The following is a 112,847-nucleotide window of genomic DNA, read 5'->3' as shown; positions in this document are numbered from 1 at the left end:
GTTCCGGCATCTCCCACAGTATCGCCACTGCGTGATCTGCGAGCTGTTCAACACCGATTTCTACCGTATCGTGTTTGGTCATACGAGGATCAGCAATCAGTGCCTCGTCCGTGCCCGTTCGATCGAACCCGGTCGAGGCAGTCAGGACAGATCGAGCCGTTGTGTCGAACGGTATTTTCACACCGTTTGAAGTACACACAAGCGTTGTCCGGCGGTTCCTTGTAGCCGCTTAGCGTCGCTTGGTTGGTACTCATAGCTCATACGCTGCATTTGCTCCAGCCACACACTATGCAGGTGGCACAGCCGCTCTGAAAAGCGAGTGCCTGTGAGCCACACTTGGGACACTCATTTTCCTGGCGGAAGCCAACGACACTCATCGCTTCGCCTCCGAGAACGTGTTCAGGAGTTCGAAGACGAGCGCCGATTTGTCACCGAACAGGTCGTCGGCTTCCGCAAACCATTCCGCGATACACTCTCTTGACCGATCGTCGAGGCCGACGACTTGGCAGTTGTGCGATTCAAAGTACAGTTCGACGAGCATCGCGAGCTTCTGCTGTTGCTCGAGTTGGTTTTCTACTTCTGGCATAATATCACTCAGTTTTTGTCGCTCATTCCGTGTCGGATACCGTGTTCAATCGCCTTCGTCAGCAGCAGGTAGCTGAGCGTGATGATGACGACCGGGATGCCGATGATGTAGATGAAGACCACTCCCGAAAGGGGATGGTAGTACGGAACAGGTCCGAAGATTGCTCCGTACAGGGCCATGAAGATCCACGCCGCGACCATCAGCCCAATCGTCCCAACCAGCACCTTCACCGATAGTCGCATTACAGCACCTCATCGAGTCGCCGCTTGTTCGCGAGATCGGCGCTGCCGTAGGCCACCTCGACGTTCCCGGCCCACAGCTCGTCGAAGAAGAAGCCGCCACTGTGGGGCTTCCCCGCTTCGGCGTTATCGTCGGCCAGTAGGCCGCTCTCGAGCCAGCTTTGTACCTGTCTCGAGGCGTTGGTCTCGGGGAAGCGCCGAACGAACTCGATGAACGTTTCGCTTGCTCCGGCACGCTCGAGCAGATCGATCGCCGCTTCCGCCAACTCGTCCTGGTGCTGTTGCTGTGTCTGTGATTTCATGATAACATGGCTGTTGAGGGGAGCCACCCCGATACCTCGGTAGAGTCGCGACCCTCTACGGTAACGCTACGAGGTACGTGCGTGTTTCAGACGCTCTCGTTATTGCTCGATCACGATCTCACGAACAACTGCGCGCTCAACCTCTGGAATCTCGATTAGTTGGCTGGCAGCGAGCTTAGCGTCGGGTTCAAACCGATATGGTGGGAGATAGATGTTTTCGCCGTCGGTCGTTTCCACTGTAATTGTGTACTTGACAGTACGCATGAGGTGTCATAGCAATCAGTTAGCGGTCAGGAGACTGTCCATGTACTCTTCGAACTGTTCGAACTCGTCTTTGCGATCCTCGAGCGTGATCTCGTAGTTCTCGATCATGGCGAGATTCTGCTCGATCGTTCGTTCATCGACGGCATCGTCACGGCGCTGTTCACGCTCATATGCCGCTTTCACGTCACCGATCGCTTTCTGCGGGTTGAACAGCAGTTCTTTCGCGAGTTGGCTGTAGGTCTCAATCGAGCCGACTTCTGACGTTCCGTTGAAGTCGTGAGTGAGTGCCGATGTGATACCGGAGTATAACGTCCATAGGTTGAGTACCGTTCGAGTACCGCCTTCTCGTGGCGAGCGGTTCCGTGCCGTCGTCGCTGCTGCTCGAGCGAGGTAGCCCGGAAGCCCGAGATACTCGTAGAACTCTTCCACGTCGTAAGGCTGGTTCAGGAAGTCGATCTCGATCTCGAGCGCTTCCTCGATAATCTCACCGAGAACGTCACGGATAGCGGTCATCTGGAGCAGTATCTCTTCCCACCACTCTGCGACTTCATCGGGTTCCCCGATGTGCTTGCGACTCTTACGAGCGGTGAGGTTCCGCATACTGTTCTTGCAGTACGTATCCATTGCGTACCCCATCGCGTACATCGAGCAACTGCCATCGTAGGAGTTGCCGACTGAGAGGCCAACGAATAGGGGTTCACGATCTCCCTCGAGATTCAACTGCGATTCGGCGTCTTGGAACATGACTTCACCATGCACCTGAGCGCCGTTATCGTAGATACGGAACTCTCCGGCTACGTCTCGAATGTCGGCGTCGAGTAGCGCTTTCGCGAGCGGGAAGAAGAAATCGAAGTGAGGAACCGCTGCGTATCCATCCGAGTGTGTGGCGTAGCTCATCAGGTCGCCATCCTCTTCGGTCAGCTCTTCACCTGACATAGACCGTCGAGCTAACTCGATAGCTGTATCTGGATTGATCGTCGCGTTTGAGAAGCTGATCGGGATCGGCTCGCCTTCCGCATCGTATGGGTTGCCCACGTAGAGTGGGGCAACTTCGACGGGATCGAGTTCCTGTATCGCACTCGAGAGGGAATATTCAGGTTGCTCATCGAGACCGTATTTCGACATGAGCCTCGATTCCATGTCGATGGTATCCGCATTGGTGAGACCGCTGAACTGGATGCTGTAATCACTGTTGGTGCTCATGGTAGAATCTCCGTGTTACCGCTCGGTCGGGCTGGTGTGTTCTCAGTGCCCGAAGGCCTCGACAGTGGCGCGAATCACTGTTGTAACGCTTCGAGACGACAGAAATAGACGTCTATTAGTGATAGACGGCTTTCCGATAGCGACGATACCAGTCTTCGGTTGGGTAGAGCTTCTTGAGCTTCTCCGGGGTCACAGCACTGTACTTTGACCGCCTGTCGCGAACCGTGACCTCACTGGGACGAGACGGGTTGTGACCCCGCTGCTGCGCCGAAGCCATTAGGCGATCACCTCTTCGGCGCTCTCATCGGTGACTGGAGGCTCCGATACCTCCATGCCAGTTTCAGGATCGATCACCATCGCTTCCGGGTCCTCGAGCGCCTTCTCGATGAAGTACGTGATGCTGGTTTCGCGCTCGATCCCATTCTGAAAGGAGAGAATGTAGGACTTCATGATGCAGTTCGTGGCAGTTGTGGATGCCAGCCAAACGGCGATCGAGGAATTGAACCTCGACAAGCTACCAAGTCGCCATACGCTTCTTAGAAGAGACTCTTTATTGGTGGTTTAGAGGTGTTTTCTCACCGAATGTAATCAGGTCAACTAGTACAATAAATTCAAGGCGATCTTTCTCGTAGTAGTGAATATGATCGGAGCACAAAACAAAGCACGAATCACTTGCCGTGGCTGTAGTGGGAAAATTGATGTTGAAGCGACTCAGATCGGGCAGAGTGACGCGTATCAACATTGCCCGCTCTGCGGTTCAGATAAGGTTGATGTGGCGATTCGCCGATAATCGCGTTAGATGAAAGCAGACTCAATCTCTTCAGTTTCGAACGCTACAGCCTCTTCGTCGAGCGATTCTTTGATCTGAAGCGCCAGTCGAGTCAACTCCGCTGTGTCCATCTCGACTGCGAAGGACTCGACGAGAGTCACGCTCTCGAGGCACAGTTCGCCGTCGTTCATTACGTAAGCGCCCCGAGCTGGGAGCTGTGTCGCTCCACCGAATAGGTGAGACAGTCGTCGGATCACCTCGTCTATGACTTCATCGGCTCCGTCCTTTTCGGTCGGGATGTAGAACCGGACCTTCGTGGAACGGGTTAAAATCGGCTCATAGACGACTGTTCTGTCGTCAGAAGATTGGCTCATCGGCTCACCTCCACATCAAGGTGGTCGTAGCACAGATCGATCCACTCCTGGGGAGCCATGATCGGTTTCTGCTCGAAAGCAGGGTCGTCGAAGCCGCCCTCGAGATAATACGCTGCTCCGGTCTGGCCTACGACCTCGCTGAAGAGTAGCCGGTGGCTGTGTTCTGGATAGTAGCGCTTCTGGAAGTGCCACTTCATGAACTCTCCTCTGAACGAGAAGTCTACCCCGTTCAGATAGTGGCCAAAGTAGTCGTGAATCGCTCTTCCTCGGATATTCTCTTCACGGCAGATCGCCATGTTGCTGCCGTAGTAAGTGGGGTGCGTTCCGCCACTGAATACAGCTAAGTGGTTGTTCTCCTCTATGTCCTGGCACATCTCCTCGTAGCTCTCATACGGATCGATGGGTGTAATCGTGATGTTGCCCTGAAGCTCGACGTTGAGCTTCGACCACAGGACATCGTTTATCGCGACGATGACATCCACCGCTTCACGAATCTCGTCGGTGAGTTCGGCATCGTACTCGAGGTACTGCTTGCCGATCCGTTCTGCTACCTGTCGTTCGGTCAGTTTGAAGTTAGTTGGTACTGCTGTCGTGTGTTTCATGGTTGGATGAAGCCAACCGACCAACTCCCTGTTAGAGTCTGGTCGTGGCGTAATAGCTCTGTCGGAAGCGATTCTTAGTTAGAGATTCCTATATCGTAATACAGAACAGGGACGCTTCGCGTTCCAGTTCACATCGAGGACAGACGACTCGGTATCTTCCAGTCCCCGGATTATACACTCGAATCATCTCCATACCGTGCTTTCGACAAGTCTGTGTCATTGCTCTATGCTTTCTTAGGAAACCTTTCTTACCGGTCAGTTATTACGGCTCAGTCCCGTGAAGTTGTGGTAGATCGTGACGATCGGGTAGATCCCATCACTCTCGGGTTCCGTCGGAACCACGATTTCGTACTGGAAGGTGGACCACTCGAGTTTGAACTTCATGTAGCCGTCGCGCTTATCATCCGGCTTGAGTTCGCCCTTTTCGATCGCTTCGCGGATGATCCCATCGTGAACCATCCGGCGAGTGTCCCTGAAACGATTGTACGAGTGGTCTGTGTGGCGGTACTTCGTTACGTCACGGGGGAGCTGATGCTCTTCGTTGTACTGTTGTACGGCACTCATAGTTACCACCGCATTCGCTGAAAGCGAAGCGGGTGAAAACCTCTAACCGCTGGTTCGGGCAATTGAAGCCCGAAATCCCGTAAGAGGGAATCGAACCCTCGTGGCTTCCGTCGCTACCAAGCGTTAGGGAAATAGTGCATCGAGATGGGGAATGATCGCTTCACACCGAAGGAGTGGGTTCACCGTAGACCGTTTCGTTCCATGCGTTCTGAACGGCCTTCGGTGCGTGGCGGAACCCGGCCCACTCTTCGAGGATCACCTCTTCCGTCACGTAATCCTCGGCAGCTCGCAGCTTTGCTGATTCGCGAACTTCGTCGATCGTCAACTCGAGCGTGATCTCGGCTTCGCTGAGATCAAGTTCCCATGTACGACCGTCTATCGTCACTCGGCTGTGATCGATCAACCACTCATCGGAGATGAGGTAGTAATCGAGGTTCGGGTTCGGCATTTCCACGTCCACTTCTTTGCTCACTTCACCGTGAACGGTGACTCGAGCGTTGTTTTCGTATTCGATGCAAACGGCTGGCGCTGTGATTTCGAGGTACATGGATCTAATTAGTCGTCGTGCTTTCTTTGGAAGGGATTCTTACAGTCGTTCTAATTCGTGATGACTCCAAGGTCACTTGGTGCTACGAGAATCGATTCGTTCTCCATCCGGTCTACGAACTCAACTTCATCACGGTCGAAGTTTCCGTAGATCGCGGCCACCATGAAGGCGATTTGCTCGTATTCGTAGTCAGGATAGGTAGCGAGTAGATCGCTAATCACGGTTTCTCGAGGGGGAACGTCGAACGCTGCTGAAAGCGGATTCTTCCGAAGTGTGGGAACCTGGTAGCCGCCAGGAATCGTGATGCAGTCGGTGTCGTCGAACAGTTCTTCGAGGTACTGTGGCTTCATGGAAGCTCACCACCTGTTTCCTCGGGGTCCCACTCTTCGATCTCACCGTGAAGTCTCGCGTCGATGGCTTCACCCATCGCTCTTTCGTGGTAGCTGGGGCGACCGCCGATCTTTGTCTGTCCCGTTTCCTGGTCGGTAAATTGGTATGCCATATGTTTGATATGCGGTGCTGGCTGCGTTTCATGACATTTTCAGACTGAGCCAGTCTTCGACTGCCCCGTTAGCGTCGGGGTCAAACTCGATAAGCTTTTCCTTCTAAGAGATTCCTACAGCCTACAGGTTTTTGATCGCTTCAGTGAGTTCCGTGATCGCTTCAGTGGCTGCGTTCAGTGCCTCGACCTTTGCGGCTGCCACTTCGTCGTTCGCGTCTTCGCTTTCAGCTTCGCTGGTTTCGTCGTTTTCGCTGCCCGCTTCCGTCGCGTCGTCGCTGCCATTGAGCTGTGCCACAGCTTCGCTGACCCCTTCGGTCGTTTCCGTGCCTTCGAACCGTTCCGGTTCGTCGGACTCATCTTCGCTCTCATCCTCAGCGCTGCTGAGGGCACGGATTCGCATCTCGAGGGCTTCAATCGCCGTCTTTCGGGCTTTGCCCGATTTCTCAGCCTCAAGCATCGCTTCGAGGGTTTCGTCGTCTTCGACGTTGCTCACTGTCGCTCGAATGTCGGCAACCGTCAGGTTGCTAATGTCGAAGCTCGACACAGCTCCGCTGGTATCGTTGCCCTCGGTGCTTCCGTCTTCGACGGTCTGCTCATCGCCGTGTTCTGGCTGCCAGTCGTCGTCAACGTATGTTGGCCGTCCAAGGCTGACTGCTGGTCGCCACTTCTTCCCATCGGAGATGGGAAAGAGCAGGTGGTCCTCGTCCTGGTAGTCAATGCCGACTTTCGCAGCCTCTTCCGTAGGAAGAACGTAGTAGTTGTCACCCATCCTGTCTTCGACCGGGAAGGCCGATCGGAACATGGGCAAGTTTCCGGGCAGTTCCTTGCACTCCTCACGGAGTGAGTCTTTCTTCTCGACGATCCACTCGAAGAGTGCCTCGAGATCGTCGCCGTCATCGTGTTCTCGCAGCTTCGCCACGTAGCGGCCCATGTCCACGAAGGCCTCGTATTCGGTGTACGTCTCGATCTGACCTTCGGTCAGCTCGAGGGTCTGCACAGTTTCACCAACAACGTTGGTGTTCTCGCTGGTGTTCTCGTCGTCGTTACCACCGAAGGTGGGGATGGATTCAATTGCCATTTGTTCTCACCGTAGTTTTCCCCGAAGGGGAACCGCTTCGCTCGTCACCTACCAGAGGAACTGGTAGGGGGCCGACCGGGTAGCGAACGGTCGCCGTAAGGCGAGTCGCTGCCACGCCGGTCTGTGACCCGAAGGTCTGCAACCCGGAGGGTTGCGTTGATTCGATTTACTGTGCCACCGAAGGTGGTGGCTTCCGCATCCGGTCAGGTGACACCTTCCGGTGTCCGGCTTCGATGGCCTTCGCCGGGCACTCCCCAAGGGGAGTGTGGCATATCCGGCACGCTGCACCTTGTCGGAAGCCCCCGAAGGGGCCGCTTCGCTCGTATCTCGTTCGTTACCGAGTCCACAGGACTCGTTCCTGATCTTGCGGCGCTCTCCCCGAAGGGGGAACGGAATCGCTGAACAGCTTCGCTGTTGCCCGTGGTTGCTCAGATTCGCTTGAGCGACGTCGCACCCCGGAGGGGTGGAGCGGTCTTGAGCTGCACCGTGTAGGCCGAAGGCCTCCACCGCTACGGATATTGGTCCCACGATCCTGTCGTGAGGGTTCACCTTCTTCGAAGGTCCCGGTAGCTCGCGTCTTCGAGTCCCGATCCCTATGGGATCGCGGCTCACGTCGTCTGCTAGTACCACCGAAGGTGGTTGGGTGGCGCTCGACGACTTGACTTCAGGACCCGGAGGGTCCTGCAAGGCCGGGGGGCTTACACGCAGCTCGGTAGAGCTGCAGCTCGCGAACGCTTCGACACTTCGCAGGCCTCGTGAGAGGCGTCTCTGACCCACGGCTCCGTAGGAGCCGCGATTATGGCGTGTTGGCGCGACTTCGGCGCGTGGCCCCTCCAGGGACACACACGCTTTCTCGAGCGGTCGCCCAATTCCCGCGTTCGGTCATGGCTTGCGTGGCGACAAACGGCCACGGCGACCCGAGCCGGTTCGAGCCGACCCGAGATCGCTACCAGAGCGGATAACCGAGGAGATAATAAAGCTACCGATTAGCCACGTATCGCTGGTTTTCGAGGGTCTCGAGGCTTGAGGGCAGCGAATTGCCAACGGCCTGTGATCAGTAGCACGATTGACCGAAAATAAGGCCGTTCCGCCAATAATGTGGTTCTCACTGTGTCGAGACACTCGAATTACCGCTGGTCAGATACCACTGGCCACAAATAGCCGATTTGCTGCCTCTGACGCGCTGCTCGAAAACGGGCGGCTAGACCTGCTTTCTCCGCCGTTTTCCGCCGATTAGTGGGAATCGGATTTGTGGGCCTTTGGACGATTACCCGCAGTTATCTCAGCAATAACTGTTTCGGTGCTACCACTGCGTGCATCACTGAGTGGTTGCCTCGAGTTCGCGATCGGCAGCGCTACGCAGGCGCGGGTGCGCTCGAGCGCGACGTGGGCGCGTTGCCACGGGCGGGTGTGCGGAAGCGGGCGGGCACTCGAGCGGGCGCATTATGCACGGGTGGGTTGGCACACCGTCAGGCTCGCAAGTGCGGGTGCGAGGGGGAGGTGAGTTGCTCAGAAATTTTTCAGAAATCAGAGAGTATAATAAGCAATTGTGTACCATAGATAGGCATCCTACTGAGAATTAGGCGTGAAATTCACGACGAGTACAGACCGTAAATCTATCAACTGTGGTTATGGACATAACTCAGGCTTCGTTAATTTTCTCTTCCCACATCTGTGCTTCCTTCACTACTTCACCAGCCAGTTTCTTCGGTTGTGGAATACCAATTTTCTTGAATCCTTTACTTAGCGGTTTGATACTATCCTCGTCGGCTATCTCTCGTAGTCTGCCCTCAGTCAACTCTGATTTGACAACTTCGCTTTGGTCTCGAATTCTATCTACAGTGTCTTTGTCTAGACTATCAGGCAGGAAGAATACAAGTCGGCCAGATTTTACCTCCTCTAGCATGTTCACGCGCTCCTCGGCCAAGGCTTCGTAGAAGTCTTCCTCCGAGAACTCATCGTCATATTCAATTAGATTCTCAGCAAACTTTCCAAGCTTCGTTTCCTCTTTCGTGATGGAGAAGATGGAACTCACGTCCATCAACCCCATCAAGAGAACGTTCGCTTGAAACTCCTCATCGCCGTAGTAGTCGTAAACGTTCTCACGGAACCACTCCTCCAACTCGTCACGATTCGCATTTTCAAGATTTTCTTCGACAACGACACTCGGCGGCAACATCCATGTGAATGAGGAAATTGTCTTCCCATCGTACTCATCCATTGTACGGTACCGGATGAACTTGTTCTGGTCATCTTCGCTCTCGGTTTGGTAGAAATCGTGGCCTTCTGGAGCTTGTTGATCGCGGAATACAAGGAGTGCAATCTGACTTGACTCAGTCTGATTGTCAATGAGCGTCGCTAAATCTACCTCGCGGTCTTCGAGGATGCGCGTTATCCGCTGGTACTCACGGAGATCCGCCTTTGCTCTGTCCCGTTCTTCGCGCACACGTTCCTGTTCGACCGCTTTCGCCGCCTCACCGAATCTCTCATTATCGCGTTCTCGTCGCTTTATTTTATGATTTAAATAAATACTGGCAGTTCCGGTTAAGAGAGTGAACCCCGCTCCGACAATGGGGACCGTACTAGCAAATGGAACTGGTAGAAAATAGGCAGATGTGAATACGGATATGGTGATGATCCCACCAATAAGCGTAGCTACAAAACCATGTGATCTGAGTATGTCCTCAATAGTCTCTCGAACCGGAACCATCTGGTGTCAGTTAGATATCCAACACACTTAGCAATTGGCAGTAAGAAGCTCTTCATATCGTATAATTCTACACCTCCAGTGGCCGATACGCACACGTAGTTCCCGAATCCACTGATTCAGTTTCTGGCATAACCTCTACCCCCTATATATACCCTCGTCTATTACTCTTAGTGAGGAAATCGAATTAGGGAAAAACCGATGAACTGCCGCCACAATCTGGTGGCGGAAGGTTCCCCCACTTTTCACAGCTTCCTCGAGTTTCTCTCTATCTTGTGGCTGCCACTTTTCTACCTTTTCAGCCACAGATTGTGATGGGCAGGCTTCAGAAGAATGGGCGAGGCTTCCGCTCAAGAAAAACATACTGAGTGATTCGTACTCAATAATCTGGATTTGTGTAATTCATCCAACTACTTTCGCGCACCACTACGTGCGTAATTAAACGACGAACCAAGTAAACCTCCAATAAACAGGCCGAGCAGAGTTCCCACCACTGGAAGTGCGAAACTCCCGAGAATACCTCCAACGATAGCACCACCGACGGTTCCCCACAAGTCGTTGTTATTCCCTGCTCGTATCATGTTTCGCCAGTTTCCTCTGGCAGAACCGAAGAAGTATTTTAGAATTGACTTTGGCCTTCTCATAGTCATAACAATAGGCAAGTTCTGCAATAAAATTACTGGTGGCTCTTATAGATGGCATCGAACGAAGTGACCGGCAAAACGGAAGCGGAGCTTCGTGAGATGCAGGTTGAGTACGATCATCCATACATCTCCTTCGAAGACAAGTTCTGCCTGGCCAAGATTCCGAAGCAGCCTGAGGACTACAACGGGCCTCAACGCTACTGTGTTTCACAGAACGTTGAGCGGAACGGGCGTTGTAAGCATCACGGTGGAAAGAACGTACCGAGGCTCGAGAATCTGGACAAGCTGGCGAATCTGAAACACGGAATGTACGCTACTGACGAGCACTTGCGCGAGACGATGAGCGAGCGCGAAGAGGAACTCTACGATTGGGTCCTTTCGTGGCCGAAAGCTTACGACATCGACCTCGAGAGCGATCCATCTGCCGCCCATGACTTCCACACGCTTGCGATCGAGATCGTCAGGGAAGCTCGAGGCAAGGACTACATCTTGCGTCACGGCGAGATTCGCGAGAAGGGCGTCTACCTTCCCGATGGGACTCTCGTCGAGACTGAGGAGCTACCTAATTCGCTGAATGAGGCGATGGCCTCACAAGTCCGTCTCATTCAGAAGATCAAGGACTCGCTCGGCATTACCCGCAAGCAGAAGATGAAGGGTGAGCAGGTCGAATCTGCGAGCGAACTGATGGACGATATTGTCGGTGTGATGGGCAACCTCGTCAGCGAGCGAGATAGCTACGATCCTGAAGCGTTCGAAGAGTAAGTGATTGGGGCCGTCGGCAGGCGAGTTGGGCAAAACGCGCTTTCGGCCCCAAGTGATGGAAGCCGTTAGTGTATATTAACGTTTGTTCAACATACGTCGGTATACTAGCTATCTCCAATAGATATAACGCGATTCTGGATACTGGTTTGCAGCATTTGTGGAGATAGCACACGATAGTCGGGAATCGAACTCTAGCGGAGACGACCGAGTGAGACAGTTGAGAATGGAGACGTTCATCATTAGACAGGGGGACACCGCACCTGCGATCAGGGCTACGTTGAGGGATCGTTCTGGTGTCGCTATTCCGCTCGAGGACGCCTTTATCGAGTTCCGAATGCGAGATCGAGACGGCAACCTTCTCATCAGAGATTCTGCGGGCACAGACCCTGACGAGGTTGGTGTTGTCATCTACGAGTGGCAGCCAGGAGATACCGACAGGGCGGGCGTGTTCCGCTCAGAATGGCAGGTAACGTATCCTGATGGCGGAATTGAAACGTTCCCGAACATGGGCTATCTCACGGTCTACGTGATTGACGATGTGATGCGAAGCGACGATGAGTGATTCTACGAGCTATTCTCGAGCTGGTCCTGGTGAGGGAGTCAACAAGCCCGAGAACGTTTCTAAGTACAATCTCACTCGAGGTGGCAAGAGGTCTGGTCTGATTATTCGATGGGACGGTAACGGATACGATCGAGACACGTGCTGGATTCGCGCAGATAGTAAGGACATCATTTCGTTGAACGACAATGAATGAACTCGTCGCCCAGTTCGCAGAACAAGCTGGTGTTGATGAGTCCGAGATCATCGATCGGTGGCGCGGAAGGCCCGATCGGATTGCCGAGGATCTCTTTCGTGTCAAAGACCTCGATACCGGCGAGATTCGGGATCTCAAGCTCTTTCGGCCTTACCAGCCGAAGATCATGCACGCCTACTTTTACGGCGATGCATCGACGCTGAACATCTACAAAGGGCGGCGGATCGGCGTCTCGTTCATTATCATCGTCTGTGAGGCGCTCGACGGCATGATGAACGGGAACTCGTTTTTCCCAATCGTCTCGAGCAAGGAAGAGCAGGCACAGGCACGTATTCGTGACCTGAAGACCCTCTTCGAGAACGCCAAGATCGAAATTCCGTTCGCGAAGACGCCTACACAGTCGGAAATCGTTCTGTGGAATGGAACGCGCTACAAGGCATACACGGGCAACCCGGAAGGTGCTCGTGGTGACGATTCCGCGAAGACGGTTTTCATCGATGAGATGGCGTTCCTTGAGGACCAGGAGGCGACCTCTCGAGCGTTCTCACCGTTCGTTTCGCTTGGTTCTCAGGGCCTGATGGTCGAGGTTTCGACGCCACTGTCGAAGAACGATCTCTTCATGCGGAACCATGCCCGTGGAACGGAAACGGGCTACGACGAGGACGGCAACAAGATCGGGACGATCTCGATTCAGCAACCAAGTTTCGCGAACGCCGACGAGATCGACGTAGAGGTAAGCCTGCTCGAGCAGGACGTGGTTCCGGTTCGGCCTGATCTGAACATTGAGAAGGTCGAAGAGGATCGGGTCAAAGACCCGCAAGGGTTCGCACAGGAGTACCTGTGTAGGCCGATCGATGACAGCTATCGGTTCTTCAACGAGCAGTCGATCGTTCGGGCACAGGAGCGCTCACAACGTCCTGACTACCAGTACGGCCAGTACTTACGGAAACAGCCCGGTGTCATGAGAACGATGGGCGTGGATATCGGCATCGACCACGACGATACCGTTGTCACTGTCTTCGATCATCTCGGTGAGAAGCGCGATATGCGCTACTTCGAGGTAGTGAACAACGATGTGTTGGCGGAAGCGGGCATACAGAACCCCGACCGGGGCAACGCTGTTCACGTCGCTCACCGTTTCGCACAGATCCACGCACAGATGGAAGTTGACTACGTGATCCTCGACAAGACTGGTCCCGGTGAGACGTTCCAACGAATCATCGAGGATAAGCTCGGTCGTGGTGTGATCGGGTTCAATTTCTCCGATAAGGATGCGGTCAACGAGATGATGGGCGACATGAACGCTGCCCTGCGAAATGACCGCGTGACGCTGGCGAAAGACGACGAGATGTACGATCAGCTCGCGTCGATCGTCAAGGAGCAACCCTACGATGGCGCGAAGCCGAAGTATTCGGGGAAAGACACCTCCTCGAGCGGGAAGGATGACATTGCGATGGCAACCGTCCTTGGGGCCTTTCCGCCAGGATTGAGTGTCCAGCCGTCACGTCGCATGGCGGTACGTGAACCCGAAGAAGTGGGACCTTCAGAAGCGCTTCCTGCCGGAGTCGAACAGGAACCAGAACCCGTTGAGCCACCAACGAGAGCAGCAACCGTTTCGTTTGGGGCACGGTCTGTTGGGCGGAACGGACGAAGAACATACACGCCGAGATACGCACGACGACGTTCTCCAACCTAATCTCTAGCTTCTAAATGAGTGATGTAAAGGCGGCCATGATGAAGCGGGCCGCTGACGGGCGGATCGGCTTCATGCTCGAGCAGCCGCGTGCGGTAATCAAGCGGCCTTCAGGTACGAGTGGCCGACCTGAAGTCAGCGAACCGCCGGAGCAGAACATTGAACGGTATCGCGTTATCGCGGATATGGACCCTCACGTCGGGGAGTCCATCGATACGCTCGTTGACTATCTCGTTGGATCAGGCTTCTCTATCCACCCGGCGAATATCCCGTTCACGGACCAGGAACAGACCGACGAGGACATCGCTCAGTTCAAGCAACTCATCGAGACGTCCGAGTTCGAGACGGTTCTCTACGAATGGGTCTGGCACGCTCTCGTGGACGGAACGGCCTTCCTCGAGATCGTTGTCGAGGATGACGTTTTCAAGCCGAAACTGCTCCCGACGGAGCGGATGAAGATCCAGACCGACGAGTTTGGAGTTGTCGAGGAGTACTTGATGGAACGCGAGGACGGTGGTGACGACATACAGTTCAACCCTTACGATATTGCCGTTCTCACGTTTCACAAGCACCCAGGCGAGGACTTCGGCCACTCACTCATTGAGCGGATCGAAGAGCAGGCAAACTTCCTTCGCGACATGGAGATCGACCTGGCACGGTTCATCTCCACGAAGGCGTATCCGCCCGTGATTTGGAAGTGCGGAACCGAAGAGCGCCCGTGGAACGACGAGCAGATCGAGGCCTGGTTGGATACTGTTGAGGCGATCGAGCCGGAGTCAATGATTGCGGTCGGAAGCGACGTTGAACACGAAGTCGTCGGGACCTCGAGTACGTCATCGTCGGCAGGGATGTTGAATCTCGACAGTACGTTTGCACACCTTCAGAAGCGGATTGCTGCCGGGCTTGGAGTTCCTGCGTTCTTGCTGAACATGGACGTGGACGTGAATCGGAACACGTCCATTGCGGTCATGCCGAAGTTCGATCGGCGGATTCAGCGCTACCGTTCGATCATCAAAAACGCGATTCGCTACCAAATCTTCGTCTCGATTCTCGGACACCCGAACCCGGAAGATTACACGGAGCTTCCGCCCGACTTTGAGTTTGGCGAGCACTCGTCGGATGAAGGTCGCCTCGAGATCGATGCCGCGATCAAGCTCTTCAATGAAGGGTTCCTCACTCGCGAGGCCTTCGCACAGCGCGTTGGTATCGACCCCGAGACAGAGCTACCCGATGAAAGCGAATTGGCTGAGATCGTCGGCCTCTTGCAGGAGCTTCGAGGAGCCGGTGACGCGATTCAGAACCCGGCTGGTGGCCGACCAACTGACACGGGTAGCGGGGCAGAATCCGCTGGTGGCGAGGTGAAGTCGCGACAGAACCCCGAGAGGGACTCGAGTGGTGGACGCAACCAGCGTGACGTAGCTAACGAGTGATGAGCAATGGAAGCCGATGACGATGTGATCTACGAGATCCTTCAGAATACGGCCCGAACCGAGGAGCGCACGAGACATATCGAAGAAAGTCTCGAGGATCTGCGCGAGCAGTACGTAGCAGAGTCAGAAAAGCGCGATGAGCGAATCAACAAACTCGAGAGCAGGGTAGACCGGCACACGGTTATCCTCTCGGGTGGGTTGTTCACAGTCGGTGCAGCGGTTGTAGCGTTCTTCGACCGACTCGGTGGCCTTCTGAAGATCTAACTACCTGATGAAATGAGCAATCAACTATCGATCGACGAGGAGTTGGCGTTTAGCGTCTCGTTCTCGTACCCGGACACTCTCACGCGCCCGGAAGGGTTCAACCAGTACGGTGTCAAGAAGTACGAGGACGGTTCTATTGACGTGATTTTCGCGGCGATGGAGCCAGGTCTACGCAAAGGCTTTCGTATCACCGACGAGTTTCTGACTCGAGTCGCAGGCAACTTTTCAGGACCTGCTCCCTTGCAGTTAGACCATTCGCAGGGCCAACTCGCAAACGTCGGCCATGTCAAGGATGTCCGGTTCGCAGATGACTTTCTCCGTATTCTGGCTCACGTTCCGAACACGGGCAACAGCGTCCGGTCTGACGTGATCTCGGATTTCACGCATGATCCACCGGCTATCAATGACGGCTCTGTCGGGTTTGGGAACGATTTCAGGGTGGAGCGTAACGATTCGGGTGAACCCGAGTTCGTTGACGCAACCATTGCCGAGTTCTCATTGACACCGTTCCCTGCAGGCTATGGCAGCGATGGTGGCCTCTCACCACGCTTCGCGAAAGCGGCCCGAGAAGCTGGTGTGTTCAGCGAAGATGATGCGGAAGCCACCACTGAGCCGGTATCACACCTCAAGATCGAGGGTGTGAGCCGGGCACAATTTACTGACATCTAATCTATCTATGAAGAAGATCGAACTTGAGACTCCGATCGAGGAGATGAGCGAAGCAGACCTTCGAGAGACGTTCTCGCAGGTCATGGAAGCACACGAGAGCAACGTCGAAGAACTCGAGGATCTCGAGGAACAGGCTGGAAATGCTGCCGAGTACTCCGCGAAGCTCGAGGAACTCGAGGGTGATCTCGAGGTCGCTGCGAGCTATTTCTCGACGAAGGCGTCGGAGGTCACGAATATCGACGAGGAGCTTCTTGCTGAGCGGTTCTCGATGGGTGAACTCGTCGAGATGGCAGGCCGTGCTGACGAGGCCGCTGCTGATTTCTCGGAGACGTGTGAGAACTGCACGACGCCGCAAGAATGTGAAGAAGACGGTGAGTGCAAGGAGGGTGACGAGTCTGTGTTCGCTGACAAACCACAGAAGTCGCCCAAGTTCTCGGCTGACAAACTCGAGGACCGAAAGGAAGCCGCGAAGAGCCGTATGAAGAGCATTGGCGGTATCTCACTCTGAACGCGAATCTGCTGACTCTACTCTATCATGGTTGACATTGGAATTGCGACTGCTGGTGCTGAACAGCCTATCAACCGCCACGGTGCTATCGCTGGCGAGATTATCGCTGAAGGTGATCTCGTCGGCCTCGACGCCGATGGTAAGATGGTACAGGCCGACGCTTCCGCCGACTCGACGGTGATGGCACTCGGTGCTGCGCTTACTCCTGCGACATCTCTTAGTGAATACCAGGAGGACGAGGTAAAGCTCGTAATCGAGGCCAACCGTGCGCTCGTTGACCGCGACCGGGTGTCCACGATTGCTTACGGCGTCGAGGTTGAGAACGGTGATGGTGATTGGGAGTTCGTTCCTGGTCAGCCAGTCTATCTTGCACCGGGTGGTGGATACACTCAAGAGCGTCCCTCTGGCGCTGGCGACCTTGTTCAGATCGTCGGAACCGCGCTCACCCCTGACCGGATCTCATTGAGTGTCCGGGCTTCCGACGTTACGGCCTGATCTGATTGACGACCATCTGGCGATCTATCACACTTCTTAGAATCTTCTAAATGGCATCTATCTATCGCGAAATCACGACCAAGGACGACGTTCCACTGAGCGAGCTTCTCTTGGACGCCGTTGCTGAGATCGAGCTTTTCAACGAGGCGGAACGGCCTTTCCGCGAACTGCTGGCACAGACGGTCACTGAGCGAACCTTCCGTGTCCACACCGGGGACATGACGTGGGAAGAACTCGCTGAGGGTGAACACGCTCGCACCGGGCGACTCGACAGCACCGAGATGGCCTTCTCGGTCAAGAAGTACGGGCGTTCGCTCGGTTTCTCCCAGGAGTTCATCGAGGATAACACGGCGGACATTGTTCGTCGCCAGTTCGAGACGCTCGTTAAGGGCGCTCTCAGCAAGGAGCACGAGGTCCTGTTCGACATCGTTCGAAACGGATGGGCTGATGGCACGAACCTCTGGTTTGATCCTGAAGACTACGGTGGGTACGAGTTCGACCGTTCGCACAACCATGTCTTCGGGGACACTGGCCACCTCTTCGACGACGAACAGGGACACACTGCCACCGAACACATTCGCGAGGCTAACAAGGAACTTCGTCACCACGGCAAACGTCCCACTATCGCGCTCATGTCTTCGGATGCCGCTTCCGCCTTCGTTGACGAGTTAGCCTACGACGCACAGTATCTCATTCCCGAGGCTGAGAACCTTGTCTCGACTGCGCTGCCGGACACCACGATGCAGATCGATGGGACCTACATCATGCAAACGGCGTGGCTCACCGACGACGAGGTTCACGTCATTGCGGGTGAAGAGCGTCCGATCTACTTCCACGAGGCCCGCCCCGTACAGCTCACGCAAGGCGAGTACGGCGGACCCGTTGGGGACCCCGGACAGCTCCTCGGCAGCTACGGATCGGTTCGCTACGGTGCGGTCATCGCTGATCCACTTGCTGGCGTCCGCTTCAACATGACCGACCTCGCCTGATCGGAGATACTCGAGCCGGTCAGCGATAGCGTGGATTACGTTTCAGTTGATACACTATGGCACACAGCGATACAGAACTTATCATCGAGGTCCGTTCGATGACCGCGTACAGCGACCGGATTATCTCGGATGAGGAGATGCTCGAGCTTGTCCAGATCGGCAAGCACGAAGTGAGGGCGGAATCGGGCCTCGAGATACCGGACTTCTATAGTTTAGAACACCCGAGCACCCAACGCGCACTGTTCTGGACCGTCTGTCTGTTCTGTAAGATCCACGTTGGCGAACTCGAGGGCTTGGACTTCAACATTGGCTCGATCAAGATCCATCAGCTCCCCGTGCGCGACATTACCCGTGTCTGGTACGAGAAGCTTGATTCACACATCGGGAACCTTCGGGCTGCTAACAGCGGTATGGGGATTTCGAACGTCCGGCGGCTTGACCGAACCTACGGTGAGAACTACCAACGGTAGACAGTAGGACAAGATATTCACCAATACCCATGGGCGAAAATATCATGAGCGGGTTTGGTAGCTACGTCTAATTAATCGAGGCGACGTTGTCGCTCGGCCCAGAACATAAGTTCATCACGCATTTCCTCAGGAACGTCTCCGAAGAGACAACCAAAACGGTTCCCAAGGTTTTGCCAGCTTAACTTGTTGAATGTACCCTCAGTATACGGACCATCATCTAACGCATCTTCCCAACCCTGATGAAAGGTGCGTTCGCGGCTGCTATCCAATGGTTTTCTCTGGTCCTCTTCGTACATCAAAATGGTATCTGGTGAGACCATGGGTTGAACATCTCATTAGATGACAATAAATCCTTATCTGGACTCACTGGTTCAGCGTACATGGTTGAGAGACACTATTCTAAACCAGACTCATTCACGGCCAGGTCTGAATAAAGAAACCGTATTACGAGGCGCATCCAATGTCGAAGATCATTGACGCACGGTTGAAGGTAGTCAATCTGATCTTCGAACGTTCTGGGGAATCCGTTTCGGTATACCGAGAACGTGATCTCGGGTTCGAAGATCCCTACGGAAAGGAAGAGGAGACGATGTTCCACGTAGGCGACGAGCTGGCTGTGATGTACTTCCCTGGTCAGAGTCCTGGTGGCGCACGTCCCGATCGGTACGAGGAACGATATGGTGAGCGCGTCTACTGGGAGCCTCACATCTTCTTCCGCAGAGATGCAATCGTCGAAGAGAAGGACATTATCGAGTGGGGCCTTCCGATGTATCCCGAGAATCCGAACGCCGACAAGCAGTTGTGGGAACTCGAGACGATCGTTCCCTATCGGACCCACATTGAGGGGCAGTTACAGCGCTTCATCGAGCAGTAGGCGGTCTTTTTGCGGGGTGGTTGATGGCCAGAAGGCGACTCAAGCTAAACGTTTCAGTAGACGACGGCAACCTCTCGCGGCGCATCAAGTCCTCGATCGAGGGCGGGATGCGCGATGGTTCGTGGGAACTCGTCGAGAAGGGGCAGGACGTTGCTGAGGCACGGATCATACAGCGCGATGCGATCTGGAAATGGGATCTGATCGGTAGTTTTGAGTCGAACACGAAAAGCGACCCACGCGGTCGTATCGCCGTTTTAGCGAATACATCGGACCACGCTGCACCTGTTGAACACGGTGCAGTCTACGGCGCTCGTGGCCCCCCGCTCGCTCCATTGATCCTCTGGTTAGCAACGAAGTTCGGGGCAAGCGGTGGGTTCGGAAACAAACCCGTTCTTCGACCAGGTGGTGGTGGCGGAACGGGCAACCAGCGGAGTGCGAACGTTCCCGAGAGCTGGCTGACAGTCAATCAGGACGACCCCGCTTCCGACTTCGATTCGTTCTTCTATGGACAGCAGATCAAGCTGTACGATGTACGAGCGAACGAGTACCTCGACGGCGTTGTTCGAGCGAAGTACTCCGACCACTTGGTCGTGGAGATCGACGGGCGGTTACAGCGTATCCCATTCGATGGCGGAAGCGACCTACGCTTCGGTGCTATACAGCCGTGGGATGATCTGGCTCCCGGCGATCAGCTTGCACTCATCCTCGAGTCGCTCGATACCACGGTCAAGACAACGAACGTGGATCACTGGCGGGGTTTGGAATACACCGATCTCCCCGCCGTGGATCGGGAAGCGATCAACAACGAGCTGACCGACTATGTGACGACCGGGAAGGATCAGCGCTCCATGCTCCGCTCGGTTGAGCGCCTCGAGCAAATCGCACAGGTTCCCGAGAACCGTACAGAGCGCGGTCATGTCGGTCAGGCAGGTGACGCCCGTATTGACGGGAAGAACTACCTCGCGATGCAGCCGTTCGTGGAGCGAGACGGGATCGATGCCGAGCGGAACCGACACCTCGACACGTACAACCACGAGTTTCAGCACTTGTGGCTGAACGCGAACGGGTTCGACTACAACGACGACAAGCATCACTCACAGCTTGCTGACTACGAGCGCGGGAACCTGCTGGATTGGGACGTTGACGAGAACGGCTACACTGCTGACTACCAGCTTCACCGAAATCCCGAACTATTCGCGCTCTACTCTCACGAGGACACGAACACGCCGGTCGAGTGGGAGCATATCGTCAACGAGGTCCCCGGCTACGTGGACACGCTCGATCCCACGGGGACTAACAACTCGGTGAGCAGTCCCGATCCCACGGAGCTGCTGAACCCGAGCAATCCACAGATCAACGAAGGCGACGCGCTTGAGATCATGTGGACCGATCAGCCGCTTCCGGCACAGTACGAAGTTGTCAGTAACTCCCCGATCCAAGTCGGACCTGACGAGTACCAGTATCAAGTCCGAGAGGTGGGCGTCCCGTTCGAGGAATATATTTCAGTGGACGGTGACGGCAACCTTTTCGACGGTACGATCGATCTCTGGTACAACAACTCGGTATCGTCCGGGTTCGAGGGACCGCTGAACGGACAGCAGTACCTCAACACGGACATGAGCGAGAGTCCACGTCGGGCATACGCCGAAGCGCTGAATCGGGCGTTCTACACGCACATCTATGCTCGCAGTCTCGAGCGCGGAACCGGTAGCGAGGATCTTGGTTGGCACACCGCGCTGTACGACGGCTATGGGACGACGAACGTTCACGAGACAGCAGCGGTCATGACGCAGGTTATGCGAACGCAGGTGTCGGAAGTGAACGACCGGAAGTACATCGCGAATAACATCGAGCAGATCGCGACGGTTCACCCGTACCTCATGGAGACGTGGCTGAACCTCTTTGAACCGTCAGACGTAGCAAAGGCTGAATTGGACCGCCTTGGTATCCCCTACTAATGAGACTCGAGTTCACTGATCGGCGCGGCGTTGACGGGGTGGTTCACGGTGAGTCGTGGGAATTGGAGTATGACGGCCTCTACTACGATCAGGTTGAGGAATCTGTCTCGATGTACGAGGAGGTCGCGATGCGCGTTCCGATCGACGAAGAGGACGAGGTTGAGGGGGTGAAGATGAACGCTCACTACGACGAGCCGGCTCCGCCAGAGCGACGGCTGAAGATGATGAAATCGCGGTGGGGGTTCAACCCCTACATTGCGGAAACGAATCTAGTACTCGATGACGACTAACGTTGACTTGGAAAACGTAGATCCTGTTCTGCTCGATCGGGCCTTCCGCCTCCAAGAAAAGATCAAACGCGAGGGCCTTGACGGTATCGGCTACATGGACGCGGCACACTACTATATGCGGAACAGTGCGGATTCTACTGTCTCGAAACACATCGAGAAGAGTCTCCGATCGGAATTTGGACGAGGTGTGAAGTGAACGAGAAAGAGGCCGTACAACGGACGGTCGCGGTTCTCAAGGAGTCGCTGCCCGACGACGTTACAGTACGTACTGAGGGCGGTGGCGAGTTCATGGAGCTACCATGTGTCATCATTTCGTGGTCCACTCGTCGCCTCGAGCGTCTCGAGGGGAACATCCCGTATGCTGGCGTGAAGCGTGATGAGAACGGTATCGCGGTCTCGGAAGTGTTGAATGCGTACTTCGAGATGCGTCTCGATCTGTGGGTGAAGACCTACGATGACGAGCCGATCCGCATGGCCGATGAACCTCACTGGGGCGAGGAAGGGCGGGACGAGCTTGTGAACATGGTCCACGAGACGTTTCTCCCGTTCGAGATGCATCCTTCGAAATTCCACGAGGACACGTTCGAGTGGCAGGTCGGGGATGGTCTCTCACAATCCGTTCCAACTGAAGAACCCAACTGGTTCGAGACGGATCAGACGGTGAAATTCCGCTACGTGAAGGAATACACCAACGACGACGTTGACACCCTCGAGATTATCGAGCGCAACGTAACGTCTACGTAGGCGGAAGCGCCGCCTCTCTCAGTTTTCTCTCTACTATGGTCACTATTGGAAACACTCGACTACCTGGAGTACAGCTTACCGTTCAGAGTTCCCGTTCTGTTGGCGTGAACGTCGGGTCTCCTGGCGAAGCAGGTCTAATCGGACAGGCCGACTTCACTGAAGGGACCGCTCAACCCAACGAAGTACACCGAATTACGAACGCACCGACTGCTGCGACGCTTTTCGGTAACGGAAGTCCCCTTGCGACGAACGTGACGGATGCGCTTAGCGAGGGTGCGTTTCCCGTCTATGCGGTTGCACCTGCTGAGGTCGAAGTCGAAGACGACGTGATGGGTTCGACTGGAGAACTTAGTTCTGCACCAATCTCAGAGAACGCCGACGATATTAGCTTCAACGTGGGCGGAATCACGCTCTCTACGACGGTCGTTCTCGAGGCTCCCGAAGACCTCTCGCCTTCCGAAAACGAGGTACTGGTCAACGCAGTCGATGGCACGTATCACCTCGATGCTGGGAGCAATATCGAGGGAACGGTGAATTACGTCGCGCTCGATTACGAGAGTGCGATCGATGCATTGGTCGATGAAGAGGGTGATATTCTCGATTTCATCGGCATTCTCTCCGAGAACGCGGACACTTCGGACTACTTGCACGGAGTCGTGAAGGACATGGAGTCGAAGGGTGACTTCGCTATCGCAATTGCTGGCGCTTCACCGTATCTCGACGACGTGTTCAGCTATGAGAACCCGTTCGACTCGTCTCGGATACAAGTCCAGTATCCGATGCGGAACGGCGACGGTCGGAGCATGATCGGCTCTTACATCGGTCTTCGGGCGGGCCTTGGGATGAGTGCCAGCCCGATGAAAAAGCGCCTCTCGGGTCAGGAAACGCTCTATCACTCACTCAGTCGTGAAGAGATGGAAGCGCTGTCCGAACAGCGTGTTAACCCCATCAAGAGTGAGCGAGCTGGTGCGCTCGTCATGGACGACATGACTACCGTGTCGGTAGAGAACAACGAGGAGTTCGAGATGCAGCAGGGAATCGCTCGTCTCGTAACGGACTATGTGGCCGTCATCACGAACGAGAACGCGGACGTGTTCATTGGCGAGTTGCACACGCAATCGGCACGGAACGCACTACGCGGCAACATCAAGTCCGAGTTGAAGGACCTCCTCTCGCTGAACGCAATCACTGGTTACACCGTCGAAGTTGAGCCGATCAGCGCGATGGAAGCGCGTGTTAACGTCGGCGTTGAGACGATCAAGCCGCTTCGAAATATCCGGGCGACGGTCACTGCTGGACAGGTCGAATAAGGCCCGATTCCGGCACTTCTGAGCAATCTACGAGCAGTTTGCAGTTTCTTCTTTAATCTTCTATGGTCAATCGAAAGGAATCAGCGGCGGACATTCGCGTCAACGTCGGTGAGGAACAAGTACCAGTTGAACAGCTCAGTGTCACGAAGGACATTGAGATTGAGACGATCTACGGTGCGGGTAACATCATCCCGTCCGGGTTCGCGATTACGCAGATAGAGTACTCGGGGAATATGACGGTCAAGGGCAACAAGAAGGATCTCGAGGACAAGTTCTTCGATGGGAACGGCGTTCCGAAGGTTCTCCCTGCGATTGTCATTACACATCTCAATGGTGACGCTACCTCGTATGATACCGTCTTGGTGACGAGCCAGGGCTACGAGGTCACGTCCGGTGAAACCACCGAGACGAGCTTTGAGTTCGTCGCGATGTCGAAAGACGAGGATACGAACCCGACTGACGCCGCATAGATCCCAATCGAGCAGACGCAGACTCCCGTTCCTCCCCTTTACACTCTCTACTTCACTATGACTGACGACACTACGGAGAAGAGCCGATCGACGCTGATGGATATGGTTGTTCGCGGAAAAGACTACCGTGAGACTCTCGATTTCGAGATTCTCGGTGAGACGGTTGACGTTGTTCTGCGCCCCCTCGTTGACGCTGAGTTCCTTCCGATCACGGCGATGATGCAGGAACTTCTCGACATTGACGAGGAAGAGGCCGTCGAGCAGATCCGCGAAGCGAAAGAGGATGCGGAAGCCGAGGATGGCGATGGTGCTCCCATCGATATTTCGCAGTTCGACGAGGACTTCGTTGTTCTCATGCAGAAGGCCGCGAAGCTCGGAATCGATGGCGAAGCGATGGGCTACACGCAGGACGAGGTTGACTTCATGGTCGAGAACATGGTCGGTGGCTATTCTGTCGAATTAGGCGGCGAAGTTCTTGATCTCTCGGGTGACATTCGCGACGCTGAGCGCTTTCGTGGAAACGGGTTCAGGGATCGGTAGATACCTGATCTCTACGAAGGCGGGCGTTCCGCTCGCGAAGACGCAGGCCGAACTGACCCCACTTCAGCGATACGTCCTCGAGTTGTCGATTGTCAAAGAGCAGGAGGAACACGAACAGGCGATGAACGGGGCAGGGTCCGGTGGCCCTGGCCCTGTGATGAACAGTATGGCGCAACCGAACGGCGGTGGCGGCGAGTCAACGACGTACGTCAACGTAGGTTCTGATGAGTAGCAATAGCGTTAGAGTCACCGTCAACCTCATCGACAACTTCAGCGATACGCTGACCCGTCTCGATGAGCAGCTCGATAAGATCAGCAGAAAGGTTCTCACGCCACGTCTCGAGATCACAGGGACTGGTGACGTTGACCGGCTCAAGTTGAAGCTCGAGTCACTCGACGAGATTATCGAGATCCTCACGGCGGTTCATGGTGACGGGAAGATCGACCGGACAAAGGCGAAAATAGAGTCGCTCAGTTCCACCGAGCACGTCAGGCTTCGCGTTCACGATAATCAGGTCGATCGGGCAGCCGCAAAGCTGGCAGCGATGAAAGCGGCCACTGGTGGGTTGCATGGATCGGCAGCCTCGAGTTCGTTCCTTGGCCGCATATCGCGTTCAACACAGCGAGCAAGAGAGTTTGAGGGTGTCGCACCAAAGCCACCTCGAGAGTACAGGCTTCCTGATGACCTCTCACCGAAGGGTGCGGCTATGCGCCAGCGACAGCGTGAGCGTATCGCTGAGAACCTTATCCCGCCAACGATCTTTGATAACTTCCTCGCGTTCCGCAGGGAGCAATCTGGTGGCGGAAGTGGCGGAGGGGGTGGTGGAGGACGACGTGGTTCAGGAGGTGGTGGCCGCGACCAGGATCGTGAGCCGACATTTGCCCGTCGAACACTGCGTGGCGCGTACAAGTGGCTAATCCCGAAAGGACAGCTGTCACAGGACCTCTTCGCGTTCATGATGCCGTTCATGGCGGTCATGTACACGGCAGTTGCAGGTCTCGCAGCCACGATGGGGGCGACCGCCGCTGCTGGGCTGAGCGTTGGCCTGCTCGGGTTGATCGGCTTTGGTGAGAACGCAGCCGATTCGCTGCATTTAGCACAGGTCCGGCTGCGTCTGTTCGGTCGTGAACTCTTCAAGGTGTTCAAGCCGGTCACGAAGACGTTCGCGCCGATCATGGATCAGTTCTTCCGACGAGCACCCCATGCACTCGGTCGGTTGACCGGAACTCTACAGCAACTCACTGTCTTCGTTCCGGCACTCCGTAGTCACGGACACGGCCTCATCAACTTCGTTGACGCGCTGATTCAGAAGGCGGTGCAGCTACAGCCCGAAATATCGCAGGTCACGTCCCGGTTCGGACAGTTGATGGGAACGAATCTGCTGAACTTCTTCGAGTGGCTCGTCCTCGAGTTGTATGAGAACCAGGAGGCGATTATCGCGGTCCTCAGTGTTGGCAAGTCCCTGCTGATCCTGATCTATCGGATCTTTATGCTGTGGGCGTTCCTCTTCTCGGTTCTGCAGCCGGTCGCTGACGTGTTGACGAGAATTGCGAACATCTTCACGAACAAGTGGGTCGCCGGAATCACCGCAACGATCATCGCGGGCACTGCGTTCCTGATCCTCCTCACGAAGGTCGTCAAGATGATGGCACTCGTGAAAGCGATGGGACTTGGTGCGGCGTTTGTCGCACTCGTTGGCCCGTTACTGCAAGCTGCGGGTGCGTTGTACGCCTATGCAGCTGCGGCTATTGCCGCCTCGAAAGCGAAGGCGCTGCTCCTCGGTGTTGCCACGCTCGGACTTGCGACACTCGCTGTCGGTGCTGGTATCGCCGCTGCTCGAGCAATCGACGCTGCTGCCCCGGACACTGGTGGACACGGAAGCGGCGGCTTCAGTGGTGGATATGGTGGTAGCTTCGGCGCTAGCCCTTCCGCTGCGGGTGGAAATACGATCATCATTAACGGAAGCTACGATCGTGAGACACAGAACAGACTGAAAGACGACTTCCCCGGCCTGTATCGTCAGGAGCGGGATATTGACGAAAGCACGGAGATGCCGTAATGAGTAGCCGTATCGATATTCCTGGGCAGAAGGGTCTCCCGTTCCGCGTTCGTGGTAACGGTGCGAACTTCACTCCGACATACGTCCCGAACCGAATCCAGGTCGGAAAGGAGCGCAATCTCGTCCGTCACGCGAACTTTTGCGGACTCGAGGACGTGTTCGAGATACATGGGCGGAACCGGGAGGTCCATATCAGCGGCAATCTGCTTCACTCGGAACTCGGCTCGTTCGAGCGCCTTCTCGATCATAATCAGGAGGCGACGCTGATTACCCCCGGTTGGTCTGGAAACGTTCGTGTCATGCAAGGTGACTACGAAGGGCCGATCGGATGGGATTCGCGGAATAACGACTTCCTCTGGCAGTACACGCTTGATCTGGTCAGCACTGGCGAAGACGAAGCTGAGCATATGCGGTTTGCTGGGAGTGGTATCGTGAATGATGGCCGAAGTAGCCGCCAACGGGGTCGCGGCTCGTATCTGATATAGATGACCCAAGCCTGTAACTTTCAGAACGGCGTTGAGCTTCGCTTTCTTCGATCTGGCGTCGTACTTCGGGCGTATGAGCTAACGATTCGGGTACAGCGTGACCGCTTCATCCATGCTCGAGCAAAGGTCTCGACGGAAGCGGCGTACCTCCTCTCTGACCGCCATGATGAAGAGGGCTTAGAGTACGAGCCAGTTCACATCGCAATCGGTGACGTGGTACAGGGTCGGTATCTCTTCGATCCCCAAGAGATCAGCATCGTACAGGGTGACGAGCAGGCATGGATCTCCTTTCACGACCCACTGAAGCTGTTCAACAAGAGTACGATCACGAAGACATGGGATTCAGTGACGCCGAACATCGCTATTCGCACGATTTGGCGCGAGCTTCATGACCCCCACCGAGCGATTACAGGAATCCGGTTCGTTGAGGAAGGCCTCGAGTCGCAGGTCTCGCGGAATAACCGGCAGGTGATCTCGGACATCTTCAACTTCGACATGGACGGAACGACGATCCATGAACGGACAGCAGGTGACGATCGGTATCGTGCTAAAGCTGCCCGAGCGTTCGAGACAGCGACAGTGTGGGCCGCAGATCAGTTCTTGGACGTGATGCCTGGTATCGACACTCCGAACTACGAGGGAGGGTTCTCGTTTGATAACACACCACTTCTCGAGGCGCTCATGGAGGTGTGCAACGAGTTCGGTCTCACCGCGTGGGTAAAGGAAGATGGCAGGTTATGGATCGGCCTTCCCGAGCTGACGGACAAAGAAATCCTACCAATCTACGGTAATCCCGATCGTGACGAGTACCGGATCAAGGAGTACAACGTCACGCAGGGCCACAGTCACATCAACCGCGTCATGGCGAAGGGTTCCTCACACCTGTATCCTGACGATCGGGGACGCAACACGGCAAACCTGTATCCCGAGGCGGAAGCGTGGATCAACGATGGCGATGAAGTTCTCGCGTTCGAGGAGCCACTACGTATCCGCTCACAGGAAGCACTCGAGCGTTACGTGCGGGCGACTCTGGTTGGCGAGTACGCCCGCTATAAGAACGGAAATATCGTCTTCAATGGGCTGGCTTCCGACAACGACAAAGGGCTGGTGACGTTGAATATCGGTGACTCGATCCTCGTCTCACAGCGGATCGGTGAACACTGTCGCCGTGAAGTCGATGGTGGCCACTTCGTCGTGAACGAGATACAGCATCAGATCAACACGCGAGTCGGCTGGCAGATCACCGTCTCGGTGGGCGGTGTACCTGACGACATCGACTCGAAGTCGTACATGGTGGATCGACAGAGCCTCGATGTGTACGACTCGGTAGACGACTACTGGCAAGCTCAAGAAGAAGACGACGGCTGGTGGATCTTCGGTGGCAGCAACGACGATGATGACGACGATGGGTGGTTCAGTTGGTTCTGGTGAGATACTATGGTTCAGTTAGGTAGAGTCACATCGGTCACTGTTGATGAACAGTCTGCAGACATATTCGTGAACGTCGCGCTAACGCCACGAAGTGAAGGCAGGCAGATGCGGTTCCTAACGCCCGCTTCTGGTATGTGGATCGTTCCGCACGAAGGCGACGTTGTAGAGGTAGCGGAGACGGATCGAGAGTTCGTTGCCCGTTTCCCGCACAGTGCGCCCCCGTTCGAGATACCGGATTCGTTGGCGGAAGGCGACTTTGCGTTCAAGTTCGACGACGACACCGAGATCCGCGTACAGCGCTCGGGTGAGAGCTTTGACGTTCACGTTCGGGCGAGCGGAACGGTCCACGTTGACGGTCAGGAGATCGATCTCGGTGAAGCGGGCGTTCCGCTCATCACGGGGTTGGAAGTACAGAGAGATGGCGATGGGAACGTCACAGATGTAATTCCCGAGTACACGGACAAGACGAGGGCCGAATGAAGGATCTGGAGTTAGACGAAAACCTCGAGATCGTCATCGGGCCGAGGAACGACCTCGAGATCGTCGATGGACGTGAGCAATTCGAGCAGTCACTTCGTCTCTGGCTTACCGCGTATCTATCGGAGGAGGTTGGCTCGTTCAATAGCCCGGATGTAATTCGAAGTATCGAGCTTCAGGTTCAGCGTGTCGCTCGAGTGCATGGCCGGATTGATTCGATCTCATCGATCGTTGTATCCCCCAGTGAGGACGCCGTTGATTCGATTGACGTCTCTATCATCTACCTCGCTGGCGAAACATTTAATCTGACTTTATCGTAGATGAAAATCGAGGATGGACATTTTCAGCCGGACAGCAGTGACGACATCATTGAGGCACTGCTCGAGGACGCAAAAGAGTACTTTGGTGAGGATCTGAACGATGAACAACTGGCTGTCTTCCGTCTCTTCTATCAGCCGGTCGCGAATCGGCTTGCGGAAGCGCAGCAGCATATCGGTCTCGTCCTGAGTTCTGCACAAATCGACTACGCTGAAGGGCGAGCATTGGACTTACTGACGGCGTTGATCGGAGTCCCTCGTCGCGAGGCTGAACGTGCAGAGGGAGAGGTGACGTTCTATCGAAACAGTCCCGCATCGATCGATTACGCAATCCCATCGGGCATGATCGTACAGACTGAGGGTATCGATCCGGTTCGGTTCCTAACACGGGAAACTGCGATCATCGAGCAGGGAGAGACAGAGATCACGGTCCCGATTCGTGCGCTCGAGGGCGGTATCAACGGAAACGTTGGCTCGAACACGATCACCGTGATGCCGAGTCCACCGACGGGGATCGACGCGGTGACGAACGAGGAGGGCACGTCCGGTGGTCGCAACGAAGAGACAGACAATGAGCTGCGCGAGCGTGCAAAGGAAGACCTGGCGGAAGGTTCTGCGTCTACAGCACCTGCGTTGATTACTGCGGTCCAGAGTGTCGATGACGTTCGCAGTGTTGGTATCTTCATCAACGACACGAACATCGATCAGACTAGTTCGGGTGGCCTTCCGGCCCACTCATTTGAGTTAGTCGTTGACGGCGGCGAAGACCAGTCAATCGGTGACATGATCATCGAGAAGAAGGCCGCAGGTGACACGGCGTGGGGTGGCGTCAACGGTGAGCTGGTTGAGGTTGAGGGTCGGCTACCGAACGGGCAGACACACGAGGTCAAGTTCTCGAGGCCGAACGTGGTCCCAATCTACGTTGATGCAACCCTCCAGACAACGGACGAGTACGAGGGCGACGTTGCCGTGAGGGACTCTATTACGTCGTATATTGGCGGTGTCCTCTCGAGTGAAAACGAGATTCAGGGGAAGGTCGATGTTGGCGGGGACGTGCTCTATGGTGAGGTCGAGTTCGCGATCCGTAGCGTTCGCGGAGTCTACGACGTTACTGATCTAAAAATTGGACGAGTTGATCCACCAACTGAGACTGCGAATCTCTCGGTGGAGTTCAACGAACAGGCGCTAACCAGTGCGATCGACGATTCGATTACGATCTCCCATGAGTGAGCGGAAGGCGAGTACCAACGGCGATCAATTAGTCCACGAGCTACCCTCGTACATCCCTAACGATCCCAACAGCCCCAATTACGCGCTGCTCGATGTGATTGGGCACGCGATCGATGAATTGGACGAGGACGTTCAGACGGTCTCTGATGCAATACGTGTTCGCGATGCTCGGACGATCGATCAACTGTTCGAGTTGGCGAAGATGGTGGGGCTTCCGCCACACACGGATGAGCCAGTGGAGCGATACCGCGCTCGGGTGTTTGCACGGTTCGCGCTCATGTCCGGGGAGGGAACGGTTGGCGACCTTCTCTATGCACTGGCTCGCATTCTCGATGTTGACGTTGAGCGGATCGGCTACCGCGAGATGGTAGATAACCCAGGGACAGTTCTCGTCTTCGCTCCGGGGAGTGAGATTGAGAAACTCGGCCTGAGCGCGTCTGAGCTGGCACAGATCGTCAACGAAAACGTTGCTGCAGGGTATCAAACAGAAACGAGCATCCAAGGGACATTCACGTACAGAACGCCGCAGGATTACGACCTTGGTGAGAACAATCCCGAGTTCGGATACGGCGGACTCGACGAAAACGGTGAACCAACAGGCGACGGTGGGACCTACGCTGGCTATCTCGAGTAACTATGGCAGACTACACTTCTAATCTCAAGACGTGGGGCGATACCGGGTCAGAGTACCCGGATGGCTACAACTACGTCGAAGGCGAACAGCCGGTCGATGCGTGGGACAATTTCTTCAACCACAACGCACAGAAAGACATCGACCACTTGGTGTCATTAACGAACAAGCGCCTCGAGTCAGGGAAAGGGACGAACTATCCTGGCAGCCCGGAGAATGGTGAACTGTGCTGGCGTTCCGACAACAGTAGGCTCGCGATCTACGACGAGGAATACAACGGATGGCGCGAAGTCGCGTTCCGATCCGATGTTGCGGAGACGGAAGCAGACTTAGTACCGATCCGTGACCAGATCGACGACCACGAAGCGGACACCACGAACCCGCACAACGTGACGAACGATCAGGTTGGTGCGCCGAGCACCGCTGACTTCGCTGCTCTTGTTGATGCTCACAACGGCATTGCTCAAGCCGTCAACGATCACATCCCGAACACCAGTAATCCACACAACGTCACAGCAAGTCAGACAGGAGCGCTACCGACTGGTGGCGGTATCGTGACTGGCGACATTCAGCACGAGGGAATCCTGCTGAACGAGGACCGAATTATCACCCCGCAGGTCTTCGTTGACGGGCCGGTGACGCACGACAAGCACGCTGTCACGAAGGAATACGTCGATCTCTCAAACGAAGTCGGTGGTGGTGGTCCGTGGATTATGTCTGATGGAGACATAAACCGGAGTCTCAATACATGGTATCAGAACACCACGGAACATCCTATCTGCGTCTATGCATCGGTCGGTGGGCGTGCGATATACCAGATTCAAATCTCACCGACCGTTGAGCAGAACGATATCATGCTTTGGGATCTGCATTCGCAGAACGAAAGTTTCCGATTGGGCACACCGTTCTTTGTCCCCCCGAACTGGTACTATGCAGTTGTGTGTCCCGAGACGACAGAGCTGGTTGAGTGGACAGAGTACGCACTCGCGATCGGCGCAGACATCTCGTACAATTAATCGAGTATCGACGAGAGACTGATCTCTTCACCGTAATATGGCAGAATATACCTCTGAGACTGGCAAGTTCGTCATCCTAAACGTGGATGGCAGAGTCGTTGGCAAAGCAGACGTTGGACCCGGAACACACCCCGTTTCCGATGAAGTGGATGCTGAGAAATCGTTTGACGTTCGCGAGAATGGTAACGAACACGTAGCTGAGTACCTCGAGTACAGCCCGGCGAACAAGGACCTCGATCCGTCAGGATACGAGCCAACTGAACTGTTCGAGCAGATCCAGATAGACACACCTGATGGTGTGGCGGAAGGCGCAGAGGACGACGTAAGCGACGAGGAGTAGGCCAATGGCCGATGGTCGAACTCTAAAACAGATCTACGGAGAGTTAGTCTCGTGTCCGTTCTTCCCGCTACTGTTCATCAGTGAGGCGGTGAAAGTAGCTGTGGTTGGTGGCCCATTTCTCGAGCTAACGGTTCTCGCAGTTGTCTCAACGTTCCTGTGGGCCGCTTCCGACAGCGTTGACGTGGACATCTCGGTCGATCTCAGCGGTATACTCGGAAAGTAATCTTATCTATGATTGAGCAAGTTTATCTCGAGCAGCTACTCGCAAGTGTAGTTGTTCTCATTGCGGTGTATGTCTTCTACCACGTTCTCGATGGACAGTTCCTTGGCCCGGAAGATACGTTCTGGAACGAACTTCGTCCAAGCCTGCTCCCAGCTCTCGACTCTTACGCTCGAAAGATCGGTTTCTTCACTCTGAACCGAGCGTATGAGTCAGAGTTCGTGGCAACGGTTGAGGCGGACCTTCCGTCCATTGAGAGGTGGCTACACGACATGGGGTACGATCGAAACCCGATGGCGGGTCTGAAGTACCGTGGCAATCTCGAGGACGAGGACTTCGAAGTGACGACGTGGGCGTACAGGGAGTCGGACAACTCGCTGATCCCTGACCCGCTTGCCTTCTGGCAGACGCACGTATTCGTGTTCGATAACGGGGATGGAACGTTCGACCTGTACGCTCACTACGAGTACAGTTCGATGAATCCCCTTGTGGCGTATAAACACGTCCGAGGGATCGGTATGGATCGAGAGCGTGGCGTAGGTTACGTCCTTCGCAATCTCGAGCAGAACTCCGGCCTCGACGTGGTGGACGTGGCCGGGATGTGGGGTCCGGTGACGGAAGCGGCCCCGGAGCGGTAACTCTTCTACGGCGGCCTCCGGGCCACGTTTCTCCCTTCTATTGATTTAACAGTAGATAGTAGCACAGTTTCTTTATTCAGCCACATACCAGAAGCCGAAACAGAGAGTTCGGCAACTACAGATGCGTAATGACCGCTGGGCTTTCTATCAGTTTCAGATGGTTTTTGGAGCACGGTGCAAGATAGAGGGCGCATATCTTACGGGAGGGCTCCGCAGAGAATCGACTGTAGTTCGCACCACTCATCGACTGACTGTTTTTAAACTACAATTGCTCGATGTTATCGCCATGTGTATCTGTTGAGACACTTCAGAGTTGACATTGCCTAAAGCTACTCTGTCTATCGGATTCTACAGGTCCGATGCGAAACTGGCATCTCAGCAAACCGCACGGCTGCAAGAGGATTTCGATAGAGCCAGAGGACAATAAAATCAGATGTTAAATGAACTGTGGCGCTATCGGATATTTCCAGTCCTCGCCTTGGTTTGCTCTGTATGTCGCCCAAATACAGAAAGCGGGGTTAAGAATAAAGAACAACAACGTAATACCAATAACCGCGATCAGGACGCTAAAAAAGGTATCCAGCATAGCCACCAGTAGCAACGCAATGAAAGAGACGGTGAAGAATATCTGCCAATTGAGAGCGTTTTTCGCATTACTTTTCGTGAACTCGTTATCGGATATAAGGTATACTAACCCCGCTCCAACAAATCCAGTAAATATCCCAATCAGATGGACGACGGTCGCCAAAGCCGTTTTTTCTGTACTATCAGGTGGGGATGGGGCTGACGCCATAGATGAAATACAGCTCCCAGGAACATAAATTTACCGTCAATAGTGAAATCCCCGACAATATTTGGCGGTGGTGAGCCTAACAGTCCATGCCAGTGTCTCAATTACCCGACGTGATCTTCAGTACAGGTTCGAATTGCTGTGGTAAATAGCGGTCTAATTTGCTGACATCTCGGTTTTAGAAGCGTGAAGTCGAGGAATCGAACTCGGTTTGGAAATCGATATCCTTGAGTTCATTGAACAGTGCCGTGACCTATTTAAACTTGCCAAAGCACTAGGGCGGGTTCACTCGCTGGATGCACATCGTGCTTCACTGTTTCGGGTTGAAGACAGCCACAGCTACCCTGAAACGCCGAACCGGCTGAAGTACATGGCTGAAGTTCGTACCGCTCTTGACATAGATCGGGACGATCTCCCCGATTACACGACGTGATACGACAGAGTCGTTCTTCTGAGGGTCTTTGTTTCTACGGTCTTTCGATGAAGCGCTACGCGAAAGGATACCTTCTCTCCTTCAGCAGTAGTCAATGTCTCTGGTACCGCCGAACGGCCCAACACTTCGTCGATTGAGAACCTCCAGCTCGATCTCAGCTTCTAGCTCGGCATCGCATCCGCCGAGTTGCCGAGCTCCGATCGTGGCTTCTCCTTTGACCGGGAGCACCGGAACGTTGAATTTGGGAGTAACGGCGCCATCCGCGAACTCGATTCCTCCACCCCAGACGGGATACCCGTAAATGATAAGATCGACCTCAACGCCCCATGTATACACGTCAAACGTGATTTCGGTACAGACTTCCGTACCAATGAGAGGGAGGGTACGACAGTCAACCTCCCACGTTCCGGAATCGGCATCGGTACGAATACTCGAGAACCTTTCTTCGACCTCATTCACCGTGACGTTACGGTCGTCACCTATGTAGATCCGTTCGTTTTTTACCCGTCCATCGCTGAGTCTAACATCTCCGTTATTGGGGCCCTCTAGAACGTCCCGGTATTCGTCATAGGTAATCTGGTTCTCAACTTGTCTGCTGTACGTAGTCGTTACCGGTCCCTTCGGGTATTCTTCTTCATCTCGGTGCCCTTCGTCCCAGTCTTCGTCTGCAGAAACCGGCGTTACTGTAATTGTCCCGAGGGCTCCAAGACCAGCAATGCTTGAGAGTACTTTTCTTCTATTCGCTCCAACCGGATCAGCTTGATCCATGATTCAATATATTCACCTTAGAATATAAAACTTATTATTACTCTATTCACTTAGGTTCGATTATATTTCATCAATTCTTTGTGACATATAACTCAACAAGAGACGATCAACGTCCTCTGCTTATTATACCCGGGGAAGCATCAGAGAGTTCCGATGAGACCCCTACAGCATGACGCAATGAACCTCTGTATCTTGCATAGGCTTCTCATCAGCCAGTGAATAAATCGCAACTTGCCGCGTTACATCTTTGCCCTGTACTTACCGCGAGTGTCACACCGAACTCTGAATACAGAAACCGTACTACCAACTATTGTTAAAACCTGATAGCGGTAGCTCTCTAAATATCCTTGAGGAAGTCTCTCCGCCGCTCTGCTTTGTCGTCGTGAGATCCTTTGTCGTAGTGTTTGTCTAAGATTTTCCCGCTCATATTGACCCTCTCACTCGTCACTTCTTTTGGTTGCCCCGCGTTCCGCGCAGCAGTAACGTATCCTCGTCGCAGCGCGTGTGGGCTGACGGAACCGGGGCACTTTGATGCGTGTCTCCACTGAGTCGCTTCACAGGTATCGGGATCTTCGTCAAATGGGCACGACTCTCCGTTATAGTAGCACGGCTTGGTTGCCATGTAGACGTGTTTCGTGATGGCTGTACGTCCTGCTCTACCGTGAGTCGTGGCAATCAGCGGTTCTCGTCCGTGGTCGTCAGTCACGTTCGGGCGAGTGTTCTCGATGTAGTCGTCAACGATCTCTGCGGCTTCGGGAGTGATGATAACGTCTCGTTCGCTGCTGCTTTTCCGTTTGAGGGGCGTTCCGCTATCAGGACGATGACGCAGCCCTATTGCGGGCCGAACGTCGTCATAGTCGTCGAGGTCAAGCGCTCGAAGGCCCCCAATACGCATTCCGCATTTCCATAGCAATAGTACGATGACGTGTCGCAGGCTGGCATACTCGTACTTCTCGAGGTAGTCGAGAATCGCGACAGCTTCGTCTCGAGTGAGGTACTCGTCGGATATTTCGTCGTCGGAATCGACTTTGGTGATGTTGACGAGTTCGTGCAGGCCGATGGGAACGGCTTGGATGGACTCGCAGAACTGTATGAAGTTCTTGACGGTCCTCATGTCGTTCCGGCAAGTGATGGGTTTCACGTTCTCGAGCCGCCATTCCTCGAACTTAGCGATCTCGTCACTATCGATTTCGGCCATATTGGTTATCTCGCGTTTGTCGAGATATTCCATGAACCGTGTGAGCGCAGTTGTATAGTTGTAGAGTGTTTTCTCGCTGACGTGTGCTTCTTTACGTTTCAGGTATCTCTTCATCGCGTCGCGAGGTGGGGTGGGTTTCACTTCCATGGGGTATCCCCCTTAACCCCGACTGGCTGCGCGGTGAATCCGTGAGGGATTAGGATTGCCGTCGTAGACGGCCTGTAAGCGCCGTAGGCGCGTCGAGGGTATCAAATCCCTCCACCGGCTCTTTCTGTTCGAACGACAGTGAGAAAAGAAGAGCGACTGGAGGGATTTGAATCAGGGAGCAGCTTCGCTCCGACCGTGGTTCACAATCGCCTCCACCGGCTTGCTTTTCGTGACTGGTCGTCTCGAGTAACGAAGGACTCGAGTCATCTCTCGACGGTGGCGTCCATCATCTCGCGACAGTCCCATTCTTCCGTGGGCCAGTCGAGTTCAGCCACGGTTCTACCGGCGTGATCTGCAACGCTGACCATATAGATGATGACATAGCTGAGACGATCAGCATCCGCATACGCGCCCGCTTCTGGGACGTATTCGTTCGTGTTGATGTCTTCGGGGAGTTCGGGATACCCTATTTCAATGCTGTCCATCGCCGTCTGTGTCTCGAGTTCGTCCCGCCAGTAGTCGATCACGTACTCGACACCGATCCTGATCGTCCCGACCTGGTCCGGGTCGCCGTCGATGAGCACGCGTGAGCAGTCCCATTTCGTGATCTCGACACCGTTTTCGCTCACTGTCCGGGGCCGGTCGTATTCGCTTGGGTCGCGGTCGTCTGCGGTGGCGATCTCTGCGATGACACTGCCACTGGCCGCGACACTGATGCTTGCCAGCACGTCTCGGCGGGAACGTGAATCGCCGTTTTGCATGTCGTATGCGATCACAAGCCACATTAAATAGCTCTCAGACACGCTGTTGACTAGTCAGACGGGCGGGATAATTTCTAAGACGGCTCCTCGAGAAACCGATACTAGCGTTCGGTCGCGATCCTGTCGGCCAACAGTATACAACCCTGCCGCTCGCAGGGGGTGGTATGACGAATACCTTCGTCGTCGTCGGTGGCGATGCAGCCGGCATGTCTGCGGCGAGCAAGGCGAAACGAGATGATCCCGACCTCGAGGTCGTCGTCTTCGAGAAAGGCGAGTGGGTCTCGTATGGGGCCTGCGGGCTGCCGTACTATATCAAAGGCGAGATTCAGTCGCTCGAGGCGCTGGTCTCGGTCACGCCCGAGGAGTTTCGGGAGGAGCGCGATATCGACCTCCGGACGGGTCACGAGGTGGTTGCGATCGATCCCGACGAGCGGACGGTCACCGCCGAATCGGCGTCGGAGACGGTCGTTCAGTCGTACGATCACCTGCTGATCGCAACCGGCGCAGCGGCGGTCGTACCGGAGATCGACGGCACCGACCGGGAGGGGGTCTACACCCTCGGCTCGATGAGCGACGGGAAGGAACTGCGCGAGTACGTCGCTCGAGCCCGCGGCGGGGAGTCGTTCCAGCAGCCGGATCGCGGCCCGGCCTGTCGGTTCCTCGAGGACTGTACCGGCCCGGTCGGCGTCGTCGGCGGTGGCTACATCGGCATCGAGATGGCCGAAGCGCTGGCGGCGAACGGCTTCGAGGTGAACCTGTTCCAGCGCGGCGACCGCCTATTGAAAGGCTTTAGCGAGGAGACGAGCGAGGCCGTCGCCGACCATCTCCGTGAGGAAGACGTCGCGGTCCATCTCAATGCGTCGGTCGAGGAACTCGCCGGCGGGGAGGCGGTCGAAGCAGTCGTCACGGATGACGATCGGATCGCCGTCGAGATGGTGTTGCTCGGCACAGGGGTTCGCCCGCGAACGGCTCTCGCCGAGGACGCCGGCATCGAGCTGGGGAAGACGGGTGCAATCGCGACCGACGCCTATCGCGAGACGAACGTGTCGGACGTCTACGCGGCAGGCGACTGTGCCGAAGCCACACACGTCGTGACGGGCGAGTCGGTGCACGTCCCGCTGGCGCTCTCGGCCAACCGCCACGGCCGAGCGGTCGGTCAGACCGTCAGCGGTCAGCCGACCGAAGGCGGCGGCGTCGCCGGCACGGCGGCGATTAAGGCGTTCGACGTCGAGGCAGCCCGAACCGGGATTCTGGACCACGACGAGGCACGAGCAGCCGGGTTCGATCCCGTCACCGAGACGGTAACAGCGAAATCACGCGCGGGCTACTATCCCGAGGGTGGCGACGTCACGATCACGCTGACCGCTGATCGTGACTCCGGGCGTATCCTCGGCGGGAGTCTCGTCAGTGAGTACGGCGAGGGGGCCGTCCACCGCAGCCACGCTATCGTCGGCGCACTCATGGAGGAAACAACCGTTTTCGAACTCGAGAACTACGACCTCGCGTACGCCCCGCCGTTCAACACGACGTGGGACCCGGTGCTCGTCGCCGCAAAGGTGCTCGCTGGGAGCCTTCGCTGAGCGTTCACAGCGCAGCCGAAAGCGCGAGCACGAGCGCTCCCGCGAGCACGGGGTAATCGACCCGCGAAAACGCCAGCGTGGGCAGCGTCGGATTCCAGGCGAAACAGCGTGCCTGCAAGGCGAGTGCGAGTCGATCGGCCCGGTCGAACGCCCGCGAAAGACCGAGCAGCGAAAGCGTGCTGGCGCGCTCGACGACGCCGCGCTCGTCGCCCAGACGGGCAGCCATCGCATCACGGATCGTCCGGAGGTCGGCCTGCAAGACCGGCAGGAACCGAAAGACGAGCGCGACGCCGATGCCAAGCACCTGTCCGGGCTTGCCGGGGATCGTCCGCTGGATCGCGGCCCGCGAGGCACGAACCGGGGTCGAGCGGATGTAGGCCGCGCTGACGAGCAAAATGAGCAGGACCCGGTAGCTTGCCCGCCCGGAGGCGCTGGCGTCCGTGAGATCGAACCACGGCGACCCCAGCGTCAGCCCGGCGACCAACGGCGCGATGGCGAGGATGACCAGGGCGAAGCGGTAAGCAGAGAGCGCCTCGAGCAGTGGGACACGAGCGCTGAACAGGATCAAGCCGGCGACGATGGAGAGGACGAACAGCGCCCGCGGGCTGGTGTGTGCCAGCGCCGTCGTCGCGAAGCCGATCTGGACGGCCAGCTTCGTGCGGGGATCGAGCCGGTGGGCGAGCGTGTCGTCGGGATCGTAGGTGAGCATCGTCAGTGGTCAGGTGTCGGGGACGCGAACCTCGAGTCCCGCCAGTGCCTCGAGTGCGCGTTCAGGCGGGTCGTCGACGACAATCTCGCCGTTTTTCATGGCGACGATACGGTCGGCGAGGTCGACGACGTCACGGAGGTCGTGAGTCGTCAGCAAGATCCCGGTGCCGTCGGCTGCGAGCGACTCGAGGCGCTCGAGGACGGATCGGCGAGCGGGGTCGTCGAGTCCGGTAAAGGGTTCGTCGAGGACGAGATGGTCCGGGTCCATCGCGAGTGCGCCCGCGATGGCCACGCGCGACTGTTCGCCACCCGAGAGCGCGTCGATACGCTCGTCGCTGCGACCGGCCATGTTGACGGCCTCGAGAGCGGCCTCGACCCGGTGATCGATCTCCTCGCGTGCGAGACCGAGGTTTTCGGGCCCGAAGGCGACGTCAGCACCGATCGTCGCGGCGACGAACTGGTCACGAGGGTGTTGAAAGACCATGCCGACGGCTGAACGGGCGGCGATCAAGTCATCCGCGACGGGCGTGCTGTTGACGAGGACTTCGCCGGAGTCTGGCTCGAGGAGGCCATTGCAGTGGCGCAACAGCGTCGTCTTCCCGCTGCCGTTGGCTCCCGCGAAGAGGACGAACTCGCCGTCGTCGATCGACAGTGAGACGTCCTCGAGGACGGGGACGTCGTCGAAGGCGTACGAGACGGAGCGAAACTCGATCATGTCGTCGTGGTCAGGAAACGCCAGCTCACGACTGGATCGGCTTGATACGGCCGCTTTTGACGATGGCGATCGCCGCGGCTATCTTGAGCAGTTCGCCGGGGAGAAACGGCAGCGCACCGAGGGAAATCGCCTCCCACGCCCCGAGCTCGAGGAGCCAGGCCATGTAGCCGGTGCCCATGCCGTAGATGAGGATCGTCCCGACGACGAGCGCGACGATGACGACCGGAAGCGAAACGGCAGCGGGATCTCGAAGCTCGGTGTCTCGATGGACCATGAGCCCGATCAGGCCCGCGGCGAGCGGGTACGACCAGAGGTAGCCGGCCGTGTTGCCGACCAGCACGCCGAGTCCCGCACTCATCCCCGAGAAGACAGGCAGCCCGATGGCTCCTGCGGCGAGATAGAGTAGAATCGAGGTGGGTCCCCACACCGGCCCCAGGACGAGGCCGGCGAGGAAGACGAACAGTACCTGCAGCGTGATCGGGGCCGGCGACAGCGGGATTGGTATCGAGACGGGCGCTGCCGCGCCGAGTAGTGCGGCGAGCAATGCCGCACGAGCGAACTGACGAACGATATCGCCATCGACGAGATCCACCGAATTTTGTTCTGTTGCCATACCACTGCCACTCTCGTAAACCTAGTTCAACACTTCGGTTTCCGAGATGGTCGACACCGAACCGTCACCTCGCGTCCGCAGTACGCTCTTGGGTGTACTGATTCGAGCGAAACAGGCTGCTACCTCTCACTCGGCTGGCTACTCGAGTCGGCTGCCGGATCGGGTCGCGGTCTCGACACCGGCTCTCGATCGAACCGAGCAAGCTGTCGGGTTCCATGACGATAATCCCGGATTGTGTCTCACCGCTAACTGAAACGACCAGCGGGGCTTATGCATGCAGTCACTCCGTGTGAGAGAATCAATGCAATCCGTGAGTCCGAGGGTCAATCGGTGGGGCGACTGCACGACGGGCCGACGCCAGCGACCGACTGGCGAGGGGGCGATTCTCGATAGCCATCCGACCGTCCCCGTCGACGGGAGACTCGAGCCATGAGCGGACGGGGGTCGGTCGCCGTCGCGCTCGTCGCCGCGTTGCTGGTAACGAGCGTTCTGGCGGTACCGGCACTCGGCGGGAGTAGCGGCGTGCCCGACGGCGACCAGCCAAACGGTGTGAGCGCCGAGGGGGCGGCCGCCGACAGCCCGCAGGCTGCAAGCGACCTCGAGCTCGTCTCGCTGGAGCCGATAGCGGAACTGAATGCACCGAACAGCGGTCCACAGCCATCGCTGTCGGTTCAACAGGACGATGCCGTCGAGGACGGCGTCGACGACGGGATCGAACTCGCCCAGTCTCAGGGTGTCGAGGTGAGCCAAGAGCAGCGCGAGGCGGCGCTCGAGGGCGCACGCGAGTCAGTTGTCCAACATCAGCAAGCCGACGTCGAGCAGGTCCAAGAGGCGACGACGGGGGCAGTCCACGGCTCGCTCATGCAGGCCCAGCAGGTCGAAGCCGAGCAGGTCCAGTTTGCCGTCAGCGGGGCGACCGACGGCGCACTCGCCCAGTATCAGACGGTCTCAGCGAGCCAGATGCAGAGTGCGACGTGGGGCGCAGCACACGGCGCGGTCGCCCAAGAACAGCGCGTCACCGTCGAGCAGATTCAGGTCGCAACTCGCGGTGCCGCTGCCGGTGCAGCGAGCGAAGCCGGTGACAAAGAGATCACCCACGCACCGAAGATTCAGGAGGCCGCACAGGGTGCGGCCTACGGCGTCCTCGAGCAGTATCAGCAGATCACGGTCGAACAGCGCCAGCAAGTCACCCTCGAGCACGTCCAGTACGCAGCCGCGGGCGCATCCGCAGGGGCGCTCGAGGGAAGCAGCGAGCTCGGCCTCGAACAAGAACAGCGCGTCGAGGTCGAACAGTACCAGCGGGCGACGGTCAAGCAGATCCAGAAGGCCGCAACCGGGGCTGCAAAGGGCGCGCTCGTCCAGCAACAGACGGTGACGGTCGAGCAGACGCAGGCGGCCGCACACGGGGCGAGCAAGGGGGCGTTGATACAGGTCCAGTCGATCAGCATCGAGCAGGTCCAGCGGATCTCGATCACGCAGATTCAGGAGGCATCCTTCGGTGCGGCCAAGGGGTCGATAACACAGAGTCAGGAGGCGACTGTCGAGCAGATTCAGGCCGCGGCTGACGGGGCGGCTGGTGGCGTGCTCGTCCAACAACAGGAGGTTTCGATCACGCAGATCCAACACGCCGCCATCGGTGCGTCACAGGGAGCGCTCGAGTCGGCGATCCAACAACAGGTCGTCAACGTCGAACAGATTCAGGCCGCTTCGTTCGGTGCTGGCGAGGGTGCTGTGATCCAGAAACAGGTCATCGACGTCACGCAGGTGCAAGTGCTCGCAGCCGGCAGCGCAAGCGGCGTGCTGGTCCAGCATCAGGAGGCGACCGTGGAACAGCTTCAGTTCGCCGCCAGCGCCGCCTGTCAGGAGACAGCTCGAGCAGTGCAGTACCAGCGAATTAGCATCACGCAGCTGCAGGTTCTGACACAGGACTCGGCGGCAGATGCGACCGCGTACGCCGTTCAAGAGGAGATCGACGACGACGTCGAACTCAGCCAGTTCCTCGCGGTCGAACTCACCCAGCGCGTCGAGACAATCGACGAACTCGAGGGTGAGGCGATGATCACGTTCGCCGATCAGGAGCGTGACGGCGACAGTGTCGTCGTCGATAGCGTCGAGCTCTCGGAGGGCGGCTTCGTGGCGATCTACGACGGCGATGCCGTCGCCGACCCGGCCGGCGTGCTCGGCTCGTCGGACTACCTCGAGCCCGGCGCGCACAGCGAGGTTGAGATTGACCTCGAGACACCGATCGAAGACGACCAGCCACTCGTCGCGGTGGTCCACCACGAGACGACCGGCGACGAGACGTTCCAGTACGCAGCGAGCGATGGTACCGATGACGAGCCGTACGTCACTCCTGTCGGAGCACCGGTCCTCGACACGGCACTCGTCACTGTCGGTGAGATCGACGAGCCCGACGAGCCCGACGAAGCTGAGCCGGAAGCGACGCTCGAGGTCGGCGACCAGACGGGCGATGGCGAGACGGTCGTCGTCGATGAGGCGAGCGCAGACGTCGAGTACACCGTCACGGCCACCGCTGACGACACGTCCGGCGAGAGCGACACATTCGAGGTCGAGGAGACGGTCACTGGGCTAGACCTCGCCCTCGAGCCGCCGCTCGAGGAATCCACGACCGTCGACGTTGCGGTCGTCGACAGCGAGGGCGACGAACTCGCGACCGAGACGATCGAGTACACGCTCGAGGACGAACCCGAGCCGGAAGCGACCCTCGAGGTCAGCGACCAGACGGGCGATGGTGAGACGGCCGTCGTCGACGAAGCAAGCGCTGGCGTCGACTATCGCCTCATCGTCATCGACGAGGATGGCGAGCAACGCGGCGAAAGCGAGGTCTTCGAGGCCACTGAGACCGCCGAGTTCGAATCGCTGGCCCTCGAGCCCCCACTCGAAGCGAACACGACACTCGAGATCGCCATCGTCGACACGGCCGGTGACGAACTCGCGACTGAGCCGATCGAGTACACGCTCGACGGCGATCCGGCGACGTTCGATGTCGAGTTCATCGATTGCTCACAGGCTGCGGTGACGGGGTCGTTCGACGAGGGTGACACGGTCATTGTCGCCACCGGCTTCTACGAGTCGGGTGGCTTTGGCAACACGCTCGGCGAGTACGCGATTACGGTCGGCGAGGACGTCGAGGCACCGTTCGAGGGGACGATTACCTACGAGCCCGGCGAGGAGTTCACTGTCACCGAGACCGATGCCGGCGCGACCGTCACCGTTCCTGAGGGCGACTTCGGCGTCGCGATCACCGGCTTCGCCTCGCCCGATGCGGTGCCGGGCGAGATCGACTATCCGAACCCCGACGCCAGCGAGTGTCTCGCGGAGGTTCGCCCCGAACTGCCGACGCTGAGCGTCGAAGAGACAACGCCGAGCGAGGACGGCATCGACGTCACCTTCGGCTACGAGAACCCGAACGACGCGACGCTGGTGGTCGACAGCGAGTTCCTCGAGGGGGCGACGGCCGACGAACCAGTCGACGAACTCGAGCCCGGGACGAACACGTTCACCGTCGAGTGGACGCCCGAAACCGACGACGAACGGCTCGTCTGGGCGGTCGACATGAGCAGATACGACTACGACGCAGACGCCGTCGAACCCGCTGCAACGGCGACGGCCGGTGAACTCGCGCCGAGCGAACCAGCCGAGTTCGCCGTCTCGATCACGGGCACAAACGACCCTCTTGAACAGGGTGAGCCACTCGAGGTGGACGCCGAGATCGAAAACGTCGGCGGTGAGGCGGGAACACAGGAGATCGAACTGGCCGTCGGCAACGCCGTCGTCGATACCGACACGGTCTCGCTCGAGCCCGATGAGTCGACGACACTGACGCTGACTGCGGATACCGCTACGCTCGAGCCCGGCGACTATCCGGTGACGGTCTCGAGTGAGGACGCCCTCGCCGAGACGACGGTGACGGTCGACGCGGCCGATGAGCCGGAGCCGCCGGTGGAAGACGACTCGAGCGATGACAGCCCATTCGAGGAGGACCCGGGCGATGACGGCCCGTTCGAGGAGGACCCGGGTGATGACAGCCCGTTCGAGGAGGACCCGGGTGATGACAGCCCGTTCGAGGAGGACCCGGGCGATGACAGCCCGTTCGAGGAGGACCCGAGTGATGACAGCCCGTTCGAGGAGGACCCGGGCGATGACAGCCCGTTCGAGGAGGACCCGAGTGATGACAGCCCGTTCGACGATGATCCGTTCGAGAACGATCCGTTCACCGCGGTCGCGACCGACGGGATTCAGTTGATACTATAATCCATCCGTAACACCCGCCTCGAAGTCCGAGACGGCGCGGTAGCTGTGGCTGTTCGATCACGTGATCATACGTCATCTATCGCTCGAGTCGGTGTCGAATCCGACGGTCGTCTCGGTCAGTGCTGGTGGCCGGTTGCTTCGCCGTAGGTGACGCCGAAGCGTTCCTCGAACAGGTCCATGATGCGGGCTTCTTGGGCCTCGAGGTCTTCGTCTGCGCCCTGTCCGTGGTGGACGAGGTGGTGGGCGCGGCTGGCGAACGACAGCAGCGCGACGTCGCCGATCGTTTCGGCGTCGGTCTGGTCGCCCTCCGCGACGAGGTCGATGAGACCGGACGGAATCGTCACTTCGTCGGTCGTGTCATCGTCGGTGCTGATCGAGACGGTCGTGGTTTCAACGTCATCGCTCATACCCGTACGGTCGGGTAGCGCACCTATAGGTGCTGTGGCTTGGGAGTGTCTGACCGCAGCCGGCAGACGACCGCTACGCGTCGGCGGCTGCCGCCTGTCGAACCGACTCCCAGCGTCCGTCCGACTCGAGGTGTGACTGTAACTCCTCGGCGTACTCCTGTGTGAGCCGTTCGGCGGCCCGCAGTTTGTCGGCATCGCCGTCGCCGTCGTCGCTGCCGCCCAGCCCGAGCGCGCCCTTGATCGAGCCGACGAGACCACCGCTCGAGGAGCCACCCTGTTGGCCGCCACCCTGCCCGCCCATCGCGCCCATGCCGGTCGGCATGTTGTCGAGTTCGGGGATAATCTGCTCGACGCTGTCGGTGTTAGCGACGATCCGTGCGCGGTCGGGATCGTCGGCGTGTTCGATCTCGAACTCCGTGGCAGTCATAATTAGACTCCACTGCTGGTTCGAAAACTCCGACTCCGCGATCCGTGTCGAAAACGCCTGATCGACGGTCATTCGCGCGCCGACGATCCGGTCCGTCCACGAGTTGTCGCTCATAGCAGCCGATTGGTGCGGTGGCTGTATCAGCGTTTTTATCAGCACAACCACACGACATGCCGTCGATTCCGATCGACGGCTTCGATCGACTTACTCGAGTCGGTCGGATGTCTCGGCGTGTTTCGTCGACAGTTCGACGTAGCGGTCGGCCGTCGCACCGAGATGTGGGTCGTCGATCTCGGTTTTCACCTCGGCGGGCGCGCCGACGACAAGCGTCGATGGCGGGATCTCGGTGTCTTCGGTGACGACGCTGCCGGCCGCGACGACGGCACGCTCGCCGACGTGGGCGCCGTCGAGAACCACCGCGTTCATGCCAACCAGCGCGCGCTCGGCGACGGTCGCGTCGTGGACAATCGCGCTGTGGCCGACCGTCGAGTACGGCTCGAGGACGGCGTCCTCGTGGAGGACGGCGTTGTCCTGGACGTTTGCGCCTTCGCCGACGACGATCTGTCCGTGGTCGCCTCGAAGCGTCGTGTTCGGCCAGACGCTGGCGTCCGCCTCGATGACGACGTCGCCGATGACGACCGCCGCCTCGTCGACGTACGCCGAGTCAGCGACCTGTGGCTCCGTTCCGTCGAACGAACGTAACATGCCAGCATCTGTCTCGGGGATCGCCTTGAAGATGCCCATTGTCGTTTCAGCCCCGGTTTCAGACGACTCTTCCTCGAGATGCCTCCTGAACTGAGTGGGAGCACACACCGTGGCGGTCCCAACACACATTGGCAGTACGGCTATCACGTCGTCCGCACAAGCACCGATTGCGACGGACCCTGACCGCATCGACGGAGGGCATCCGTCGTTGGATACCCGCAGCCACCACGATTCGCGCCCCACTCGCTTGTCTCGGTCGTCGTGCGGGCGACGAGCCGTGCACCGCGATGGGGCGGTTACCGGCCGCTGGCTGGCGGGGTATCATCCCACACCTCTCCCCACTCGAACCCCATCCCCCTTCCTTGGTTTTTCGCTCCGTGTCGCTTGTGCTCGCGATCACTCCTCGCCGAGTCGATTCGCGAGCCGATCGAATCGCTCTTGCATCGCTGCTCGCCGGTCGGCCGTCTCCGCCGGACGGTAAGTTACCGTCCGAACCGTCTCGTCCTCGAGTTCGAGTTCGAAGACGGCCCCCTCGTGGCGGCCCTCCTCGGGCAGTCGCTCGACAGGGAGAGTGCGTTCGTCGACTACTGTTCCGTCCGCCTCGCACAACAGGACAGCCGTTGTTCCGTCGACGATTCGGTCGAGGACTGCGGTGTCGGAGTCGGTCATGGGCTGTGAGTAAGCGCGGCCACGGTATCAATCACTGGCTCCAGTCCGACGGCAACAGTTCCGAGATACATAGACTCGAGCGCCGCGCCGGGCAGCGTCGGTGGCGTCAGCGAGTCAGTCGACGAGTGGGCGTCGTGTTTTCGCTCGAGTAAGACCGCTGGATCAGTCGTTGCGTCGTGTTCGGTCGTCACCGTCACGTCCGTACCGTCGGTCGTGAGCACGACGTCGCCGTGGACGCCGGTCCAGTACGTCTCGACGCCGCGGTCGGCAAACGACTCGAGGACTTCGTCGTGTGGATGGCCGTACTGGGACTCGAGTGCGCTCGAGACGACGGCGATCTCGGGGTCGACACGGTCGAGAAACGGTGACGTCGATGACGTCGAGGAGCCGTGGTGGCCGGCCTGATAGGCGTCGGCCCCAAGCGCATCGCCGTGTGCGTCGACCAGCCGCTGTTCGGCCGTTCGGTCGGCATCGCCAGTCGTCAGATAGGTGAACGAGCCGAACTCGACGGCAAGGGCGACGCTGTTGGTATCAAGCCCGACGGTGGATCCGTCTTCAGGCGGGTTCAACACGGTTGCCTCGACAGCCTCGTCCTCGAGGTTCAGTGTATACCCCTCAGTAACCTGAATCAAGGTTATCTCATGCGTTTCGATAGCATCGAGGTAGTTCTCGTAGGTCTGACTCGTGTGGACGACGCCCGAATCGTAGACCGCACCGACACCCTCGCCGTGCGTTTCGAACTGCTCGATGACGGCCGCATGGCCACCGATATGATCGGCATGGCCATGGGTCGCCACGAGGTGGTCGATCCGGTCGATATCCTGTGTCTCGAGGTAGTCGATGACTGCTTGCCCGTCCGCCCGCCAGTCGCCCGTATCGATCAGAATCGTTTCACCGGCAGGCGTCACGAGCAGCGTCGAATCGGCCTGCCCGACGTCGATGTGATGGACCTCGAGTTCACCATCGAGGGTCCCGTCGGCGTTGACCTCCTCGTCCGCACTGACACCGCCGAGACAGCCCGACAACACGAGCATCCCCGCGACCAACACGACTCCAAACCCGCGGCGGCGTTGCATATTCGGTTCGAAGGTATCATCGAATATGTGGGTTGTGATCACTCACCAAGACACTCTTTCGAGAGTACATGTTTCCATCGCCGGCCACTCGAGACGGCCCCGATCGTGTGCCGAACACGCGGGTCGATGCTGTGTCTCGAGGGCCGGACAACCGGCGATCTCAGAACGCGTCGGTGGTTACGGTCGTCTCGGCGTGGAGACTGTCTTTCAGCGCGTCGTGGACCTTACAGAGTTCGAACGCGCGCTCAACGACGTCGTCGGCGGTGTCGTCGTCGACCTCGGCTTCGACGTGGATCTCGAACGCGACCGACTCGAGTTTGTCGTCATCGTTGAGTTCGCCGCTCGTCTCGATTTCGATTTTCCCGAGGTCGTCTGCCCCGCGCTGTTGGCCGCCGACTCGCAGCGCCGGCACGTAACAGGAGCCGTAGGCCGCAAGCAGGGCCTCGAGTGTGTCGGGTGCGTCCTCCCCGTTCGGATCGATGCTCGTCTCGAACTCGCGAATCTCGTTCGTCGAACTGAACCCCTCCTCGGAGACGGTGGTGACTGTTTTCGTCATCGCACTCGGGACGTCCACACCAGGTGGTGTAAACGTTACTGGTGGTCGTCTCCCTCAGTTGGCAGTTCGTCCGAGCGAAAAAATCGACGACCGTCGCCGGCGGTCGTCCCGATCTAGATGTCGAACGGCTCGTCGGCCTCGGCGATCACGACGTCGGCGTCGCTGCCCGTCGCTTTGACTTCGCGTTCGAACTCCTCGGGGTCCTGTTCGATCGGTGGGAACGTATCGTAGTGTTGGGGCAGTGCGTAGTCGACGTCGAGCCAGTCGACGGCGACGGCGGCTTGCCACGGCCCCATCGTGAAGTGGTCGCCGATCGGCACGGCGGCGGCGTCGGGCTCGAGATACGGACCGACGACCTCGCGCATCTCGGTCATCAGAGAGGTGTCGCCGGCGTTGTAGAACGCCGTTGACTCTTCGTCCGCGACCTGTGTCGGTTTGGTGTCCGAAATAACGAACCCGGCCGGCATGCCGCCGCTGGCGTCGTTTTCGGTCATGATCCCGTTCGTGTGGTCAGCACGAACCATGGTGACGAACGCGTCGCCACACTCGACGGTGCCGCCGAGGTTCATCCCCATCCCGCCGACGGCGTCTTCGAAGCCGAACTCGTCTTGACAGTAGGAGACGAGCTCCGGCGTCGCGACCAGCGTTGCGTCCGAGAACGCCCCCGCGTCGGCGATATGGTCGGCGTGGCCGTGTGTCAACAACACGTAATCCGGCGTGTCGATATCGGCCGGCTCGAGGTCGGTCTTCGGGTTATCGAAAAACGGATCGATCAACAGCGCTGTCTCTCCGACGGTGACGTGCCACGTCGAGTGGCCGTGCCAGGTGAGCTCCATAGCATGCGACCCGTTGGGTCGAATGGGACTTAAAAGTAGTCGCGAGCGCCGGCACACGGCCCGGTCCGGCCCCGCGACCGATGCGCGCCGTTTTTTATCCGGGGTCCGTACTGGGGGTATGCTCACCCTGTCGCTCGAGGAGTTCATGGTGGAGTTGAACGAGGGATCGATCAAGAACGTCGGCCCGACGAACAAGTCGGCGACGGTCAAGCTGTTCGACGTCGAGTCCGCCGAGGCCCGCGAGTTCGGTGACAAGCGTGTCAAACTCGTCTTCGAGGACGCAGACGGTAGCGAGATTCAGGTGTCGCTGTTCCCTGACGACGTTCGGAAGATCGTCGACGATATCGAAAAACTCGAGGACGACTCGCCGGTTTTCGAGTAAGCGATCGCTCGCACGCGCCGTGTAGTATTGCCGAGCGCATTTCGACAACCGTTTTAGGGCGAAACTGCTTGGTTCGAGTAGATGGGTAACTGTATCATCTGTGGCACACCCGTTGACGGCGAGATCTGCGAGAGTCATCAGGAAGACGTTGTCTTCGAGTTCCGCGGCAACGCTCCCTCGCAGCTCACCTCCGGTCGGTATTACCGGGGGACCGTCGACGGCTACGCCGACTTCGGCGTTTTCGTCGACATCGGCGATCACGTCACTGGCCTGTTGCACCGAAGCGAACTCGACCAACGACTCGAGAGTCTCGACTGGGAGCCCGGGGACGATGTCTTCGTTCAGGTTCTCGACGTCCGAGACAACGATAACGTCGACCTCGGCTGGTCGATCCGCCAGCGCGAACGCGACTTTCGCGGCGAACTGATCGATACGGGGAGCAGCGAACAGCGCCCCGAGGAGTTCGACGACGACACAGCCGACGAGACCGACGACGAGTCGCAGGCTGATGCCGACACCGACACCGCCGCCGGCGACCTGCAGACGGCCGCCGACGAGCCCGCAGCCGATGACGGCGCTGGCGCGCCGAGCGCGTCCGACACCGTCGCCAGCGCCGACGGCTCCGTCGCAACCGAAAGCGCCGCCGCATCGACGCCGGCGACCGACGCCGAACCCGAGACCGAACCGGCACTGAACCGAACGACGATCGACACGATCGAGTCGCAAGTCGGCAGCGTCGTCCGACTCGAGGGCGAGATCACCGGCGTTCGACAGACCAGTGGCCCGACCGTCTTCGAACTGCGCGACGAGACCGCGACCGTCGAATGCGCCGCCTTCAAAGAGGCTGGCGTTCGCGCCTACCCCGCCGTCGACATCGAGGACGTCGTTGCCCTCGAGGGCGAGGTCGAGCGCCACCACGGCGAGTTGCAGGTCGAAACCGAGACCCTCGACATCCTCGAGGGCGAGGCTCGTGAGACCGTTCAGAATCGACTCGAAAGCGCACTCGAGAGCGAAGCTCGACCGGCCGACATCGACCTGCTGGCCGGCCACGACGCCGTCACGACCGTCGAAGACGAGGTCGCCGATGCGGCGACCGCGATCCGCCGTGCCGTCATGGAGGCTCGCCCGGTCGTCGTCCGCCACGGCGCGACCGCCGACGGCTACGTTGCCGGCGCAGCCATCGAACGCGCCGTCCTCCCGCTGATCCGTGAGAAACACACTCGCGAGGACGCGGAGTACCACTACTTCGAGCGCCGACCGCTCGACGGCCGCGTCTACGACATGGATGCGGCGACCAACGACGTCACCTCGATGCTCGAGGCCCGTGACCGCCACGGCGAGCAACTGCCGCTGATCGTGCTGGTCGACGCTGGCTCGACCGTCGAATCCATCGACGGCTACGAGCTGTTGTCGCTGTACGACGCCGAAACGGTCGTCATCGACGACAGCCGCGCCGACGACGAGATCACCGACGCCGTGTCGGTTACCGTCACACCGTCGCTTGCTGGCGTCGACGTCTCGAACCTGACGTCGACGGCACTCGCCGCGAACATCGCTGCACACATCAACGACGACGTTCGCGCCGACCTCGAGCACCTCCCTGCCGTCAGCTACTGGGAGGACACCCCCGAGGCCTACACTGCCCTCGCGACCGAGGCCGGCTACGACGAGACAGCAGTCTCCGAGCGCCGCGAAGCCGTCGCGCTGCAGGCGTACTACCAGTCGTACAAGGACAAACGCGAACTCATTATCGACCTGCTGTTCGGTGATGGCGAGGCAACGACCCCACGAGACGGAAACCTCGCCGCGCACGTCTCCGAGCAGTTCCGCGCGAAACTCGAGACCGAACTCGAGACCGCTCGCGAGAACTTAGAGACCGAAGCCGTCGACGGCGTAACGGTCGCCGTTCTCGACACCGACGCGTTCGTCCACCGGTACAACTTCCCGACGACGACGCTGCTGCTGGATGCACTCCACCGCAGTCAGCGCGACGACGGCCCGTTCGTGACGCTTGGTCTCGGCGACGACGAACTCCACGTTCGTGCGACCGAGTCCGTCAACGTCCGCGAACTCGGCGAAACGATCGCCGACGCCGCACCGAACGCCGGTGTCGGCGTCGTCGGCGGACAGGACGGCCACATCGAGTTCCTGCCCGGCGAACGCGACGCTGTTCGTGCGGCTGCCCTCGAGGCACTCGGCGAGACGCTCGCGTAATCGGCCCACTGTCTCCGTTCGGACATCTCCCCCCTGAGAAACTTCTTTGTCGATCCGTCACACAGCTATCAGTATGGGCACCGAGCCGGGCCGACAGCTCCGTGAGAACATCACTGGCGTGACGGCGATGATCGTAACCGGGGTGTGGCTGTCGCTCATGTTCAGCCCGTGGGGCGGGCAGCTGTGGCTCCCGTTGATGCTCATCGGCTACCTGGTCGTCGTGCCGCTGGTCGCGCTGTTGTTCGGCGACGAGCAGGCGCGAGCAGAATGGTGGGACGGGACGTGGGTTGAAGCAGCCGACACGAGTGCGGAGCAGTCGACGGATCGAACCGCCGACTCGACGCGTCCCTCACGGGGTCGGCAGGACGCCCTCGAGACGCTTCGGGATCGGTATGCGGCAGGCGAGGTAACCGACGAGCAGTTCGAGCACAAACTCGAGCGACTGCTCGAGACCGAGACGCTCGAGGACGCCACAGAGCGGGCTCGAGACCGCCACCACGGATCGGCAGCCACTCCGAACCGGGATCGAGACCAGAACCGGGACGTCGAGTACGAATCCTGACTGACTGCGATCCGAGACGTGGTGCCAACCGAGACACCTCGCTGATCGAGGGTCACGTCCCGCTCGAGGCGATCGAGGAACTGTTCGCGGACGAGTCTCGGCACCGCGAATGCCCCAGCACTCGCCGGGCATGGGGCCATGCGGCGACGAGCCGTTGACGAGCGACGCCCTCGAGCCGTCGGGCGAGTTGTCGGCGTACACCACAGTCTGACCGCGACCGAACTGGCGTCGGCTCGAGCGGTTGTGAGTCCGACACGCTTATTCGCAAACGGCGACCAAATCAGTACAGTGAGTACCGAGACGCCCGATCCAACCGAAACCGACGCGTTCGAACAGGTCTGTGAGATGATCGTCGAGCGAATTCTCGCGGGCGAGATCGAGCGCGACGAACTCGAGACGGCCAAACTCGAGGCCTGTTCGGAGCACTCGGCGCCGAAGGTGCCGAAAAACTCCGAACTGCTCGATCACGCCCCTAACGAGCACCGCGAGGAGTTGCAGGAAGTTCTCCAGCGCAAACCCGTCCGCACCGCTTCAGGCGTCTCGCCGGTTGCGATCATGACGTCGCCTGAGCGCTGTCCTCACGGGAAGTGTCTGTACTGTCCCGGCGGCCCCGACTCAGAGTTTTCCTCCTCGCAGAGCTATACGGGCGAAGAGCCCGCTGCAGCCCGCGGCGTCCAGAACGATTACGACCCCTATGGGCAGGTGACGCTGCGACTCGAGCAACTGCGCGAGATCGGCCATCCCGTCGACAAGGCCGAACTCATTTTGATGGGCGGAACGATGACCGCCCGCAGCCACGACTATCAGGAGTGGTTCGTCAAGCGGGCCTTGGAGGCGATGAACGACTACGACGTCGAGAAAGAGCCCGAACCGGCAGAAGGCGAAAGCTTCGCACAGGACCCTGAGGAGTACGAGTGGAAGTACGTCGAGGACGTCATCGAGGAAAACGAGACCGCAGATATCCGCAACATCGGGACGACGTTCGAGACCAAACCCGACTGGTGTGATCCCGAACAGATCGACCGGATGCTCGAACTCGGCGGCACGAAAGTCGAGGTTGGCGTCCAGACCACGTTCGAGCGGATCAACCGGGAGATGCACCGGGGTCACGGCGTCGCCGAATCCATCGAGGCCAACCAGCGCCTGCGCGATTCGGCGTTCAAAGTCGGCTTCCACATGATGCCCGGCCAGCCGGGAATGAGCAAGGAGATGTGTCTCGAGGACTTCCGGCGGATCTTCGAACAGGAGGAGTGGAAGCCCGACTATCTGAAGATCTACCCGACGCTGATCGTTCGCGGGACGGCGACCTACGACTGGTGGCACAACGGCGAGTACGACCCACTCGGAAACGAGGAGGCCGCCGAACTGGTCGCCGAAATCAAGGACATGATCCCGCGATACACTCGCCTTCAGCGGGTCCAGCGCGACATTCCAGCGGACTTTATCGACGCCGGCGTCTGGAAATCCAACCTCCGCCAACTCGCGCGCCAGCGCATGGACGAACACGGCTGGGAGTGTGAGTGCATCCGCTGTCGCGAGGCCGGCATGAACGACGCCGAACCCGACGAAATCGAACTCGACGTCATGACTTACGACGCCTGTGGCGGCACGGAGCACTACATTTCCTTCGAGGACTTCGAACAGGACTTGCTGGTCGGCTTCTGCCGGCTTCGGTTCCCGAACGACCCGGTTCGGCCGGAACTCGAGAACACGGCGCTCGTCCGCGAACTCCACGTCTACGGCTCGGAAGTCGCCGTCGGCGGGACGGGTGAGACGGACCAACACCAGCATCAGGGCTACGGCCAGCGCCTGATGAACCGTGCCGAAGAACTCGCCGCTGACGCGGGCTACGACAAAGTCAGCGTGATCTCCGGTATCGGTGCCCGGGAGTACTACCGGAACAAACTCGGCTACCACCAGGACGGTCCGTACGTCAGCAAGCGACTCTGAGATTCGCTGTTCGAAACTCGCGGCTTTTTACTCGACACCTGTGTTCGTCGGTCTGCCCGCTCGAGTCGGACCGCCAATCGTGACGCTATCGAGTGGTTTCACGCTCGAGAACGGGACACAATTGCCGATTCTCGAGAGCTAATATAACAATACCTCTCCAGAAAATTTATACGGCACTATGGATAACGTATTAGTTGCCGACGATCGTCGGCACCGTTGTCATCACTCCCCACCCCCGACAACGGCACCGAGTTGCCTCTCAGCGCGCCGTGAACTCCCCAGCTCGTTCGTCCCCCACCGAACGAGCACCCCCGCGGCGTGTCTTTTCGGTGACCAGGACGAACTCGAGAGCGGCGCGTCTCGAGTCGCGTCTGAGTTCTCGACGTCGCCTCGGATCATAACTGAGTTGTATTCATTACATATATTCTCGAGGCCACCCTTTCTCGAGACGAGATGACATTCAGCGACCGATTGCTCGAGGACGGCGCACACATCTGGGATGCACAGAAAGACCACCCGTTCATCCGCGAACTCGCGGCAGGGACGCTCGATGAGCGGGCGTTCAAACACTGGGTGAAACAGGATTATCGGTATCTGCTCGATTACGCGCGGCTGTTCTCGATCGCGGGGTCGAAAGCTCGCGACGAGGCGACGATGACCCATCTGCTTGGGGTCGCCCACGAGGTTCTCGACCACGAGATGGACCTCCACCGGGAGTTCGCCGCCGACTACGGCATCTCCCGGGCGGACCTCGAGTCAGTCGAGAAAGCACCGACCTGTGTCGCCTACACGAACTTCCTCGTGCGGACGGCCTATGACGGTTCGATCGCCGAGATCGCGGCCGCGCTGTTCCCCTGTATGCAGGGGTATCTCGACGTGGCCGAGCATATGGCCGACCTCGCCGACGGCGAGCATCAGTACACGCCCTTCATCGACATGTACACCAGCGAGGAGTTCCGCGAGGCCACCGCGTGGTGTCGCGAGTTCGTCGACGACTGCGGCGAGCGGTTCCCGGGCGACCACGACGCCATGCGCGAAGCCTTCCTCACGAGCGCGAAACTCGAGTACCGGTTTTGGGAGATGGCCTACACGCTCGAAGACTGGGAGCTGACGCGGGACCTGTAGCCGGCCACGAACCCGCTCAGTCGATCGTGACCTCGAGTTCGAGCACACCCAGATAATCGGGTGCGCTGCCGGCGGTCGTCCGGAACTCCGTGGGCGTTGAGCCGACGTAGTCGTAGAACTCGGACTGGCTCTGTGGGATCATCGGTGTGCCGTCGTCGCGTTTGAGGTAGGCGGGGGCGTCCGTCCGTTGGATTCGCTCGAGGCGTTCCTCCCAGTCGCTGCCCGAATAGAGAAAGACGCCGAACGAGAAGCGACCGGCAGCGAGGGCGTCGTGTTTCGACTCGAACATCGTCGCCTCTTCAGTTTTGTACTCCTCGTCGCTGACCCACGCGAGCGCCGCCACGTCGTCGGTCTGGAGCAGGTACAGATCCCAGCCGAGCTGGGCGTCGAACACCGCCCAGGTGTTCCGGGGACCGATCGTATCGACTTCGACGCTGAACGCGGGTCGGCCACGCGCGCCGGACGGTTCGTGGACGAAGGTGGCGTCGTAGCCGGGGGCGCGGATGCCACGGTCGTGGTAGACGATTCCGTCGACGTCGATGTCGGCGTCGATCTGATCGACGATGGAGCGCACGGAGAACGCACCTTCGTCCTCGAGATGGCCGACGAACGTGGGGAACCGAGAGACGTGCTTCCATGGGCGGTCATCGGGCTGGCTCATGGGCACTCCCCTCCGTGTGTGGGCTGGCCGTGGTGGCAAGCAGTGTCGACAGCGTCGTACATACCCGCATGGAGGTACCGGGTGCGGATTAGCCTTTCCGACCGCAGCCTCGACCGTCGCCACGCCGGAGCGACACGTCTTTTTGACCGCGCCGGGCAGGTGTACGTATGGATTCAAAGCGCGAGCTGACGAGCGTCGACCTCGCTGCCCTCGTCGGGGAACTCGGGGCCTACGAGGGCGCAAAGCTCGACAAGGCGTATCTCTACGGCGACGATCTCGTCCGACTCAAGATGCGAGATTTCGACCGCGGCCGCATCGAACTCATCCTCGAGGTCGGCGAGATCAAACGCGCCCACACGGTCGCCCCCGAGCGGGTACCCGACGCACCCGGACGACCGCCGCAGTTCGCGATGATGCTTCGGAACCGACTCTCGGGGGCTGACTTCGCCGGCGTCGAGCAGTACGAGTTCGACCGCATCCTCGAGTTCGTCTTCGAGCGTGAGGACGGCACAACCCGACTCATCGTCGAACTGTTCGGGCAGGGGAACGTCGCCGTCACCGACGGCGAGTACGAAGTGATCGACTGTCTCGAGACGGTGCGACTCAAATCCCGAACCGTCGTGCCGGGCTCGCGCTATGAGTTCCCCGACAGCCGGCTCAACCCGCTGACGGTCTCCCGAGAGGCGTTCGACCTCGAGATGGAAGACTCGGATACAGACATCGTCCGAACGCTGGCAACGCAACTCAACTTCGGCGGCCTCTACGCCGAGGAGATCTGTACCCGCGCCGGGATCGAGAAAGGGATGGATATCGCCGACGCCGACGAGGACGACTACGATCGCCTCTACGAGGCCATCGAACGCCTCGCCCTCGACCTTCGGAACGCGAACTTCGAGCCGCGACTGTATCTCGAGGACGGTGAAGACGGCGACGATGACGACGAGAGCGATGACAGCACCGAGAGTGCTCGTGTCGTCGACGCGACGCCGTTCCCACTCGAGGAACACGCCGAACTGGCGGCCGAGCCCTACGACTCGTTTTTGGCCGCGCTGGACGACTACTTCTTCCGGCTAGAACTCGACGACGAGGAGGAGCCGGACCCAACGACACAGAAACCCGATTTCGGCGAGGAGATCGCTAAATACGAACGAATCATCGACCAACAGCAGGGCGCGATCGAGGGGTTCGAACAGCAGGCAGACGACCTTCGGGAGCAAGCCGAGTTGCTCTACGCCGAGTACGGCCTCGTCGACGACATCCTCTCGACGATTCAGGACGCTCGCGCGCAGGACCGTCCCTGGGACGAGATCGAAGCACGCTTCGAAGAGGGTGCCGAGCGCGGGATCGAAGCCGCCGAGGCGGTCGTCGGCATCGATAGCAGTGAGGGGATCGTGACGGTCGACATCGACGGCGACCGGATCGACCTCGTCGCCCACGACGGCGTCGAGCAGAACGCCGACCGACTCTACACCGAGGCGAAACGCGTCGCAGAAAAGAAAGAAGGCGCGCTGGCGGCCATCGAGGACACCCGCGAGGATCTCGAGGACGCAAAGCGTCGCCGCGACGAGTGGGACGCCGACGACGAGGGCGACGAGCAAGCCGACGACGAGGACACAGAGGAGACAAATTGGCTCGAGATGCCCTCGATTCCGATCCGCGAGAACGAGCCCTGGTTCGATCGCTTCCGCTGGTTCCACACCAGCGACGGCTACCTCGTGATCGGTGGGCGCAACGCCGACCAGAACGAGGAGCTCGTCAAGAAGTATCTCGAGCCCGGCGACAAGGTCCTGCACACGCAGGCCCACGGCGGCCCCGTCACCGTGTTGAAGGCGACGGACCCGAGCGAAGCCTCCTCCTCGGATATCGAGTTGCCCGACTCGAGTATCGAGGAGGCCGCCCAGTTCGCCGTCTCCTACTCGTCGGTCTGGAAGGATGGCCGCTACGCGGGTGACGTCTACGCCGTCGACTCCGACCAGGTGACGAAGACGCCCGAAAGCGGCGAGTACTTAGAGAAGGGTGGCTTCGCGATCCGGGGCGAGCGCACCTACCACCGCGATACGCCGGTCGGCGTCGCGGTCGGCATCCAGTGTGAGCCTTACACTCGCGTCATCGGCGGTCCGCCGGCAGCGATCGAGGCGACCGCGGAGACGACGATCGAACTCGAGCCGGGGCGCTACGCCCAGGCCGACGCGGCGAAGCGACTGTATCGACGCTTCCGCGAGGAGTTCGAAGACGAGTCGTTCGTCCGCAAAATCGCGAGTCCGGACCGCATCCAGCACTTCATGCCGCCGGGTGGCAGCCGGATCGCCGAGGAGTAGCGCTCACCCACTTTCGTCGAATCGTTCGAGGATCGTCCAGACACGCGTGTCCACGATGGCGTGTGTCGAGGAGTCGCAGGCGATGTCGTACAGTTGGCTGCGGGTGAGATACCGGTCCGACTACGACTACCCGTCGGTGACATCTACGTCGACATCGACGTCCGCGTCCGCGTTGGCGTCGTGCTCGAGGCGGTCGGCCCATTTCTGCTGACTCTCGTCGTAGGATGCCCCGAGCGCGATCAGGAAGCCGATGATTGCGGTGATCACCGCGATTGCGCCGACGGCGACGACGGCGACCGACAGGAGTTCACCGCCCAGCACCTGCGCGGAGGTCAGCAACGATACCGCGGTCACGGCGGCGATCAGCGCGAGCAGGCGACCGAAGCGGCCGGTGTCGAAGCCCGAGCCGGCGTCGTCGGTGCCGGTGTCCAGCAGTTCGTTGATGATCCCGCTGTACTCGTCGTCGTGCGAGACGTTGCCGAGCGAGTGAATCGAGTGGGCGACCCACAGCCCGGCGGTGAAGTTGAGCAGGGCGACGAAGGAGACGAGCCCGATCTCTCCCCCGACGAACAGCCCCGCCAGAATCGCGTTGGCAAAGGCGACGACCATGACCGCATGGATCGCAAGCGAGCGTGTGCCGAAGTCCTCGAAGAGCTGAACGTGTGCGAGCTTCATACATACCGTTGGCTTCGGGCGCGCATACAACGCGTCCCTAACTATGCCACACTGTACCAAACGTGACTGTGGCGCGAACCGATATGAACGCCGAGCGAACCCGTCGACCACGCGAGACTCGTTCGAGTCACCCCGCTCGAGGGATCGCAGCCCACTTACCGATTCCGCGCAAAGCCACGGCCATGCAGATCAAAGACCGGGAGCACGTCGAGGGCGGGCGCGAACGGGTGACCGTCGTCCCCGAGAGCGTCGACGACCTCTGGCACTTGCAGTACGTCTTAGAGCCCGGTGACCGCGTTGCGGGCGATACGACCCGACGGATTCAGCGCAACGACGACCAGATGCGTGATACCGGCGGCGAGCGCGAGCATATGTGGGTCGCGATCGCCGTCGACGACATCGAGTTCCACAAGTTCGCGAATCGGCTCCGTGTCGGCGGCGAGATCGTCGCCTGTTCGCGCGAGGACCAGTTGGGCTTTCACCACACCTTGAACGTCGAAGAACGCGACGAACTCTCGATCGAGAAACGGTTCAAGCCGGATCAGGAGGCTCGCCTCGAGGAAGCCGAAGAAGCAACTGAAAACCCCGATGTCGCCATCGCAACTGTCGAGGAGGGACAGGCCCACGTCCATACGGTCGCCCAGTACGGCACCGAAGAGCGGGCGACGATCACCGGCACGACCGGGAAAGGCGAGTACGCCCGTGGGCGCTCGGAGTTATTCTCCGAACTCGGCACGGTTCTCAAACGGCAGGACGCGGACGCGATCATCCTCGCCGGGCCCGGCTTTACGAAACAGGACGCCTACAAGTATTTCGAGCAGAACGTGCCCGAGATCACCGAGCAGATCACGATGGTCGACACCGCAGCAGTCGGCGACCGTGGCGTCCACGAAGTACTCAAACGCGGCGCCGTCGCCGACGTCCAACAGGAGACCCGCATCGAGAGCGAAGCCGAGGACATCGACGAACTCACGAAACGGATCGCCGAGGGCGCGAAAGCCGCCTACGGCCCCGAGGAGGTCAAGCAGGCAGCCGAGTTCGGCGCGATCGAACGACTGCTCATCCTCGACGACCGACTCCGGAAAGAACGTGGCCCCGACGGCGAGTGGGCCATCGACGTCGACGACATCGTTCGCACAGCAGAACAGAAAGGCGGCGAGGTGACGGTCTTCTCGAGTGAGTTCCCACCCGGCCAACAACTCGCCAATCTCGGCGGGATCGCGGCACTGCTTCGATACCGACTCGAGTGAGTCGCTCGCCTGGACGTTTTCTCCCGGTCAGTCGGCGACCGGCTGTAACTCGTCGCTCGCCTGGATCAACTGGATCAACACCGAGGCAAACAGCGAGTCGGAGCTCCAGATCGCCGTCTCGCTGCCGTCGTCGGCGACGACGCTCAACAGGAGGCTGTCGCCGTCGACGATGACGATTCGGCCGGATCGCTCGTCGCTGTCTCGATGGGCCGGTGGAACCGCGGTCTCGACACCCTCGAGTGTCCCCAGTCGCGCTCGAACCGACTCGGTTCGGCTGATCGCGAGCACCGAGACGCCGGCTGCGGCCCGTTCCTCGAGCCTGCGCTCGATCGACTCCGTGACGAACGACGGCAGCCGCGTCCCGAAGACGATCGTCTCCTCGGCCTGTGAGAGCAGGTCGACGACGCGGTCGTCGACGCGGTCGCGACTCCGGACGGTCCAGATGTCCTCCTGTGTCTCCTCGGTCGCCGACTCCTGTTTGACCGTGTCGACGTACTCGAAGGCCCGTTCGCGTTCGCGTTCGAAGCGGGCCTCGAGCGTGGCCTGTGCTTCTTCGATGCTGACTGGCCGATATCGGATCGGGTTGGATTGCTGGATCTCGAGGAGGCCGCGGTCCTCTAAGCTCTCGGCGACGCTGTAGACCTGCGATCGCGGAACGTCGGTGACGCTGGCGACGTCGCGTGCGGTTCCGGAGCTGAGTCTGTGGAGCGCGATGAAGACCTTGGCCTCGTAGCTGGTGAGGCCCAGTCGCTCGAACGCGTCGATGGCTGCGCTTTCGTCACCAGTCACTGGTCGTCCCCTCGTGGCTCGTCGGCTGTGTCCGTTTCGATACCGCCGTCGCTCGCCGTCGGCGTTTGGGCAGTCGCCCCCGACACCGCAAAGGAGACGTCCGGGCCGAAATAGCGCGTCCAGAACACCAACAGCGCCGGCAGGACGACGACACTCGCGAAGAACGCGTACGTGATCGTCAGCCCGGTGATGATGCCGAACTGCCGGAGCACGGGCAGGATGGCGAAGGCGAGCGTGCCGAAGCCACCGACTGTCGTCGCCGCACTGCCGAGCAGCGCGCCGCCGGTTCCCGTCACGGTCGTCTGCATCGCCGACCAGACGTTGCCCTGCCGCTCGAGTTCGAGCGTATAGCGGGCACTGATGTGGATACTGTAGGCGACACCCAACCCGACTGTGAGGCTGGTGATCATCCCCGTCAACACGTTAAACGGCATGCCGATGAGGTACATCGTCCCCAGAATCCAACTCACCGAGAACGCGACCGGCAACAGTGTTACGGCCCCGAGCGTCGCGCTGTTTCCGGTCAGCCGGTAGGCAATCGTCAGGAACCCGAAGACGGCCACGAGCGTGATCAGCAGGCTCTGGAGCACCGTCTCGAGCAGGTCCTGTTCGACGATGTAGCTCACGATCGGGTCACCGGTTGCGATGGCGTTGAGTTCGCCAGCACCGGCGTCGAGATTCCGCTGGTCGCCGGTCCCGCTGGCGTCGATCGTTCCGGCGATGGCGCGCATCTCGTCGGTCGTCTGGTCGAAGCCGGCATCGCCACGGGTAGCGATCATCAGCCGTGTCGAGTCGTACTCGCCGTCATCGGTTCGGTAGAGGACGGTACTTGCCTCGTCTTCGTTGACTTCGAACAGTTCGTCGTACAGCGCTTCGATGTTCTGATCCGGGACGCCGTCGTCTTCGGTATCGGCAGCGTGGAACGACTCGTTGAACGACTCGTTTTGGGCTGCCGTTGTTTCCATTACCGAAAGCGGTCCACGGACGTCCGCCTCGCCGTTCGGAAGCGTGTAAACGGTCTCGGAGTCGGCTGCTTCCTCCTGTGCGTCGGCTAACGCCCGCAATGTGCCGTCGTCGGCGACATCACCCTCGACGAGTATCTGTGCTTGTGTGTCATCACGCTGGAAGTTCTCGTTGACGAACTCGAGGTCGTCTTTGGCCTGATACTCACCGGGAGCCATGCCTGCCGGCAGATTTTCGGTCCAGGCGGGCGGGCTCTCGGCGAGGAAGTCCTCCTCGTCGAAGCTGGTGTCAACCTCGCTTGCGCCGTAGACACCGCCGGCGGTGAGCACCAACGCGACGACCAGAATAGCCAGCGGTGCCTTTCGTGCCGCGGTCGACCCGAGCGTGAGGGCGCTGGCGAAGCGACCCCCGCCGGTTCCGAACGCACGCTTCTGTCGGCTCCAGCCGCGTGCCTCGAGTGCCGAGTCGATCTCGACTTTGAGGGCAGGAATCAACGCGCCGAAGATAATTAGCGCGGCGATGATGCCGACGGAGCTGATGACCCCGAACTCCCGAATGGGGCCAATCGGGCTGACGAGATTCGCGAGGAAGCCGATCGCGGTCGTCGCCGTCACCCAAATGAGCGCGACACCGACGCCCGCGAGTGCAATCGTCATCGATCCGCGGACAGTGCTCGTCACACCATCCATCTCGCGTTGCTCTCGATGGCGCATGAAAACGTGTATCGCGTAGTCGATCGAGAGCCCGATCAACAACACCGGCACCGCGATCATCATCTGGTTGAAGGCGATCCCGGCCCAGCCCATGAAGCCGAACGTCCAGACGAGCACGGTGAGGATGCCGACGACGCCCAGCACGATGTCGAGTGGATCACGGTAGGCGATCGACAGGGCAATGACGACGAACAACAGCGCGAGCGGGCCGACGATCGCTAAGCTATCGCCCATCGACCGCTCGATCTCGTCGTTGATGATGCCAAAGCCGAAGACCAGATACTCCTGTTCGTTCTGGTTTGCGAGCTCACGAAGGTCGAGTTGGGCGTCGAGCGATGCACTGGTTCCACCACCCATCTCCATCTGATCGCCGCCCATCTCCTGGGAGACCAGCGTCATGCGAGCGTCGGCGTCGGTCGTGCCGGGCTCATACGACGTCGGCATGAAGCCGAGTGCCGCCCCGCCGTTGTCGTCGGATAGCGTCTGTGTGAGTGCGTCCTCGAACTCATCCTCATCGAGGTCCTCGAGCGCCTCGATCTGAGCCTCGAGCGACGGTCGCTCATCACCACCCTCTTCGAGTGCCTGTTGGTCTTCCTGAAGCTGTTCGGAGTCCGCTTCGAGCTGGTCGTACTCGGCTTCGAGAACGCCGAACGTCGCGCCGGCGTAGACGTCCTCGAGGCCCTCAGTTAGCGCCTCGTAGTCGTCAGCGACCTCGGGGTTCGTGGCCGGGTCGTCGTACTGTTGTTCGAGTGCCCAGCGGTCAGCCTCGATCCCTCGAGCCTGGTCGCCAAACTCGGTGTACTCCGCGGTCTGTTCGTCGTCGAGTTCGGCGTCCGCGGCGGCCTGTGTGAGTGTCGCCTCGATTTCGGCGTCCGTCTCCGTGGCAGCCGCCTCATCGCCTGCTGCGAGTTCGGCCTGATACTGCCGCTCGAGTTCGACCGTCTCGTTGAGTCCGTCCTCGAGCGTCTCGCTTCTGGCCTCGAGATCGGCCTCGCGTTGCTCGAGTTCTGCGCCTTGGGCTTCGATTTCGGCGATCTGTTCGTTCGTGATCGCCGTAATCGCGACGAGATTCTCGACGCCGGTGATCGAGTCGTTTTCGACGAGCGTCGCGCTGATCGACTCGTTGGCGTGGATCTCCTCTTGGAACTCAAGTGAACTGAGCAGCGACTCCTGTGTGAGGACGGTATCGCCCCTCGCGATCAGTTGTACTGAGGTCGTGTTCTCATCGCCCTCGGCGGCGAATCGCTCGTTGATGTCCTCGAGTGCCTCTCCCTCCGGCGAGTCGCTCTCGAACTGATCGAGCGACGAGTCGTCGTCGACCATCGGCATACCCGCGCCGACGAGTGCGGTCGTCAACAGCAGGGCAACGATCACGATTCGAGCGTGCGAAGTCACCATGTCCGCGAGACGATTCGGGAGGCTCATCCGCTCCTCGCCTCGAAAGCAGTCGACTGGGGTTGTGGGACCATTCTGTTGTTATGATCCTACAAACTGCGGCTATATACTTCGTTCGGATACCGTTGTTAGGTGTGGCTGTCGGTGCCATTGCACACATCCGGCGGTGTCGGTGGCCACGGCGCAGACGATGTCCAGTCCAAAAGAGCGAATCGTCGAGACGAACCGTACCGTCCCGTGGTTACTCGATCGAGATCGTTTTCAGATCCTCGGCGAATCGCACGTCGCCGTCGTAGTGGGCACCGATCGACTCGAGCATCTCGTCGTGACGGCCCTCGGTGTGTGGATACAGATGCGTCAGGTAAACCCGTCCGATCTCTCGGCCGGCAAGTGCCGTGCCGAGCGTTTCCGGTGTCGGGTGGTTCGAGACGTCGACGTCGTCGGGGAACGAACAGTCGTGTGCCAGGATTGCCGAGCCTTCGGCGAAGTTTGCCAGTCCGGCAAACGCCTCGGTGTCGCCGCTGAAGGTGAACAGATCGCCAAACCGGTAGGCCAGACACGGCAGCGAATGGCGCGTTTCGTAGGCCGAGACGTCGAAGCCAGCGACGGAGAACTCGCCAGCGACGACCTCCCGAACCTGCAGATCGAGTTTATCCTGCATGTACTCGTGAACGTCGAGCAGGTCGTCGACCAGTGCTTTCGTTCCCTGTGGACCGACGACCTCGAGGTGGTCTTCGCCGGCGAGCCAGCGGGCTTTCATCAGCGGCAGCAAGTCGGCGACGTGATCGAGGTGATGGTGAGTCAACAACACCGTCGAGATCCGCTCGTAGCCGACGCCGGATTGCTGGAGTCGGTGCAAGACGCCCGAGCCACAGTCGACGAGCAGCGTTCGACCGTTCTCCTGTACGAGCACTCCCGTCTGGAAGCGCTCACCAGTCGGCATCGCGCTCCCGGTTCCGAGAAAGGTGACACGCATACGGGGTCCTCGGACGGCCTCCCCGATAAGGGTAGCCTCTTTCGGATCGTCACTCACCACGACGATACTCGAGTATGCTAGCACAGCACAATGGATATCAATGCCCACAGGCCCGTATTCGGCGAGGGGTTTTCGATGATGGACGCCCTACATTCCTGTAGAAGGACAGTGCCATCGCTCGAGTACTACGACAAACTCTTGCTCGCCATCGCCGGGAGCCTCGCGTTCGGACTGGCGATCGGTGTCGCCACATCCGTCGCGCTCGAAGTCGGGCTTGCCGGCGGTGCGGTGTTTGCGACGTTGTTCGTCTACGATGCGATGTTTCGCAACCCGCCGCTGCCGACAACGGGTGCCAGAGCCGCCGTCCTCGTCTGGCATGTGTTCGTCATCGTCGCGATCGCGACAGCGATCCTCTGACGACGACACAGGGTTCACTTTCGCTCCGGTGGGCAAACCCTCTTACATACCCGTCCCCCAGACGACGACAATGGACGGGAGTGTGCGCCAATCGGTGCTGGACTCCGACGCCGAGTTGCCGTTCGATCCCGACGCGGTCACGATCGAGGACCGCGACGTCTTTGCGTTGCTCGAGCCCGCCGTCCAGCAGTGGTGGCTCGAGGCTTTCGGCGAGTACATCCCCGAAAATGAGGGCTTTTTCACACCGCCACAGCGGGGGGCGATCCCGAAGATTCACGAGGGAACGAACACCCTGATCTGTGCGCCGACGGGCAGCGGCAAGACGCTTGCGAGCTTTACGTCGATTCTCAATGCGCTGTTTACCACGGATCGGGATTCGGAGGACGGCCTCGAGAACTCGGTCTACTGTCTCTACATTTCGCCGCTGAAGTCACTCGCCAACGACATCCACCGGAACCTCGAGGTCCCCCTCGAGGGAATCGAAGACATCGTCGCGAGCCGAGACGACGACGAAGAAATGGGCGAGATCCGCCATGCCATCCGCCACGGCGATACGTCCTCGAGCGACCGTCAGAAGATGCTCGAGGAGACGCCCCACATCCTCAACACGACACCTGAAACGCTCGCGATCCTGCTGAACTCGCCGAAGTTCCGCGAGAAACTGCGCACCGTCGAGTACGTCATCGTCGACGAGATTCATTCATTAGCGGACGGCAAACGCGGCACTCACCTGTCGGTTAGCCTCGAGCGACTCGAGGCGATGGCCGAAGGCGAGATCACCAGAATCGGCTGTTCGGCGACGGTCGATCCGCTCGAGGAGGTGGCCGAATTTTTGGTCGGGCAGGCAACGCCGGGTGGCGACGCTCGTCCGTACGACATCGTCGACGCCCGCTTCGCTCGCGAGTTCGACATCGAACTCGAGTGTCCGACCGACGACCTGATCAACACCTCCCGCGAGGTCGTCCAGGAGCGGTTTTATCGCCAACTGCACGACCACATTCAGGCCCACACGAACACGCTCGTCTTTACCAACACGCGCTCGGGTGCCGAACGCGTCTTACACACCCTCCGCGAGCGCTTCGACGCCTACGACGAGGGAAACTCCGGCTGTCATCACGGCAGCCTCTCGAAAGACGTTCGTCAGGATATCGAAGGACGACTGAAAGACGGTGACCTCGAGGTCGTCACCACCTCGACGAGCCTCGAGTTGGGGATCGACATGCCCCACGTCGATATGGTGATCCAGGTCGGCTCGCCGAAAAGCGTCGCCGCGTTGCTCCAGCGGGTCGGCCGCGCGGGCCACCGCGTCGGCCAGACCGTCACCGGCCGGGTGATCGCCCTCGATCGGGACGAACTGCTCGAGTGTGCAGTCATGCTCAAAAAAGCCGACGAGGGGTTCGTCGACTCGGTGTCGATTCCCGAGAACGCCCAAGACGTCGCCGCCCAGCACGTCTACGGGATGGCGATCGCGGAGATCCGCCCGGAGGCCGACCTGAAAGCGACTTTGAAGCGGGCCTACCCTTACCGGAACTACACTGATGCCGAGTACGAGTCGTTGATGCGGTATCTCACCGCCGAGTACGCCGGCCTCGAGGATCGAAACGTCTACGCGAAGATCTGGCGCGATGAGAACGATCCGCCCGACGGCGAGCACCACCACGAGGCGTTCCCGGTCGGCGAACCCCTGATCGGCAAACGCGGCCGGCTGGCGCGGGTCATCTACATGACCAACATCGGGACGATTCCGGATTCGTTCACCTGCGATGTCTCCACGCGCGCCAGCGACGAGTGGGTCGGCCAGTTAGACGAGAACTACCTCGATACGCTCGAGAAAGGCGACGTGTTCGTCCTCGGCGGCGACCACTTCGAGTATCGCTACCGACGCGGCTCGAAGGTGTACGTCGACCGCACGAGCGCCCGCCCGACTGTCCCCTCGTGGTACTCCGAACGGCTGCCGCTGTCGGTCGACCTCGGCCGAGAGATCCTCACGTTTCAGGCTGCCCTGCTCGACCACTACGAGGCGGGTGGCCCACCACGCGTTCGCGCCTGGCTCCGGGAGTTCCCGCTAGACGACGACAGCGTGCGCGCGATCGCCCGGCTGTTCGACCACCAACTCCAGTACGCGGGTCCCGAGAGCGTGAGCACCCACGACCGACTCGCCATCGAGGTCGTCCGCGACCGCGAGGAGTACGAACGCCACTACTACGTTCACTCGGCGTACGGCCGCAGGGTCAACGACGGCCTCTCGCGGCTGTTCGCGTACCACTGTGCCCAGCAGGCGACCGCCAACGTCCGTGTCGCCGTCGCGGACAACGGCTTCGTCCTCTCGATGCCGTTGAACCGAAAAGTCGACCTCAAGGGACTCATCGACGACCTCGAGGCCGACGACGTCCGCGAGGATCTCCGGCAGGCGATTTCGGGCACGGACCTCCTCCAGCGCTATTTCCGGATCAACGCGACGCGGGCGCTGATGATTCTCAAACGCTACAAGGGCTACGAGAAATCGGCGAGCGAACAGCAGGTCTCGAGCGAGATGTTACTCGGTTTCGCCGAGGAACTCGAGGAGTTCGCCGTCATCGAGGAGACGTACCGGGAGATCCTCGAGGACAAACTCACCGTCGGCGAAATCGAGCAACTCGTCGGCGCGCTCGAGGCTGGCGACCTCGACGTTTCTCGACAGCTGCACGATTCGCCGACGCCGCGGGCGTTCGGGCTGGCGACGCTGTCGGCCAGCGACGTCGTCCTTGCCGAAGACGAAAGCGCCGCCTTACAGGCGTTTCACGAACACGTCCTCGAGGAGATCGGCGACGAGTCGGTGCGAGGGCTCGCGACTGGGACGGGCGACGAGTAGCCAGTCGATCGACGCTGTGCAGTCGGCGGCACACCTCCGGAATTGGTTACCAATGGAAGCACTCTCCCGAACTGATTTTGTGTTGGAAATCGAAGTGCGGATATGTCACCACGGAAATTTGTCGAGCCAGTCGGACGACGTGTCTGTCGTGGCCACAGGCGCAGAACTGCCCGTCGTCGGCACTCGCTCAGTCAGGTCCTGACCTCGAGAGGGTCGGCTGGCTGTCGACAGCGACCGACTGCTCTGGACGGAACAGATGCATACTAATGACCCACCACACTGCACACTAATATGACCGACGGCGAACGCCCAAACTGGGATTTCAAGGACCGCGATATTGCCATCCTGTGTGAGCTTGCGAACGATCCACAGCTCTCCTCGCGAGAGTTGACGAGCGTGCTCAAATCGGAGTACGATATCGACGTCTCCCACGTCACCGTCAGTGAATCGATCCGGCGGATGCGCGACGAGGGGGTCTTCCGGGAGGCGATCATCCCCAACGAGGAGTACTACATCTTTGCGCTGTTCGAGTTCAAGTTCAACACGGAACACTTCGAAGAGAGCTGGCGTAATGCGATGGAACACATCCAAGGGGACAAACACACCCTGTTTTTCTTCCTCTCGGACGGGGAGTACCAGTGGAAGACCGTCATGATGTTTCGCAGCCGCGAACAGATCTCGAAGTGGATTCACAACTGCTACAAGGAGTACGGCGACGTCATCGCGAACATTCGCAACTCGTCGGTCCACAACGTGTTGAAGTTCCAGACCGACCCACAGATCTACAAAGACCTTCACGACGAGCAGTGAGTGGGACCTGAACCCGCCGAGGGTTAGCCATCCCGGCTCAGTCGCCGGGCCGGAACAGCCGGTAGGTAGTGCGTCCGACGGCTGCCTCGCCGTCGGCACCGGTGACCGACACGTCGGTGACGCCGGTCGTTCCGCCAGCGCGAATCACTTCCGCCCTCGCTCGGAGGTCACCCGTCGCCGGCCGAAGGTACGAGACGTTGAGATCGGTCGTCGTCAGCCGCGCCGTTGCCGGCTCGTCGAACGTCGTTCGGAGGGCGAACGCACTCGCCGTGTCGATCAGCGTGGCGACGATACCGCCGTGAACCGGATCGTAGCCGTCGCTTCCGACCGGGTTCTCGAACTCTTCGTTGTGTTCGACCTCGAGGACCGCCGTCCCGTCCTCGAGACGAACAACGCTGACGTCGAGCCACGAGAGGTAGCCGTGCTGGTCGACGAACGAGCCCCACTCAGGCCAGTCCGTTGACTGGCTCGGTTCCTGCGCCATTTATTTCCCCTCGAACTCGGGCTCGCGGTCCTCGGCGAAGGCCGTCGTCCCCTCTAAAACGTCTTCCGTACTCGCAAGCAACCCGAAGCCCTGACTCTCCATGGCGATGGCGGCGTCGAGACTCGCGTCTTCCCCCTCGTTCATGACCTTCTTGGCGACCTCGAGGCCGATCGGCGGGCCGGTACGGAGGTCGTCGACGAACTCGTCGACAGTTTCGTCGAACTCGTCGCGGTCGACTGAGCGGTTGATCAGCCCCCAGTCCTCGGCGCGGTCGGCGTCGATGTGATTGCCCCGGAAGACCAGTTCCTTCGCACGGGTCTCACCGAGCAGCCGCAGCAGGCGCTGGGTTCCGCCGCCGCCGGGAATCAATCCAAGAGTAATCTCAGGCGCGCCGAACGTCGAGCGCTCGGTCGCGAGGCGCAGGTCACAGGCGAGTGCAAGCTCTAAACCGCCGCCGAGACAGAAACCGTCGATCTTCGCGAGGACGGGCCGCGGGAAGTCGTTGACCGTCTCGAACGCCGGCGTGACGTCCATCAGGTCGGTCGGCTCCGCGCCGGCGAAGCCGCCGATGTCGGCCCCGGCGCTAAACGCGCGGTCGCCCGCGCCCTCGATCGTCGCACACCGCACGTCGTCGGTGTCGATCGTCGAGAACAGGTCGTCGATCTCCTCGAGTAACTCCGAGGAGAGCGCGTTCATCCGCGAGGGTCGATCGAGTTCGACCTGCAGAACGCCGTCTTCGAGTGCGACGTTCAGGTGGTGGTAGGAGTCGAGGTCGCCGTCGTCGCCGTCGTACTCGTAGAAGCCAGCGCCGGCGTCCTCGCCGGTTTTCCCCGCGTCGACGAGTTCCTCGAGGGACGGATGGGGCTCGAACCGGTCGTCGCCAGTTGCCTCGTGGAGTGTCTCGAGTTTCTCGAGCACCCGCTCGAGCCCGAGTTTGTCGGCACGACGGCAGATGCCCTCGGGGAAGCCCAGTCCGAGTTGGACGCCGGTGTCGACCGCCTCGGGAGTGGCGACATCCTCGCCGACGAGGTACGCCGCGCGATTGATCATTCGGGCCTCAACGCGGAGCGTGTCGAATCCCTCGCCATCCCCGCGCTCGTAGTCGGCACCGTCGCCGTCCTCGTAGTCGTAGTAGCCGCGACCGGTCTTCCGGCCGAGTGCTTCGGCCTCGACTTTCTCCGCCATGACCGGCGGGATCTCGTCGCCGGCCTCTTTGCGGACGTGGTAGCCGACGTCGATCCCGGTCAGATCGCCGAGTTCGAACGGTCCCATCGGGTAGCCCCGCTGGTGGACCATCGCGGCGTCGGCCTGCCGGATCGTCGCCTCACCGTCGGAGACCATCCACGCGGGTTCGCCGATGAACGGCCCGACGATGGTGTTGACGACGAAGCCGCGGACGTCCTTGCGGACGTAAATCGGCGTCTTGTCGATCGATTCGACCCACTCGGAGCCGGCCTCGGCGGCGTCGTCGCTCGTCCGCTCGCCGTAGATAACCTCGACGAGATCCATCTTCACCGGCGGGTTGAAAAAGTGCAGGCCGAGGACGCGCTCGGGTGTGTCGACGACGTCCGCGATGTCCGAGATCGGTAGACTCGAGGTGTTCGTCGCGAGCAGCGTCTCCTCGTCCGTATACCGCTCGAGGTCGCTGAAGATGTCGTGTTTCAACTCGAGGTTCTCGGGTGCGGCCTCGATGACGAGGTCGGCATCTGCGACGGCCGCCTCGAGGTCGGTCGTCGTCTCGATCCGCGCGAGGATCTCGTCGGCGGATTCGTCGAGTCGATCCTTCTCCTCGAGTTTCTCGAGGCTCCAGGCGATCGCGTCGTAGCCGTCCTCGACGAACTCGGGTTTGATATCCCGCATCGAGACGTCGTAGCCGGCCATTGCGGTTACTTCGGCGATTCCGTGACCCATGTTCCCCGCCCCTAAGACGGCGACGTGGTCGATGTTTCCGAGTGACATGGTCGTGTGCTCGAGCGGGACGCTCTTAATACCACCGACGATAGGTTACCAATGTTAAGCACGAAGTCAATAGAGATACAGCTCGTACGCGGGGTCGGGCGTCTCGTGAACGTCAGTAACAGAGACTGGCGCAGTGGCCTACAGCGGCTCGTCACCCTCGATGATCCGCATCGCTCGAGCGGTCAGCGCCGGGACGCGGGCCTCCATCTTCGGGTAGATCGGGTTGTCGCTGTTGCCCTCGAGGTAGCGTCGGAAGAACATCTCGCCGAGGGCGGCCAGTTTGTAGACGGCGAGTGTCCGGTAGAACCGCTCGTGTTCGAACTCGAGGCCGGTGTGGGTTTCCCAGCGGTCGACGAGTTCGACCCGTGTCGGATACCCTTCCCGTTCCATGAACCGACTGGTGAGTTCGGGCATCGACGGCGCGGGGTCTTTCGGATCGCGCCAGTAGGACAGCATCCAGCCCAGATCGGCGCGCGGATCGCCGAGCGTGGCCATCTCCCAGTCGAAGACCGCGACGAGTGCCGGCGACCGCTCGGCGTTGTCGTCGGTCGCGCGATCGGCTCCTCCCGTTCCGAACATGACGTTGTCGAGTTTGTAGTCGCCGTGAACGAGCGTGTGGGGGTGCTCCTCGGGCACGCTGTCGCGGAGCCAGTCGCCGACCGCGTGAAGATCCGGCACTGCCCGCTCGTCTTCGGTGACCTCGAACGCCCACGATAGCTGTGTCCCCCAGCGGTCGACCTGTCGCTGCGTGTAGCCCGCGGGCCGGCCGAACTCGCCGAGGCCGACCGACTCGTACGCCACGTCGTGGATTTTCGCGAGCGTGTCGACGAGTTCCTCGCCGATCCGTTGACGGTGTTCGGACGCGGCAAACCGATCGGGTTCGTCGTCTCGGAGGACGTCACCCTCGAGTCGCTCCATGACGTAGAAGTCACTCCCGATGACGTCATGGTCCTCACAGGCCAGTACCGGCTCGGGAACGGGAACGTCGGTCTCGGCCAGCGCCGCCGTGACGCGGTACTCCCGAAGGACATCGTGGGCCGTGTCGGCGGTGTTTCCCGGCGGTGGGCGACGGAGCACCAGGTCTCGATCGCCCCACTCGAGAAAGAGCGTCTCGTTCGAGTGTCCTTCTCGGTGGCGGTCGATTTCGTAGTCGTCGACCGCGCCGAGGTGGTCCTCGAGGTGCGCAACCAGCGACGGTTCGTCGACCAGCCGCTCGTAGTAGCTGTCGCTCATGTGGGCTGGGGTGTCGGTACGACGGCGACGACCGGATCACAATACGAACTCAGCATCTGTGTTCGGTACTACCACGTCACTACTTTACGAAAATAGTTTCGCCGCCTTCTGTGCTTACATTGTTCGCAACGAGCGTCAGCAGCCGTCGTCGTCGATGATCTCGAGGACGTCTTCTGGCGACTCGATTCGATAGGCGACGGCCGGCCCGTCGTCGGCCCCGAAGGCGACGCCGTGCATTCCCATCCGATCGGCCCCGTATACGTCGTGGTCGTAACGATCGCCGATCATCAGCGATCTGCTAGGGTCGACGTTGGCTTTCTCGAGGGCGGTTTCGAACATCGCCGGATCGGGTTTCGTCCGGCCGACCTCCTCGGAGGTGGTGATCGAGTCGAAGCGCTCGCGGACGCCGAACTGCGACAACATCCACTTGCCCTCCTCGTCGTCGACGTCGCTGATGACGCCGACGTGGAGGTCTCGCTCGGCCAGTGCCGTGATCGTCTCGACGGCACCCGGCACGGGTTCGATCGACGACTGGACGACGTCTTCGAACGTCGACAGCCACGCCCGTTTCGGGATCGGTTCGGCGGCGAGTTCGTCGATCCCCTTCTCGTAGGCGTTGCGTGCGGCCCGAAACTCCGTCCCCTCGCGCTCTCGGAAGTGGTTTCCGACGGCCGACCGCCACGTCGCCGTCGCCTCCTCGACCGTCGTCTCGAGGTCGTGTCGCTCGACGAGCGTGGCGATAAACGCCTCGTGGGCCTCCCGGACGGACTCGAGGTCGAGGATGACACCCCCGATGTCCCAGAAGACGGCCTCCCACTCGATGCAGTCGGGATCGCTCGCGCTCGAGTCGCGTTCGGCCATCAGTCGGCCCTCTGACTCATCGTTCGATCGCCAGTGACGGGCGGTCGCTCGAGTCGCGTGCCGTCTGCGGCGTTCTGGTTCCGAATCGAGCCCTCGAGTCGGGTGGGTAGGGTGTCGCCTGTCATAGTGATCTGTCGTCTGTCTGTGGCAGTGATTGCCGCGCACTTAACGCTGCGGGATTCATACCCATCTTTATTAACAAACTCTCCATACACTCGAGTGGAACTAACAATGGTAACACAGATACCTCGAAGCGTCGGTGGTTGCGCGTGAGCACCGCTCAGTTCGGCATCGACGGCGAGACCGCCATCGTCACCGGGTCCTCGAGTGGGATCGGGCGGGCAATCGCACGGCGGTTCGCCGAGGACGGCGTCGACGTCGTCGTCTGCTCGCGCGAGCAGGAAAACGTCGATCCCGTCGCCGAGGAGATCAACGAGGGCGACAGCCCCGCCCGGGCGCTGGCGGTCGAGTGTGACGTGACGGATCGAGAGGCCGTCGAGGGGCTCGTCGAAGCCACCGTCGAGGAGTTCGGCAGCCTCGATGTGCTGGTCAACAACGCCGGCGCGTCGTTCATGGCCGCGTTCGACGACGTCTCGCCGAACGGCTGGCAGACCATCGTCGACATCAACCTCCACGGCACCTATCACTGCACGCACGCCGCCGCGGCACACCTCAAAGACGGCGGCGGCACCGTAATCAACTTCGCGAGCGTCGCCGGCCAGCGCGGCTCGCCGCTGATGAGTCCCTACGGCGCGGCCAAAGCCGCCGTCATCAACCTGACGACGACCCTCTCCAACGAGTGGGCCCACGACGACGTCCGCGTCAACTGCATCGCCCCCGGCTTCGTCGCCACGCCGGGCGTCGAGAGCCAGATGGGCGTCTCCGCCGACAACATCGACCGCGAGGCAGTCGCCCGACGGATCGGCACCGTCGAGGAAATCGCCGACATCGCGCAGTTCCTCGCGAGCCCCGCCGCCTCATACATCGTCGGCGAGACGATCACCGCCGGTGGCGTCCCCCAGATTTCGGAGGAGTACGAGGTATGACCGACCGAGACGTCCACCTGCCGGTCGCTGCACAGCCGACCGTCGACTCGATCGTTGACTACACCCAGCGGGCCGAAGCCGGTGGCTACGACTGCGCGTGGCTCCCCGAGACGTGGGGTCGCGACGGCGTGACCGTCCTGACAGCGATGGCCGAACGCACCGACGAAATTGATATCGGCTCGAGCATCCTCAACACCTACTCGCGCTCACCTGCCCTGTTGGGCCAGACGGCAGCAACGTTACAGGAACTCTCCGAGGGCCGTTTTCGACTCGGCCTCGGCCCGAGCGGCCCCGTCGTCATCGAAAACTGGCACGGCCTCGAGTACGGCAACCCGCTCAAGCGAACCCGTGAAACTGTCGACATCGTCCGGCAGGTGCTCTCGGGCGAACCCGTCGACTACGACGGCGACGAGTTCGACCTCTCGGGCTTTCGACTGCGCTGTGCGCCGCCGGAACCCACCCCACCGATCGAAGTCACCGGGATGGGGCCGAAGGCCGTCGAACTCGCCGGCCGCTTTGCCGACGGCTGGCACGGCATCATGCTCACCCCCGATGGCGTCCGCGACCGCCTCGAGGACATCGAACGCGGGGCAGAACTGGGCGAGCGCGACCCCGAAGACGTGCAGGTCACGACCGGCGTGACCTGCTGTGTGCTGGACGATACTGATCGTGCCCGCGACCTCGCCCGTCAGCACGTCGCCTTCTACGTCGGCGGCATGGGCACGTTCTACCGCGACGCCCTCGAGCGTCAGGGCTACGACGAGGCCGTCGAGATCCACGACGCCTGGCAGGCAGGCGACCGCGAGCGCGCACTTGACTGTCTCGGCGACGACCTGCTCGACGATCTCTGTGCCGTGGGCGACCCCGAATCGGCTCGCGAGAGCCTCGAGCGCTACGAGGCCGTCGACGGGATCGACGCCATCGCCGTTAGCTTCCCGCGCGGTGCGACCGAAGACGAGGTTCGACAGACGATGGACGCGGTGGCACCGGACGACGCCTGAGCGTCGACCTCGACCAGCCGCGGTGTGTTTTTTGACGGATACGCTCGAGCCGACCCCGACAGCTACAAACCCCCAATCCACCCAGTTCGTGGTATGCCCGGCAAGGTGAGCCCGGACGACTTGCTCGACCACGTCTTCGGCCGGACGGGAACGGCCGCCGACGACGAGACAGTGCTACAGGGACCCGCGGACGGCGAGGACGCCGCCGGAATCGCAATCCCCGGCTGCGACGAGACGCTCGTCGTCAGCTCCGATCCCATCTCGCTTGCGGCCTCGCAGGTCGGCACGCTCGCCGTCCGCGTCGCCTGCAACGACGTCGCCGCCTCGGGTGCTGACCCGCGCTGGCTGACGGCCGTCATCATGCTCCCCGACGAGGACGCGCCACTCGAGACAATCACGCACGACCTCGACGCGGCCGCTCGAGACGTCGGCGCGTCGATCGTCGGCGGCCACTCGGAGTACGTCGACCAGCTCGAGCGCCCACTGCTGTCGCTGACGGCGATGGGGATGGCCGAATCGTTCGTCCCGACACACGGCGCTGAGCCCGGCGACAGCGTCGTCCTGACGAAAGCCGCCGGCCTCGAGGGCACCGCTATCCTCGCGTCCGACTTCGGTGACGACCTCGATGTCGACGACACCATCTGCGAGCGCGCCGCGGAATTCGTCGACGAGATCAGTATCGTCGATGACGGCCGTGCGATCCGCGAGTACGCCACCGCGATGCACGACCCGACCGAGGGCGGCGTCGCCGCCGGCGCACTCGAGATCGCCCGCGCCTCCGACGTTCGACTCGAGATCGCCCGCGACGCGGTGCCGATTCGCGAGGAGACCCAGCAGCTATGCGAGGCGGCTGCCGTCGATCCGCTGCGGATCTTCGGCTCCGGGGCCTTGCTCGCGACTGTGCCGAGCGAGGCCGTCGACGACTGCCTCGAGTCGCTCGCCGAGGCAGGCCTCGAGGGAGCCGAAATCGGCACGGTTGGCGAGGGCGCGTTCGAACTCGTCCTCGACGGCGAGTCGATCACCGAGCCGATCGAAGACGATCTCTACCCGCTCTGGGAGGCGGCCGACGCTGAGGCCTGATCGGTGGGGCTGCTGGCTGCCAGCACCGCGTCGATGACCGTCTCGATGAGGATCGGGTCGGGTGCGACGACGATGTCCGCCCCGAGACGAGCGAGCGAGTCGCCCGAAGCAACGGCCACGACTGTGGCGTCAGTGTGTGACTGGACGGCAGCAATGGCGTCGCCGGCATCGGTTCCAGCAACGAGCACCGCGTGACACCGCTCGAGGCCGGCTCGCTCGAGCGTGTCGCCGTCTGTCACCTCGGCGACGAACCTGCTGACGTCGTCAGGCAGGCTCGACACTGCGTCCTCGCGTGTGACGACCGTAACCGACGCGTGTCTCGCAAGCCCCTCGATTACGGGTGCAAGCGCTGCATCGCCGTCGAGGACGACGATCTGTGGCGTGTCTCCGTCCTCGGTGTCTGTCGTCGTCATCGCGCGCCGGCCGGTTCGCTCGAGGTGGGCCTCGAGTGCGGGTTGGAACAAGCTGCCGGCGGCCGCGGCGATAGCCGCGGGCCCGAGGATGGCCAACGAGATGGCAAAGAGGCGGCCCGTCTCAGTGGCCGCGTGGACGTCGCCGTAGCCGACCGTACTCGCGGTGACGACGGTGAAGTAGACCGCGTCGACGACGCCATCGACGCCATCGAACTGTCCGCGGAGCGCGTACGCCCCAGCGGTGCCATAACAGAAGACGCCGACAAGCGCCAGCAGTGCACCGATCTGAGTCGCAGTGAGATGACTCGAACGGCCGAATCGTTGACTCGTGGCCACGAGCACGACGAGGCCGCCGACGGAGAGGACGACGAGCGGCACCGAGAGCAGTCGGAACTGGACGATGCCGTGAGCCAGCGACAGGCCGACGAGGCCGACGGCGGCGACGAACGCAACTCGGTAGCCGCGTCGCATTCCCCACGCAGCGATGAGCAAGGCGAAGCCGATGATGGTCCCGCTGAACTCCGCAACCGCCTGCAACGTTCCGAGGACGCCGGCTGCCTCGACGGCGGGGTCCGTGAGAATCGCCACGACACCGGTCGCGATCGACGTCAGCGCGACCGCGACGACGAGCCAGACCGCGACCCGAACGCTGAACCGATTCGGGTGTACGGAGTCGAGCATAGCGAGTTCACACCGTCGACGGCGGTAAATCCCCAGTCGCTTCTCACCGGGCGCAAGATGGCCGCCTGCGTCCAGACCGCCTACGACCCGAGCGGTGTTGCGCCGACGAGATCGGTGCCGAGTCGGCTGACGATAATCGGGGCGACGACAATCCACGCGACGAGCACAGCATACAGTGCGACGAGTACCGGCGTCGTTCCGACGAGTGATTCGACGACCTGCAGGCCTGCGACCACGCCGCCGCCGACGACAGCGAGGACGACTCCCTCGAGTCGCGAGCGAAGGTCGGGAAGCTGGTCGATTCGACCGGCCGTGAGCAGGCCGCCGACCGCCCCACCGACTGCGAGGAGCGTGTCCTCGCTGGCACCGGTGACGTAGACGGCAGGGACTGCGAGGACGAGCGCAACGGTGAAGCCGGCCGCCGGCACGCCGCGAGTGAGCCGGTTCATCGCGGCGATGAAGACGACGCCGAGTATCGCACCGACGATCACATCACCGAGGTAGTGGACCCCGAGAACGACTCTCGAGAGCGAGATAGCGACGATAAGCGCGCCGACACCGACGACGGCCCACGGCTCTCGAGCGCGGTCGGACACCGAGAGCAGGCCGCCGTAGACGACCGTCGCCGCGAACGCATGGCCACTCGGAAAGCCGTACCCCTCGCGTTCACCGGGGAGTGCGACCAGCATGGCGTCTTCCGGCGGCCGTGGCAGTTCGAGCAGCGACTTCAGGGCCAACAAGAACGCGAGCCCGGCGATCGCGTAGCTGATCACCAGTGCACTCCGCCGTCGGTCGCCCCACCAGAACAGCAATGCCAGCAGCCCCATCAACACCGACACACCACCGAGTTCGGTGAGCATGACCACGACATCTGCGTACTCGGCCGGGATGGCGTCACGGATGACTGCACTCTCGTCTGCGAGTCGCATCATCTGCACTGACGGTCTCGAAACGATAAATATCCCGTTGGACAGCGGTCAGCGAGGCGTCAGCACGACGCCCACTCGAGCGACGGGGCTGAATACTCCCAGCGGAGCTGTCAACGCCGAACCGTCGTCGATGTGAGCACGGCGGTCTCGCCGTTTGCTTCGTACAGCACCCGGAGCGCAGCCCCAGCCGGTACGTCCTCGAGTGTCGCCGTCTCGCCCGCAGCCACTGTCTCGACGTCGAACGGGTCCTCGATGCGTTCTCCGTCGACATCGACGGCCACGTGATCTCCCTCGAGGGTATCGCCGGACGCGTGGGTAATCTCGACGACGGGATCGCTATCGGTTCCGTGGTCGATGTCGAACGCAACCTGTGGTGTCGCTGGCACAGTATCGCCGTCCAGTTGGCGAATCCCGACAGCCGTCTCCTCACTATCGCTTCGCTCGAGTGCGTCCCGGCCGCCGTCGACAACGACGAGACTGTCGATATCGGCAGTCGATTCCCTGGCGAGATGCGACACGCCAGCCTGCAGTTCGGTAAACGAGGCCGCACGCTCGTCAGTGATGGCGTTGTCTTCGATGGTCACGACCTCCCAGTCGGCGTGATCGACGAACGCCTCGTTCGCGAAGACGTGATACGTAACGCCGTCATCGCCTATCTCCGGTGCGATGTAGGCCGTCGGAACCTCGCTGCCGAGATCGCGGCTGACCCGCAGGCCGTCTCCCCCTGTTTCTGTCCCCTCGACGACGGCTGAAAGCGAAAACTCCAGTTTTGGGTCCGCCAACTCGATCTGTCGTCCATCGTCGCTGACGGTCACGCCGTCGACGAATTCAGGATAGTCCACGACGGCGTCAGCCGTCACCGCACCAGCCAGCGGACTCGAGTCAGTCTCATCGGTGTCGTCGCCGTTGCCGGGCTCTGACTCCCCAGTTCCCACGGCAGCGTCGTCTAGACAGCCAGCGACCACGCCTGTGACGACCGTGCCAGCGCCAGCAAGCAGTCCTCGTCTCGAGAATTTCGTCATGTATGAAATAGGTAGAAAATAAATACATATGCGTTGCCATCTCCAGTCGGGAGCCAGCGCGTCGAGCTACGTGCGCGCCCACTCGAGCATTCGCGCATAGACCGGATCAGACGAAAGCGCCGCCGGATCGCCGACGAGCACGAGCGCGCGTTTCGGTCGGGTCAGCGCGACGTTGATGCGTCGGTAATCCTCGAAGATGGGTCCCTCGAGCGTTCCCGTCGCAGTAAAAGAAATGATGATGACCTCCTGACTCGAGCCCTGAAAACGGTCGACCGTATCGACGGTGACGTCGTCGGGCACGTGTCTCGAGAGTTCGGAGACCTGCGCCCGGAAGGGAGCGATAACGCCGATTTCGGATCGCTCGAGGCCCGCGCGCTCGTAGGTTTCGATCAACTCGGCGATCCGGGCTGCCTCCTCGCTGTCGGTGTACTGCCCGCCGTCGCCTTCGACGTCGACGAACGTGACTGGGTCTCGTCGTTCCGGAGGGAGCGCGTCTCTGGAGACGCCCGCGAGATCGTCCAGCGTCCGACCCGCGACCTCGGGTTCGGCGGGTCGAAGCTCGCCGTCGTAGAACTCCTTCGAGGCGAAGGCCTGAATGCGCTGGTTCATCCGGTACTGGCGGTCGAGCATGACGCCGGCCTCGGGATGGCAGTCGATGAGCCGTTCGAACAGCGACTCCGTGAGGTCGTTTTCGGCGCGGACGACTGGCGGCAGCTGTTCGTGGTCGCCGACGAGGACGAATCGCTCGGCGAGATTGATCGCCGCACAGGTCCCCGGCTCCGTCAGTTGGGCGGCCTCGTCGACGAGCGCGACATCGAACGCCTGCTCTTTCATCACTCGAGAGCCACAGGTCGCCGTCGTCGCGGCGACGACCTGTGCGTTCTGGAGTTCGGCGACGCGGTCTTCAGGGTCGCCCGAGCGCTCGAGGCGATACGGCTCCATATCCTCGCGGATGCCGCTCTCGGAGCCGACGCGGACGACGGAGACGCCTTCGCCGTCTCCAGATCGTTCCGTCTGCGACTCAACGCCGTCCTCGAGTTGCTCGAGCAAGGCCTCGAGGGCGTTGTCGACGGCTCGGTTCGTAAACGCAGAGAGCAGGACGCGCTCGCCGCGTTCGACCATTGCGCGGATGGCACGGGCGATGGTGTAGGTCTTGCCGGTGCCCGGCGGCCCGTGGATCAGCGCACAATCCCGTGCGCCGACGGCTTTCGTCACGGCCTCGTTCTGGGCGGCGTTGTTGTCGATGAACGTCTCGTCGACGCCGCCGGTTTCACCGGCTCTGTTTCGGTGCGTCTCCGACGCACCGCTCTCCTCGAACTCGGGGGTGGCCCGTCCGAACAGGATGTCCTTGCGGCGCTCGTCGCCTTTGAGCAGCGCGTCGTGCATCGCAACCAGCAGCCGGTCGGTCGTCAGTTCGGAGGGGTAGACGTCGAGACGCGTGACCTCGACGGGCTCGTCGGCCGTCAGGACGACTTCGTCGTCCAAGCGCTCGATCGTTGCAAGCTCCGAGTTCCCACGCACTGGATGGCCGTCGCTCGCCAAGACGAAGTCGCCTTCCCGAATCTTCGAGTTCGCGCTACTCGTCCGGCGGGCGCGAAGCTCCCAGCGACCGCCCTCGAGCGGGCGTTTCTCGACGAACTCGAGGTCGATCAGCGCCCGGTCGTCGTCGGCGCGCTCCTGGGCGTCCTGTTCCCAGAGTTTGGCGTACTCGCGGTGGACCTCCCGGCGTTCTTCTTCGATCGCCCGATAGAACCGATCGAAGTACTCGCGTTCCTCCTCGGGTAGCGGCGTTGCGATCTGGCCGGCTTTCGACTCCTGATCGAGCCGGCCCGAGACGACCATACAAGTGTCTTGTTCGAAACAGTACTCACACTTCGCCGAGCCCTCGTAGCCGGTCGGGATGTCGCCGGCGATTTCCATCGCCGCGAGTTCGTTGCGCTGGCGGACGACGAACTTCAACAGGCCGTCGCCCATCGTGAACTCCTTTGCCGGGGTGAGATCGCCCGTCTCCTCGTTGCGATCCAGCGCCGAGTTCTTCGTGTAGAGCAGCGTCCCGTGATCGACGTCGCCGCCGTGTTCTTCGAGCAAGAGCGCATAACAGGCCGCCTGCACCTTGTCTTTGAACCGCGGCTCTTTTTTCAGGTTCTTGCCCGTCTTGAGTTCGACCGGCGAACCGCGACGAATGGCGTCGGCCCGCCCGCGAATGCCGAACGTTTCGCTGATGAGCAACTGCTCGGAGCGCCAGCTATCTTCTTCAGTTAATCGACCCTGCTCGAGCCAGCCTTCGATCGCTGTGGCGTTCTCTCTGACCTCCTCGGCGACGGCCTCGGGTGTCTCGCCGAGCAAGCCGAGCTCGAGGCCGCGTTCGTCGACGCGGGCGTCGATCGACTCCTCGAGGTCGCGTCCTCGCAAGAGGTCGCCGAAGACCTCGTGGACGAGCGTCCCCTTGACGACGGGGTAGTTCAGCGGCACGCCCGAGAGCTTGTTCAGATAGTAGAGGCGAGGACACTGCACCCAGTTGCGGATCGCCGTCACGTTCACCAGAAAGCTCGGCTCGACGACGACGTAGGAGTCGCCCGTCGTCGCATACTGGGTCTCGCCCTGATACGTCTCTTCTTTTGCGTCGGTGACGAGCACCTCCAGCCCCGGCTCGAGGTAGTCGGCCGACTCGGCCCACTTGTTCCACAGGGTGACGGTCGTGGTCTCGTGATCGGCTGCCGGGTCCGACGCCGCACCGTCGCCGTCTCGAGCGAGCGGTGTGGTCTGTGTCCGCTCGCCGTCTTCGGTAGCCAGTCGCAGCGGCACCTCGGCGAGTTCGCTTTCCCCGTAGCTCGTCGACACCGAGCGCGCTTCGACCTCCCCCGCGACGATTCCGCGTATGTGCACGACTGATCGTCACGGGCCGCGCCGGCAAAAACGCTATCGGTCACGGACGGACTGCGCTGGTCGCGAGGCCGTCATGGGGGTGCAACTGACGGAGACAATAATACCTGATTACCTGCGAGCCACGCCGCTCCATACTGGAACAGTCGGCGACGTTTTTGCACGACCACGGCTACGCCCCAGTCGCATGACCGACTCGAACAGGGACGACCGTGAGCGAGAGCCAGCGCACGGAACTGACGGTGAAATCGAACACGAAGCGCACACACCGTCACCAGCCGCCGACGTCGATGCTGGGACCAGCGCCGACGATCTACCCGACCGGCAGGAGCCTCGAGATGGGGCTGCGATCGCGGACGAAGAGCGGCGACGCAAGGCACCGGTGTTCAGCGCCCTCATCGCCGCGCTCGGCGTCTGGGTCGCCGTTTCGGCGCTGCTGGTCGATATCGCCGCGGCGTTGCTCTGGAACAACCTGCTGGTCGGTTCGGCCGTCTTCATCGCCGCCGGCTACAACGTCTACCAGCTGTCGAACGACGTTCCACTCAGCACTGGCGTCGCCTCGCTGGTCGCGGTGCTCGGGATCTGGCTGATCATCTCGCCGGCGCTGCTCGAGATGGTCGATCTGCTGTTCTGGAGTACGCTCATCAGCGGACTGCTTATCGCCGGCTTCGCAGGATACAACGCCTACAACGCTCGCGGCGCACGACGGGTCGTCGCCGAATCCACGCGGGCCTGAGACCGGCTGTGGTCCCGACCACGGGCGACGAGGTCGGTGATCGGCGGTCACTGACGCCAGCAGTCCGTCTGAGCGGTGTCTCCGGCCTGCGTCTCATCACCGGCGCAGTTCGGCCTCGAGTTGCCGAAGTCGGTGTTCGGTAGCGTGATGGCGCGTTGCGATGACGGCAAACCCGATCATAACGACGGCAAACGAACTCGAGACGAGCGGCGAAACGCCGTTGACGTAGCTGTTCGTGAGCTGTCCGACGGCCAGTGCGAGCGGGCCGAGTATGAGAAGGGCGCTTTTGGCTGGTGTCGCACGAAACAGTTCGACGAGCGAGGGAGACTGGCGGACGGACATGGACAAACGGTTCGTACCCGTTCTTCGGGGGTGTCGTCGTATCCCTTTTGGTTCGGCGACGGTCCCAGCGGCCGTTCACCGTGACCGATACGTTCATTCTGCCGGCCTCACAACCACTATCCATGCGGATTCGCGAGTGGCAAGACATACTCGAGGACGTCACCGAGCGGAACGTCGATCCCGAACACTGGCGCGCCGTCGCCGGTGACCGTGCCGGCGGCGTCGGCGAGGACATGTATCTCGCCCACCCCCGCGCCGGGGTCTTCTTCCTGAAAACCTACGCAAAAAACCCCTTCGAGGTGCGCGGCGTCGGCACGCAGGTCGCACGCAATCTCGACGACGAAATCGGTTCGTTCCTCCCCGAACGGGACGAGGGCGGGCGCTTTGCAGTCCAGTCGCCACCCGAAGACGAGGATCAGGCCGAAACCGTCGGTAAGCGCCTCGAGACCGTTCTCGAGACTCACGCGGACGCGCCGACGCGTCCACAGGATCTGTTCGACGACGTGATGGAGGCCATCGAGAGCCCCGCGTTCGGCCCGATGGCCTACGACCAGTACGACCGGCCCGACGAACTCGAGGACCTCTCGGAGCGATTCGAGGAGGCTGACGACTTACTGAGCGCGGAACTCGACGACCTGATCGAGACCGACGAAGTCGACCGCGGCTTCATGTAATCAGCCGGCGTCTGTCGCCGGTGGGCCTTTTGAACTGGACGTCGACAGGGGACGGTATGAGCGACCGCGCCGAAACCGTCGTCCGCGACTACTACGAGGCGCTTCGAGCCGGCGAAGCGCTGTCTCCGTACTTCCTCGAGGACGCGTCGACCGTCAAGTTCGGCATCAGCGAAGCGCTGTTCGGCTTCGAGGCGGTCAGCAAGGCCTTGTGCGAACAGACCGAGACGACCACGGCGTGGACTGTCGAAAGTCACCAGCTCGTCGTCACTGAACGCGACGGCGTCGCCACGTTTGCCGATGAGGTGACGATGGCGTGGATGGATCTCGACGCCGACGAGCGCCGGCGCTTCGAGACGCGTTGGAGCGGGACGCTCGTTCGGGTCGGAGACGGGGAGACGGCAGCCGCCGACGGGGACGACTGGCTGTTCGCGACGATGCACGTCAGCGCGGCTAACGAGCTATCGTAAGCAGTCGATGGGAGCACGATTTTCATTCAGAATGCTGCTTACAACCCAGTGGGGTGGCTTTGATAGTTACGTCTGCGAGTGGAACACTACGGAACTGTCGGGCATCCGCGAGCGAAGCGAGCGGTTCTCCGCCGGAGCGGGGTGAAACCCCGCGACGGCGGCCTTTTGGCATCAACGGGNCTGTCGGGCATCCGCGAGCGAAGCGAGCGGTTCTCCGCCGGAGCGGGGTGAAACCCCGCGACGGCGGCCTTTTGGCATCAACGGGTTTTGCCGGGGGTTGAGGTTGGCGTCTGCGACGCCAGCCGATGCCCCCGGTAAAAGAGGTTGCTGAACTTGCCGCGAGTTTCGCGAACAGTTCTGAATAATGAACTTGTATTATCAGCTACTGCTCGCGAAAACACGACCCACGAATCCGCGCAGAAAAGACAGCCGTCGTTAACGCTCGATACGCCGCAGCCACAGCCTCGGCTGGTCGAGTTCGTCGTGTGTCGGGAGGTTCTCGGGCCCTTCCCAGACGAGACTCGCCGTCTCGAGGTCGCGTGCGTCGACGACCGTCTCGAAGAAGTGTTTGCCGCGTTCGTACTGTCGCTCCTTGAGGCCGAGGCCGAGCAGCCGTCGGAACAGCTGTTGGAGCGGGCCACGCCCCTGTCGGCGCTGGTCGAGTTTCCGACGGAGATCGGCGTACTCGTCGTCGAAGGCGTGGTCCATCAGAAGTTCAGCATAGCCCTCGACGACGGTCATCGCAGCATCGAGTTCGCGGAACGACTCCCGGCTGAGCGACCCGTTCGAGAGCGCCGTGATGCCGTTTTCCATGCGTGCCTCGAGGTGCTCGGACAGCCATGGTGCAGCGCCGAACTCGGCGGCGTGGGTTACCTCGTGGAAGGCAATCCAGCGCCGGAACCGGTCGGCGTCGACGTCGAGTTTGTCGGCGGCGTTCAGGATGTTCGGCCGGACGAAATACAGCGCGTGGTCGTCATCGGGCGTCTCGGCGAGTAAGAGGGGGTCGTACTGGCCAAGCACGTTTCGGCCGAGGAACGCGAGGAGCACCGTCATCGTTCCGGTGTTGATCGTTCGGGCGACGCCGGGGAACGTGCCGGTCTGGACTTGATTTTCGAGGGTGCCCATGACGCGTTCGAACGTCGCGATGTTGGCGTCGATCCAGTGGTGGCGGTTCTGGATCTCGATCGTGTCGGGCACGTCGAAGTCGGCACCTGACACCGTTCGGATGGCGTCTCGAGCCTCTCGAACGTCGCGTGCGTAGGCCTCGCGCTCGGCGGGCGCGACGTCGAGCGACCCCGGTTCAGTCGCTGCCTTCGCAGCCTCGGCAGCCGACCGCCAGTCGATCATATCGTCACCGGACGCCCCGGCGACGGCCTGGGCGCTACGATAGAGATTCACGAATACGGATACGGGAAGCAGGCGCAAAAGCGTTCGGTCAGGTTAGTTGACGATGACGTCGGGCTCTGCTTCCGCCTCGAGGTCCGACTCGTCGTCGCCGCGGAACTTCTTGGCGGCAACGGCGACCCCGACGAGAACGACGAGTGCGACGATGGCACCGATGGCTTTGCCGCCGGAGTCGTCGGCCGCGGTGGCCTCGTCGTCGGTGTCGAGTTCGCTCTCGGTGTCCGTCGCCGACTCGTCGTCGCCCACCGGCAACGCGTCGCCGAGTGCTCGTGGGCCGAACTGGGTCTCGCCGTCGAGATGCAACTCGATAAAGGTGAATTTCTTGTCTGCCATGCACAGACGTGCAACGAGTGGCCACTTAGCCGTTGGGTTAGCTCACGTGACATGAGAGGATTTTCCGGACGACGGACCGGTACGATTAAGTGTCCATCACCTGCGCTCTTTCGTATGAGTGGACGACCGCTGGACGTCCTCGAGGCGTCGCTTGGCGAACGTGTCACGGTACGACTCAAGAGTGGCGATGAGTACGTCGGCGACCTCGCTGGCTATGACCAGCACATGAACCTCGTGCTCGAGGACGTGACGATCCCCATTGGGGACGAAGTCGAATCGGAGTCGCCGGCCGAAGACACAACCATTATACGCGGCGATAACGTCGTTTCGATCACTCCATGACTGGCGCAGGAACCCCGAGCCAAGGAAAGAAGAACAAGACGACGCACACGAAATGTCGTCGCTGCGGAGAGAAGTCCTACCACACCAAGAAGAAAGTCTGCTCGTCGTGTGGCTTTGGCAAATCGGCCAAACGCCGCAGCTACGAGTGGCAGTCGAAAACCGGCGACAACTGATCCCTTATCCTGCCGTTTTCGCTTCTGCTTTCTTCGTCGCGAGTAACAACCCTCGTTGTCACTGACGGCGACCGCGTGAACCCGCCGATGGACAATCATTTGTCCCGGGCCGCGAACACTCGAGTATGGAGACGACGGACGCTTTTGTCGGCCTCGAGTGTGTCGACTGTGAGGCGACCTACGACGCCGCGGACGAATCACACCGGTGTCCCGACTGCGGCGGGATGCTCGATCCAACGTACGACTACGACGCGATCGACCTCGACCGCGAGACACTCGCCTCGCGACCGTTCGACTCGCAGTGGCGCTACGCGGAACTGCTCCCGTTCGCCCGCGAGTCGGCGGTGACGACCGGTGAGGGGGCGACGGCGCTGGTCGACTGTCCCGACCTCGCTGCCGAACTGGGTGTCGAGCGTCTGCTGATCAAAGACGACGGCCGAAATCCGACGGGTTCGATGGCGGATCGTGGCCAGTCGCTGGCGCTGACGGCGGCCAGCCAGCACGACGCGACGGACGTCGTCCTCGCCTCGACGGGCAACAGCGGGCAGTCCGCGGCCGCCTACGCGGGGCGGGCGGGCCTCGAGTCCCACACCTACGTCCCCTCACGCTCGAGTTTTTCGAACAAGGCGATGATCAACGTCCACGGCGGCGACATGAACGTCGTCGGTGGGCGCTTCGGTGACGCCGTCGGAGCCTACGAGGAAGGGCTGGCCGAGCACGACGACTGGTACTCGATCCAGTCGTTCGTTACGCCGTATCGCCACGAGGGCGCGAAGACGACGCTGTACGAAATCATCGAGGGACTCGAGTGGGACGTTCCCGATATCGTCGCCTATCCGACGGGCGTCGGCGTCGGCCTCGTCGGCGCGTACAAGGCCGCGACGGAGCTGCAAGCGCTCGGGCTGGTCGAGGAGTTGCCGGCGCTGTACGCCATGCAGGCGACCGGCTGTGCGCCGATCGTCGACGCCGTCGAGAACGATCAGAACGTCCACGAACCGGTCGAGACGCCCGACACCATCTGTGGCGAACTCGAAATCCCGGACCCACCGGCGAGTGAGCGGGTGCTCGAGGCGCTCACCGAAACGGACGGTGGGGCCGTCGCCACCGAGGACCGAGAAATCCTCGAGGCCGGCGTCCAGATCGCCAAACACACGGGTCTCGAGCTGACGCCGAGCGCGGCGGCGGCTGCAAGCGGCGTGTGGGAACTGTCCGAACGCGGCGCGTTCGACGGCGACGAGACGGTCGTCATCGTCAACACCGCTGCGGGGACCAAAGAAGGCGACGTGTTGCGCAGCCACCTGATGAGCCAGGGCGTCTAGGCCACCTCGAGCGCTGTTTCTACTCGTCAGTCGTGATCTGGCTGGCGGTCAACCGTCGATCAGCGAGGACCGAACCGGGTGGTCCGATCGTCACCGCTCGGTGGGTCGGTCGGGCTCGGCTTCGGGTTCAGTAACGTCGTCGTAGATGTCGATATGGTGGATCGCACTCGGCGAGAGCAGTCGGTCGCCCTCGAGTTCGATCCAGCCGTTTGCGTGGACGACGATCGGACCGGCATACAGCTCCTCGTCCGCGTCGGCGCCGTCGTAGATGATGACATCACGATACGCCTGCGTGAGCGGGTTCATATCGTCCGTGACGATCGCGTCTCGTGAGAACGGCGGCGGGAACATTGTCACTCCAGAAGGAAAATCCACTGGCATATAACTGTACTGTTGCTGACACGGATTCGTGCCGTCATACGGACTTTTGTAACTGGTGACCGATGTCCCTGCAAATGGGTCGCGGTTGCATCGGTACTGCCGTACAGCAATCCGTCTCAGTCGTCGTCGGCGTTTTCGGCTTTTCGGTCGGCGATGCGCCCGGCTTTCGCCTCATCGACGACGTCGATCGAGACGCCGGCGTCCATGCCACGGTTTCGGTTTGCGTCACCGAATCCGGCGCTCAACACGCGCGTCAGGGCGTCTTCGACGTCCTCGTCGAGTTCAGTGATGCGGTCGGATTCGACTTCGATGACAAAGCCGGTCGTGATGTTCGGTGACGTTGGCAAGAACAACACCTCACGGCCGTCATCAGTCGTCTTTCCGGTTTTAAACGCTGTCATCCGCAACCCGTCCCACGTCTCGAGTTTGACGGGTTTCTGGAGCGATTCCTGTTCGCCGAAGGCGGTTTCGGCGGCCATCTTCGAGGCGTTGTAGACGACGCGCATGACGGGGACACGGTTTGCAATGTTGTCGACGAGTCGTTCGACGAGGCCGCCGACGGTCGTCCGCATGAGATAGCCGACGGAGAAGGTGAGAATAACGAAGACGGTCAACGCGACCACGACGCGGAGAAACTGTGCGAGCTGTTCGCGAGTTTGCTGGGCCTGCTCGCTATCGCCGGGGATCAACGACTCGAGGGCTTCGGCCTCGAGAATGAGTCCAGGCGTCATCCCGGCGATGAGTCCATAAAGCCAGTAGATGACGTAGAGTGTGACGAGAATCGGGCCGAGGACGATCAGCCCACTCGCGAAATCTCGCTTCCACGAAGCCATGTACTGAAACTCTCACTAGGGGCTAATGAGCCCTTCCCTTCACCGCCCGACGATCGCTCGGAGGGCGAATCGGATGTTTTCGTTCCGTTCGGTCATCCGTCGATAGAAGTACGATTTCCAGCGGTCGCCGTAGGGGACGTACTGGGAGACTGGGTACGACTCGGCGAGGTCGAACTGTGTGGTTTCACGGACACCCATGAGCATCTGCATCTCGAAGTCGGTGCCGTACTCGTCGTGGAGTTCAATCGCGTGGTCGATCATCGCTTGATCGTGGCTGCCGACGCCGATGCCCCCGTCGTACCGTTCGAAGGCGTACTCGAGGAGGGCCTTGTACTCCCGGTCGACTCGAGCCGACTGCTGGTAGGCGACGGCGGCCGGTTCGTCGTAGGCACCCTTGACGAACCGGACCTTGCCGGGAACGTCCGCGAGCCGCTCGACGTCGTCGCGGGTCCGTCTGAGGTTCGCCTGTACGCAGACGCCGACCCGATACTGGTCATCGTCGCCGTACTCACGGGCGAGGGCCTCAAAGGCGTCGAGGGTTGCGTCCGTCGTCGTGTGATCTTCCATATCGATCCAGACGAAGACGTCGTGATCGACCGCTGTCCCGACGACGTCCGCGAGCGTTTCGCGAAAGACATCCTCGCCGAGGTCCAGCCCCAGCTGTGAGGGTTTGACCGAGATGCAGGCCTCGAGGTTCGATCGTGCGATGTCACCGGCCAGCGCCCGATACGCCGCGGCGTCAGAGCGGACCGGCGGGCGATCCTCGTAGTGTTCCCCGAGCAGATTGACGATCGCCGTGACGTTCCGTCCGTTGAGCCTTCGGACGTGATCGAGCGCCTGTGCCGGGGATTCACCGGCGACGAAGCGGTTTGCGATCGGCGGGATCATACCGACCTGTTCGACCGCCATCAGTAAGGACGTTTGTACGTCTCTCAGACTGATGTGGACGGCGGCACCGAGCGAGCCTCCTCCAGTCCCGTCTCGAGGAGCAGTCTTCGATAGTATTCGATATCTGTGTACACCCTGTATAGATACTGTGGATAAATTATTAGTAGCTGTTTCACCTGGGGTGAGGTATGACCGCAGGACCACCGATCGAAGAGCTGCATTACGAGGACGCACCGGATGTCGACAACGTTCCTGGCCCGAACACCCGCGCGCTACTCGAGAAACAGGAAAACATCGACAGCAGCGCGGTCGCCTATCCCAGCGATATTCCGATCGCCTTCGAGGAGGGCAAGGGCGCGACGGTCCGTGACGCCGACGGCAACACGTACATCGACCTCTTCGCGGGGATCGGCGTGCTCAACGTCGGCCACTCGAATCCCTACGTCTTAGAGGCCGTCCACGAGCAGGCCGACAAGTTCGTCCACACGGTCGACTTCCCGACGGAAGCGCGCCTCGAGCTGATCGAGAAACTCGACGAGATCGCGCCTGCGGGGCTGCAGGGGAACAACCGAGTCGTCTTCGGCGGCCCGACGGGCAGCGACGCGATCGAGGCCTCGATCAAACTCGCCAAGTACAACACGGGCGGCGACGGTCTCATCGCCTTCCGCGGAGCCTACCACGGCGCGACGACCGGCGCGATGAGCGTCACTTCGAACAAGAAGTTCAAGGGCCACTACACGCCGCTGCTTTCTGACGTCGTCCACGCGCCGTACCCACATCCGTTCCGACAGGACAAGACGCCTCAGGAGGCCGTCGACCACGCACTCGAGGAAGTCAAAGCGATCGTCGAGGACCCATACGGCGGCCTCGCAAACCCGGCCGGAATCTTCGTCGAGCCAATTCAGGGCGAAGGCGGCATCGTCACCCCACCAAAAGGGTTCTTGCAGGGGCTGCGCGACATCGCCGATGAGAACGATATCGTGCTCGTCTTCGACGAGATCCAGAGCGGGCTCGGCCGCACCGGCGAGTGGTGGGCCAGCGACTGGGAGGGCGTCACGCCGGACGTGATGACTTCCGCGAAGGCGCTTGGCGGTGTGGGCTTCCCGCTGTCGGCGACGATGTATCACGAGGACCTCGACACCTGGGGCTCGGGCGATCACGCCGGCACCTACCGCGGCCACGTCGTCGGTATGCGCGCCGGCACCCGCGCCATCGAGTACATCCAGGAACACGACCTGCTCGCCCACGCCCGCGAGCTGGGTGAGTACATTCAGGGTCGACTCCGCGAAGCCGCCGACGAGACGGACCGTCTCGCAGACATCCGCGGCAAGGGCCTGTTCATCGGAGCCGAGTTCGTCGACGAAGACGGCGCTCCGGACGGCGACGTCGTCGACGCCATCCAGCAGTACTGTTTCGAACGCGGTGTCCTGATCTGGACGGCCGGTCGCCACGGCAACGTCCTACGATTCCTGCCACCGCTCGTGCTCACGCACGACCTGGCAGAGACGGCGCTGGACGTCGTCGTGGAGGCAATCGAGCACGTGACCGAAGACGTGAAACAGACTGCCTGAGCCGGTCGCTCGAGTCAGTATGTCCGACCCAATCCCCATCGAAACCGACGGCGCGCCGAGCACCGATAACCCCTACTCACAGGGTATCCGCGCCGGAGACACCCTGTACGTCTCTGGCTACGGCCCCGTCGATCCAGAAACGGGTGCTGTCGTCGACGGCAACATCGAAGCTCAGACTGAGCAAGTACTCGAGAACATCGCTGCCGTCGTCTCCGAGGCTGGCGGCGACGGCCTCGGGGACGTCGTCAAAGTGACGGTCTATCTGACCGACCTCGAAGACTACGAGCGGGTCAACGAAGCCTACGGCGCGCAGTTCGGCGATGAACCACCGGCCCGCGTCTGTGTCGAGGTCTCGCGACTCCCCGAGGATGTCCGCGTCGAACTGGACGCGACCGCGTATCTCGGCTGAGACGGCTTTCGGTATCCGTTTCCCGGCGGTTTCGCGTGTTCGCGGGCGCACCCGGCGACGACAAACGGCCCGTCCGACGCGGTCGAACACTCTTTTTCTCGAGTCGCCGTCGCGCTGCTCGTGGCCGTGCAGGATGCGAGTATTGAGCACGATTAAGTAGTTCTGCTCTCTAGCAGTGCCAAGCATGGCCTACGACACCTCCACCCGACTGCGCGAGCTGCGACGGGCGTTCCACCGCCATCCCGAACCCGGCTGGCGGGAGTTTCAGACGACGGCTCGCGTCGTCCGCGAACTCGAGGAACTCGGCGTCGACGAGATCGCCGTCGGCCGCGAGGCGCTGGCGACCGACGAGCGCATGGCTGTCCCATCCGACGCTGACCTCGAGCCGTGGCTCGAACGCGCCCGCGACGCGGGGGTTCGCGAGGACATTCTCGAGCGGACAGCAGATGGCCACACTGGCGTCGTGGCGGTCCTCGAGCAGGGTGCGGGACCGACGGTCGGCTTGCGCGTCGATCTCGATGCGATCTCGATGGCGGAGTCGACCGCAGACGATCATCGACCGGCCGCCGAAGGGTTTCGCTCGGTCCACGACGGCTACATGCACGCCTGTGGCCACGATGGTCACATCGCGATGGGACTTGGAACGCTCGAGGCAGTCAAAGCGAGCGAGTTCGAGGGGACGCTGAAGGTCTTCTTCCAGCCCGCCGAGGAGATCTCCGGCGGCGGCAAGGCGATGGCCGCCGGCGGCTATCTCGACGATGTCGACTACCTGCTCGCGGTCCACATCGGCTTCGACCACCCGACCGGCGAGATCGTCGCCGGCGTCGAAAAGCCGCTGGCGATGGCGCACCTGACGGCGACGTTCGAGGGCGCCAGCGCCCACGCGGGCAAAGCGCCGAATCAGGGGGCGAACGCGATGCAGGCGGCTGCGACGGCGATCCAGAACGCCTACGCCATCCCCCGTCACGCCGACGGGATGACCCGCGTCAACGTCGGCCAGATCGAAGGCGGCACCGCGAGCAACGTCATCGCCGAGGAGGTCTCGATCGAAGCCGAGGTCCGCGGGGAGACCACGGCGCTGATGGAGTACACCCGGACGGAACTCGAGCGCGTGCTGTACGCCGCCGCCGAGATGCACGACTGCGACGTGACACCCCGCGTGCTCGGTGAGTCGCCCCGCGTCGACAGCCATCCGGCGCTGCGCTCGCTCGTCGGCGACGTCGCCTGGGGTGTTTCGGGTGTTGACGCCGTCGTCCCGACGACGGATCTCGGCGTGAGCGAGGACGTCACCTACCTGATGGAGCGTGTGCAGGCGAACAACGGACTCGCATCGTACGTGCTCGTGGGAACGGACCATCCGACGAACCACCACACGCCGACGTTCGACATCGACGAGGACAGCCTCGAGATCGGTGTCTCAGTGCTTGCAAACACCGCAATCGAACTCTCGCGGCGGCGACCGTGAGAGTAGTTCGTCACCAAACACGTTCGTTTAGCATCATGTTTGATGGATCAGAACCATTAATTCCCGCGCTCTCTGTGTATGCACCATGAGCCAGGACGACGTGCCGGAGTCGCTGCGAACGGCGGCGGACTCGGATCGCCCGCGCGGTATTTTGACGCCCTCCGACCGCGATTTCCTGCTTGGCCGGAAAACGGATTACACGGACCACTCGAAAAAACAGAAACGAAACCGAATCCGGCGACGGGTTCGCAACGCGGTGCTTGATTTCAGCATCCTCTTCGAGTACCTCGAGGAACGCGACCGACAGACGGTCTTTGATCCCGACGACGAGGACCGTGACGCCTACACGCAAGGGATTACGGATATGCTCGCATTTCTCCATCTCGGGACGATGGGCTACTACACCCCGTTCAAGGACATGCTCTCGGAAGGTGTCGGCAAAGCCGAACAGCAACTCGCTGGCTCGAACTACCGGATGGTCAACGTCGAGTTCAACGTCGAACCGGTGGGCCAGATCGACGTCGATGAGGTCATCGACAAACTCGAGAACGAGGAGTTCGCCCAGTTGACCGACGAGGAACTCCGTGCGTTCGTCCGGCTGTTGACGATGTCGGAGGGGTTCTCACCCGACGCAGCCCGCGAGAACATCCAGGACCGCGTCGACGAGTTCAGCCAGCGGCTTACCGAAAGCGCCGAGACGCGCGAACAGACACTCGAGGACCTGACGAACTGATACGGCCTACGGTACCGGTCTCCCGGGGAGGGTCGGTGGTGCACCGCCACTGACGGACAGTGATCCCTACGGAGCCGTCAAAGCAACCGGGCGACAGTCATCTGCGGCCTCTTTATCCGAAAGCTTCGACACGGTAGTGTGTGTGAATAAACAAGATTAAATCAACAGGTGAAAATCAATACTCGTGATCATAGACCGTCTCGAGGAAGCCCCCCTCGGCGTCATTTTGCTCTCACTCGTTCTCGGACTGGACGGGACGGTGTCGCTTTACCAATCGATCACTGGCATTGGCATCGGTGGTTCGCCGTTCGAGTGGCTGGGCGGCGTTTTGGGACCGGTAGTCACGTTAACTGTGGTCATCGGGTTGCTGTCGTTACACCCGCTTGGTTGGCTCATAGCAGTTGCATATTTCACCCTATTGGCGTTCGGGATACTGCTCGTCAATATCGCGTATGGACTTCCCCCTGTCGGAATCGTGATCCCGATTCTCGTCTTGTTCTATTTGATGTGGGTGAACGAACGGTACGGCGACCCGGTTGACTGGGGGTCCCATCAGATTCGGCGAATCGGAAACGCTGTTCGACGATAAATCCCAACTGATTTTCAGGAATCGCGAGCCGCGGCAAGCTGTATCGCCGATGACCCACTCGAGAGACCGACTCAACCGAGTCCCGTCTCGAGAGCAGTCGGGGATGATGTTCGTCACGAACCGTATCGGCGTTCCGTGTCGTATCACCGCTGGGACTCGAGTCATGACAGTCTACAGTATGTGATTTCGTTCCTCATCACTTCGCCCTTGTAATCGTGCGCAGTTGTCGTGCTATAGACCACGGTCTACTGTGTTTGATCTGGACTCTGTTCGATATTGTTTATTTATGAGCGATAATTACACGATCATTTGATTATGTATATCGTTGAGGCCACGCTCTATAAGATCGTCTAATAAACGCAATCTGTGTATGTGGGTTACAGAAAGGAAATATTTATACGAGGTACTGACAATTAGTGAGGTATGCCATTGCAGCGCATGGCGAGTGGTAGACGAAAGCATGGATTGGGGACCAAACGAGCTGACCAGCACTCGAGGGAGGTGAGAGCATGAGTGACTCCGAGATGGGGATGATCGAGCGGTTCACCGACGAGCTCGATCCAGTTATTTTCGCCTTCGGTGCGTTGCTGTCGGTGGGAGTGATCGTCGCGTTCTTTATCGACCAGGACTTCGTCGCCAGCGGAATCGATACCGTTCACGACGAGATGCTCAGCTACATGAGTTGGGCGCTGCTGGTGATCGTGTTCCTGATCGTCGTCTTCCTCCTGTTCCTAATCGTCGGACCGTGGGGGAAAATCAAGCTCGGCGATTCGGATCCGGAGTACAGCTTCCTCTCATTTTTCGCGATGCTGTACTCCGCAGGGTTCGCTGCGGGTGTCGTGTTCTGGGGACCAACCGAGGGGCTGTTTTATTACGCGGATCCGAACCCGCTGTTCGGGGCTGAAGCTGAATCGGGTGCGGCGATTCCGCTTGCGATTCAGCAAACGCTGTTCCACTGGGCGCTGCCCCAGCTCGCGGTGTTTACCATCATGGGCATCGCGATCGGCTACTTCGCGTACAACTACGACAAGGTCCCGTTACGGGTGTCCTCGGCACTTACGCCGTTGCTCGGAAAGGAAAACCTCGACGGAACGGCTGCGAAGGTAATCGACATCCTCGCCGTGTTCGCGACGATCGGCGGCGTCGCGACGTCGCTGGGATTCATCGGGAGTCAGTTCGTCAGCGGACTCAACTACCAGTGGGGAATCGATCTGGGTAATACCGGCATTCTCATCGTGGTGACGGGGATGACGATTCTCTTTACCATCTCGATGGTGCTCGGGATCGACAAGGGGATTCGTCGGCTTTCGAACTTCAACATGGGCCTGTTCGTCGCGCTCATGGTTATCACGTTTATTGCGGGTCCGACGATGTTGCTCCTGTTGCTCGGTTCACAGGCAATGGGTGGCATGATCGGTGACTTCGTCTCGATGAGCCTCTACACTGGTGCCGGCGAGGATGGCACCGGCTGGGTCGAGGCTTGGACCGTCTTCTACTGGGCGTGGGCACTCTCGTGGTCGCCGTTCGCGGGCCTGTTCATCGCCCGTATCTCCAAGGGTCGAACCGTCCGCGAGGTCGCGTTTACTGGGATCATCGCGACGTCGGCAGCGACCATCCCGTGGTTCACGTTCGTCGGCGGCACTGCAGTGTGGGCTCAACACGAGGGCGTCGCCGATTTCAGTGCGGTGCTCGCAGGTGAGGCTGGAGCGGAAGTCTCCGGCTTTATCCTGTTCGACGCGCTGTCGCTCTCGGTCGCCGGGGTTTCGATACCGATCGGGTCGATACTGATACTCGGGTTCATGGTCCTCGTGACGACGTTCTTCGTCACGTCCGCTGACTCCTCGACGCTCGCGGTCTCGATGATGACCACCGGCGGGAAGGAGCGACCGTCGAACATCAACCGCATCTTCTGGGGCGTCGTCCTCGGCATGACCGCCGCGATCCTCATGATCCTCGGTGGCGATCAGGGTGCTGGCGCGCTCGAGCAGGCAGTCGTGATCACCGGAGCACCGTTCGCGATCGTCTGCTTCCTCGCCATGCTCTCGCTAATTAAGAACTTTAGTGCCACAAAGCGACAGGTGTTGCTCCAGGAAGAAACGGTCCTCGTTGGACCGACGCCGGAGCAGTCCGAGGACGAACCCGCTGCAAGCGCTGAACCGACCGACGACTAACCTTCGCCGCTCGCTCGTTCTCCTCCGATTCGACTGGTAGTATTGGTTCGATTTCCACGACCATCCGCGAACCTATAACAAGATTTAATGATGACGTACACATAATCTGTGTATGGACAGGGACACAGCGCAACCGGACGTGGACGCCTTCCCCGGACCCAACGGCCGCAAATGGGTCGAGTTCCACGGCAAGAACGCGGCACCGAGCGAGTACTCACACGAATTCGTCTGGGACATCACCCGCGAGGCTGACGGCCCGTTCGTCACCGACGTCGACGGGAACGTCCTCCTCGACTTTACGTGTCACATCGGTGCCGCACCGCTTGGCTACAACAACGAGAAGATTACCGACAAACTCCGGGCGTTCGACCTCGTCGAGCCGATGAAGATCGCCGGCCAAGATATGTACTTCGGTGCCGGCCCAACGCCCGAGGAGTCGGACGTGCCGGGCTCGAGTCACCTGATGGACAAGCTCACGGATGTCTCGAGTCAGTACGGGATGGATACCGTCTTCCTCTCGAACTCCGGGGCCGAGGCCATGGAGAACGCGATGAAGATCACGAACGACTATCGCGCGCCCTCGAAGTACGGCGTGGCGTTCTCGGGGAGTTTCCACGGCCGGACGTTCGGGACGCTGTCGATCACGAAATCCAAAGACGTCTACACGCGCCACTATCCGGAGATCAGCGGCATCGAAACGGTGCCGTTCTGTGCCGATCGGGGCTGTTCGGCTGACACCTGCGACTGTGGCTTTTTCACCGGCGCAGGTTCACAGCTTCGCAACTCGCTTGCGCCCGAAGGCGGCCATATCGATCCCGACGAGATCGCCTTCCTCACCCTCGAGCCGATCCAGGGCGTCGGCGGCTATCGCTTCCCGAGCACTGAGTTCATGCAGGAAATCGCGGACGTCACCGACGAGTACGACATCCCGCTCGTGGTCGACGAGATTCAGGCTGGCGTCGGGCGCACCGGCGAGATCTGGGCGTCGGATCACTACCCGATCGAACCCGACGTCATCGCCAGCGCGAAGGCGCTGCGCGTCGGTGCGACGATCTCACGCTCGGAGATCTTCCCCAGCGAGAAGAACCGACTGGGCTCGACGTTCGGCGGCGGCGACCTGCTCGGCTCGATGATGGGGACGTTCACCCTCGAGGCCATCGACGAGTACGACCTGCTCGACAACGCCACCGAACGCGGCGAGCAGGCCACAGAACTCCTGCGCGACGACTCGCCGGAGTACGTCGAGGACGTCCGCGGCAAGGGGCTGATGCTCGCCGTCGAGTTCGACACGCCCGAGCGACGAAGCGCTGTCGTGGCCGAATCCCTCGAGCGTGGCCTGCTCACCCTCGGCTGTGGCAAGAAAACGATCCGTCTGCTCCCGCCGCTCGACTCGAGCGAACGCGAGATCGAACTCGGGATCAGTATCTTCCTCGAGGCGATCGACGCCGTTGGCGCGAGTGCAAAAGCGGCATAACTGCGACCCAGCGCTGGCGGACGTCTGACTCACTGTCGCCTATCGAGGCACATACTCTTCGTGACTGTGACACTGTTGGCTGTGACGGACTGAGTGACTTGGACCGACAGCTCAGCCGTACGTTCGCTCGAGATACGCGATGATATCCTCGCTCTCGACCATCCCTGAGACATCGTGCTCGGGGTCGACGAGCACCGGGACGCCTGATTGGCCACTCACGGCTTTGACGTCCGAACGTCGAAAGCGAAACAGAGAGACGTTGTGACACTCGTATTCTACCTCGAGTTCGTCGAGTTTTCGTTCGACGTTTCGACAGTACGGGCACCCACGGAGTCTGTAGAGTTCGATCATCGAGATTGTACTGGTGGCGACGTAGGCGGCGGAAACTATAGTAGCTACTGACTGTCAGTGCAGAGCCGATCGCACGACGACTCCGGGTCGGTGTGGAACGCGTCACTCGAGCGAGTGCTCGACCACCGACACACCCTCGATGTCAGCTAGCGCCTCGAGCACCCCACGAAGATGCTCGGGACCGCTCCCCTCGAGGCCGACGGTCACGGGGGTTCGATTCGGATGATCACCCGCGGTTCGGCGCGCGCGCTCGAGGACGTCGAGTTCTGCCCCCTGTGACTCCACGGCGTCGACCACGCCACCGACGGCCGTCGGCCACCCCGAAACGGCCAGTCGGGCGTCGACGTAGCGCTCGAGATCGTGAAGGCCGGTGCGGGTCAGTTCGGCGTGTTCGGTGAGGTTGACGTTGCCACCCGAAATGACGACGCCGACGTGGTCGCCCTCGAGGTCGATGTCATCCGAAAGCGCAGCAGCCAGCGGCGCCGCGCCGGCGCTCTCGGCGACGGTCTTCGCCCGCTCGGCCAGCAGCGTCACGGCAGTCGCAATCTCCGTATCCCCGACGCTTACCACGTCGTCGACGACCTTGCGGGCGTTCGCAAACGTGGTCTCGAGCAGCCGCGTATCCGCGATCCCCTCCGCGACGGTGTCGACGGTCTCGAGTTCGTGAATTTCGTCGCCCTCGAGCGATGGCTTCGCGTGGGCAGCGCCGTCGGGCTGGGCCCCGATCACGCGAATATCCGGGTCGTGTGCCTTCAGCACCGTTCCGATCCCCGAGATGAGGCCGCCGCCGCCGATGGCGACAAGGACGGTATCGAGGTCGGGATACTGCTCGAGTACCTCGAGGCCAACTGTCCCCTGTCCGGCGATGATCGCTTCGTCGTCGAAGGGGTGGACGAACGTTTCGCCGGTCTCCGCAGCGCGTTCGAGGGCGTACTCGTAGGACCGCTCGTAGATCTCGCCCTCGACGACGACCTTGGCCCCGTACCCTCGCGTGGCCTCAATCTTCGCGGCGGGCGTGACCTCGGGCACGACGATGGTCGTCTCGATATCGAGCAGCTGGCCGGCCAGCGCCACGCCCTGGGCGTGGTTGCCCGCACTCGAGGCGATGACGCCCGCCTCACGTTCCTCGGTGGTGAGTTGAGCCATCCGATTGTACGCGCCGCGGATCTTGAACGAGCCCGTCCGCTGGACGTTCTCGAGTTTGAGCCCGACGGAGGCGGCCCCGCTCATGTTGGCGAACGTCCGCGAGGTGTCAAGCGGTGTGCGATGGACGACGTCGGCGATACGCTCGCGAGCGGCCTCGACGTCGTCGACGGTGACGAGCGAGCCGTTCGTCCCTTCGACCTCGTTCATGTCTCACCCTCGTTCCGTGCCACTGGGTGCTGGTGCTCGAGTTCCCGGATCGTCTCGACTAAGACGTCGACGCCGTGCTCGAGGCTGTCTTCGTCGACGTCGAACGTCGGCGTGTGGTGGCTCGTCGGATGGTCGGTGCCGACGATCATGTACGTCGCGAGGCCGCCGTCGCGCTGGACGCGCTCCATCAGGAAGGTTGCATCCTCGCTCGCACCGAAGTCGGCGGCGGGCAGCACGCGGTCGATGCCGTCGACGCCGTTTGCGACAGTGCTGACGAGCGACTGGAGTTCGGGGTCGCTGTCGGCCCGTGGCGACTCGCTGACGACCTCGACGTCAGCCCGACAGCCGTGCATTCTGGCCGCGGATTTGACCGTCCGCTCGAGGCGGTCTTTCATGTACTCCATCAGCTCGGTGGTCTCCCCGCGGGCTTCGGCCTCCATGTGGGCGCGTTCGGCGATGACGTTGCTCGCAGAGCCTGCTTCCGCGTAGCCGATGTTGACTCGAGTCATCCCGTCAGCGTGGCGGGGGATGCCGTAGGCGTTCTCGATCGCCGTCCCCATCGCGTGCATGGCGTTGTCGCCTTCGTTGGGGGCCTTGCCCGCGTGGGCGGAGGTTCCCTCAATCGTCGCGTCGACGTGACACATCGCCAGCGGCTTCTCGATCCCCGCGACCACCTCGCCGGTCGGATGATCGAGGCCGACGTGGATCGCGAGCAGGTAGTCTAGATCGTCGGCGAACTCGCTTTTGGCCATCGGACAGCCGCCGCCGCCGGTCTCTTCGGCGGGCTGGAAGAAGACGACCAGCCGTCCCGAAAAGTCGCTCTGTTTGATCGCCTCGAGGACGGCCAGCCCCCACGTCATGTGGGCGTCGTGCCCGCAGGCGTGCATCGTGCCGCCGATCTCCGAGCGAAAGCCCTCGGCTGCGGGGTCGTGGTCGTCGGCGTCCGACTCCTCGATAAACAGCCCGTCGATATCGACGCGCAGCCCGATCGCCGGCCCTTCGCCGCGCTCGAGCACGGCAACTGCGCCGGTGTTGCCGCCGGCCATTCGCTCGAGCAGGGCGTCGTCGACGCCGCGCTCGCGGGCGCGTTCGACCCAGGGCTCGAGGTCCGCGTCGGGGACGGCCATCCGGTCGGCGGGGTCGTAGGCGTCCGGGCCGACGGCGAGTTCGTCGACGCCGATGGCGCGGATCTCGTCGACGAGTCGGGCTGTCGTGGCGAACTCGCGCCACGCCGGCTCGGGGTGGCGGTGCAGGCTCCGTCGCAGCGTCACGAGGCGGTCCCGTATCGGCTCGTTCATGGGAGTCACTGACGTGTCCCATGGACTTAATGATACACAATCTGTGTATACGGGAGATACACAAAAAGGATAAGAGAGACGATGACAATCATAGAGTAGAGCTGCGTTTCGGTGGGATCAAACCGCCGTTGCGCCCACAGACACCACTATGAGCACGAATCCAGATATCGTCGTTCTGAGAGAGGGGACCGAAGGACTGTCGATGGAGTCGTACGCCGAACGGCTGCGCGAACGGCTGCCCGACCACACCGTCGCGCTCGCGCGAACGCCAAACGAAGAGCGCGAACTCGTCCCGAAAGCACGGATCGTGACCGGCATCACCATCGAGGAAGACCTCCTCGAGGAAGCCGATCGACTCGAACTGTTCGCCTGTACCTTCGCCGGGACCGACCACGTCCCGATGGACGCGCTGGCCGACCACGGCGTCGCCGTGACGAACGCGGGCGGCATCCACGCGCCCGGCATCGCCGAGCAGTCCATCGCCAACATGCTCGTCTTCGCGCGGAACCTCCACGAAGGATGGCGACGCAAGCAAAACGGCGAGTGGCGGCACTTCCAGTCCCACGAGTTCACCGACAGCACCGTCACGGTCGTCGGCCTCGGCTCGATCGGCCAAGAGATCGTCACGCGACTCGAGGGGTTCGACGTCGAGACGATCGGGATTCGCTACACGCCCTCGAAGGGCGGCCCGACCGACGAAGTGCTCGGCTTCGAGGACGAAGACATCCACGAGGCCTTCTCCCGCAGCGAGTACGTCGTCCTCGCCTGTCCGCTCAACGACCTGACCCGAAACCTCGTCGACGAGGACGCGCTGGCGACGCTCCCGCCGAACGCCGTGATCGTCAACGCGGCCCGCGGCGGCATTATCGACACCGACGCGCTCGTCTCGGCACTGCAGTTCAACGGCATCCGCGGGGCTGCTCTCGACGTCACCGACCCCGAGCCGCTGCCCAACGATCACGAGCTCTGGGATCTCGAGAACTGCCTCATCACGCCCCACACGGGCGGTCACACGCCGAAACACTGGGATCGACTCGCCGACATCGTCGCGACCAATGTGAGCGCGCTCGAGGGCGACGGTGACCTCGAGAACGCCGTCTATCAGCCGGACTCGAGCTGAGTTTCGATGGCAACCGATAACTCCCGCTCGACGACCGATCACAGCGATCAGACGTCGACGCCGGACGAGACCGAACTCGGACCGCCGTCGGACCCGCGGGCGGGTGACCCTGCAGCGGACCCGCGAGCCGACTACGACTACGTCGGTGGCGACATCGACCGTCCCGACCTCGTCGCGGCACTGCGCGAGCGAATCGACAGCGAGGTCCGCTTCGACGAGTACAGCCGCCGGCTGTACGCCACCGACGCGAGCGCCTACGAGATGACGCCCGTCGGCGTCGTCCTGCCGGAGTCGACGGCGGATATCGCGAGCGTCGTCACCTACTGCGCCGACAACGGGGTTCCGGTGCTCCCGCGGGGCGGCGGCACCAGTCTCGCCGGGCAGGCGGTCAACGAAGCCGTCGTCCTCGATCTCTCGGCGCACATGGGCGAGGTCTGCAATGTCACCCCCGACGAGCGACGGGCGACGGTGCAGGCCGGAGCGGTGCTCGCCGATCTCAACGATAAACTCGCACCCCACGGCCTGAAGTTCGCCCCGGACCCCGCTGCCGGCAATCGCAGTACGATCGGCGGCGCGATCGGGAACAACTCGACGGGGGCCCACTCGCTACAGTATGGGAAGACCGACGCCTACGTCGAGGCCTGCGAGGTCGTCCTCGCCGACGGCTCCGTCGAGCGCTTCGGCGAGGTAACCGTCGCCGAACTGCGTGAGCGGGCCGATCCGGACGGGAATCTGCTCGAGCGAATACACGAGGCCCTGCGCCGCGTCATCGACGAGGAAGCCGACGCAATTCGGGAGGTCTTCCCACAACTGAAACGCAACGTCTCGGGCTACAACCTCGATCGACTGGTCGCGGAGGCCTACGGCGAGCCGGCGGCGTTCGACGAGAACACCGAAGGCTCTATCGAAATCGACGGCGAGCCCGACCCCGACGCGACGGTCAACCTCGCCCGTGTCTTCGCCGGCAGCGAGGGCACCCTCGGCGTCGTCACGGCAGCGACCGTGGCGCTCGAGCCCGTTCCCGAGACGACATCGGTCGCGCTGTTAACTTACCGCGAGCAACTCCCCGCGATGGCCGACGTCGACACCATCGTCCGGAACCACGATCCGGCAGCGATCGAGGCGATCGACGACGTCTTGCTCGAGCTCGCGTCGAACACCGAGGAGTTCGCCAACTTGGTTGACCGACTCCCTGCGGGCACTGAAACCGCGCTGCTCGTCGAGTTCTACGCCGACAGCGACGACGATGGCCGTGAGCAGGTCGCCGACCTACTGGCGGATCGACTCCCCGACGCGGACATCCCCGATCCGACGGCTGATGGGGGTGCGAACGTGGCGACGGACGCCGCGAGCGAGGCCGACACTGACCCCGCCCGCGCGTTCGACGCCCTCGAGGCCCACGATCCGGAGGGAATCGCCGAACTCTGGAAGCTCCGCAAGAGTGCCGCGCCGATCTTGCTCTCGCGGACCTCCGACGCGAAACACATCTCCTTCATCGAGGATACGGCCGTCCCGACGGAGAACCTCGCGGACTACGTGGCGGACTTTCAACAGGTGCTCGAGGACAACGACACCTTTGCAAGCTTCTACGCGCACGCGGGGCCGGGTTGTATGCACATGCGACCACTGGTCGACACCAAGAGCCCGGCCGGCCTGAATCAGTTCGAGGCGATTTCGGACGCCGTCACCGACCTCGTCGTCGAGTACGGCGGCAGCGTCTCGGGTGAACACGGCGACGGCCGCGCCCGAACCCAGTGGAACCGCAAACTGTACGGCGAGGACGTCTGGTCGCTCTTCCGGGAGCTGAAGACGGCGTTCGACCCCGACTGGCTGCTCAACCCGGGCAACGTCTGTGGCGACCACGACATGACCGAGCACCTGCGGTTCTCCCCCGACTACGAGTTCGAGGCTGGCTTCGAGCCCGCCCTCGAGTGGGACGTCGACAACGGGATGCAGGGGATGGTCGAACTCTGTCACGGCTGTGGCGGCTGTCGCGGCGACCAGGAGACCACCGGCGGCGTGATGTGCCCGACCTACCGGGCCGCCGAAGAGGAGAGTCTCAGCACCCGCGGCCGGGCAAACATGCTTCGGAGCGCAATGAACGGCGAACTCGAGGCCGACGCGACTGACGAGGAGTTCTTAGCGGAGGTGATGGACCTCTGTATCGGCTGTAAGGGCTGTGCGCGGGACTGTCCGAGCGAGGTCGATATGGCCAAGCTCAAAGCCGAAGTCGAACACGCGAACCACCAGGAAAACGGCTCGAGTCTCCGTGCGAAGCTGTTCGCGAACATCGACCGACTGAACGCCGTCGGCTCCGCGCTCGCGCCCGTTTCGAACTGGGCGACGTCGCTGCCCGGTGCCGGAACCGTTGCCGAGAAGACGGTCGGCATCGCCCGCGAGCGCGACCTGCCGACGTTCGCGAGCCAGAGCTTCGAGGACTGGTTCGAGCGCCGTGGCCCGAGAATCCCGCTCGAGGAGGCCGACCGAAAGGTCATGCTCGTCCCCGATACGTACACGAACTACAACCACCCACGGGCGGGGAAAGCAGCCGTACAGGTTCTCGAGACGGCGGGTGTCCACGTCCGGATTCCCGAGAACGTCGGGTCGACTGGCCGGCCAGCCCACTCGAAAGGCTTTCTCGACGTCTCGCGCGAGCGAGCGCGGACGAACGTCGACGCGCTGGCTCCTGCCGTCGAAGACGGCTGGGAGGTCGTCCTCGTCGAGCCCTCCGACGCGGTGATGTTCCAGTCCGACTACCTGGATCTGCTCACCGGCCGTGACGTCGAACGCGTCGCCGTGAACACCTACGGCGTCATGGAGTATCTCGAGCGGTTCGATCTCGCAACGAAACTGCCGACCGCAGCGCCCGGCGAACAGCTGACCTACCACGGCCACTGCCACCAGAAGGCGACGAAAAAGGACGGCCACGCGGCGACGGTGCTCGAGACGGTTGGCTACGAGGTCGACGCGCTGGATTCGGGCTGTTGTGGGATGGCCGGGTCGTTCGGCTACGAGGCCGAACACTACTCGCTCAGTCGGAAGATCGGCGAGATCCTGTTCGACCAGGTCGACGGCAGCGACGGCGAGACCGTCGTCGCGCCGGGGGCTTCCTGTCGCACACAGCTCTCGGCGTACGACGGCTGTGACGATCCACCGCATCCGATCGAGAAAGTCTCCGAGGCGCTGTCGGCGACGTAACGGCCCGATTTTCCGATCTCGTTGTGACTCGAGTTGGTAGAATGGTATAGGCCATAAGCGATTTATCCATCAAAAAGAGAAAGGTAATATGGTTGACTGGAATCCGCGAGACGAGATGGGACTACTCCGGTACCTTAAATTCAAACTGGGATCGTGGGTGCAGGTATCGACTCTGCCAGAATGGGTCCATAAGGCGAATGCTGGCTATTATGAGGGTTACATAGAAAAATACGGTCAACGACCATATAATGTTGAGAAAATATACACGGGTAACAGCCTAAAATACAAAATCTTTTACAAGACAGTTGGTGCACCTGGAAGAATCGAAGAAGAATACTACACCAAAATCAAGTGATAACGACTGTCTGTCAGGTTATTTTCTTTATATTTTGAAAATCGAGGGCACGTCGTTCAACGGATAGACACTGCCCTGAACTGACACACGAACTGGACGTTGGAAGACGGGCTACGGCCAGAGCCCGCGCGTCGCCTTCGCCTCGGCGATCCGAGAGAGCGCCACGACGTAGGCAGCGTCGCGCCACGTCAGGTCCTTCGCTTCGACCTCCGAACGGACGTCGTTCCAGGCCTCGAGCATGTGCTCCTCGAGTTCCGCGTTGACGCGCTCGAGGCTCCACTGGCGGCGGTTGATGTCTTGCAGCCACTCGAAGTAGCTCACCGTCACCCCGCCGGCGTTGGCGAGGATGTCTGGAATTACCTGCACGTCGCGCTCTGCCAGGATCGAATCGGCGGCGAACGTCGTCGGCCCGTTTGCCCCCTCGACGACGATGTCGGCCGCGATGGCGTCTGCGTTGTCCGCGGTGATGACGTTGCCGACGGCGGCCGGGATCAACACGTCGACGTCGAGTTCGAGGACGTCCTCGTTGGTGATCGTTTCAGGGGCGTCCTGCTCGAGGACGGCTTCGGGTTCTTCCTCGTGGGTCGGAACGTCATGCGTCGAGAGACCGTCGGGATCGTAGATCGCGCCGTTGACGTCGCTGACGGCGACGATCGTCGCGCCCCAGTCCTCGAGCAGGCGGGCGGCGTTGGCGCCGACGCTGCCAAACCCTTGGACGGCGACGGTGGTGTCCGAGAGGTCACGGCCGTTGTAGTCGACCGCCTCTCGTGTGACGATCGCGGTCGACCGGCCGGGTGCCTCCTCGCGGCCGTAGGAGCCGCCGATGACGGGTGGTTTGCCGGTGACGATCCCGGGGACGGTCTCACCCTGTTGCATCGAGTAGGCGTCCATGAACCACGCCATCGTCTGCGCGTCGGTGCCCATGTCTGGTGCGGGGACGTCTTTCGTCGGCCCGACGACGTCGCGCAGTTCCTCGGCGAACCGGCGCGTGAGCCGTTCGGTCTCGTCGCTGCTCAGCGATTTTGGATCGACGGCGACACCGCCTTTTCCGCCGCCGAAGGGGAGATCCATCACGGCGCACTTCCAGGTCATCCACATCGACAGCCCGGTACACTCCTCCGCAGTTACTTCGGGGTGGTATCGGAGTCCGCCCTTGTATGGGCCCCGGACGTCGTCGTGTTGGGCGCGATAGCCGGTGTAGACCTCGACGCTCCCGTCATCGCGCTCGAGCGGGACCGAGACCTGCTGGACCTTGGTCGGGTGTTTCAGTCGCTCGATCACGCCCGGATCGACGTCGATGTGGGCTGCCGCTCGCTCGAGTTGGCGGCGAGCGGTGACGAGCGCCGAGTCGAGTTCGTCGTCTGTCTCGTGGGTGGGTGGTGTCGTCGTCATCGGTTCTCTTAGGTCGTAAACAGCTCTCGTGGGAACTCAGCCAGCGTCTCAGCGCCGTCGCTGGTGACCCGGAACGTCTCGCTGATCTCCATGCCGACTTCCTCCGTCCAGATGCCGGGGATCATGTGGAACGTCATGTTCTCCTCGAGGACCGTCTCGTCGCCCGGCCGAATGCTTGCGGTGTGTTCGCCCCAGTCCGGGGGGTAGCCAAGCCCCATCGAGTAGCCGATCCGATCCTCTTTCTCGAGGCCGTACTGGGCGATCGTCTCGCGCCAGGCCTTCTCGACGGCCTCGCAGGTCACGCCCGGTTCGACGACGTCGAGGGCCGCCTCGATCCCTTCGACGACGATCTCGGCGGTTTCCTCGAGTTCTTCCGGTGGATCGCCCACGAACGTCGTCCGGGCCAGCGGCGAGTGATACCGGTGGCGACAGCCCGAGAGTTCGATGATAACCGGATCGCCGTCTTCGAACGGACGGTCGGTCCACGTGAGGTGTGGCGTGTCGGTGTGGTCGCCCGAGGGCATCAGCGGGACGATCGAGGGGTAGTCGCCACCGTACTCTTCGGTGCCCATGATCAGCGCCTCGTAGATCGCCGCCGCGGCCTCGTACTCCGGGACGCCTTCCTCGATCGCGTCGAGGCCCGCCTGCATGGCCTTTTCCGAAATGCGGGCGGCCTCGCGCATGTACTCGATTTCTTGCTCCGATTTCTTGATTCGTACCCAGCCGACCAGCAGCGTCGCATCTTCGAACTCGGCGTCGGGCAGGTTCTGTTGCAGACGCGTGTAGGACTTCGCGGTGAAGTAAGCCGCGTCCATCTCGAGGCCGATCCGGCCGTCCGCGACATCGAGGTCCTCGAGCACGCCCGCGATGTAGTCCATCGGATGGAGGTCGTGTGGCGAGTGGACGTGGTCGTCACTGTAAGAGAGAATGTTCGACTCGGACAGATACGCTGTCGCCCGCGCGCCGCCGCCGTCCATCTCGCGGCCGACCCAGACCGGTTCCTCGTGATTCGGCGTAACGACGACGGCCTGATGGACGTAAAACGACCAGCCGTCATAGCCGGTGAGATAGTTCATATTGGCTGGATCGGCGACGACGATCGCGTCGAGGTCCTCCTCGTGCAACCGTGCTTTCGTCCGCTCGACCCGCCGTTCGTACTCGGCTTCGTCGAAAACATCTCGTGACATGATAACAGGCCCTCTACGATGGAGATCAATCAGGAGTGCTAAAAGTTTTTCGTGTATGTCTATTACAGATACTGTTTACAACTGCGGTGTGGCTCGAGGGGCCGACGGACCCGACTCGAGGGCGCTGATTCGTGCGTCCGATGATCGAACACTTCGGCTCGCTCGACTCCGAACCACCGCCGATTAAGACACACCGGTTCGTTCGGCCGGATATGACACTCCTCGAGACGATCGTGATCGCGTTCTGGGCGATGTTGCCCGCCTACGTGCCGAACAACGCCGCGGTGTTGGCCGGCGGCGGTCGACCGATCGACGGCGGCCGGACGTGGGGTGACAAACGCGTTCTCGGCGACGGGAAGACGTGGCGCGGCACTGCTGCGGGGATCGTCGCTGGGCTCGCGCTTGCCGGCTTTCTCACGCTGTTCGCGGCCGATGTCAGTGCAGCCACCGGAATCGATGTCCCCGAGTTCACGCCACGTGCCGCACTAGGACTGGCTGCCGGGGCCATGCTCGGCGACATCCTCGCCTCGTTTCTGAAACGCCGATCGGGCCGCCAGCGCGGCGCGATGTTCCCCGGGCTCGATCAGCTCGATTTCGTCGTCGTCTCCCTGCCCCTGACGGCGCTGCTCGCGAGTGAGTGGTTCTTCGACGTGTTCACGTGGGAGGTCGTCGCCGTCGTCGTCGTTCTCACGCCGATTCTCCACGTCACGACGAACATGATCGCGTACAAACTCGGCCTGAAAAACGAGCCCTGGTAGCCGGGTTTGGTGGGTCGGCCTCGAGTCGTCGTTCAATCGTGAACTCGGCAGCGATGGACGTGACTCGAGCCGGCTACTGTTCGGGCGCTGCTTCCTGCTCCTTTTGAATCCGCGCTTCTGCGGTCTCTCGATCCTCGGGGTAGCCGACGTCGATGCGCCAGCCATCCATTCGGATCGCGTCGATCGTTCGCCCGGACTGGATCAACAGATCGATCGCGTCGGGCAGTTCGTACTCCCCGCGGTCGCTTGGCTGGACGAGGTGGCAGGCGTGGAAAATGGCAGGCGTAAAGGTGTAGAAGCCGGTCATGACGAGATTGGACGGCGGCTCGTCCGGTTTCTCGACCACTTCGACGATCTCACCGTACTCGTTGGTGTCGAGGACGCCGTAGCGGGAGGCTTCTTCGTACGGCACTTCCTCGACGAGGAACGCGGCGTCTGCGCGGTCTTCCTGCTGGCGGTTGATCACGTCGCCGAGGTTCCCCCGGAAAACGTTGTCCCCGAGCATGAGCACGAACTCGTCGTCGATATGTGGCTCGGCCTGCAGAATCGCGTGGGCGAGCCCTAACTGCTCGCGCTGGTGGGCGTAGGTGATCGGGACGCCCTCGTACTCGTCGCCGTAGCGTTCGATGATCTTCTCTTTCATGTAGCCGACGACCACGACGAGTTCGGTGACGCCGATCTCGAGGAGGTTGTCGAAAACGTCCTCGATGAGTGGCTTCCCGTCGACCTCGACGAGGACCTTCGGCTTGTCTTCGGTGAGCGGCCGGAGGCGAGTGCCCTTGCCCGCGGCCAGGACGACTGCTTGCATGTCTCGAGCTATCCGGGACCGGCGACTATATACTTTGTGAGCGACAGGTCGGTCCATCGTGAACGTCGTTGGAGACACACCACACCGATCAGTTGTCGACGGCGTATCCGCAACCGAAAGCCATCCGCGCGACGTGACGAGCCACCGCGTCGACGCCCCTCGACTTCAGCCATCTAGCTCGTCGTAGATACGCTTGCGAGCTGTGATGTCTTCGTCGGCGAACGATCGAAGGAGGTCACGTAAATCCTCGGTAGACGCCGACTCGAGGGCGTCCTCGAGCGAGCGGTCGTCACCGATCGGCTTGACGTCACCGCTTGCCAATACGGCTGCGACGATGTGCTTGCAGGGGGTTGCGTCGTCGGGACAGCTACATTCGCCCTCGACGTAACTGCCGTTCGAGAGCGTGACCTGAACGTCGTACGGGCGGCTTCCCTGGACCGTCGCCTGGAGATGATCGTCGACGCGTTCGATCTCGGTCACGGAACCCTGTTCGTAGTAGCGCTCGCCGCGGTCGTATCGGCCGGGGTCCGTGATCGACCGAAGCGTGCCCGTGTCGACCGCTGTGGACGGCTGTCGTGTTTTGAGACGCGGGAACGCCTCGACAACCGGCTCACGTCCCGGGATGGTGGGCTCTGCTGACCGACGATGGATGTACCCCTGCTGGGGCCACCCGAGCGGGAACCAGTAGTCCGGATCGCTCACGACGTCCCAGCAATCGGTGATCACGCCCTCGTGGTCCGCCGGGAGAATGCCCTCGAGAGTTACGGTCCGGGTCGTCGTGGCGACCTCGAGTCGAACGTCCGTCTCGTGGGACTCGTCGTCGGCAACCCGATCGGCGTAGTCGGCACGGATGGCCTCGAGTGCAGCGAGTCCTTCCGCTGAGAACCCGTGGCCAGTGCGCTCGAGTTCGAAGACGACGTCGGCGTAGGTGTGTTTCTGTCTCTTATACACATCTCTGAGCGGGCTGGC

At 60.9% G+C, this 112,847-nt stretch carries 117 protein-coding genes and 1 pseudogene (1 of these 118 running past the window's edge); 62 read left to right on the top strand and 56 right to left on the bottom strand.

Going from position 1 to position 112,847, the window contains the following annotated elements; translation table 11 throughout:
- From C495_RS03650 to C495_RS03595, 14 genes are all read right to left on the bottom strand, one after another.
- Nucleotides 1-82 carry the 5' portion of a hypothetical protein gene (locus C495_RS03650; protein ID WP_152418853.1) on the bottom strand. Its footprint begins 314 nt before the window's first position, so the window shows 82 of its 396 coding nt (coding positions 1-82); its start codon is at nucleotides 80-82; its stop codon lies beyond the left edge, outside the window.
- Nucleotides 83-373: 291 nt separating this feature from the next.
- A complete protein-coding gene (locus C495_RS03645) occupies nucleotides 374-586 on the bottom strand; it encodes a hypothetical protein (RefSeq protein ID WP_008160132.1) in 213 nt (70 codons plus the stop codon).
- A gap of 8 nt (nucleotides 587-594) precedes the next feature.
- A complete protein-coding gene (locus C495_RS03640; RefSeq protein WP_008160129.1) occupies nucleotides 595-828 on the bottom strand; it encodes a hypothetical protein in 234 nt (77 codons plus the stop codon).
- Nucleotides 828-1,127, bottom strand: coding sequence for a hypothetical protein (locus C495_RS03635; RefSeq protein WP_008160126.1), 300 nt, complete (start codon nucleotides 1,125-1,127; stop codon nucleotides 828-830). The genes C495_RS03640 and C495_RS03635 overlap by 1 nt, the downstream gene beginning before the upstream one ends.
- Nucleotides 1,128-1,406: 279 nt before the next feature.
- The gene (locus C495_RS03630; protein WP_241430580.1) at nucleotides 1,407-2,594 is read right to left on the bottom strand and encodes a hypothetical protein; all 1,188 of its coding nucleotides are present in this window, start codon (nucleotides 2,592-2,594) and stop codon (nucleotides 1,407-1,409) included.
- A gap of 276 nt (nucleotides 2,595-2,870) precedes the next feature.
- Complete coding sequence (locus C495_RS17825) at nucleotides 2,871-3,044, bottom strand: hypothetical protein (RefSeq protein ID WP_008160123.1); 174 nt, start codon at nucleotides 3,042-3,044, stop codon at nucleotides 2,871-2,873.
- A gap of 345 nt (nucleotides 3,045-3,389) precedes the next feature.
- A complete protein-coding gene (locus tag C495_RS03625) occupies nucleotides 3,390-3,737 on the bottom strand; it encodes a hypothetical protein (protein WP_049890128.1) in 348 nt (115 codons plus the stop codon).
- Entirely contained in the window at nucleotides 3,734-4,339 is a 606-nt protein-coding gene (locus tag C495_RS03620) for a hypothetical protein (RefSeq protein ID WP_008160121.1), read from the bottom strand. Before C495_RS03620 ends, C495_RS03625 begins: the two co-directional genes overlap by 4 nt.
- 255 nt (nucleotides 4,340-4,594) lie before the next feature.
- Nucleotides 4,595-4,903: a hypothetical protein gene (locus C495_RS03615; RefSeq protein WP_152418852.1), complete on the bottom strand. Its 309-nt coding sequence runs from the start codon at nucleotides 4,901-4,903 to the stop codon at nucleotides 4,595-4,597.
- 160 nt (nucleotides 4,904-5,063) lie between these two features.
- Nucleotides 5,064-5,450 carry a hypothetical protein gene (locus C495_RS03610; RefSeq protein ID WP_008160117.1) on the bottom strand — a complete coding sequence of 129 codons (387 nt, stop codon included), beginning with the start codon at nucleotides 5,448-5,450 and terminating at the stop codon, nucleotides 5,064-5,066.
- 50 nt (nucleotides 5,451-5,500) lie between these two features.
- On the bottom strand, nucleotides 5,501-5,800 hold the full coding sequence (locus C495_RS03605) for a hypothetical protein (protein ID WP_008160115.1): 300 nt from the start codon (nucleotides 5,798-5,800) through the stop codon (nucleotides 5,501-5,503).
- Nucleotides 5,797-5,952 (bottom strand): hypothetical protein, encoded by a 156-nt coding sequence (locus C495_RS17820; RefSeq protein WP_008160114.1) that lies wholly within the window; start codon nucleotides 5,950-5,952, stop codon nucleotides 5,797-5,799. Before C495_RS17820 ends, C495_RS03605 begins: the two co-directional genes overlap by 4 nt.
- Nucleotides 5,953-6,073: 121 nt before the next feature.
- On the bottom strand, nucleotides 6,074-7,030 hold the full coding sequence (locus C495_RS03600) for a hypothetical protein (protein ID WP_008160111.1): 957 nt from the start codon (nucleotides 7,028-7,030) through the stop codon (nucleotides 6,074-6,076).
- 1,642 nt (nucleotides 7,031-8,672) lie between these two features.
- Nucleotides 8,673-9,740 (bottom strand): hypothetical protein, encoded by a 1,068-nt coding sequence (locus tag C495_RS03595; RefSeq protein ID WP_152418851.1) that lies wholly within the window; start codon nucleotides 9,738-9,740, stop codon nucleotides 8,673-8,675.
- 692 nt (nucleotides 9,741-10,432) lie between these two features.
- On the opposite strand from C495_RS03595, the gene C495_RS03590 reads away from it, so the two are divergent.
- The 10 genes from C495_RS03590 to C495_RS03545 all read left to right on the top strand — a co-directional run bounded on the left by C495_RS03590 (nucleotide 10,433) and on the right by C495_RS03545 (nucleotide 18,416).
- The gene (locus C495_RS03590; protein ID WP_008160108.1) at nucleotides 10,433-11,143 is read left to right on the top strand and encodes a hypothetical protein; all 711 of its coding nucleotides are present in this window, start codon (nucleotides 10,433-10,435) and stop codon (nucleotides 11,141-11,143) included.
- A 223-nt stretch (nucleotides 11,144-11,366) separates the two neighbouring features.
- Complete coding sequence (locus tag C495_RS03585) at nucleotides 11,367-11,705, top strand: hypothetical protein (RefSeq protein ID WP_008160105.1); 339 nt, start codon at nucleotides 11,367-11,369, stop codon at nucleotides 11,703-11,705.
- A gap of 185 nt (nucleotides 11,706-11,890) precedes the next feature.
- On the top strand, nucleotides 11,891-13,594 hold the full coding sequence (locus C495_RS03580; protein ID WP_008160104.1) for a terminase large subunit domain-containing protein: 1,704 nt from the start codon (nucleotides 11,891-11,893) through the stop codon (nucleotides 13,592-13,594).
- Between the two features lie 14 nt (nucleotides 13,595-13,608).
- Nucleotides 13,609-15,021, top strand: coding sequence for a phage portal protein (locus C495_RS03575; RefSeq protein WP_241430579.1), 1,413 nt, complete (start codon nucleotides 13,609-13,611; stop codon nucleotides 15,019-15,021).
- A 6-nt stretch (nucleotides 15,022-15,027) separates the two neighbouring features.
- On the top strand, nucleotides 15,028-15,285 hold the full coding sequence (locus tag C495_RS03570; RefSeq protein WP_008160102.1) for a hypothetical protein: 258 nt from the start codon (nucleotides 15,028-15,030) through the stop codon (nucleotides 15,283-15,285).
- A 12-nt stretch (nucleotides 15,286-15,297) separates the two neighbouring features.
- Nucleotides 15,298-15,954, top strand: coding sequence for a hypothetical protein (locus C495_RS03565; RefSeq protein WP_008160101.1), 657 nt, complete (start codon nucleotides 15,298-15,300; stop codon nucleotides 15,952-15,954).
- A 43-nt stretch (nucleotides 15,955-15,997) separates the two neighbouring features.
- Complete coding sequence (locus C495_RS03560; RefSeq protein ID WP_241430578.1) at nucleotides 15,998-16,462, top strand: hypothetical protein; 465 nt, start codon at nucleotides 15,998-16,000, stop codon at nucleotides 16,460-16,462.
- Nucleotides 16,463-16,489: 27 nt separating this feature from the next.
- The gene (locus C495_RS03555; RefSeq protein ID WP_008160098.1) at nucleotides 16,490-16,957 is read left to right on the top strand and encodes a capsid cement protein; all 468 of its coding nucleotides are present in this window, start codon (nucleotides 16,490-16,492) and stop codon (nucleotides 16,955-16,957) included.
- Nucleotides 16,958-17,007: 50 nt separating this feature from the next.
- Nucleotides 17,008-17,946, top strand: coding sequence for a phage major capsid protein (locus C495_RS03550; RefSeq protein ID WP_008160096.1), 939 nt, complete (start codon nucleotides 17,008-17,010; stop codon nucleotides 17,944-17,946).
- Nucleotides 17,947-18,044: 98 nt separating this feature from the next.
- Entirely contained in the window at nucleotides 18,045-18,416 is a 372-nt protein-coding gene (locus tag C495_RS03545; RefSeq protein WP_241430577.1) for a hypothetical protein, read from the top strand.
- 71 nt (nucleotides 18,417-18,487) lie between these two features.
- Here C495_RS03545 and C495_RS17530 read toward each other — a convergent pair whose 3' ends face one another.
- Nucleotides 18,488-18,736 carry a hypothetical protein gene (locus C495_RS17530; protein ID WP_008160090.1) on the bottom strand — a complete coding sequence of 83 codons (249 nt, stop codon included), beginning with the start codon at nucleotides 18,734-18,736 and terminating at the stop codon, nucleotides 18,488-18,490.
- 140 nt (nucleotides 18,737-18,876) lie between these two features.
- Between C495_RS17530 and C495_RS03540 the strand changes: the two genes are divergently transcribed.
- The 20 genes from C495_RS03540 (at nucleotide 18,877) to C495_RS18190 (ending at nucleotide 33,447) form a co-directional block, all read left to right on the top strand.
- Nucleotides 18,877-19,290, top strand: coding sequence for a hypothetical protein (locus C495_RS03540; protein ID WP_008160087.1), 414 nt, complete (start codon nucleotides 18,877-18,879; stop codon nucleotides 19,288-19,290).
- A 23-nt stretch (nucleotides 19,291-19,313) separates the two neighbouring features.
- Complete coding sequence (locus tag C495_RS03535) at nucleotides 19,314-21,248, top strand: hypothetical protein (protein ID WP_049890127.1); 1,935 nt, start codon at nucleotides 19,314-19,316, stop codon at nucleotides 21,246-21,248.
- Complete coding sequence (locus tag C495_RS03530; protein ID WP_008160083.1) at nucleotides 21,248-21,538, top strand: hypothetical protein; 291 nt, start codon at nucleotides 21,248-21,250, stop codon at nucleotides 21,536-21,538. The genes C495_RS03535 and C495_RS03530 overlap by 1 nt, the downstream gene beginning before the upstream one ends.
- Nucleotides 21,528-21,734 (top strand): hypothetical protein, encoded by a 207-nt coding sequence (locus C495_RS03525; RefSeq protein WP_008160081.1) that lies wholly within the window; start codon nucleotides 21,528-21,530, stop codon nucleotides 21,732-21,734. The genes C495_RS03530 and C495_RS03525 overlap by 11 nt, the downstream gene beginning before the upstream one ends.
- Nucleotides 21,731-22,282 carry a hypothetical protein gene (locus tag C495_RS03520; protein ID WP_008160079.1) on the top strand — a complete coding sequence of 184 codons (552 nt, stop codon included), beginning with the start codon at nucleotides 21,731-21,733 and terminating at the stop codon, nucleotides 22,280-22,282. The genes C495_RS03525 and C495_RS03520 overlap by 4 nt, the downstream gene beginning before the upstream one ends.
- Before the next feature lie 251 nt (nucleotides 22,283-22,533).
- On the top strand, nucleotides 22,534-23,592 hold the full coding sequence (locus tag C495_RS03515; RefSeq protein WP_049890126.1) for a hypothetical protein: 1,059 nt from the start codon (nucleotides 22,534-22,536) through the stop codon (nucleotides 23,590-23,592).
- Nucleotides 23,593-23,654: 62 nt separating this feature from the next.
- Nucleotides 23,655-24,062: a hypothetical protein gene (locus C495_RS03510; RefSeq protein WP_008160075.1), complete on the top strand. Its 408-nt coding sequence runs from the start codon at nucleotides 23,655-23,657 to the stop codon at nucleotides 24,060-24,062.
- A 57-nt stretch (nucleotides 24,063-24,119) separates the two neighbouring features.
- Nucleotides 24,120-24,602 carry a hypothetical protein gene (locus tag C495_RS03505; protein ID WP_152418850.1) on the top strand — a complete coding sequence of 161 codons (483 nt, stop codon included), beginning with the start codon at nucleotides 24,120-24,122 and terminating at the stop codon, nucleotides 24,600-24,602.
- Nucleotides 24,577-24,834 (top strand): hypothetical protein, encoded by a 258-nt coding sequence (locus C495_RS03500; protein ID WP_008160072.1) that lies wholly within the window; start codon nucleotides 24,577-24,579, stop codon nucleotides 24,832-24,834. The genes C495_RS03505 and C495_RS03500 overlap by 26 nt, the downstream gene beginning before the upstream one ends.
- Nucleotides 24,827-26,662: a hypothetical protein gene (locus C495_RS03495; protein WP_008160069.1), complete on the top strand. Its 1,836-nt coding sequence runs from the start codon at nucleotides 24,827-24,829 to the stop codon at nucleotides 26,660-26,662. The genes C495_RS03500 and C495_RS03495 overlap by 8 nt, the downstream gene beginning before the upstream one ends.
- Entirely contained in the window at nucleotides 26,662-27,147 is a 486-nt protein-coding gene (locus C495_RS03490; RefSeq protein ID WP_008160067.1) for a hypothetical protein, read from the top strand. The genes C495_RS03495 and C495_RS03490 overlap by 1 nt, the downstream gene beginning before the upstream one ends.
- A complete protein-coding gene (locus tag C495_RS03485; RefSeq protein ID WP_008160065.1) occupies nucleotides 27,148-28,578 on the top strand; it encodes a hypothetical protein in 1,431 nt (476 codons plus the stop codon).
- A gap of 132 nt (nucleotides 28,579-28,710) precedes the next feature.
- Nucleotides 28,711-29,058 (top strand): hypothetical protein, encoded by a 348-nt coding sequence (locus tag C495_RS03480; RefSeq protein ID WP_008160063.1) that lies wholly within the window; start codon nucleotides 28,711-28,713, stop codon nucleotides 29,056-29,058.
- A complete protein-coding gene (locus C495_RS03475; RefSeq protein ID WP_008160062.1) occupies nucleotides 29,055-29,375 on the top strand; it encodes a hypothetical protein in 321 nt (106 codons plus the stop codon). The genes C495_RS03480 and C495_RS03475 overlap by 4 nt, the downstream gene beginning before the upstream one ends.
- A complete protein-coding gene (locus tag C495_RS03470) occupies nucleotides 29,376-30,602 on the top strand; it encodes a baseplate J/gp47 family protein (RefSeq protein ID WP_008160060.1) in 1,227 nt (408 codons plus the stop codon).
- Nucleotides 30,595-31,236, top strand: coding sequence for a hypothetical protein (locus C495_RS03465; RefSeq protein ID WP_008160058.1), 642 nt, complete (start codon nucleotides 30,595-30,597; stop codon nucleotides 31,234-31,236). Before C495_RS03470 ends, C495_RS03465 begins: the two co-directional genes overlap by 8 nt.
- A 2-nt stretch (nucleotides 31,237-31,238) precedes the next feature.
- Nucleotides 31,239-32,249 carry a hypothetical protein gene (locus tag C495_RS03460; RefSeq protein WP_008160056.1) on the top strand — a complete coding sequence of 337 codons (1,011 nt, stop codon included), beginning with the start codon at nucleotides 31,239-31,241 and terminating at the stop codon, nucleotides 32,247-32,249.
- 37 nt (nucleotides 32,250-32,286) lie between these two features.
- Nucleotides 32,287-32,589 (top strand): hypothetical protein, encoded by a 303-nt coding sequence (locus C495_RS03455; protein WP_008160053.1) that lies wholly within the window; start codon nucleotides 32,287-32,289, stop codon nucleotides 32,587-32,589.
- Between the two features lie 4 nt (nucleotides 32,590-32,593).
- Entirely contained in the window at nucleotides 32,594-32,812 is a 219-nt protein-coding gene (locus C495_RS03450) for a hypothetical protein (RefSeq protein ID WP_008160051.1), read from the top strand.
- A 269-nt stretch (nucleotides 32,813-33,081) separates the two neighbouring features.
- On the top strand, nucleotides 33,082-33,447 hold the full coding sequence (locus C495_RS18190; RefSeq protein ID WP_193788003.1) for a hypothetical protein: 366 nt from the start codon (nucleotides 33,082-33,084) through the stop codon (nucleotides 33,445-33,447).
- A 436-nt stretch (nucleotides 33,448-33,883) separates the two neighbouring features.
- Here the strand turns inward: C495_RS18190 and C495_RS03440 are convergent, their stop codons facing one another.
- Nucleotides 33,884-34,240 carry a DUF4870 domain-containing protein gene (locus C495_RS03440; RefSeq protein WP_049890124.1) on the bottom strand — a complete coding sequence of 119 codons (357 nt, stop codon included), beginning with the start codon at nucleotides 34,238-34,240 and terminating at the stop codon, nucleotides 33,884-33,886.
- A gap of 208 nt (nucleotides 34,241-34,448) precedes the next feature.
- Between C495_RS03440 and C495_RS17185 the strand changes: the two are divergent.
- Nucleotides 34,449-34,667 (top strand): annotated as a pseudogene (locus C495_RS17185) (IS5/IS1182 family transposase); the annotation flags it as partial.
- 84 nt (nucleotides 34,668-34,751) lie between these two features.
- Here the strand turns inward: C495_RS17185 and C495_RS03435 are convergent.
- The 3 genes from C495_RS03435 to C495_RS03425 form a co-directional block, all read right to left on the bottom strand.
- The gene (locus C495_RS03435; protein WP_008160043.1) at nucleotides 34,752-35,438 is read right to left on the bottom strand and encodes a hypothetical protein; all 687 of its coding nucleotides are present in this window, start codon (nucleotides 35,436-35,438) and stop codon (nucleotides 34,752-34,754) included.
- 337 nt (nucleotides 35,439-35,775) lie between these two features.
- Nucleotides 35,776-36,783, bottom strand: a complete 1,008-nt coding sequence (locus tag C495_RS03430; RefSeq protein WP_049890123.1) for a tyrosine-type recombinase/integrase — start codon at nucleotides 36,781-36,783, stop codon at nucleotides 35,776-35,778.
- A 263-nt stretch (nucleotides 36,784-37,046) separates the two neighbouring features.
- The gene (locus tag C495_RS03425; protein ID WP_008160039.1) at nucleotides 37,047-37,544 is read right to left on the bottom strand and encodes a hypothetical protein; all 498 of its coding nucleotides are present in this window, start codon (nucleotides 37,542-37,544) and stop codon (nucleotides 37,047-37,049) included.
- Nucleotides 37,545-37,708: 164 nt separating this feature from the next.
- On the opposite strand from C495_RS03425, the gene C495_RS03420 reads away from it, so the two are divergent.
- Nucleotides 37,709-39,124, top strand: a complete 1,416-nt coding sequence (locus C495_RS03420; protein WP_008160037.1) for an FAD-dependent oxidoreductase — start codon at nucleotides 37,709-37,711, stop codon at nucleotides 39,122-39,124.
- Nucleotides 39,125-39,128: 4 nt separating this feature from the next.
- On the opposite strand, the gene C495_RS03415 is transcribed toward C495_RS03420, so the two are convergent.
- The 3 genes from C495_RS03415 to C495_RS03405 are packed head-to-tail and all read right to left on the bottom strand — an operon-like array spanning nucleotide 39,129 to nucleotide 41,160.
- Nucleotides 39,129-39,833, bottom strand: a complete 705-nt coding sequence (locus C495_RS03415) for an energy-coupling factor transporter transmembrane component T family protein (protein ID WP_008160035.1) — start codon at nucleotides 39,831-39,833, stop codon at nucleotides 39,129-39,131.
- A gap of 9 nt (nucleotides 39,834-39,842) precedes the next feature.
- Nucleotides 39,843-40,547, bottom strand: coding sequence for an energy-coupling factor ABC transporter ATP-binding protein (locus tag C495_RS03410; RefSeq protein WP_008160033.1), 705 nt, complete (start codon nucleotides 40,545-40,547; stop codon nucleotides 39,843-39,845).
- 25 nt (nucleotides 40,548-40,572) lie between these two features.
- A complete protein-coding gene (locus tag C495_RS03405; RefSeq protein WP_008160031.1) occupies nucleotides 40,573-41,160 on the bottom strand; it encodes a biotin transporter BioY in 588 nt (195 codons plus the stop codon).
- A 429-nt stretch (nucleotides 41,161-41,589) separates the two neighbouring features.
- Here C495_RS03405 and C495_RS03395 point away from each other — a divergent pair, with 429 nt between their 5' ends.
- Nucleotides 41,590-45,435, top strand: a complete 3,846-nt coding sequence (locus tag C495_RS03395; RefSeq protein WP_008160028.1) for a DUF7282 domain-containing protein — start codon at nucleotides 41,590-41,592, stop codon at nucleotides 45,433-45,435.
- Nucleotides 45,436-45,551: 116 nt separating this feature from the next.
- Here C495_RS03395 and C495_RS03390 read toward each other — a convergent pair whose 3' ends face one another.
- The 7 genes from C495_RS03390 to C495_RS03360 form a co-directional block, all read right to left on the bottom strand.
- Nucleotides 45,552-45,842: a DUF7545 family protein gene (locus C495_RS03390; RefSeq protein ID WP_008160027.1), complete on the bottom strand. Its 291-nt coding sequence runs from the start codon at nucleotides 45,840-45,842 to the stop codon at nucleotides 45,552-45,554.
- 73 nt (nucleotides 45,843-45,915) lie between these two features.
- Entirely contained in the window at nucleotides 45,916-46,383 is a 468-nt protein-coding gene (locus C495_RS03385; RefSeq protein ID WP_008160025.1) for a DUF5799 family protein, read from the bottom strand.
- 90 nt (nucleotides 46,384-46,473) lie between these two features.
- Nucleotides 46,474-46,974 (bottom strand): gamma carbonic anhydrase family protein, encoded by a 501-nt coding sequence (locus tag C495_RS03380; RefSeq protein WP_049890153.1) that lies wholly within the window; start codon nucleotides 46,972-46,974, stop codon nucleotides 46,474-46,476.
- Between the two features lie 396 nt (nucleotides 46,975-47,370).
- Complete coding sequence (locus C495_RS03375; protein ID WP_008160021.1) at nucleotides 47,371-47,643, bottom strand: DUF3006 domain-containing protein; 273 nt, start codon at nucleotides 47,641-47,643, stop codon at nucleotides 47,371-47,373.
- Nucleotides 47,640-48,719 (bottom strand): ComEC/Rec2 family competence protein, encoded by a 1,080-nt coding sequence (locus C495_RS03370; RefSeq protein WP_008160020.1) that lies wholly within the window; start codon nucleotides 48,717-48,719, stop codon nucleotides 47,640-47,642. Before C495_RS03370 ends, C495_RS03375 begins: the two co-directional genes overlap by 4 nt.
- A 160-nt stretch (nucleotides 48,720-48,879) precedes the next feature.
- Nucleotides 48,880-49,275: an OsmC family protein gene (locus C495_RS03365; RefSeq protein ID WP_049890152.1), complete on the bottom strand. Its 396-nt coding sequence runs from the start codon at nucleotides 49,273-49,275 to the stop codon at nucleotides 48,880-48,882.
- A gap of 113 nt (nucleotides 49,276-49,388) precedes the next feature.
- Entirely contained in the window at nucleotides 49,389-50,111 is a 723-nt protein-coding gene (locus C495_RS03360) for a metal-dependent hydrolase (protein WP_008160016.1), read from the bottom strand.
- A gap of 118 nt (nucleotides 50,112-50,229) precedes the next feature.
- On the opposite strand from C495_RS03360, the gene C495_RS03355 reads away from it, so the two are divergent.
- From C495_RS03355 to tenA, 5 genes are all read left to right on the top strand, one after another.
- Entirely contained in the window at nucleotides 50,230-50,493 is a 264-nt protein-coding gene (locus C495_RS03355) for a hypothetical protein (RefSeq protein ID WP_008160015.1), read from the top strand.
- An 81-nt stretch (nucleotides 50,494-50,574) separates the two neighbouring features.
- A complete protein-coding gene (locus C495_RS03350; protein WP_008160012.1) occupies nucleotides 50,575-52,707 on the top strand; it encodes a DHH family phosphoesterase in 2,133 nt (710 codons plus the stop codon).
- A gap of 73 nt (nucleotides 52,708-52,780) precedes the next feature.
- On the top strand, nucleotides 52,781-53,269 hold the full coding sequence (locus C495_RS03345; RefSeq protein WP_008160011.1) for an SHOCT domain-containing protein: 489 nt from the start codon (nucleotides 52,781-52,783) through the stop codon (nucleotides 53,267-53,269).
- Nucleotides 53,270-53,557: 288 nt separating this feature from the next.
- On the top strand, nucleotides 53,558-55,219 hold the full coding sequence (locus C495_RS03340) for a tRNA uridine(34) 5-carboxymethylaminomethyl modification radical SAM/GNAT enzyme Elp3 (RefSeq protein WP_008160009.1): 1,662 nt from the start codon (nucleotides 53,558-53,560) through the stop codon (nucleotides 55,217-55,219).
- 453 nt (nucleotides 55,220-55,672) lie between these two features.
- On the top strand, nucleotides 55,673-56,344 hold the full coding sequence (gene tenA / locus C495_RS03335; RefSeq protein WP_008160007.1) for a thiaminase II: 672 nt from the start codon (nucleotides 55,673-55,675) through the stop codon (nucleotides 56,342-56,344).
- A gap of 16 nt (nucleotides 56,345-56,360) precedes the next feature.
- On the opposite strand, the gene C495_RS03330 is transcribed toward tenA, so the two are convergent.
- Nucleotides 56,361-57,005, bottom strand: a complete 645-nt coding sequence (locus tag C495_RS03330) for a hypothetical protein (protein WP_008160005.1) — start codon at nucleotides 57,003-57,005, stop codon at nucleotides 56,361-56,363.
- 167 nt (nucleotides 57,006-57,172) lie between these two features.
- Between C495_RS03330 and rqcH the strand changes: the two genes are divergently transcribed.
- A complete protein-coding gene (gene rqcH / locus C495_RS03325; protein WP_008160002.1) occupies nucleotides 57,173-59,323 on the top strand; it encodes a ribosome rescue protein RqcH in 2,151 nt (716 codons plus the stop codon).
- A gap of 126 nt (nucleotides 59,324-59,449) precedes the next feature.
- On the opposite strand, the gene C495_RS03320 is transcribed toward rqcH, so the two are convergent.
- A complete protein-coding gene (locus C495_RS03320; RefSeq protein ID WP_008160000.1) occupies nucleotides 59,450-59,998 on the bottom strand; it encodes a hypothetical protein in 549 nt (182 codons plus the stop codon).
- A 182-nt stretch (nucleotides 59,999-60,180) separates the two neighbouring features.
- Between C495_RS03320 and C495_RS03315 the strand changes: the two genes are divergently transcribed.
- Complete coding sequence (locus C495_RS03315; protein WP_008159997.1) at nucleotides 60,181-61,248, top strand: mRNA surveillance protein pelota; 1,068 nt, start codon at nucleotides 60,181-60,183, stop codon at nucleotides 61,246-61,248.
- Nucleotides 61,249-61,275: 27 nt separating this feature from the next.
- Here the strand turns inward: C495_RS03315 and C495_RS03310 are convergent, their stop codons facing one another.
- From C495_RS03310 to C495_RS03300, 3 genes are all read right to left on the bottom strand, one after another.
- The gene (locus tag C495_RS03310) at nucleotides 61,276-62,037 is read right to left on the bottom strand and encodes a TrmB family transcriptional regulator (protein ID WP_008159994.1); all 762 of its coding nucleotides are present in this window, start codon (nucleotides 62,035-62,037) and stop codon (nucleotides 61,276-61,278) included.
- Entirely contained in the window at nucleotides 62,034-65,138 is a 3,105-nt protein-coding gene (locus tag C495_RS03305) for an MMPL family transporter (RefSeq protein ID WP_008159993.1), read from the bottom strand. Before C495_RS03305 ends, C495_RS03310 begins: the two co-directional genes overlap by 4 nt.
- A gap of 211 nt (nucleotides 65,139-65,349) precedes the next feature.
- Nucleotides 65,350-66,084 (bottom strand): MBL fold metallo-hydrolase, encoded by a 735-nt coding sequence (locus C495_RS03300; RefSeq protein ID WP_008159991.1) that lies wholly within the window; start codon nucleotides 66,082-66,084, stop codon nucleotides 65,350-65,352.
- Nucleotides 66,085-66,252: 168 nt separating this feature from the next.
- On the opposite strand from C495_RS03300, the gene C495_RS03295 reads away from it, so the two are divergent.
- The 3 genes from C495_RS03295 to C495_RS03285 all read left to right on the top strand — a co-directional run bounded on the left by C495_RS03295 (nucleotide 66,253) and on the right by C495_RS03285 (nucleotide 70,162).
- Complete coding sequence (locus tag C495_RS03295) at nucleotides 66,253-66,501, top strand: hypothetical protein (protein WP_008159989.1); 249 nt, start codon at nucleotides 66,253-66,255, stop codon at nucleotides 66,499-66,501.
- A gap of 70 nt (nucleotides 66,502-66,571) precedes the next feature.
- On the top strand, nucleotides 66,572-69,352 hold the full coding sequence (locus tag C495_RS03290) for an ATP-dependent helicase (protein WP_008159988.1): 2,781 nt from the start codon (nucleotides 66,572-66,574) through the stop codon (nucleotides 69,350-69,352).
- A 291-nt stretch (nucleotides 69,353-69,643) separates the two neighbouring features.
- Nucleotides 69,644-70,162, top strand: coding sequence for an Lrp/AsnC family transcriptional regulator (locus C495_RS03285; RefSeq protein WP_008159987.1), 519 nt, complete (start codon nucleotides 69,644-69,646; stop codon nucleotides 70,160-70,162).
- A 37-nt stretch (nucleotides 70,163-70,199) separates the two neighbouring features.
- Here the strand turns inward: C495_RS03285 and C495_RS03280 are convergent, their stop codons facing one another.
- From C495_RS03280 to C495_RS18460, 5 genes are all read right to left on the bottom strand, one after another.
- Entirely contained in the window at nucleotides 70,200-70,646 is a 447-nt protein-coding gene (locus tag C495_RS03280) for a PaaI family thioesterase (RefSeq protein WP_008159986.1), read from the bottom strand.
- Nucleotides 70,647-72,605 (bottom strand): 3-hydroxyacyl-CoA dehydrogenase/enoyl-CoA hydratase family protein, encoded by a 1,959-nt coding sequence (locus C495_RS03275; protein ID WP_008159985.1) that lies wholly within the window; start codon nucleotides 72,603-72,605, stop codon nucleotides 70,647-70,649.
- Nucleotides 72,606-72,743: 138 nt separating this feature from the next.
- A complete protein-coding gene (locus C495_RS03270; RefSeq protein ID WP_008159984.1) occupies nucleotides 72,744-73,838 on the bottom strand; it encodes a phosphotransferase family protein in 1,095 nt (364 codons plus the stop codon).
- 135 nt (nucleotides 73,839-73,973) lie between these two features.
- Nucleotides 73,974-74,699 (bottom strand): HAD family hydrolase, encoded by a 726-nt coding sequence (locus C495_RS03265; protein WP_008159983.1) that lies wholly within the window; start codon nucleotides 74,697-74,699, stop codon nucleotides 73,974-73,976.
- Entirely contained in the window at nucleotides 74,699-74,824 is a 126-nt protein-coding gene (locus C495_RS18460; protein WP_275039961.1) for a hypothetical protein, read from the bottom strand. The genes C495_RS03265 and C495_RS18460 overlap by 1 nt, the downstream gene beginning before the upstream one ends.
- A gap of 144 nt (nucleotides 74,825-74,968) precedes the next feature.
- Here C495_RS18460 and C495_RS03260 point away from each other — a divergent pair, with 144 nt between their 5' ends.
- From C495_RS03260 to C495_RS03250, 3 genes are all read left to right on the top strand, one after another.
- On the top strand, nucleotides 74,969-75,745 hold the full coding sequence (locus tag C495_RS03260; protein ID WP_008159982.1) for an SDR family NAD(P)-dependent oxidoreductase: 777 nt from the start codon (nucleotides 74,969-74,971) through the stop codon (nucleotides 75,743-75,745).
- A complete protein-coding gene (locus C495_RS03255; protein ID WP_008159981.1) occupies nucleotides 75,742-76,746 on the top strand; it encodes a TIGR04024 family LLM class F420-dependent oxidoreductase in 1,005 nt (334 codons plus the stop codon). The genes C495_RS03260 and C495_RS03255 overlap by 4 nt, the downstream gene beginning before the upstream one ends.
- A 93-nt stretch (nucleotides 76,747-76,839) precedes the next feature.
- On the top strand, nucleotides 76,840-77,826 hold the full coding sequence (locus C495_RS03250; RefSeq protein WP_008159980.1) for an AIR synthase family protein: 987 nt from the start codon (nucleotides 76,840-76,842) through the stop codon (nucleotides 77,824-77,826).
- Here C495_RS03250 and C495_RS03245 read toward each other — a convergent pair.
- The 4 genes from C495_RS03245 to C495_RS03230 all read right to left on the bottom strand — a co-directional run bounded on the left by C495_RS03245 (nucleotide 77,790) and on the right by C495_RS03230 (nucleotide 83,757).
- Nucleotides 77,790-78,920 carry an ion channel gene (locus C495_RS03245; RefSeq protein ID WP_008159979.1) on the bottom strand — a complete coding sequence of 377 codons (1,131 nt, stop codon included), beginning with the start codon at nucleotides 78,918-78,920 and terminating at the stop codon, nucleotides 77,790-77,792. The genes C495_RS03250 and C495_RS03245 overlap by 37 nt on opposite strands.
- A gap of 80 nt (nucleotides 78,921-79,000) precedes the next feature.
- Nucleotides 79,001-79,849, bottom strand: a complete 849-nt coding sequence (locus C495_RS03240; RefSeq protein ID WP_049890151.1) for a phosphatase PAP2 family protein — start codon at nucleotides 79,847-79,849, stop codon at nucleotides 79,001-79,003.
- Between the two features lie 110 nt (nucleotides 79,850-79,959).
- Nucleotides 79,960-80,871 (bottom strand): type IV pilin N-terminal domain-containing protein, encoded by a 912-nt coding sequence (locus tag C495_RS03235; RefSeq protein ID WP_008159977.1) that lies wholly within the window; start codon nucleotides 80,869-80,871, stop codon nucleotides 79,960-79,962.
- 66 nt (nucleotides 80,872-80,937) lie between these two features.
- Nucleotides 80,938-83,757, bottom strand: coding sequence for an AAA domain-containing protein (locus C495_RS03230; RefSeq protein ID WP_008159976.1), 2,820 nt, complete (start codon nucleotides 83,755-83,757; stop codon nucleotides 80,938-80,940).
- 184 nt (nucleotides 83,758-83,941) lie between these two features.
- Here C495_RS03230 and C495_RS03225 point away from each other — a divergent pair, with 184 nt between their 5' ends.
- Nucleotides 83,942-84,490, top strand: a complete 549-nt coding sequence (locus tag C495_RS03225) for an SPW repeat domain-containing protein (RefSeq protein WP_008159974.1) — start codon at nucleotides 83,942-83,944, stop codon at nucleotides 84,488-84,490.
- A 96-nt stretch (nucleotides 84,491-84,586) separates the two neighbouring features.
- Here C495_RS03225 and C495_RS03220 read toward each other — a convergent pair whose 3' ends face one another.
- The gene (locus C495_RS03220) at nucleotides 84,587-84,832 is read right to left on the bottom strand and encodes a hypothetical protein (RefSeq protein WP_008159972.1); all 246 of its coding nucleotides are present in this window, start codon (nucleotides 84,830-84,832) and stop codon (nucleotides 84,587-84,589) included.
- Between the two features lie 122 nt (nucleotides 84,833-84,954).
- Between C495_RS03220 and C495_RS03215 the strand changes: the two genes are divergently transcribed.
- Entirely contained in the window at nucleotides 84,955-85,506 is a 552-nt protein-coding gene (locus tag C495_RS03215) for a hypothetical protein (protein ID WP_008159970.1), read from the top strand.
- Nucleotides 85,507-85,562: 56 nt separating this feature from the next.
- Nucleotides 85,563-85,973 (top strand): nuclear transport factor 2 family protein, encoded by a 411-nt coding sequence (locus C495_RS03210; RefSeq protein WP_008159968.1) that lies wholly within the window; start codon nucleotides 85,563-85,565, stop codon nucleotides 85,971-85,973.
- 435 nt (nucleotides 85,974-86,408) lie between these two features.
- Here C495_RS03210 and C495_RS03205 read toward each other — a convergent pair whose 3' ends face one another.
- The gene (locus tag C495_RS03205; protein ID WP_008159966.1) at nucleotides 86,409-87,371 is read right to left on the bottom strand and encodes a zinc-dependent metalloprotease; all 963 of its coding nucleotides are present in this window, start codon (nucleotides 87,369-87,371) and stop codon (nucleotides 86,409-86,411) included.
- Between the two features lie 42 nt (nucleotides 87,372-87,413).
- Nucleotides 87,414-87,710: a hypothetical protein gene (locus tag C495_RS03200; protein ID WP_008159963.1), complete on the bottom strand. Its 297-nt coding sequence runs from the start codon at nucleotides 87,708-87,710 to the stop codon at nucleotides 87,414-87,416.
- A gap of 114 nt (nucleotides 87,711-87,824) precedes the next feature.
- Between C495_RS03200 and C495_RS03195 the strand changes: the two genes are divergently transcribed.
- From C495_RS03195 to C495_RS03190, 3 genes are all read left to right on the top strand, one after another.
- Nucleotides 87,825-88,052 (top strand): LSM domain-containing protein, encoded by a 228-nt coding sequence (locus C495_RS03195; protein WP_008159961.1) that lies wholly within the window; start codon nucleotides 87,825-87,827, stop codon nucleotides 88,050-88,052.
- Nucleotides 88,049-88,225 carry a 50S ribosomal protein L37e gene (locus tag C495_RS17175; protein WP_006064639.1) on the top strand — a complete coding sequence of 59 codons (177 nt, stop codon included), beginning with the start codon at nucleotides 88,049-88,051 and terminating at the stop codon, nucleotides 88,223-88,225. The genes C495_RS03195 and C495_RS17175 overlap by 4 nt, the downstream gene beginning before the upstream one ends.
- A gap of 125 nt (nucleotides 88,226-88,350) precedes the next feature.
- Complete coding sequence (locus tag C495_RS03190) at nucleotides 88,351-89,544, top strand: threonine synthase (protein ID WP_008159959.1); 1,194 nt, start codon at nucleotides 88,351-88,353, stop codon at nucleotides 89,542-89,544.
- A 90-nt stretch (nucleotides 89,545-89,634) separates the two neighbouring features.
- On the opposite strand, the gene C495_RS03185 is transcribed toward C495_RS03190, so the two are convergent.
- The 3 genes from C495_RS03185 to C495_RS03175 form a co-directional block, all read right to left on the bottom strand.
- Nucleotides 89,635-89,895 (bottom strand): hypothetical protein, encoded by a 261-nt coding sequence (locus C495_RS03185; protein ID WP_008159957.1) that lies wholly within the window; start codon nucleotides 89,893-89,895, stop codon nucleotides 89,635-89,637.
- Between the two features lie 146 nt (nucleotides 89,896-90,041).
- Entirely contained in the window at nucleotides 90,042-90,758 is a 717-nt protein-coding gene (locus tag C495_RS03180) for a DUF502 domain-containing protein (RefSeq protein ID WP_008159955.1), read from the bottom strand.
- 39 nt (nucleotides 90,759-90,797) lie between these two features.
- On the bottom strand, nucleotides 90,798-91,646 hold the full coding sequence (locus C495_RS03175) for a proline dehydrogenase family protein (protein WP_008159953.1): 849 nt from the start codon (nucleotides 91,644-91,646) through the stop codon (nucleotides 90,798-90,800).
- 188 nt (nucleotides 91,647-91,834) lie between these two features.
- On the opposite strand from C495_RS03175, the gene C495_RS03170 reads away from it, so the two are divergent.
- The 6 genes from C495_RS03170 to C495_RS03140 all read left to right on the top strand — a co-directional run bounded on the left by C495_RS03170 (nucleotide 91,835) and on the right by C495_RS03140 (nucleotide 100,058).
- On the top strand, nucleotides 91,835-93,217 hold the full coding sequence (locus C495_RS03170; RefSeq protein WP_008159952.1) for an aspartate aminotransferase family protein: 1,383 nt from the start codon (nucleotides 91,835-91,837) through the stop codon (nucleotides 93,215-93,217).
- A gap of 19 nt (nucleotides 93,218-93,236) precedes the next feature.
- Nucleotides 93,237-93,626 (top strand): Rid family detoxifying hydrolase, encoded by a 390-nt coding sequence (locus C495_RS03165; RefSeq protein ID WP_008159950.1) that lies wholly within the window; start codon nucleotides 93,237-93,239, stop codon nucleotides 93,624-93,626.
- A gap of 184 nt (nucleotides 93,627-93,810) precedes the next feature.
- On the top strand, nucleotides 93,811-95,091 hold the full coding sequence (locus C495_RS03160; protein ID WP_008159949.1) for an amidohydrolase: 1,281 nt from the start codon (nucleotides 93,811-93,813) through the stop codon (nucleotides 95,089-95,091).
- 85 nt (nucleotides 95,092-95,176) lie between these two features.
- Nucleotides 95,177-95,824 (top strand): hypothetical protein, encoded by a 648-nt coding sequence (locus C495_RS03155; RefSeq protein WP_008159947.1) that lies wholly within the window; start codon nucleotides 95,177-95,179, stop codon nucleotides 95,822-95,824.
- A gap of 1,098 nt (nucleotides 95,825-96,922) precedes the next feature.
- Nucleotides 96,923-98,584, top strand: a complete 1,662-nt coding sequence (locus tag C495_RS03145; RefSeq protein ID WP_008159941.1) for a BCCT family transporter — start codon at nucleotides 96,923-96,925, stop codon at nucleotides 98,582-98,584.
- A gap of 112 nt (nucleotides 98,585-98,696) precedes the next feature.
- Nucleotides 98,697-100,058 carry an aminotransferase class III-fold pyridoxal phosphate-dependent enzyme gene (locus C495_RS03140; RefSeq protein ID WP_008159939.1) on the top strand — a complete coding sequence of 454 codons (1,362 nt, stop codon included), beginning with the start codon at nucleotides 98,697-98,699 and terminating at the stop codon, nucleotides 100,056-100,058.
- 111 nt (nucleotides 100,059-100,169) lie between these two features.
- Here the strand turns inward: C495_RS03140 and C495_RS03135 are convergent, their stop codons facing one another.
- The 3 genes from C495_RS03135 to C495_RS03125 form a co-directional block, all read right to left on the bottom strand.
- Nucleotides 100,170-100,409 (bottom strand): glutathione S-transferase N-terminal domain-containing protein, encoded by a 240-nt coding sequence (locus tag C495_RS03135; RefSeq protein WP_006064628.1) that lies wholly within the window; start codon nucleotides 100,407-100,409, stop codon nucleotides 100,170-100,172.
- Between the two features lie 102 nt (nucleotides 100,410-100,511).
- Nucleotides 100,512-101,762 (bottom strand): threonine ammonia-lyase, encoded by a 1,251-nt coding sequence (gene ilvA, locus C495_RS03130; RefSeq protein ID WP_008159937.1) that lies wholly within the window; start codon nucleotides 101,760-101,762, stop codon nucleotides 100,512-100,514.
- Nucleotides 101,759-103,060, bottom strand: coding sequence for an amidohydrolase (locus C495_RS03125; RefSeq protein ID WP_008159935.1), 1,302 nt, complete (start codon nucleotides 103,058-103,060; stop codon nucleotides 101,759-101,761). Before C495_RS03125 ends, ilvA begins: the two co-directional genes overlap by 4 nt.
- A 148-nt stretch (nucleotides 103,061-103,208) precedes the next feature.
- Here C495_RS03125 and C495_RS03120 point away from each other — a divergent pair, with 148 nt between their 5' ends.
- From C495_RS03120 to C495_RS17525, 3 genes are all read left to right on the top strand, one after another.
- Entirely contained in the window at nucleotides 103,209-104,180 is a 972-nt protein-coding gene (locus C495_RS03120) for an NAD(P)-dependent oxidoreductase (RefSeq protein WP_008159934.1), read from the top strand.
- Nucleotides 104,181-104,186: 6 nt separating this feature from the next.
- Nucleotides 104,187-107,378, top strand: a complete 3,192-nt coding sequence (locus tag C495_RS03115) for an FAD-binding and (Fe-S)-binding domain-containing protein (protein ID WP_008159932.1) — start codon at nucleotides 104,187-104,189, stop codon at nucleotides 107,376-107,378.
- A gap of 88 nt (nucleotides 107,379-107,466) precedes the next feature.
- Nucleotides 107,467-107,733 carry a hypothetical protein gene (locus C495_RS17525; protein ID WP_152418849.1) on the top strand — a complete coding sequence of 89 codons (267 nt, stop codon included), beginning with the start codon at nucleotides 107,467-107,469 and terminating at the stop codon, nucleotides 107,731-107,733.
- A gap of 111 nt (nucleotides 107,734-107,844) precedes the next feature.
- On the opposite strand, the gene gdhB is transcribed toward C495_RS17525, so the two are convergent.
- Together gdhB and C495_RS03105 are read right to left on the bottom strand one after the other, a co-directional pair.
- Nucleotides 107,845-109,125, bottom strand: a complete 1,281-nt coding sequence (gdhB, locus tag C495_RS03110) for a glutamate dehydrogenase GdhB (protein ID WP_008159930.1) — start codon at nucleotides 109,123-109,125, stop codon at nucleotides 107,845-107,847.
- 8 nt (nucleotides 109,126-109,133) lie between these two features.
- The gene (locus tag C495_RS03105; RefSeq protein WP_008159927.1) at nucleotides 109,134-110,312 is read right to left on the bottom strand and encodes a M24 family metallopeptidase; all 1,179 of its coding nucleotides are present in this window, start codon (nucleotides 110,310-110,312) and stop codon (nucleotides 109,134-109,136) included.
- A gap of 212 nt (nucleotides 110,313-110,524) precedes the next feature.
- On the opposite strand from C495_RS03105, the gene C495_RS03100 reads away from it, so the two are divergent.
- On the top strand, nucleotides 110,525-111,070 hold the full coding sequence (locus tag C495_RS03100; protein ID WP_008159926.1) for a CDP-2,3-bis-(O-geranylgeranyl)-sn-glycerol synthase: 546 nt from the start codon (nucleotides 110,525-110,527) through the stop codon (nucleotides 111,068-111,070).
- 73 nt (nucleotides 111,071-111,143) lie between these two features.
- On the opposite strand, the gene aglF is transcribed toward C495_RS03100, so the two are convergent.
- Nucleotides 111,144-111,878, bottom strand: coding sequence for a UTP--glucose-1-phosphate uridylyltransferase AglF (gene aglF, locus C495_RS03095; protein WP_008159924.1), 735 nt, complete (start codon nucleotides 111,876-111,878; stop codon nucleotides 111,144-111,146).
- A 165-nt stretch (nucleotides 111,879-112,043) separates the two neighbouring features.
- The coding region (locus C495_RS03090) for an SWIM zinc finger family protein (RefSeq protein ID WP_008159922.1) at nucleotides 112,044-112,847 on the bottom strand (804 nt) is incomplete at its 5' end.

The organism is Natronorubrum sulfidifaciens JCM 14089 (genome assembly GCF_000337735.1).
Lineage (GTDB): Archaea > Halobacteriota > Halobacteria > Halobacteriales > Natrialbaceae > Natronorubrum > Natronorubrum sulfidifaciens.
Note: the sequence above shows the minus strand (reverse complement) of the source record. Positions and strands in the feature narration are given on the sequence as shown.

Coding starts and splice junctions, on each gene's coding strand:
- C495_RS03635 (WP_008160126.1), bottom strand. CDS start 1,127: ATGAAATCACAGACACAGCAACAGCACCAGGACGAGTTGGCGGAAGCG.
- C495_RS03505 (WP_152418850.1), top strand. CDS start 24,120: ATGACTGACGACACTACGGAGAAGAGCCGATCGACGCTGATGGATATG.
- C495_RS03195 (WP_008159961.1), top strand. CDS start 87,825: ATGAGTGGACGACCGCTGGACGTCCTCGAGGCGTCGCTTGGCGAACGT.
- C495_RS03385 (WP_008160025.1), bottom strand. CDS start 46,383: ATGAGCGACAACTCGTGGACGGACCGGATCGTCGGCGCGCGAATGACC.
- C495_RS03370 (WP_008160020.1), bottom strand. CDS start 48,719: ATGCAACGCCGCCGCGGGTTTGGAGTCGTGTTGGTCGCGGGGATGCTC.
- C495_RS03300 (WP_008159991.1), bottom strand. CDS start 66,084: ATGCGTGTCACCTTTCTCGGAACCGGGAGCGCGATGCCGACTGGTGAG.
- C495_RS03275 (WP_008159985.1), bottom strand. CDS start 72,605: ATGTCACTCGGAAACATCGACCACGTCGCCGTCTTAGGGGCGGGGAAC.
- C495_RS17525 (WP_152418849.1), top strand. CDS start 107,467: ATGGTTGACTGGAATCCGCGAGACGAGATGGGACTACTCCGGTACCTT.
- C495_RS03615 (WP_152418852.1), bottom strand. CDS start 4,903: ATGAGTGCCGTACAACAGTACAACGAAGAGCATCAGCTCCCCCGTGAC.
- C495_RS03105 (WP_008159927.1), bottom strand. CDS start 110,312: ATGTCACGAGATGTTTTCGACGAAGCCGAGTACGAACGGCGGGTCGAG.
- C495_RS03440 (WP_049890124.1), bottom strand. CDS start 34,240: ATGGCGTCAGCCCCATCCCCACCTGATAGTACAGAAAAAACGGCTTTG.
- C495_RS03640 (WP_008160129.1), bottom strand. CDS start 828: ATGCGACTATCGGTGAAGGTGCTGGTTGGGACGATTGGGCTGATGGTC.
- C495_RS03155 (WP_008159947.1), top strand. CDS start 95,177: ATGAGCCAGGACGACGTGCCGGAGTCGCTGCGAACGGCGGCGGACTCG.
- C495_RS03165 (WP_008159950.1), top strand. CDS start 93,237: ATGTCCGACCCAATCCCCATCGAAACCGACGGCGCGCCGAGCACCGAT.
- C495_RS03390 (WP_008160027.1), bottom strand. CDS start 45,842: ATGAGCGATGACGTTGAAACCACGACCGTCTCGATCAGCACCGACGAT.
- C495_RS03210 (WP_008159968.1), top strand. CDS start 85,563: ATGAGCGACCGCGCCGAAACCGTCGTCCGCGACTACTACGAGGCGCTT.
- C495_RS03610 (WP_008160117.1), bottom strand. CDS start 5,450: ATGTACCTCGAAATCACAGCGCCAGCCGTTTGCATCGAATACGAAAAC.
- C495_RS03345 (WP_008160011.1), top strand. CDS start 52,781: ATGGGCACCGAGCCGGGCCGACAGCTCCGTGAGAACATCACTGGCGTG.
- C495_RS03575 (WP_241430579.1), top strand. CDS start 13,609: ATGAGTGATGTAAAGGCGGCCATGATGAAGCGGGCCGCTGACGGGCGG.
- C495_RS03565 (WP_008160101.1), top strand. CDS start 15,298: ATGAGCAATCAACTATCGATCGACGAGGAGTTGGCGTTTAGCGTCTCG.
- C495_RS03145 (WP_008159941.1), top strand. CDS start 96,923: ATGAGTGACTCCGAGATGGGGATGATCGAGCGGTTCACCGACGAGCTC.
- C495_RS03595 (WP_152418851.1), bottom strand. CDS start 9,740: ATGGTTCCGGTTCGAGAGACTATTGAGGACATACTCAGATCACATGGT.
- C495_RS03120 (WP_008159934.1), top strand. CDS start 103,209: ATGAGCACGAATCCAGATATCGTCGTTCTGAGAGAGGGGACCGAAGGA.
- C495_RS03405 (WP_008160031.1), bottom strand. CDS start 41,160: ATGGCAACAGAACAAAATTCGGTGGATCTCGTCGATGGCGATATCGTT.
- C495_RS03140 (WP_008159939.1), top strand. CDS start 98,697: ATGGACAGGGACACAGCGCAACCGGACGTGGACGCCTTCCCCGGACCC.
- C495_RS03365 (WP_049890152.1), bottom strand. CDS start 49,275: ATGACGAAAACAGTCACCACCGTCTCCGAGGAGGGGTTCAGTTCGACG.
- C495_RS03175 (WP_008159953.1), bottom strand. CDS start 91,646: ATGATCCCGCCGATCGCAAACCGCTTCGTCGCCGGTGAATCCCCGGCA.
- C495_RS03580 (WP_008160104.1), top strand. CDS start 11,891: ATGAATGAACTCGTCGCCCAGTTCGCAGAACAAGCTGGTGTTGATGAG.
- C495_RS03265 (WP_008159983.1), bottom strand. CDS start 74,699: ATGGCCGAACGCGACTCGAGCGCGAGCGATCCCGACTGCATCGAGTGG.
- C495_RS03330 (WP_008160005.1), bottom strand. CDS start 57,005: ATGAGCCAGCCCGATGACCGCCCATGGAAGCACGTCTCTCGGTTCCCC.
- tenA (WP_008160007.1), top strand. CDS start 55,673: ATGACATTCAGCGACCGATTGCTCGAGGACGGCGCACACATCTGGGAT.
- C495_RS03215 (WP_008159970.1), top strand. CDS start 84,955: ATGCGGATTCGCGAGTGGCAAGACATACTCGAGGACGTCACCGAGCGG.
- C495_RS03350 (WP_008160012.1), top strand. CDS start 50,575: ATGGGTAACTGTATCATCTGTGGCACACCCGTTGACGGCGAGATCTGC.
- C495_RS03255 (WP_008159981.1), top strand. CDS start 75,742: ATGACCGACCGAGACGTCCACCTGCCGGTCGCTGCACAGCCGACCGTC.
- C495_RS03495 (WP_008160069.1), top strand. CDS start 24,827: ATGAGTAGCAATAGCGTTAGAGTCACCGTCAACCTCATCGACAACTTC.
- C495_RS03460 (WP_008160056.1), top strand. CDS start 31,239: ATGGCAGACTACACTTCTAATCTCAAGACGTGGGGCGATACCGGGTCA.
- C495_RS03465 (WP_008160058.1), top strand. CDS start 30,595: ATGAGTGAGCGGAAGGCGAGTACCAACGGCGATCAATTAGTCCACGAG.
- C495_RS18460 (WP_275039961.1), bottom strand. CDS start 74,824: ATGACAGGCGACACCCTACCCACCCGACTCGAGGGCTCGATTCGGAAC.
- C495_RS03450 (WP_008160051.1), top strand. CDS start 32,594: ATGGCCGATGGTCGAACTCTAAAACAGATCTACGGAGAGTTAGTCTCG.
- C495_RS03160 (WP_008159949.1), top strand. CDS start 93,811: ATGGCCTACGACACCTCCACCCGACTGCGCGAGCTGCGACGGGCGTTC.
- C495_RS03235 (WP_008159977.1), bottom strand. CDS start 80,871: ATGACGAAATTCTCGAGACGAGGACTGCTTGCTGGCGCTGGCACGGTC.
- C495_RS03305 (WP_008159993.1), bottom strand. CDS start 65,138: ATGAGCCTCCCGAATCGTCTCGCGGACATGGTGACTTCGCACGCTCGA.
- C495_RS03600 (WP_008160111.1), bottom strand. CDS start 7,030: ATGGCAATTGAATCCATCCCCACCTTCGGTGGTAACGACGACGAGAAC.
- C495_RS03560 (WP_241430578.1), top strand. CDS start 15,998: ATGAGCGAAGCAGACCTTCGAGAGACGTTCTCGCAGGTCATGGAAGCA.
- C495_RS03510 (WP_008160075.1), top strand. CDS start 23,655: ATGGTCAATCGAAAGGAATCAGCGGCGGACATTCGCGTCAACGTCGGT.
- C495_RS03355 (WP_008160015.1), top strand. CDS start 50,230: ATGCTCACCCTGTCGCTCGAGGAGTTCATGGTGGAGTTGAACGAGGGA.
- C495_RS17530 (WP_008160090.1), bottom strand. CDS start 18,736: ATGGTCTCACCAGATACCATTTTGATGTACGAAGAGGACCAGAGAAAA.
- C495_RS03645 (WP_008160132.1), bottom strand. CDS start 586: ATGCCAGAAGTAGAAAACCAACTCGAGCAACAGCAGAAGCTCGCGATG.
- C495_RS03290 (WP_008159988.1), top strand. CDS start 66,572: ATGGACGGGAGTGTGCGCCAATCGGTGCTGGACTCCGACGCCGAGTTG.
- C495_RS03550 (WP_008160096.1), top strand. CDS start 17,008: ATGGCATCTATCTATCGCGAAATCACGACCAAGGACGACGTTCCACTG.
- C495_RS03250 (WP_008159980.1), top strand. CDS start 76,840: ATGCCCGGCAAGGTGAGCCCGGACGACTTGCTCGACCACGTCTTCGGC.
- C495_RS03485 (WP_008160065.1), top strand. CDS start 27,148: ATGACCCAAGCCTGTAACTTTCAGAACGGCGTTGAGCTTCGCTTTCTT.
- C495_RS03455 (WP_008160053.1), top strand. CDS start 32,287: ATGGCAGAATATACCTCTGAGACTGGCAAGTTCGTCATCCTAAACGTG.
- C495_RS03490 (WP_008160067.1), top strand. CDS start 26,662: ATGAGTAGCCGTATCGATATTCCTGGGCAGAAGGGTCTCCCGTTCCGC.
- C495_RS03430 (WP_049890123.1), bottom strand. CDS start 36,783: ATGGAAGTGAAACCCACCCCACCTCGCGACGCGATGAAGAGATACCTG.
- C495_RS03475 (WP_008160062.1), top strand. CDS start 29,055: ATGAAGGATCTGGAGTTAGACGAAAACCTCGAGATCGTCATCGGGCCG.
- C495_RS03535 (WP_049890127.1), top strand. CDS start 19,314: ATGGCCAGAAGGCGACTCAAGCTAAACGTTTCAGTAGACGACGGCAAC.
- C495_RS03270 (WP_008159984.1), bottom strand. CDS start 73,838: ATGAGCGACAGCTACTACGAGCGGCTGGTCGACGAACCGTCGCTGGTT.
- C495_RS03420 (WP_008160037.1), top strand. CDS start 37,709: ATGACGAATACCTTCGTCGTCGTCGGTGGCGATGCAGCCGGCATGTCT.
- C495_RS03375 (WP_008160021.1), bottom strand. CDS start 47,643: ATGACCGACTCCGACACCGCAGTCCTCGACCGAATCGTCGACGGAACA.
- C495_RS03180 (WP_008159955.1), bottom strand. CDS start 90,758: ATGGCTTCGTGGAAGCGAGATTTCGCGAGTGGGCTGATCGTCCTCGGC.
- C495_RS03625 (WP_049890128.1), bottom strand. CDS start 3,737: ATGAGCCAATCTTCTGACGACAGAACAGTCGTCTATGAGCCGATTTTA.
- C495_RS03570 (WP_008160102.1), top strand. CDS start 15,028: ATGGAAGCCGATGACGATGTGATCTACGAGATCCTTCAGAATACGGCC.
- C495_RS17820 (WP_008160114.1), bottom strand. CDS start 5,952: ATGGCATACCAATTTACCGACCAGGAAACGGGACAGACAAAGATCGGC.
- C495_RS03135 (WP_006064628.1), bottom strand. CDS start 100,409: ATGATCGAACTCTACAGACTCCGTGGGTGCCCGTACTGTCGAAACGTC.
- C495_RS18190 (WP_193788003.1), top strand. CDS start 33,082: ATGGGGTACGATCGAAACCCGATGGCGGGTCTGAAGTACCGTGGCAAT.
- C495_RS03190 (WP_008159959.1), top strand. CDS start 88,351: ATGGAGACGACGGACGCTTTTGTCGGCCTCGAGTGTGTCGACTGTGAG.
- C495_RS03200 (WP_008159963.1), bottom strand. CDS start 87,710: ATGGCAGACAAGAAATTCACCTTTATCGAGTTGCATCTCGACGGCGAG.
- C495_RS03590 (WP_008160108.1), top strand. CDS start 10,433: ATGGCATCGAACGAAGTGACCGGCAAAACGGAAGCGGAGCTTCGTGAG.
- C495_RS03285 (WP_008159987.1), top strand. CDS start 69,644: ATGACCGACGGCGAACGCCCAAACTGGGATTTCAAGGACCGCGATATT.
- C495_RS03435 (WP_008160043.1), bottom strand. CDS start 35,438: ATGGATCAAGCTGATCCGGTTGGAGCGAATAGAAGAAAAGTACTCTCA.
- C495_RS03320 (WP_008160000.1), bottom strand. CDS start 59,998: ATGAAGCTCGCACACGTTCAGCTCTTCGAGGACTTCGGCACACGCTCG.
- C495_RS03315 (WP_008159997.1), top strand. CDS start 60,181: ATGCAGATCAAAGACCGGGAGCACGTCGAGGGCGGGCGCGAACGGGTG.
- C495_RS03185 (WP_008159957.1), bottom strand. CDS start 89,895: ATGTTCCCGCCGCCGTTCTCACGAGACGCGATCGTCACGGACGATATG.
- C495_RS17175 (WP_006064639.1), top strand. CDS start 88,049: ATGACTGGCGCAGGAACCCCGAGCCAAGGAAAGAAGAACAAGACGACG.
- C495_RS03170 (WP_008159952.1), top strand. CDS start 91,835: ATGACCGCAGGACCACCGATCGAAGAGCTGCATTACGAGGACGCACCG.
- rqcH (WP_008160002.1), top strand. CDS start 57,173: ATGGATTCAAAGCGCGAGCTGACGAGCGTCGACCTCGCTGCCCTCGTC.
- C495_RS03530 (WP_008160083.1), top strand. CDS start 21,248: ATGAGACTCGAGTTCACTGATCGGCGCGGCGTTGACGGGGTGGTTCAC.
- C495_RS03605 (WP_008160115.1), bottom strand. CDS start 5,800: ATGAAGCCACAGTACCTCGAAGAACTGTTCGACGACACCGACTGCATC.
- ilvA (WP_008159937.1), bottom strand. CDS start 101,762: ATGAACGAGGTCGAAGGGACGAACGGCTCGCTCGTCACCGTCGACGAC.
- C495_RS03280 (WP_008159986.1), bottom strand. CDS start 70,646: ATGGCGCAGGAACCGAGCCAGTCAACGGACTGGCCTGAGTGGGGCTCG.
- C495_RS03425 (WP_008160039.1), bottom strand. CDS start 37,544: ATGCAAAACGGCGATTCACGTTCCCGCCGAGACGTGCTGGCAAGCATC.
- C495_RS03525 (WP_008160081.1), top strand. CDS start 21,528: ATGACGACTAACGTTGACTTGGAAAACGTAGATCCTGTTCTGCTCGAT.
- C495_RS17825 (WP_008160123.1), bottom strand. CDS start 3,044: ATGAAGTCCTACATTCTCTCCTTTCAGAATGGGATCGAGCGCGAAACC.
- C495_RS03220 (WP_008159972.1), bottom strand. CDS start 84,832: ATGTCCGTCCGCCAGTCTCCCTCGCTCGTCGAACTGTTTCGTGCGACA.
- C495_RS03585 (WP_008160105.1), top strand. CDS start 11,367: ATGGAGACGTTCATCATTAGACAGGGGGACACCGCACCTGCGATCAGG.
- C495_RS03245 (WP_008159979.1), bottom strand. CDS start 78,920: ATGCTCGACTCCGTACACCCGAATCGGTTCAGCGTTCGGGTCGCGGTC.
- C495_RS03470 (WP_008160060.1), top strand. CDS start 29,376: ATGAAAATCGAGGATGGACATTTTCAGCCGGACAGCAGTGACGACATC.
- aglF (WP_008159924.1), bottom strand. CDS start 111,878: ATGCAAGCAGTCGTCCTGGCCGCGGGCAAGGGCACTCGCCTCCGGCCG.
- C495_RS03100 (WP_008159926.1), top strand. CDS start 110,525: ATGACACTCCTCGAGACGATCGTGATCGCGTTCTGGGCGATGTTGCCC.
- C495_RS03555 (WP_008160098.1), top strand. CDS start 16,490: ATGGTTGACATTGGAATTGCGACTGCTGGTGCTGAACAGCCTATCAAC.
- C495_RS03115 (WP_008159932.1), top strand. CDS start 104,187: ATGGCAACCGATAACTCCCGCTCGACGACCGATCACAGCGATCAGACG.
- C495_RS03395 (WP_008160028.1), top strand. CDS start 41,590: ATGAGCGGACGGGGGTCGGTCGCCGTCGCGCTCGTCGCCGCGTTGCTG.
- C495_RS03125 (WP_008159935.1), bottom strand. CDS start 103,060: ATGAACGAGCCGATACGGGACCGCCTCGTGACGCTGCGACGGAGCCTG.
- C495_RS03415 (WP_008160035.1), bottom strand. CDS start 39,833: ATGCTCACCTACGATCCCGACGACACGCTCGCCCACCGGCTCGATCCC.
- C495_RS03380 (WP_049890153.1), bottom strand. CDS start 46,974: ATGTTACGTTCGTTCGACGGAACGGAGCCACAGGTCGCTGACTCGGCG.
- C495_RS03480 (WP_008160063.1), top strand. CDS start 28,711: ATGTGGATCGTTCCGCACGAAGGCGACGTTGTAGAGGTAGCGGAGACG.
- C495_RS03240 (WP_049890151.1), bottom strand. CDS start 79,849: ATGCGACTCGCAGACGAGAGTGCAGTCATCCGTGACGCCATCCCGGCC.
- C495_RS03620 (WP_008160121.1), bottom strand. CDS start 4,339: ATGAAACACACGACAGCAGTACCAACTAACTTCAAACTGACCGAACGA.
- C495_RS03360 (WP_008160016.1), bottom strand. CDS start 50,111: ATGGAGCTCACCTGGCACGGCCACTCGACGTGGCACGTCACCGTCGGA.
- C495_RS03410 (WP_008160033.1), bottom strand. CDS start 40,547: ATGATCGAGTTTCGCTCCGTCTCGTACGCCTTCGACGACGTCCCCGTC.
- gdhB (WP_008159930.1), bottom strand. CDS start 109,125: ATGACGACGACACCACCCACCCACGAGACAGACGACGAACTCGACTCG.
- C495_RS03630 (WP_241430580.1), bottom strand. CDS start 2,594: ATGAGCACCAACAGTGATTACAGCATCCAGTTCAGCGGTCTCACCAAT.
- C495_RS03545 (WP_241430577.1), top strand. CDS start 18,045: ATGACCGCGTACAGCGACCGGATTATCTCGGATGAGGAGATGCTCGAG.
- C495_RS03225 (WP_008159974.1), top strand. CDS start 83,942: ATGACCGACTCGAACAGGGACGACCGTGAGCGAGAGCCAGCGCACGGA.
- C495_RS03540 (WP_008160087.1), top strand. CDS start 18,877: ATGTCGAAGATCATTGACGCACGGTTGAAGGTAGTCAATCTGATCTTC.